Annotated in this window: 96 protein-coding genes and 1 pseudogene (1 of these 97 only partly in view); 41 read left to right on the forward strand and 56 right to left on the reverse strand. The window is 40.9% G+C overall.

What is annotated here, in order from left to right:
- The first annotated feature begins 86 nt into the window (after nucleotides 1-86).
- Nucleotides 87-332 (forward strand): DUF6868 family protein, encoded by a 246-nt coding sequence (locus Q4567_RS02535; protein WP_216048866.1) that lies wholly within the window; start codon nucleotides 87-89, stop codon nucleotides 330-332.
- A 7-nt stretch (nucleotides 333-339) separates the two neighbouring features.
- Nucleotides 340-642 carry a hypothetical protein gene (locus tag Q4567_RS02540; RefSeq protein WP_216048865.1) on the forward strand — a complete coding sequence of 101 codons (303 nt, stop codon included), beginning with the start codon at nucleotides 340-342 and terminating at the stop codon, nucleotides 640-642.
- A 283-nt stretch (nucleotides 643-925) separates the two neighbouring features.
- Here the strand turns inward: Q4567_RS02540 and Q4567_RS02545 are convergent, their stop codons facing one another.
- Nucleotides 926-3094: a M3 family metallopeptidase gene (locus tag Q4567_RS02545; protein ID WP_303499218.1), complete on the reverse strand. Its 2169-nt coding sequence runs from the start codon at nucleotides 3092-3094 to the stop codon at nucleotides 926-928.
- 364 nt (nucleotides 3095-3458) lie between these two features.
- Here Q4567_RS02545 and Q4567_RS02550 point away from each other — a divergent pair, with 364 nt between their 5' ends.
- On the forward strand, nucleotides 3459-4028 hold the full coding sequence (locus tag Q4567_RS02550; protein ID WP_303471004.1) for a hypothetical protein: 570 nt from the start codon (nucleotides 3459-3461) through the stop codon (nucleotides 4026-4028).
- A gap of 16 nt (nucleotides 4029-4044) precedes the next feature.
- On the opposite strand, the gene Q4567_RS02555 is transcribed toward Q4567_RS02550, so the two are convergent.
- The 3 genes from Q4567_RS02555 to thpR form a co-directional block, all read right to left on the reverse strand.
- Nucleotides 4045-4647 (reverse strand): histidine phosphatase family protein, encoded by a 603-nt coding sequence (locus Q4567_RS02555; RefSeq protein ID WP_216048862.1) that lies wholly within the window; start codon nucleotides 4645-4647, stop codon nucleotides 4045-4047.
- A gap of 15 nt (nucleotides 4648-4662) precedes the next feature.
- A complete protein-coding gene (gene purU, locus Q4567_RS02560; RefSeq protein WP_216048861.1) occupies nucleotides 4663-5517 on the reverse strand; it encodes a formyltetrahydrofolate deformylase in 855 nt (284 codons plus the stop codon).
- Nucleotides 5518-5616: 99 nt separating this feature from the next.
- Nucleotides 5617-6147, reverse strand: coding sequence for an RNA 2',3'-cyclic phosphodiesterase (gene thpR, locus Q4567_RS02565; RefSeq protein WP_303499220.1), 531 nt, complete (start codon nucleotides 6145-6147; stop codon nucleotides 5617-5619).
- Between the two features lie 26 nt (nucleotides 6148-6173).
- On the opposite strand from thpR, the gene hrpB reads away from it, so the two are divergent.
- The 3 genes from hrpB (at nucleotide 6174) to mrcB (ending at nucleotide 14105) form a co-directional block, all read left to right on the forward strand.
- Nucleotides 6174-8666 (forward strand): ATP-dependent helicase HrpB, encoded by a 2493-nt coding sequence (gene hrpB / locus Q4567_RS02570; protein ID WP_303499221.1) that lies wholly within the window; start codon nucleotides 6174-6176, stop codon nucleotides 8664-8666.
- 175 nt (nucleotides 8667-8841) lie between these two features.
- Nucleotides 8842-11637, forward strand: coding sequence for a M12 family metallo-peptidase (locus Q4567_RS02575; protein WP_303499222.1), 2796 nt, complete (start codon nucleotides 8842-8844; stop codon nucleotides 11635-11637).
- A gap of 167 nt (nucleotides 11638-11804) precedes the next feature.
- Nucleotides 11805-14105, forward strand: coding sequence for a penicillin-binding protein 1B (gene mrcB / locus Q4567_RS02580; protein ID WP_303499223.1), 2301 nt, complete (start codon nucleotides 11805-11807; stop codon nucleotides 14103-14105).
- Nucleotides 14106-14139: 34 nt separating this feature from the next.
- Here the strand turns inward: mrcB and Q4567_RS02585 are convergent, their stop codons facing one another.
- Nucleotides 14140-14964: a hypothetical protein gene (locus Q4567_RS02585; RefSeq protein WP_303499225.1), complete on the reverse strand. Its 825-nt coding sequence runs from the start codon at nucleotides 14962-14964 to the stop codon at nucleotides 14140-14142.
- A gap of 284 nt (nucleotides 14965-15248) precedes the next feature.
- Between Q4567_RS02585 and glnK the strand changes: the two genes are divergently transcribed.
- The 5 genes from glnK (at nucleotide 15249) to Q4567_RS02610 (ending at nucleotide 20923) form a co-directional block, all read left to right on the forward strand.
- Nucleotides 15249-15587, forward strand: coding sequence for a P-II family nitrogen regulator (glnK, locus tag Q4567_RS02590; RefSeq protein ID WP_216048856.1), 339 nt, complete (start codon nucleotides 15249-15251; stop codon nucleotides 15585-15587).
- 21 nt (nucleotides 15588-15608) lie between these two features.
- On the forward strand, nucleotides 15609-16853 hold the full coding sequence (locus Q4567_RS02595; RefSeq protein ID WP_216048855.1) for an ammonium transporter: 1245 nt from the start codon (nucleotides 15609-15611) through the stop codon (nucleotides 16851-16853).
- A 302-nt stretch (nucleotides 16854-17155) separates the two neighbouring features.
- Nucleotides 17156-18154, forward strand: a complete 999-nt coding sequence (locus Q4567_RS02600; protein WP_303499227.1) for a DUF4382 domain-containing protein — start codon at nucleotides 17156-17158, stop codon at nucleotides 18152-18154.
- 110 nt (nucleotides 18155-18264) lie between these two features.
- Entirely contained in the window at nucleotides 18265-19953 is a 1689-nt protein-coding gene (gene ggt / locus Q4567_RS02605) for a gamma-glutamyltransferase (protein ID WP_216048853.1), read from the forward strand.
- A gap of 46 nt (nucleotides 19954-19999) precedes the next feature.
- Complete coding sequence (locus Q4567_RS02610; protein WP_303499228.1) at nucleotides 20000-20923, forward strand: Dyp-type peroxidase; 924 nt, start codon at nucleotides 20000-20002, stop codon at nucleotides 20921-20923.
- A gap of 79 nt (nucleotides 20924-21002) precedes the next feature.
- Here Q4567_RS02610 and Q4567_RS02615 read toward each other — a convergent pair whose 3' ends face one another.
- The 9 genes from Q4567_RS02615 to Q4567_RS02655 form a co-directional block, all read right to left on the reverse strand.
- On the reverse strand, nucleotides 21003-21350 hold the full coding sequence (locus tag Q4567_RS02615; RefSeq protein WP_216048851.1) for a hypothetical protein: 348 nt from the start codon (nucleotides 21348-21350) through the stop codon (nucleotides 21003-21005).
- Nucleotides 21351-21614: 264 nt separating this feature from the next.
- Nucleotides 21615-22172 (reverse strand): hypothetical protein, encoded by a 558-nt coding sequence (locus Q4567_RS02620; RefSeq protein WP_216048850.1) that lies wholly within the window; start codon nucleotides 22170-22172, stop codon nucleotides 21615-21617.
- Entirely contained in the window at nucleotides 22169-23182 is a 1014-nt protein-coding gene (locus Q4567_RS02625) for an ABC transporter substrate-binding protein (RefSeq protein ID WP_216048849.1), read from the reverse strand. Before Q4567_RS02625 ends, Q4567_RS02620 begins: the two co-directional genes overlap by 4 nt.
- 2 nt (nucleotides 23183-23184) lie before the next feature.
- Nucleotides 23185-24474, reverse strand: a complete 1290-nt coding sequence (locus tag Q4567_RS02630) for a hypothetical protein (RefSeq protein ID WP_216048848.1) — start codon at nucleotides 24472-24474, stop codon at nucleotides 23185-23187.
- 383 nt (nucleotides 24475-24857) lie between these two features.
- The gene (locus Q4567_RS02635) at nucleotides 24858-25958 is read right to left on the reverse strand and encodes an adenylate/guanylate cyclase domain-containing protein (RefSeq protein ID WP_216048847.1); all 1101 of its coding nucleotides are present in this window, start codon (nucleotides 25956-25958) and stop codon (nucleotides 24858-24860) included.
- A gap of 67 nt (nucleotides 25959-26025) precedes the next feature.
- The gene (hemL, locus tag Q4567_RS02640; RefSeq protein ID WP_216048846.1) at nucleotides 26026-27312 is read right to left on the reverse strand and encodes a glutamate-1-semialdehyde 2,1-aminomutase; all 1287 of its coding nucleotides are present in this window, start codon (nucleotides 27310-27312) and stop codon (nucleotides 26026-26028) included.
- Nucleotides 27313-27320: 8 nt separating this feature from the next.
- Nucleotides 27321-28328, reverse strand: a complete 1008-nt coding sequence (locus tag Q4567_RS02645; protein WP_216048845.1) for an aspartate carbamoyltransferase — start codon at nucleotides 28326-28328, stop codon at nucleotides 27321-27323.
- Between the two features lie 103 nt (nucleotides 28329-28431).
- Nucleotides 28432-28857, reverse strand: coding sequence for a hypothetical protein (locus Q4567_RS02650; protein ID WP_216048844.1), 426 nt, complete (start codon nucleotides 28855-28857; stop codon nucleotides 28432-28434).
- Nucleotides 28854-31505 (reverse strand): reprolysin-like metallopeptidase, encoded by a 2652-nt coding sequence (locus Q4567_RS02655; RefSeq protein ID WP_303499232.1) that lies wholly within the window; start codon nucleotides 31503-31505, stop codon nucleotides 28854-28856. Before Q4567_RS02655 ends, Q4567_RS02650 begins: the two co-directional genes overlap by 4 nt.
- 406 nt (nucleotides 31506-31911) lie before the next feature.
- Here Q4567_RS02655 and Q4567_RS02660 point away from each other — a divergent pair, with 406 nt between their 5' ends.
- Nucleotides 31912-32349, forward strand: a complete 438-nt coding sequence (locus Q4567_RS02660) for a RidA family protein (protein ID WP_216048842.1) — start codon at nucleotides 31912-31914, stop codon at nucleotides 32347-32349.
- On the opposite strand, the gene Q4567_RS02665 is transcribed toward Q4567_RS02660, so the two are convergent.
- Nucleotides 32346-33008, reverse strand: a complete 663-nt coding sequence (locus tag Q4567_RS02665) for a TetR/AcrR family transcriptional regulator (protein WP_303499235.1) — start codon at nucleotides 33006-33008, stop codon at nucleotides 32346-32348. The two genes, Q4567_RS02660 and Q4567_RS02665, sit on opposite strands and share 4 nt — an antisense overlap.
- Nucleotides 33009-33132: 124 nt before the next feature.
- Here Q4567_RS02665 and Q4567_RS02670 point away from each other — a divergent pair, with 124 nt between their 5' ends.
- From Q4567_RS02670 to Q4567_RS02680, 3 genes are all read left to right on the forward strand, one after another.
- Nucleotides 33133-34296 carry an efflux RND transporter periplasmic adaptor subunit gene (locus Q4567_RS02670; protein ID WP_216048840.1) on the forward strand — a complete coding sequence of 388 codons (1164 nt, stop codon included), beginning with the start codon at nucleotides 33133-33135 and terminating at the stop codon, nucleotides 34294-34296.
- Nucleotides 34297-34298: 2 nt separating this feature from the next.
- Nucleotides 34299-37457, forward strand: coding sequence for an efflux RND transporter permease subunit (locus Q4567_RS02675; RefSeq protein ID WP_303499237.1), 3159 nt, complete (start codon nucleotides 34299-34301; stop codon nucleotides 37455-37457).
- A 259-nt stretch (nucleotides 37458-37716) separates the two neighbouring features.
- On the forward strand, nucleotides 37717-38454 hold the full coding sequence (locus Q4567_RS02680) for a DUF2982 domain-containing protein (protein WP_303499239.1): 738 nt from the start codon (nucleotides 37717-37719) through the stop codon (nucleotides 38452-38454).
- A gap of 8 nt (nucleotides 38455-38462) precedes the next feature.
- Here the strand turns inward: Q4567_RS02680 and Q4567_RS02685 are convergent, their stop codons facing one another.
- Nucleotides 38463-41570: a hybrid sensor histidine kinase/response regulator gene (locus Q4567_RS02685; RefSeq protein ID WP_303499241.1), complete on the reverse strand. Its 3108-nt coding sequence runs from the start codon at nucleotides 41568-41570 to the stop codon at nucleotides 38463-38465.
- A 273-nt stretch (nucleotides 41571-41843) separates the two neighbouring features.
- Between Q4567_RS02685 and Q4567_RS02690 the strand changes: the two genes are divergently transcribed.
- The 4 genes from Q4567_RS02690 (at nucleotide 41844) to Q4567_RS02705 (ending at nucleotide 47996) form a co-directional block, all read left to right on the forward strand.
- A complete protein-coding gene (locus Q4567_RS02690; protein ID WP_216048836.1) occupies nucleotides 41844-42965 on the forward strand; it encodes a sorbosone dehydrogenase family protein in 1122 nt (373 codons plus the stop codon).
- A gap of 152 nt (nucleotides 42966-43117) precedes the next feature.
- Entirely contained in the window at nucleotides 43118-45424 is a 2307-nt protein-coding gene (parC, locus tag Q4567_RS02695) for a DNA topoisomerase IV subunit A (RefSeq protein WP_216048835.1), read from the forward strand.
- 17 nt (nucleotides 45425-45441) lie between these two features.
- Nucleotides 45442-45879 (forward strand): hypothetical protein, encoded by a 438-nt coding sequence (locus Q4567_RS02700; RefSeq protein WP_216048834.1) that lies wholly within the window; start codon nucleotides 45442-45444, stop codon nucleotides 45877-45879.
- Nucleotides 45880-46043: 164 nt separating this feature from the next.
- Nucleotides 46044-47996, forward strand: a complete 1953-nt coding sequence (locus tag Q4567_RS02705; RefSeq protein WP_303499244.1) for an ATP-dependent DNA helicase RecQ — start codon at nucleotides 46044-46046, stop codon at nucleotides 47994-47996.
- A 35-nt stretch (nucleotides 47997-48031) separates the two neighbouring features.
- Here Q4567_RS02705 and Q4567_RS02710 read toward each other — a convergent pair whose 3' ends face one another.
- From Q4567_RS02710 to rpe, 8 genes are all read right to left on the reverse strand, one after another.
- Nucleotides 48032-48844 (reverse strand): DUF1338 domain-containing protein, encoded by an 813-nt coding sequence (locus Q4567_RS02710; RefSeq protein ID WP_303499245.1) that lies wholly within the window; start codon nucleotides 48842-48844, stop codon nucleotides 48032-48034.
- A gap of 67 nt (nucleotides 48845-48911) precedes the next feature.
- Nucleotides 48912-50384: a succinylglutamate-semialdehyde dehydrogenase gene (astD, locus tag Q4567_RS02715; RefSeq protein ID WP_216048831.1), complete on the reverse strand. Its 1473-nt coding sequence runs from the start codon at nucleotides 50382-50384 to the stop codon at nucleotides 48912-48914.
- 23 nt (nucleotides 50385-50407) lie between these two features.
- Nucleotides 50408-51439, reverse strand: a complete 1032-nt coding sequence (gene astA, locus Q4567_RS02720; protein WP_216048830.1) for an arginine N-succinyltransferase — start codon at nucleotides 51437-51439, stop codon at nucleotides 50408-50410.
- A 34-nt stretch (nucleotides 51440-51473) separates the two neighbouring features.
- Nucleotides 51474-52679, reverse strand: a complete 1206-nt coding sequence (locus tag Q4567_RS02725) for an aspartate aminotransferase family protein (protein ID WP_303499247.1) — start codon at nucleotides 52677-52679, stop codon at nucleotides 51474-51476.
- Nucleotides 52680-53136: 457 nt separating this feature from the next.
- Entirely contained in the window at nucleotides 53137-54297 is a 1161-nt protein-coding gene (locus Q4567_RS02730) for an HDOD domain-containing protein (protein WP_216048828.1), read from the reverse strand.
- 79 nt (nucleotides 54298-54376) lie between these two features.
- Nucleotides 54377-54985: an aminodeoxychorismate/anthranilate synthase component II gene (locus tag Q4567_RS02735; protein ID WP_216048827.1), complete on the reverse strand. Its 609-nt coding sequence runs from the start codon at nucleotides 54983-54985 to the stop codon at nucleotides 54377-54379.
- Between the two features lie 70 nt (nucleotides 54986-55055).
- The gene (gene trpS / locus Q4567_RS02740) at nucleotides 55056-56060 is read right to left on the reverse strand and encodes a tryptophan--tRNA ligase (protein ID WP_303499249.1); all 1005 of its coding nucleotides are present in this window, start codon (nucleotides 56058-56060) and stop codon (nucleotides 55056-55058) included.
- A gap of 36 nt (nucleotides 56061-56096) precedes the next feature.
- The gene (gene rpe / locus Q4567_RS02745; RefSeq protein ID WP_216048825.1) at nucleotides 56097-56774 is read right to left on the reverse strand and encodes a ribulose-phosphate 3-epimerase; all 678 of its coding nucleotides are present in this window, start codon (nucleotides 56772-56774) and stop codon (nucleotides 56097-56099) included.
- A gap of 319 nt (nucleotides 56775-57093) precedes the next feature.
- Here rpe and Q4567_RS02750 point away from each other — a divergent pair, with 319 nt between their 5' ends.
- The 3 genes from Q4567_RS02750 to Q4567_RS02760 all read left to right on the forward strand — a co-directional run bounded on the left by Q4567_RS02750 (nucleotide 57094) and on the right by Q4567_RS02760 (nucleotide 58488).
- Nucleotides 57094-57774, forward strand: coding sequence for a TorF family putative porin (locus tag Q4567_RS02750; RefSeq protein ID WP_216048824.1), 681 nt, complete (start codon nucleotides 57094-57096; stop codon nucleotides 57772-57774).
- A 210-nt stretch (nucleotides 57775-57984) separates the two neighbouring features.
- Nucleotides 57985-58287, forward strand: a complete 303-nt coding sequence (locus Q4567_RS02755; RefSeq protein WP_216048823.1) for a hypothetical protein — start codon at nucleotides 57985-57987, stop codon at nucleotides 58285-58287.
- The gene (locus tag Q4567_RS02760; RefSeq protein ID WP_216048822.1) at nucleotides 58288-58488 is read left to right on the forward strand and encodes a DUF2970 domain-containing protein; all 201 of its coding nucleotides are present in this window, start codon (nucleotides 58288-58290) and stop codon (nucleotides 58486-58488) included.
- 33 nt (nucleotides 58489-58521) lie between these two features.
- Here the strand turns inward: Q4567_RS02760 and Q4567_RS02765 are convergent, their stop codons facing one another.
- The 9 genes from Q4567_RS02765 to pilM form a co-directional block, all read right to left on the reverse strand.
- Complete coding sequence (locus Q4567_RS02765) at nucleotides 58522-59340, reverse strand: Dam family site-specific DNA-(adenine-N6)-methyltransferase (RefSeq protein WP_216048821.1); 819 nt, start codon at nucleotides 59338-59340, stop codon at nucleotides 58522-58524.
- A gap of 29 nt (nucleotides 59341-59369) precedes the next feature.
- On the reverse strand, nucleotides 59370-60728 hold the full coding sequence (locus tag Q4567_RS02770) for an SPOR domain-containing protein (RefSeq protein ID WP_303499251.1): 1359 nt from the start codon (nucleotides 60726-60728) through the stop codon (nucleotides 59370-59372).
- 11 nt (nucleotides 60729-60739) lie between these two features.
- On the reverse strand, nucleotides 60740-61810 hold the full coding sequence (gene aroB, locus Q4567_RS02775) for a 3-dehydroquinate synthase (RefSeq protein ID WP_216048819.1): 1071 nt from the start codon (nucleotides 61808-61810) through the stop codon (nucleotides 60740-60742).
- 32 nt (nucleotides 61811-61842) lie between these two features.
- Nucleotides 61843-62358, reverse strand: a complete 516-nt coding sequence (gene aroK / locus Q4567_RS02780) for a shikimate kinase AroK (RefSeq protein ID WP_216049198.1) — start codon at nucleotides 62356-62358, stop codon at nucleotides 61843-61845.
- A 494-nt stretch (nucleotides 62359-62852) separates the two neighbouring features.
- Complete coding sequence (locus Q4567_RS02785) at nucleotides 62853-64613, reverse strand: type IV pilus secretin PilQ (protein ID WP_303499253.1); 1761 nt, start codon at nucleotides 64611-64613, stop codon at nucleotides 62853-62855.
- The gene (locus tag Q4567_RS02790) at nucleotides 64606-65142 is read right to left on the reverse strand and encodes a pilus assembly protein PilP (RefSeq protein ID WP_216048817.1); all 537 of its coding nucleotides are present in this window, start codon (nucleotides 65140-65142) and stop codon (nucleotides 64606-64608) included. The genes Q4567_RS02785 and Q4567_RS02790 overlap by 8 nt, the downstream gene beginning before the upstream one ends.
- Complete coding sequence (locus tag Q4567_RS02795; protein WP_216048816.1) at nucleotides 65139-65738, reverse strand: type 4a pilus biogenesis protein PilO; 600 nt, start codon at nucleotides 65736-65738, stop codon at nucleotides 65139-65141. The genes Q4567_RS02790 and Q4567_RS02795 overlap by 4 nt, the downstream gene beginning before the upstream one ends.
- Nucleotides 65735-66319 (reverse strand): PilN domain-containing protein, encoded by a 585-nt coding sequence (locus Q4567_RS02800; protein WP_216048815.1) that lies wholly within the window; start codon nucleotides 66317-66319, stop codon nucleotides 65735-65737. The genes Q4567_RS02795 and Q4567_RS02800 overlap by 4 nt, the downstream gene beginning before the upstream one ends.
- A complete protein-coding gene (gene pilM, locus Q4567_RS02805) occupies nucleotides 66307-67371 on the reverse strand; it encodes a type IV pilus assembly protein PilM (RefSeq protein WP_216049197.1) in 1065 nt (354 codons plus the stop codon). Before pilM ends, Q4567_RS02800 begins: the two co-directional genes overlap by 13 nt.
- A gap of 139 nt (nucleotides 67372-67510) precedes the next feature.
- Here pilM and Q4567_RS02810 point away from each other — a divergent pair, with 139 nt between their 5' ends.
- Entirely contained in the window at nucleotides 67511-70198 is a 2688-nt protein-coding gene (locus Q4567_RS02810; protein WP_303499256.1) for a penicillin-binding protein 1A, read from the forward strand.
- 280 nt (nucleotides 70199-70478) lie between these two features.
- A complete protein-coding gene (locus tag Q4567_RS02815; protein WP_216048813.1) occupies nucleotides 70479-72167 on the forward strand; it encodes an NAD-dependent malic enzyme in 1689 nt (562 codons plus the stop codon).
- Between the two features lie 101 nt (nucleotides 72168-72268).
- On the opposite strand, the gene argA is transcribed toward Q4567_RS02815, so the two are convergent.
- From argA to argC, 6 genes are all read right to left on the reverse strand, one after another.
- Nucleotides 72269-73585 carry an amino-acid N-acetyltransferase gene (argA, locus tag Q4567_RS02820; protein WP_216048812.1) on the reverse strand — a complete coding sequence of 439 codons (1317 nt, stop codon included), beginning with the start codon at nucleotides 73583-73585 and terminating at the stop codon, nucleotides 72269-72271.
- 10 nt (nucleotides 73586-73595) lie between these two features.
- A complete protein-coding gene (argH, locus tag Q4567_RS02825; protein WP_216048811.1) occupies nucleotides 73596-74972 on the reverse strand; it encodes an argininosuccinate lyase in 1377 nt (458 codons plus the stop codon).
- Between the two features lie 2 nt (nucleotides 74973-74974).
- Complete coding sequence (locus Q4567_RS02830) at nucleotides 74975-76207, reverse strand: argininosuccinate synthase (protein WP_216048810.1); 1233 nt, start codon at nucleotides 76205-76207, stop codon at nucleotides 74975-74977.
- A 94-nt stretch (nucleotides 76208-76301) separates the two neighbouring features.
- Nucleotides 76302-77210 (reverse strand): ornithine carbamoyltransferase, encoded by a 909-nt coding sequence (locus Q4567_RS02835; protein WP_216048809.1) that lies wholly within the window; start codon nucleotides 77208-77210, stop codon nucleotides 76302-76304.
- Nucleotides 77207-78001 carry an acetylglutamate kinase gene (gene argB, locus Q4567_RS02840; protein WP_216048808.1) on the reverse strand — a complete coding sequence of 265 codons (795 nt, stop codon included), beginning with the start codon at nucleotides 77999-78001 and terminating at the stop codon, nucleotides 77207-77209. The genes Q4567_RS02835 and argB overlap by 4 nt, the downstream gene beginning before the upstream one ends.
- Nucleotides 77998-79026 carry an N-acetyl-gamma-glutamyl-phosphate reductase gene (argC, locus tag Q4567_RS02845; RefSeq protein ID WP_216048807.1) on the reverse strand — a complete coding sequence of 343 codons (1029 nt, stop codon included), beginning with the start codon at nucleotides 79024-79026 and terminating at the stop codon, nucleotides 77998-78000. Before argC ends, argB begins: the two co-directional genes overlap by 4 nt.
- Before the next feature lie 337 nt (nucleotides 79027-79363).
- Here argC and argE point away from each other — a divergent pair, with 337 nt between their 5' ends.
- Both argE and Q4567_RS02855 read left to right on the forward strand, forming a co-directional pair.
- Nucleotides 79364-80524: an acetylornithine deacetylase gene (gene argE, locus Q4567_RS02850; protein ID WP_216048806.1), complete on the forward strand. Its 1161-nt coding sequence runs from the start codon at nucleotides 79364-79366 to the stop codon at nucleotides 80522-80524.
- A gap of 19 nt (nucleotides 80525-80543) precedes the next feature.
- Nucleotides 80544-80963: a methylglyoxal synthase gene (locus tag Q4567_RS02855; protein WP_216048805.1), complete on the forward strand. Its 420-nt coding sequence runs from the start codon at nucleotides 80544-80546 to the stop codon at nucleotides 80961-80963.
- Between the two features lie 48 nt (nucleotides 80964-81011).
- Here the strand turns inward: Q4567_RS02855 and Q4567_RS02860 are convergent, their stop codons facing one another.
- Entirely contained in the window at nucleotides 81012-81827 is an 816-nt protein-coding gene (locus tag Q4567_RS02860; RefSeq protein ID WP_303499261.1) for a Spy/CpxP family protein refolding chaperone, read from the reverse strand.
- Between the two features lie 209 nt (nucleotides 81828-82036).
- Between Q4567_RS02860 and Q4567_RS02865 the strand changes: the two genes are divergently transcribed.
- The 4 genes from Q4567_RS02865 to trmL all read left to right on the forward strand — a co-directional run bounded on the left by Q4567_RS02865 (nucleotide 82037) and on the right by trmL (nucleotide 85777).
- Complete coding sequence (locus Q4567_RS02865) at nucleotides 82037-82732, forward strand: response regulator transcription factor (protein ID WP_216048803.1); 696 nt, start codon at nucleotides 82037-82039, stop codon at nucleotides 82730-82732.
- Complete coding sequence (locus tag Q4567_RS02870) at nucleotides 82729-84126, forward strand: ATP-binding protein (protein ID WP_303499263.1); 1398 nt, start codon at nucleotides 82729-82731, stop codon at nucleotides 84124-84126. Before Q4567_RS02865 ends, Q4567_RS02870 begins: the two co-directional genes overlap by 4 nt.
- Before the next feature lie 111 nt (nucleotides 84127-84237).
- Nucleotides 84238-85209 carry an alpha/beta fold hydrolase gene (locus Q4567_RS02875; RefSeq protein ID WP_303499264.1) on the forward strand — a complete coding sequence of 324 codons (972 nt, stop codon included), beginning with the start codon at nucleotides 84238-84240 and terminating at the stop codon, nucleotides 85207-85209.
- A 103-nt stretch (nucleotides 85210-85312) separates the two neighbouring features.
- Nucleotides 85313-85777, forward strand: a complete 465-nt coding sequence (gene trmL / locus Q4567_RS02880; RefSeq protein WP_216048800.1) for a tRNA (uridine(34)/cytosine(34)/5-carboxymethylaminomethyluridine(34)-2'-O)-methyltransferase TrmL — start codon at nucleotides 85313-85315, stop codon at nucleotides 85775-85777.
- Nucleotides 85778-85793: 16 nt separating this feature from the next.
- On the opposite strand, the gene gpsA is transcribed toward trmL, so the two are convergent.
- Genes gpsA through Q4567_RS02900 form a run of 4 tightly spaced genes read right to left on the reverse strand, consistent with a single transcriptional unit; the run spans nucleotide 85794 to nucleotide 88046 of the window.
- Nucleotides 85794-86807 carry an NAD(P)H-dependent glycerol-3-phosphate dehydrogenase gene (gpsA, locus tag Q4567_RS02885; RefSeq protein ID WP_216048799.1) on the reverse strand — a complete coding sequence of 338 codons (1014 nt, stop codon included), beginning with the start codon at nucleotides 86805-86807 and terminating at the stop codon, nucleotides 85794-85796.
- An 8-nt stretch (nucleotides 86808-86815) separates the two neighbouring features.
- Nucleotides 86816-87319, reverse strand: coding sequence for a protein-export chaperone SecB (gene secB / locus Q4567_RS02890; RefSeq protein WP_216048798.1), 504 nt, complete (start codon nucleotides 87317-87319; stop codon nucleotides 86816-86818).
- A 25-nt stretch (nucleotides 87320-87344) separates the two neighbouring features.
- A complete protein-coding gene (gene grxC / locus Q4567_RS02895) occupies nucleotides 87345-87602 on the reverse strand; it encodes a glutaredoxin 3 (RefSeq protein WP_216048797.1) in 258 nt (85 codons plus the stop codon).
- A gap of 18 nt (nucleotides 87603-87620) precedes the next feature.
- Nucleotides 87621-88046, reverse strand: coding sequence for a rhodanese-like domain-containing protein (locus tag Q4567_RS02900; RefSeq protein ID WP_216048796.1), 426 nt, complete (start codon nucleotides 88044-88046; stop codon nucleotides 87621-87623).
- Between the two features lie 251 nt (nucleotides 88047-88297).
- Between Q4567_RS02900 and gpmI the strand changes: the two genes are divergently transcribed.
- The 6 genes and pseudogenes from gpmI (at nucleotide 88298) to Q4567_RS02930 (ending at nucleotide 96038) form a co-directional block, all read left to right on the forward strand.
- Nucleotides 88298-89833: a 2,3-bisphosphoglycerate-independent phosphoglycerate mutase gene (gpmI, locus tag Q4567_RS02905; RefSeq protein ID WP_216048795.1), complete on the forward strand. Its 1536-nt coding sequence runs from the start codon at nucleotides 88298-88300 to the stop codon at nucleotides 89831-89833.
- Between the two features lie 87 nt (nucleotides 89834-89920).
- On the forward strand, nucleotides 89921-90991 hold the full coding sequence (locus Q4567_RS02910) for a murein hydrolase activator EnvC (RefSeq protein ID WP_252729243.1): 1071 nt from the start codon (nucleotides 89921-89923) through the stop codon (nucleotides 90989-90991).
- A 76-nt stretch (nucleotides 90992-91067) separates the two neighbouring features.
- Nucleotides 91068-91823 (forward strand): divergent polysaccharide deacetylase family protein, encoded by a 756-nt coding sequence (locus tag Q4567_RS02915; protein ID WP_216048793.1) that lies wholly within the window; start codon nucleotides 91068-91070, stop codon nucleotides 91821-91823.
- Nucleotides 91824-91849: 26 nt separating this feature from the next.
- Nucleotides 91850-92023: pseudogene (locus Q4567_RS02920) on the forward strand (DUF808 family protein); the annotation flags it as partial.
- Between the two features lie 479 nt (nucleotides 92024-92502).
- Complete coding sequence (locus Q4567_RS02925) at nucleotides 92503-94296, forward strand: ATP-dependent endonuclease (protein WP_303499267.1); 1794 nt, start codon at nucleotides 92503-92505, stop codon at nucleotides 94294-94296.
- Nucleotides 94296-96038, forward strand: a complete 1743-nt coding sequence (locus Q4567_RS02930) for an ATP-dependent helicase (protein WP_303499268.1) — start codon at nucleotides 94296-94298, stop codon at nucleotides 96036-96038. The genes Q4567_RS02925 and Q4567_RS02930 overlap by 1 nt, the downstream gene beginning before the upstream one ends.
- Before the next feature lie 81 nt (nucleotides 96039-96119).
- On the opposite strand, the gene Q4567_RS02935 is transcribed toward Q4567_RS02930, so the two are convergent.
- Entirely contained in the window at nucleotides 96120-97070 is a 951-nt protein-coding gene (locus Q4567_RS02935; protein WP_303499422.1) for a DUF808 domain-containing protein, read from the reverse strand.
- A gap of 11 nt (nucleotides 97071-97081) precedes the next feature.
- Entirely contained in the window at nucleotides 97082-98605 is a 1524-nt protein-coding gene (locus tag Q4567_RS02940; protein ID WP_303499270.1) for an Eco57I restriction-modification methylase domain-containing protein, read from the reverse strand.
- A gap of 125 nt (nucleotides 98606-98730) precedes the next feature.
- Here Q4567_RS02940 and Q4567_RS02945 point away from each other — a divergent pair, with 125 nt between their 5' ends.
- On the forward strand, nucleotides 98731-99693 hold the full coding sequence (locus tag Q4567_RS02945) for a BsuBI/PstI family type II restriction endonuclease (protein WP_303499271.1): 963 nt from the start codon (nucleotides 98731-98733) through the stop codon (nucleotides 99691-99693).
- 450 nt (nucleotides 99694-100143) lie between these two features.
- Here Q4567_RS02945 and Q4567_RS02950 read toward each other — a convergent pair whose 3' ends face one another.
- From Q4567_RS02950 to Q4567_RS02980, 7 genes are all read right to left on the reverse strand, one after another.
- Nucleotides 100144-100965 (reverse strand): HD domain-containing protein, encoded by an 822-nt coding sequence (locus Q4567_RS02950; RefSeq protein WP_303499273.1) that lies wholly within the window; start codon nucleotides 100963-100965, stop codon nucleotides 100144-100146.
- A 212-nt stretch (nucleotides 100966-101177) separates the two neighbouring features.
- Nucleotides 101178-102590, reverse strand: coding sequence for a site-specific integrase (locus Q4567_RS02955; RefSeq protein WP_303499275.1), 1413 nt, complete (start codon nucleotides 102588-102590; stop codon nucleotides 101178-101180).
- The gene (locus Q4567_RS02960) at nucleotides 102587-104722 is read right to left on the reverse strand and encodes an ATP-dependent RecD-like DNA helicase (protein WP_303499277.1); all 2136 of its coding nucleotides are present in this window, start codon (nucleotides 104720-104722) and stop codon (nucleotides 102587-102589) included. The genes Q4567_RS02955 and Q4567_RS02960 overlap by 4 nt, the downstream gene beginning before the upstream one ends.
- The gene (locus tag Q4567_RS02965) at nucleotides 104722-105486 is read right to left on the reverse strand and encodes a hypothetical protein (RefSeq protein WP_303499279.1); all 765 of its coding nucleotides are present in this window, start codon (nucleotides 105484-105486) and stop codon (nucleotides 104722-104724) included. Before Q4567_RS02965 ends, Q4567_RS02960 begins: the two co-directional genes overlap by 1 nt.
- Nucleotides 105479-106483, reverse strand: a complete 1005-nt coding sequence (locus Q4567_RS02970) for a hypothetical protein (RefSeq protein ID WP_303499280.1) — start codon at nucleotides 106481-106483, stop codon at nucleotides 105479-105481. The genes Q4567_RS02965 and Q4567_RS02970 overlap by 8 nt, the downstream gene beginning before the upstream one ends.
- Nucleotides 106467-108536 (reverse strand): hypothetical protein, encoded by a 2070-nt coding sequence (locus Q4567_RS02975; protein ID WP_303499282.1) that lies wholly within the window; start codon nucleotides 108534-108536, stop codon nucleotides 106467-106469. The genes Q4567_RS02970 and Q4567_RS02975 overlap by 17 nt, the downstream gene beginning before the upstream one ends.
- Before the next feature lie 10 nt (nucleotides 108537-108546).
- Nucleotides 108547-110583, reverse strand: coding sequence for a hypothetical protein (locus Q4567_RS02980; RefSeq protein WP_303499284.1), 2037 nt, complete (start codon nucleotides 110581-110583; stop codon nucleotides 108547-108549).
- A 98-nt stretch (nucleotides 110584-110681) separates the two neighbouring features.
- On the opposite strand from Q4567_RS02980, the gene Q4567_RS02985 reads away from it, so the two are divergent.
- The 4 genes from Q4567_RS02985 (at nucleotide 110682) to Q4567_RS03000 (ending at nucleotide 112964) form a co-directional block, all read left to right on the forward strand.
- Complete coding sequence (locus Q4567_RS02985) at nucleotides 110682-111461, forward strand: DUF808 domain-containing protein (protein WP_303499286.1); 780 nt, start codon at nucleotides 110682-110684, stop codon at nucleotides 111459-111461.
- A 103-nt stretch (nucleotides 111462-111564) separates the two neighbouring features.
- Nucleotides 111565-111903 carry a VOC family protein gene (locus tag Q4567_RS02990; RefSeq protein ID WP_303499288.1) on the forward strand — a complete coding sequence of 113 codons (339 nt, stop codon included), beginning with the start codon at nucleotides 111565-111567 and terminating at the stop codon, nucleotides 111901-111903.
- Nucleotides 111900-112289, forward strand: a complete 390-nt coding sequence (locus tag Q4567_RS02995) for a hypothetical protein (RefSeq protein ID WP_303499290.1) — start codon at nucleotides 111900-111902, stop codon at nucleotides 112287-112289. Before Q4567_RS02990 ends, Q4567_RS02995 begins: the two co-directional genes overlap by 4 nt.
- A 258-nt stretch (nucleotides 112290-112547) precedes the next feature.
- Complete coding sequence (locus Q4567_RS03000; RefSeq protein WP_216048789.1) at nucleotides 112548-112964, forward strand: MerC domain-containing protein; 417 nt, start codon at nucleotides 112548-112550, stop codon at nucleotides 112962-112964.
- Here Q4567_RS03000 and Q4567_RS03005 read toward each other — a convergent pair.
- The 3 genes in view from Q4567_RS03005 to asd are tightly spaced (at most 35 nt apart) and all read right to left on the reverse strand, a layout consistent with a single transcriptional unit that may run on beyond the window.
- A complete protein-coding gene (locus tag Q4567_RS03005) occupies nucleotides 112942-113646 on the reverse strand; it encodes a glycerophosphodiester phosphodiesterase family protein (protein ID WP_303499292.1) in 705 nt (234 codons plus the stop codon). The genes Q4567_RS03000 and Q4567_RS03005 overlap by 23 nt on opposite strands.
- 35 nt (nucleotides 113647-113681) lie before the next feature.
- Nucleotides 113682-114548, reverse strand: coding sequence for a DMT family transporter (locus tag Q4567_RS03010; protein WP_216048787.1), 867 nt, complete (start codon nucleotides 114546-114548; stop codon nucleotides 113682-113684).
- A 5-nt stretch (nucleotides 114549-114553) separates the two neighbouring features.
- Nucleotides 114554-115343 carry the 3' portion of an archaetidylserine decarboxylase gene (gene asd, locus Q4567_RS03015; RefSeq protein WP_303499294.1) on the reverse strand. The gene runs 71 nt beyond the window's last position, so 790 of the gene's 861 nt are visible here — the last part of the coding sequence; its start codon lies off the right edge, out of view; the stop codon is at nucleotides 114554-114556.

Here is a 115343-nt window from a genome sequence, read left to right on the forward strand (position 1 = left end):
GTAATAAAAAATGAGTTTGGACCGCTATACTCTTATACTAGTTAGACTAAGACTGATTAAAGTATTGGTACTAAGGGTAATCCATTATGACTATTATACAAATAACTGAGCTATTTGGTTGGGCGTCAATAATTAATCTCGCCTATTTATTACTTGCTACATTAATTGTAACACTTATGCCTGATGCAATAGCTTCAATTCATAGTAAGGTATTCAAAGTTGAAAAAAGCACATTGCCACCTTTGTATATTAACTTTCTGAGTCTTTATAAAGTCATGACATTGGTTTTTATTGTTTCTCCGTATATTGCTTTAAAAATAATGGGGAGTTAAGCGCTAAATGAAGAAGTCCGTATTCATATTCTTAGTCTGTGGATCAATTTTTATCTTCAAAAGTGGGATAGCAAACGATGGACTTCAATTGGCAAGTCAGGAAGATTTATTGGTCGCCAAAGGTGAGCCCAATTCCCAACATGAGTTTGAAGATCAAGGAGACCTTTTTGTTCATTACTACTATCAAACTGAGAATGAGTCTTATTTGGTAGATGTTGAAACCGGTAAGGTTTGCAATGCCTATACAGGCAAAGAAGTTCGCAGTTGCTTTCCTTGTGCTGAGAATGAAGTTTCATTTAAATGCCCTTAACAAACCTATGAGATTGATATGCCGAAAACAACTAAGTATTTATTAATATCAGCGTTATTTTGCCTCGCCTTTGTCTGCTATTACGTTGGCAGTGTCATTGGCGCAATCGCATTCATTGCATTAGGCTTTTTGTTGGAGGTGGCTCTGTGGATTGGTATTTTAAAGACGTCTAAAAAACATATGTCTAACCGCTCTTGAGTCGATTTCCTGCGCTGATGTGAAGACAAAAAAATAGCACTTTAAAAGTGCTATTTTTAAGATTAAAACCTGTATTGAATCAGGCTTATTTCACTGGGAATCCGCGATCGCGCATCAGGGCTTCTACATTTGCATCTCTACCTCTAAACAAACGATAAGCTTCAGCAGGGTCCATTGCGTTTCGAATGGCGAATAAATGCTTAACTAGCTTTTCACTTAGTTCTTTGTCGTAGAATCCACCAGGTGCTTCAGCAAAGGCTTCAGCAGCATCTGAGGTTAAAACTTCAGCCCACATGTACCCGTAATAACTAGACGCATAACCTTCACTACTAAAGATGTGCCCAAATTGAGTACTACGGTGACGCATTACCATTTCTTCCGGCATGCCTAATTTCACAAGTTGTTCTTGTTCAAACTTCTGAGGATCAATCGCAGCAGGATCTGTTGTGTGATACAACAAGTCCATTATTGCAGATGCCATGTACTCAGTGGTTTTGAAACCTTCATTGAAAGTAGATGCTTTTTTGATTTTAGCTACTAACTCTTGTGGGATAGGTTCACCGGTTTTGTAATGCACTAGATAATTATTAATTACTTCATCAGTGATTAACCAACGCTCTAACAATTGAGATTGGAATTCAGTGTAATCACGCACACCTGAATGTGACGTTGGGTAGGCTACCTTGGCCGATAAGAAGTGCAATGCATGGCCAAATTCATGGAAGTAAGTTTCCGCATCATCCCAAGAAATCAATGTTGGCTCGCCTTCAGGACCTTTCACGAAGTTTGAGTTATTCGAAGAAAGTACCGTTTTCTTACCATCAAAAGTGGTGTAACTGCGGTAAGTCGTTGCCCAAGCGCCAGAACGTTTACCAGTGCGAGCAAATGGGTCTAAATACCATAAACCTATATGTTCACCAGACGTAAGATCTGTCACTTCCCATACTTTAACATCTGGGTGAAAAACAGGTACTTTGCCTTCTTCGATAGGTGTAAATTTGAAGTTGAAGAGACGACCTGCAACATAAAACATTGCTTCGCGAAGTTTGTCTAACTGCAAATATTGTTTTACTTGGTCTGAGTCTAGGTCGTATTTTTGTTTACGTACTTTTTCAGCATAAAAACGATAATCCCATGGCTCTATGGTGATATTCGCATTCTCTGCATCCGCAACGGCTTGCATGTCTTTTACTTCTTCATCCACACGAGCAATAGCCGCAGGCCAAACTTTCTGCATCAAGTCCATGGCGTTTTCAGGATTTTTCGCCATGCGATCTTCTAGTCTCCACTGTGAATAGTTTTCGTAACCTAACAGTTGAACACGCTCATGACGCAATTTTAAAATTTGTTTGATCAATTCATTGTTGTCATATTCGTCACCGTTGTTGCCGCGGCTGTAATATGTTTCCCAAACTTTTTTACGTAGTTCACGTTCTTCAGAGTAGGTTAAGAACGGGTCCATTGATGAACGGGTGTTGGTAATCGCATATTTACCTTCATGGCCTCGCTGGGCTGCGGCTGATGCTGCACCAGTCACAAAGGACTCAGGTAAACCAGAAAGTTGATCAGCGTCGATGTAGAGCACATAGTTTTCTTCATCAGCCAACACATTATTTGCAAATTTGGTTTGTAAACTTGCTACTTCTTGGTTTATTTCTGCATAACGCTTTTTCGCTTCCCCTTCCAAGGTCGCGCCATTGCGTGCAAAACCGTTGTATGTCAACCAAGTCACACGTTGCTGTTCAGAATTGAGCTGTTTATATTCTTCGCCTTCATACACTGCTTTTACCCGTGCAAAAAGCTTTTCATTTTGGTTTATCTTTGAACTAAACGCGGAGATCTTAGGAACCATTTCCTTTTGAATCTCACGGAACTCAGGGCTATTCTTATTGGAACTCCAAATACCCCAGTAGGTGAATACGCGACCTAACTCTGCACCAGACTTTTCTAACGGAACAATAGTATTTTCGAATGTAGGCGCTTCAGGATTGTTAATAATCGCGTCTACTTCGGCTAAATTGATTTCCATTCCTTTTTCTAACGCTGGAACTAGTAGGGCTAAGTCCATTTTATCAAAAGCTGGAACACCGCCATAAGGGCCTGAATATTCAGCAAGTAATGGATTTGTTTCTTGTGCGACTTGTTCAGTCATGGATGTTTTATCTTCTGTTTTAGTGGGGGTTGTGCTTTGAGAGCACCCACCTAATGTTGCAATTAGCATTGCACTTGTTAGTGTCAGAGCAAATTTTTTCATTTAATTTTTACCAATTATTTGAGAGATAGTTCCGTCATTATTATTATTCATTGTATGCTCTGAAATGAGCATTGTGGATAATACTAATCTTTAGTGTCAAAACTACAAGCGCTAAGGCCAAATCTACTTTTACATATCGTCTACAAACCCTTACAAAGTAAATTTCACATATCTTTTTCTAGTTTTAAGCCGAAGTGCTGAGTTTGGTCTTTTTAACTAAGTGATTGAAAAGTATTGTTGCGTGTTTGAATCGTCTGTTGTTCACGTATTGTTTCGAATACCTAATGTCGGTTGATGTACGTTACAGCTGCTGTTTTTTGAGTACTATTTAATCAAGTTAAATAAACCCTTTGAGTTAGCCATCATGTTCAAGTATTTGTGTTTGTTTATGACCTTAGTTGGCAGTAGCTGCCAAGCAGATGAGTTTTTTATTGCTAAAGGGGTGAATTGGCTAAACAACCTAGTACCAGAGACTACCAAAATTGAATTTAATAAATCTCGTATTAAATTTGATGGCTGTCGTCATCGGGAATATGAATTAACATTTAGTCAACCGGTTAACCAACGTTTGTCATTTGAAGGCGGTATGAGCTATGCGAACGGTAAGCTGCAGTGGGGCATCAATAGCCAAAAAATCAGTCTTAAGCGTTACTCTTTTTTACCACGCTATAGTGTCAATCGTAAAATTAGTCTAAGTGCGGGTGTCATCCTGCAATCTGCGCCTGAATTTAGTACTTCTCAGGGATTAGAGCTCGCCTTACCGAAAAGTAAAATTTATAAGATTAGCAGTCGTTTCAAAGGCATCCGAGATGACCATCAGGTGGATATCGCATTGAGTAGTCACCATTGGGATGCTAACGATGAATTTGGCACTTTGTTTGACAACGGATTAATCGATAATAAGCTAAATGTTAATTACGCCGCATTTTTCTAACGCTAAGTTCGCAGTGCTAAACCGCAGCCCCCTTTACGACTGTTTGACGTAAATGTTTAATGTCACAAAGTAACTGAATTTTACTGAAATCGTTTTTAGCTATCTGGGTTACACAGGTATTTTCAAATCCAGCGCGCTCTAAACTCAGCCGATCAATTTTCAAAATGTGTTCTAAAATATATCGTAAGACCAAACCATGAGTCATTACCATTAAGCTGTCTTCTACCGCGTTCGCCTGTTCAATAATGTGTTGCCACGCTAGCTCAACACGTTGTCCAAATTGGTGCTGACTTTCGCCATTTTCGGGTTGATAATCGGCGGCTAAAAAATCAAAGTCAATTTGCTTCCAAGGGGTTCCTCTGAGCGCTCCCAAATTACGTTCCTGTAACAGTTCCGATAAAACTAATTCGCAGCCCAATAGTTGCTGAACCGGCTTTGCTGTCTGCTGGGTGCGAGTATGATCGCTACACAATATTCTAGAAATAGCGTGGTGTTGATAAGCATCGGCCAAATCTTTTGCTTGTTGCTGACCATGAGCGGATAACGGAGTCTCTGGCGTCTGTACAATCCTATTTCGGTTGCCGTCTGTCTCACCGTGGCGGACCAAATAAATAGACATCATTAAGCCCTTAATTTATGCAAATACAACGGTTTTATTTTTGTGAATAATCACGCGATCTTGCAAGTGGTAACGAACGCCATTGGCTAACGCGGCTTTTTCACAATTCTTGCCTTTACGAACCATATCTTCAGCCGAGTCACTGTGACTGATGCGTATCACTTCTTGCTCAATAATTGGCCCTTCATCTAAGTCTTTTGTCACATAATGACAAGTCGCGCCAATCAGCTTAACACCGCGGTCATAGGCTTGTTGATAAGGTTTAGCTCCGGCAAAGGACGGCAAAAAGCTATGGTGGATATTGATAGCTTTGCCTGCTAATTTTTGACATAAGTTGTCAGGCACAATTTGCATAAATCGCGCAAGTACTGTGAGATCTGCTTGATACTCTTCTAGTAAAGCTTCAACTTGGGCAAAGGCTACTGCTTTGTCTTGATTTTTGAAATCTACCCAATGGAAAGGTACTCGATACCAATCTGCAAATTGTTTCATTTGCGGGTGATTCGCAATGATGCAAGGTATTTCACAATCAAGCTCACCACTGTGCCAGCGATGCAGAATATCAATGAGGCAATGAGATTCATGGCTGGCAAGCAAAGCCACTTTTTGTTTTTGCAAGGAATCGGATACTTTCCACTTCATTGAAAATTGTTTAGCGATGGGTTCAAAGGCCTGTTTGAAACTCTCTAAAGTCAATTTCAGCGTGTCAGTCTTTATTTCATGACGCATAAAAAAGCGCCCTAATTTGGCGTCTGTATGGTGGCTTGCTTCTACAATAGTGGCTTGATGATCAGCTAAAAACTGACTCACAGCAGCGACTAATCCTACTTGATCGGGACAATCGATTACCAGCCTGAAGGTTTGTTGCATGAATAAATTACTCTTGTTAAATCGGACTTACTACTAATCCCCTTATTGTGCTGCCGGAATAGGCCTGAGGTAAAGCACTTATTGGAATTACATAAAAGTTTATCTTGGGCGAATGGGACGATGCAAAGGCCAAGTCTGTCGAATAGGGTATTGCACCCCGTTTTTGCCACTAACAGATTCAAATAAATGCAATTGATCTATCTTTAACTCGAAATCTGGTTCATATAGTGGCGCCGGAGGATTGTTTTTAGCGTTTCTAACTAGGGTGATATGAGGAATATACTCTCTAATGGGCAAGTTCAGTCCTGCTTGTTGTGCATATTCGGTCAACCGTTTTGTCGTTTGCAACATGTGCTCTGGAATTTGGGTACTACCGAGCCATAATATTTTCGGTTTTGACCAATAACCTAAGGTATCAATTTGCAGGTTAAAATTTTGAAATTGGCTTTCTTGTATGGCACAACAAAGGTGGTCTAATTGTTGTTCTCTAACTTGTCCTAGAAACACACTAGTGATGTGAAAATTTTTAGCAGGCACGCAGCGCTCAAATCTTGGTAAGGCTTTGTTGCGCCAATCATCTAATGCAATTTTTGATTTGGCATCTAAATCAAATCCTAAAAAGTAGCGCATTGAAACTCCAGCAAAGATAGAATGGGGTGATTATAGAGGATTTTTGGTTTGACTGCGTGTTACCTGTAGAAACTTGCTGGCCAGCATTAGAAAAAGATTTAGTTCATCAAGATGTTGTATTAGTTGCTCCCCCTGGAGCGGGTAAATCCACATATTTGCCTTTGAAACTGCTACAACATCCTAAATTTGCTGATCAGAAAATCATTATGCTGCAACCGCGACAAATAGCAGTGACGTCGATCGCCAACTATTTGTCAGAGCAGCTAAATGAAACCGTTGGGCACACCATCGGTTATCGTATGCGAGGTGAAACTAAAGTAAGTGCTCACACTAGATTGGAGATTGTTACTGAAGGGTTGCTTACCCGTATGTTGCAAAACGATCCAGAGTTAGCCAATGTTGGACTGATTATATTTGATGAATTCCATGAGCGGAATATCCATTCTGATTTTGCCTTAGCGTTATGTTTGGAAGTAAAGCAAGCGCTCCGTGATGACTTACGGTTATTGGTAATGTCGGCGACTTTGGATGCAGCAGCGGTGGCTAATTTATTGCCTGATGCCAAACAATTGGAAAGTCATGGCCGCAGTTTTCCGGTCACTAGCCATTACCGACCACGAGATAAAAGTACTCTTTTAGAGCAACATGTTTTTAAGATTATCAAAGAAGCAGTGAATAGCCACGATGGCGATATTCTTGTGTTTCTGCCCGGTGCACGACAAATATTGGCAACGCAACAATTGTGTGAGCAATACTTTGAACAAGATATTGAAACTTATACTTTGTTTGGACAACTGGATAAACAAAAGCAGCGTTTAGCAATACGACCAGCTAAACAAGGCATGCGCAAAATTGTGCTGGCAACCAATATTGCTGAAACTAGCTTAACCATCGACGGTATTAAAGTGGTAATTGACTCTGGTTTAGAGAATGTTGCAAGTTTTAATTGGCAGCGGCGCATCGAGCAGTTAAGCAGCAAACAAATTTCTAAAGCCTCAGCTACTCAGCGGGCAGGTCGGGCGGGTCGTTTATCGGCTGGAAATTGTTACCGATTGTGGTCTAAGGATACTCAACAACGTTTAATTGCACAGCGCCCCGCGCAAATTTTAGAAACAGATATTAGTGGCTTGTATTTAGATGCAAAAGTCTGGGGCAGTGAATTATCTGAATTACCTTTGTTGGACACCCCTAGTCGTTCTCAACTCGACTATGCAAAATGGGTGTTATCGTTATTAGGTGCGATAGATTCCTCCGCTAAATTAACCCCCCATGGCAGAGCGTTGAACGGCTTTGGTTGCCATCCAAGATTGGCTGGGATGTTAGTAGACAGTCAAAAAGGGCAGCCCTTGCAAAAAGCGCTAGCGTGCTTATTGGTGGCAATGCTTGAATTTCGTCCCATTAGTGAACTGCGAAGAGAAACCCAGCTACGTCAGCATTTACGTTTTCTACTCACGCAGCCCTCGCATCCTATTTGGACGCAAGCAAAACGTTGGGCAAAGCGGCTTGGATGTTCTTGTGATAGCCGTTCGGTAAGCCTTGAAAAGGGGAATCTCAGTGAACTGTTAAGTGTGGCATATCCTGATCAGATAGGTCGCTTGCGAGACAATGGAACTTATCAGCTAGTAAATGGAACAGGAGCTAAATACTTCAACTCAAAAGATCAAGGCACTAGTGCGTTGAGTAAATGGATTATCGTGACCAAATTAACCATCAGTGATCAGGCTGATGCACTCATACAAATGGCCGAACCAATAGACGAACACTTGGTTTTTGAGCGATTTAAACATCATTTTAAACGACAAAGTGAATATAGTTGGTCCCATACATTGGCAAAAGTTGTCGCGCGAGAAAAACAAATATTCGGCGCTATTACGCTATGGGAAAAACAAATCGAAGCCTCAGATGGGCTGCAATGCGTGCAAATATTGATAGCGCAAATCAAACAACAAGGACTTTCATTTTTACCTTGGAAAGAGAAGGTTTGGACGTTTATTTATCGAGTAAGTTTGGCTCGTAAAGTGGAAGGTGAGCATTGGCCTGATTTCTCAGAGACTAGCTTGTTGGCTGAGCTCGAAGAATGGTTGGAACCTTTTCTCGATGGCATAGTTACAGGCAATAAGCTACAGCAGTTAGATTGGTTAACTATCTTAAAAAATCGATTAACTTGGGAGCAGCAACAACAACTAGATCATCACTATCCACTTAAAATGAAAGACGCAACAGGGCAAGACTGTAAACTAGTATATTCAGCCGATGAACAAGTTGAAATGCAAGTGAAAATGCAGCATATGTATGGTTACGATGGTTCACCCTGTGTTGCCAATGGCAAAGTACCAATAACCCTAACACTGCTATCACCAGCCGGTAGAGCATTGCAGAAAACCCAAGATCTTGCAGGGTTTTGGCAAGGTAGCTACAGCCAAATTCAAAAAGAAATGAAAGGCCGATACCCAAAGCACTTTTGGCCAGATAACCCAGCAACAGCGCAAGCCACCACGCGAGTTAAGAAATATATGTAGCTTAAGTATATTGCGGTGTTTGGGTCTGGAAATTAATTTACCTGTAAATTCATTCGTTTAACATTGTGTTCACATATAATGCTGGAGATGCGCATCGCTTAACCGATACAATAGAGTAATTGTTAAACAGTTCCAGTTAAAGCTGGACTGTGTTGAACACTTTAAGGTAGTAAACATGCACATCCAGCGCTTTTTCCAGCTTCCCATTTTAACCCTTATTTTTACGTTAGTTACACTTTCCGTTTCTGGTGTAGATGCCAAACCCAACCATGAAGTCAGCATTGCCCATCTAAGCGAGGCACAGTTTACTATTTCAAAAATAGATAATGATAATTTGGAAAACAGATTGGAAATAAGCACAAGTGGGATAGTGCGAACATTCAATTTAGTCGAAAACAAGTCACTCCTATCTGCACCCTTAAAGCTGAAATTACATTCCAGCATAAGTTTGTACAAGGGGACATTGGAAAATGTAACAAACTCTTGGGCTAGATTTAGTTTAGTAGGAGAGAAATTAACGGGTGCATTTTATGATGGTCAAGATCTGTATTTTGTGAATTATAAAAGTCAGCTAAACGCGCAATTAAACAATATTGAAAGTAGTAAAGAAGTTACGAGTGATTTATTAATTTATAACGCCAAAGACGTTAGTCACAGTGCCACCTGTGCATTAGAAAATAGTGCCATTCAGTCAGCTTTTAGCTATTCGGGTTACATTGACGAACTAGCACAAATGACAAGTGAAATGGCTAGCAAAGAGATATTAATTTCTTTAGTTGCCGATTCTGAATTCGAAACTGGTGATCCTCAAGATGCTGCTACAGAAATGTTGGTAGAAATGAATGTCGTAGATGGCATATTTTCGGAACAAGTTGGCGTGCAGATTACGGTTGATGACATTCGTGTTTTAGAAGACAACGGCACCTTAACCATGAGCGATGCTGAAGATTTAATTGTAGCTTACCGTACTTATGTTGCCATTAATTATAATAATCCAGGCATAAGCCACCTATTTACCGGTAAAGATTTAGACGGTAGTACTATAGGTATTGCCTACGTTGGAGCGGTTTGCAATAGTTATTCTGTTGGCGTAACGCAGCGTTTTGGTTCCAGTACTGCCTTAGTGACTGCCCACGAGATTGGGCATAATTTCGGTGCACCCCATGATAACCAATCGGGATCAGCTTGTGCTGCGACTAATGGTAGCTTTTTAATGAGTCCAAGTATTAATGGCAGTGATCAGTTTTCTGATTGCAGTTTGACGCAAATGGATGCCTTGGTTAGTTCCGCAGCCTGCTTAACCAATGTATCTCCACCTACAATTATTTCTACCCCTAATACAACGGCAACTGCTGGTTTAGCTTATGAATATGATACAGATAGTAGGGTAGATGCTGATGGTTCTGGTAGCTTAACTTTCAACCTCGATTTTGGTCCAGAAGGCATGACAGTATCAGAAGATGGGCTAGTTGAATGGATACCCATTGAAACTCAGACAGGAACTAGTTTAGTGCAAATTAGCGCCAGCAATGCTTATGGTACAGATACACAAAACTTTGAGATTGAGGTGACTCAAAACCCGTCGGGTGAATTTCTAAACTTCAATGAATTACCTTATTCGTCATTTAGTACAGGACAAGATTTCGAAGGAACAGTGACTATTGGGGACAGTGGAGCGAGTATTACCTTACAAGGCAATCGTTGGGTTAAAGTGGACTTCAATTATGCAATTCAAGCAGATACGGTTATTGAGTTTGATTTTATTAGTACGTCATTAGGGGAAATTCACGGTATTGGTTTAGATGATGATAATAAAATGGAAGAAGCTAGAACTTTCTCATTAGCAGGTTCTCAGTCTTGGGGGCTGGAAAGTGCTCGTTATACTGAGTTTGGTGAAGTTCAGCGTATCTCAATTCCTGTTGGGCAGTTTTATACCGGTAATGTCGAGTTTCTCTATTTTGCAATGGATAATGATGTTGAAGGTTCTACCGCCAATGGCACCTATTCAAATGTAACGGTATACAACATTAATGACGATACAGTTGCGCCCACAGAAACCCTTGATTTAAGCCAGTTTACATTCTCGGAATTTGATCCCGCACAAAACCCCTCAGGTTCAAGTGTAAGTGAGGTTATTGACGATGGAGAGACCCTGCATCTGCAAGGTAACTTATGGCGTAAAATTGATTTAAATCAGGATATTACAGAAAATACAATGATAACCTTCGATTTCAAATCTACATCTCAAGGAGAAATCCATGGAATTGGCTTTTATACGACTGATTTGGCTGATAGAGATGAAACATTTAAATTATATGGTACCCAGGAATGGGGGTTAGGTGGCTTTAACTATTCAGGCAACGGAGAGTATCAGTCCTTTACAATTCCTATAGGGCAATATTATGCGCAAGGCACATATCCTTATCTCGTATTTGCAATGGATAACGATATTTCAGAGCCTGTTTCCAACAGCTACTTCAGTCGAATTTCTATTTTTGAATCTTCTGATGAAGAGCCCCCTTCCAATGAAGGTTTAAATTTCAATGAACTTGATATTTTAGACTTAGACCCGAATCAGAACCCAGAAGGTGCTAGTACGATAACTATTTTAGATGCTGGTTATACTTTGCAACTCGAAGGCAATTTGTGGCAAAAAATTGAGCTCAACACCGATATCACTTCAGGTACAGTTTTAGAATTTGAATTCAAATCAACGGCAGAGGGAGAAATTCACGGTATCGGCTTCACCAATAATGCATTTACAAATGAAAGCTTAACCTTCCGCTTGTTTGGTACTCAAGTATGGGGAAATCATGATTTTCAATATACCGGTGATGGAGAATACCAAACATTCGTCATTCCGATAGGAGAGTATTTTACTGGGTTTTACCCTTATATCGTTTTTGCAATGGATAATGACGTGGAAAACCCCAATTCTGATTCCGTTTTTAGAAACGTCATTATTCGCTAAATTAAGATTAAGTTCAGAAGATCACTATTTACCAAAGGAATGACGGTAAATAGTGATGGCAAAATACTTACTTCTGTACATTTTATAAATACTAATTTGAGCCAGCCCGCTGGCACTGATAAACTGCTTGTCTGAAACAACCCCAACAAAGATCCCCTTAATTAATCATGTCAATAGCCCAAAAATTGAATCCCTTACCTTGGTTCCGCAAGTATTTCTGGAAGTTGTTTCTGGTTTGCGTCGTTGCTATGTGTGCCTACATGGTTTATTTAGATGCTATTATTGCCCATCAGTTTTCTGGTAATAAATGGCAAGTTCCCGCGCAAATTTATGCTCGTCCTTTGGTGCTAAGCTTAAAAGAAGAAATCACCAGTAAAGAAATTATAGAAGAGCTGACGCTATTGGGGTATCGACGGGTTGCTAAAGCGAGTCGCACTGGTGAATATCAGTACAACAATAATCATTTCGAAGTTTATCGTCGAGCGTTCCATTTTCCTGATGGCTTTCAAGCCGAGACAGCTTTATCTCTGACCGTTAAATCGGGGCGTGTGTCTAGCATTGTTAACCTCAATAGTGGCAAACAAATTGATAGTTTCCGTTTAGAGCCATGGTTAGTTACACGATTGATCAGTGAGGGGAAAGAAGATCGTATGTTGGTGTCTTTGGGTCAGGTGCCTAAAGAACTAGTTGAAGCTTTAGTTCTGGTAGAAGACAAGGATTTTTATCAGCATCATGGAATAGCTCCGCTTTCAATTTTACGGGCTTTGATTGCTAATATCTCAGCGGGACGCGCGGTGCAAGGTGGCAGTACCTTGACCCAGCAATTGGTTAAGAACATGTATTTAACCAATGAAAAGTCGATAACCCGTAAAATCAAAGAAGCGTTTATGTCAATATTGATCGATGCCCGTTATAGCAAAGATCAAATAATGGAAGCTTATTTAAATGAGGTGTTTTTAGGACAAAACGGGAATACTGGGGTGCATGGATTTGGTTTGGCCAGTTACTTCTATTTCGATCGGCCGTTAAACGAACTAAATCTAGAAGAAATGACCACCCTAGTTGGTATGATCAAAGGGCCGTCTTATTACAATCCAAGGCGTCATCCTGAGCGTGTCATTGAGCGACGTAATCTGGTGTTGAGGCTGCTGTTTGAAGCTGGAAAGATTAACAAAACAACCTTTGAACAGTTGTTGGATAAGCCAATTCAAGTCGCCACTGGCGCAACTCTGGTTAGGGGGAAACATCCAGCCTTCATGGATAGAGTAGGGCGAGAATTACGTACTATTCTAGATAATCCAGATATTCGTGATTCTGGTGTGAAACTCTTTACGTCCCTTGACTCAAACGCTCAGCGCAAAGCCGAGACCGCCCTGTCTGGTGGATTAACCAGTATTGAGAAGCAACGTAAATTAGAGAATTTACAAGCCGCTATGGTAGTCACTGACATTGATAGTGGTGAAATTCGCGCTATGGTAGGAGATCGCAACACCGGTTTTAGTGGTTTTAATCGAGCATTGGATGCGAAACGCTCCATAGGCTCTTTAATCAAACCAGCAATTTATATCACTGCTTTAGAACATCCAGAAGAATATAATCTGGCCACACCTCTGTTCGATGATCCAATCAAATTACCCAGTGAAGGTGGGGAAACTTGGGAGCCGCAAAATGCAGATAAAAAGTTTCGTGGTCAAGTGCCATTGTATACAGCATTAACACAATCACTGAATGTTCCCACTGTAAGCTTAGGTATGGAACTAGGCTTAGAAAATATTACTCAAACACTCAAGCGTTTAGGGGTAACTGAACCTATTACCCAATATCCTGCATTGACCTTAGGTGCCCTAGATTTATCGCCTATTCAAGTCAATCAGGTATATCAGACGATTGCAAATAATGGCGTGCAAATCCCTCTTCATACAGTTAACGCAATCATGTCTGCAGATGACCAATTAATGTATTCATTTTCTTCTCAGGCCACTAGAATCATCGATGAAAAAGTAGCTTATTTGATGAATTACGCGCTGCATAAAGTCACCTTAGAGGGCACCGCGAAACAAATTAGACGGCGTTTTCCAACGATTAATATGGCCGGCAAGACCGGTACAACTGATGATTATCGAGATAGTTGGTTCAGTGGTTACGACAAAAATATATTAATAACCAGTTGGATTGGCACTGATGATAACAAAAGTACCGGGTTAACTGGTGCCAGTGGTGCATTGCGATTATTTATGGATTTCCAGTTATTGCAAGAACCTAAGTCACTCGTTCGTCGCTTCCCTAAAGGTTTAGGGATCGCACATTTCAATCCGCAAACCGGTAGAGCGACGCAAGCGGGATGTCAAACAAGCATGAGTTTGCCAGCCATATTAGAAGTGCTGCCGAAACGAGCCGATAAATGTGATACCAAAAATCCGAAGATCCAAGAGCGCAAGAGCTTTTGGGAAAGGCTTTTTGGTAATTAACCAAAAAGTTAATTATTAATATTCAAAACTGACATTAACGTTTGTCTTTGGGGGGCATTGGTTTTTTCACATGTTTGTCTAAGAACGGCGCTAAATCGGTCGGTTTACTGCAATCTAAACTACCACCAGTAAAGGTGGATAAAACGGCAATGGTTTTATTTACTGTTGAGCTGCAATCCACTCGTACCGAGTTACTTTCTCTTAGTTTTTCATCGTCCGTTTTAAAGGGATCAAACTTAGGTAAATTCAAATCAGGCGACTCTCTTTGCTGACGATAGCGCTGCGCCTCCTGTTCAGCCATGCGTTGATTGGCTTGGGCTGAGTGATCTAACAAATGTTTTTGCGCTAAGTTTCGTGAGGTCTCAACCTGAGTGTCAGTGTTAGTTTTGTCTGGAAAATCAATCGAAGGCAAATCTTCCCGTCTTGAATCATTTTCAATAGGGGGGATTTGCGGTGTTACCTGTTCAACAATTTCGGGCGCTTCATTAGGTTCGATGGTATCTGCTGGTGGTAACGTTTCTGACACTTCTATTTCAGTTACTTCTACGTCTTCAATAACTTGGTCTGCTTGTTGTTTTTGTTGATTATCATCAGGTTTGGCCAGCGCTTCTGGTTCCGATAACGGTTCAACAGTTTCGATTTCGGCAGCTTCTTCCACAACTTTTGGCGCTGGCAAAAATACGAGTTTGGCGTTGATCGCAGAAACCTCTTGCTCGATTTTTGTTGGGATAATAATTCGTTGTTGAGACAAAATCCACCAACCAATCAGGCCATGAGCAAGCACGGAAATAAACAACACTTTTCGTAGAGAATTGTTTTTCGTTTTGGTTGCAAGGTGTTGTTGACGTTCAAAATCCAAGGTGAGCGCTATCCAGCATTAATATTTGTGAACTTGATTCGACAATAGACTTGCAGTACCTCCTTTAGTTCCCTAAAAGCAACACTTTCGAAATACATCCAGACAGCGCACCCAGAACGTGCAAAAATAGGTATTTGCACACAATTGGTGCGCAAGTTGACTGTTTAATCTGCTTTTTTTAATCTAAGTCTTTGATTTTTATGTGTAAACATTAGTGGCATAAGACTTGTTTTAAGAATGGAGCGTTTCAATAAAAACAAATTCAAAATACCGGGAGTAACACAATGAAACTAGTAACTGCGATAGTTAAGCCTTTCAAGCTTGATGATGTTCGCGAAGCCATTTCAGAGATTGGCATTGATGGTTTGACTGTCACTGAAGTGAAAGGCTTTGGACGTCAAAAAGGTCATACCGAATTGTACCGTGGTGCAGAATACCAAGTGGACTTTTTACCAAAAGTTAAACTGGAAATTGCGGTTCAAGACGATCATGTTGAACGTTTAGTTGAAGCTATTGTTAGCGCAGCGAAAACGGGCAAGATTGGAGACGGAAAAGTATTTGTGTATGACTTAGAGCATGCAGTACGTATCCGTACGGGTGAAACTGACGGCGAAGCCATTTAAGTAGCAGGGCAGGAGAAAATCATGGAAATTACATTTGAACTTGGGTATGCACTAGATACCTTTTACTTTTTGATATGTGGCGCCTTAGTCATGTGGATGGCAGCTGGCTTTACAATGCTAGAAGCCGGTTTAGTGCGTGCTAAAAACACCACTGAAATATTAACTAAAAACATTACTTTGTACGCAGTCGCTTGTATCATGTATATGGTATGTGGCTACTCAATTATGTACGGTGGAGACGACTTCACATTGTTCCTTAGCGGAATCGTAGGTGACGGCGCAACGGGTGAAGCAGAACCTGCTACCTATGCTCCTTCAGCAGACTTCTTCTTCCAAGTAGTATTCGTTGCAACTGCAATGTCTATCGTTTCAGGCGCGGTCGCTGAGCGTATGAAATTGTGGTCTTTCCTTGCATTTGCCGTAATCTTAACTGGTTTCATCTATCCAATGGAAGGTTCTTGGACTTGGGGTGGCGCTTCTGTATTCGGTATGTATACACTTGGTGACTTAGGTTTCTCTGACTTTGCTGGTTCAGGTATTGTACATATGGCCGGTGCTGCAGCTGCTTTAGCTGGTGTGTTGATACTAGGTGCTCGTAAAGGTAAATATACTGCCGATGGCAAAATTAATGCGATTCCAGGCGCTAACTTACCGTTAGCAACATTAGGTACATTTATCCTGTGGATGGGTTGGTTTGGTTTCAACGGTGGTTCTGTTCTTGCGACAGCTACTGTAGAAAGTGCTAATGCTGTTGCTGTAGTATTTATGAATACTAACGCTGCTGCTGCTGGTGGCCTAGTTGCTGCACTTATTCTAGCGCGTATCTTGTTTGGTAAAGCTGACCTTACTATGGCTTTAAACGGTGCGTTAGCTGGTTTGGTTGCTATTACTGCAGAGCCTTCTACTCCAACTCCACTGCAAGCTACTTTGTTCGGAGCTATCGGCGGTCTATTGGTAGTTGGAAGCATTGTTGCTCTAGATAAAATGAAAATTGATGATCCAGTAGGTGCTATCTCTGTTCACGGTGTGGTAGGTCTTTTAGGACTTCTACTAGTACCTATTACAAATGATGGTTCTTCTTTCTCTGGTCAAATCATCGGTGCTATCACAATCTTTGTATGGGTATTCGTAACTAGCTTGGTTGTATGGTTAATACTTAAAGCTATCATCGGTATTCGTGTAAGCGAAGAAGAAGAGTTCGAAGGTGTAGATATTGGCGAATGTGGTTTGGAAGCATACCCAGACTTCACTGGTGGACGTTCTTAATACCTACTCTTTAAGAAAAACACAGAGGGCGAATAAAAAAATAAGAATAATCAGAATAATAACAACATCGTCCTACTGTTGTTAAAAACAGACAAAACCCCGCTAATCAGCGGGGTTTTTTTTATGCTCAGCTCTGATTATTCTGAATCATCCTTTCGAAGTTAATTGTAACTATCTGAATATCTTGAACTTACACAGTTTTTAACACTCTTGGTATCCTTCCTGCTCTGAACTAAATCAATGTTAGTTGTCAGATGCCTATAGACATTTTGAAAACTGACGTGACTTTTTCAGGAGAAATTATGATTATAAAGCCCCTTCATGTGTCTTTACTCTGTTTCATTGCAATGTTATCCGCTTGTGGTTCTAATGATGATGCTTTGCCGATTTTTGCCGCTCCCGTTAAAACCACTCTACCGTCTTTTTCCTTAGCCGTGAGTGATGCACCAGCAGACGGTTTAGCAGATGTGATTTTGTGTTTTTCGACTATTACCCTCAAAGGCGAGGAAGAAGATCTTACTTTCAAAGTTGGTGATCCAGAGTTTGCTCTTACGGCCAACGATTTATGTTTGGATGATACCAATAATGTGGTGCCTAATGCGGTTGGAATTGACCTTCTTGAGTACACTGGTAGTCTCTCAATACCGCTAGTAGAAGAGATTAATATACAAGCCGGTCAATACTCTCAAATAAGCCTTGGTATGACAGATGGTTCATACACGGTAGATAAACTAAAGCATACAAAAAATCCGATAACCATCGCATCCAATGAAATCACCTTTGACGGGTTTACTGTAACTGAAAACAACACAGCAGATTTTACGGTTGAATTCGATTTACGAAACGCCTTGACCAACCCCGTGGGACAAGATGAATATTTTTTACAATCAACTGGAATAAGGTTGGTAGATAATCAGCAAGCTGGGCAAATCAAGGGGCAAGTTTCAGAAACGCTTTTGATTAATCAATTATGTGAGCCGTTAGCTGATATCAATGGCTCTCCTGCGGTTGTGTATTTGTATGAAGGCATGAACTTAGAATCTAGTAAATTGGCAGATAATGGTGGTTTAGAACAGGTTCTTCCTTTTGCCAGTACAAGTGTCTATTTTGATGCTTCACAAACTACTTACCCCTTTGATATTGGTTTTGTTCCCTATGGAAGTTACACGCTGGCACTCAGTTGCGATCTTACTGATGATCCAGAGTTAGATGACGAAGTAGGCTTTGTACAAATTCAAGAAGTCAGCATAGATGATGCTAAAACTGAGGGAGTAGTCAATTTTGAGGACGTTAATGAATAGGCTTTAAAGCATAGAAAAGTGCTTTTACACCACTTGCGTTTATATTTTCTTTAAACCAATGGTCGCAAAGCGTATCCTTTAAATCATCAAATAGTATAAAGGGTGGTTTAATGAGATTTCTTGCGTGTATCTTTGGTTCATTGATTGTATTCAGTCAATACAGTTCAGCCTATGATCGTATCACTGGTGAACCCTTCGCTTCACGTTCTGAGGTTATAGCGACCAATGGTATGGTTGCCACTAGCCAACCATTAGCCACGCAAGTTGGCTTAGACATCTTAAAGCAAGGTGGTAACGCTATTGATGCCGCTATTGCTGCGAACGCCATGCTGGGCTTAGTAGAACCAACCGGCAATGGAATTGGTGGTGATTTGTTTGCTATCGTCTGGGATGCAAAAACGCAGCAGCTTTATGGATTAAATGCCTCAGGCCGTTCGCCTAAATCGTTAACGTTAGAATACTTTAAAGAGCAAGGTATGGAAAAGATTCCATCCCATGGTCCTTTGCCGGTTTCCGTTCCTGGCGCTGTTGATGGATGGTTTGAACTACACGGTAAATTTGGTTCATTGCCGATGACTAGTATCTTATCTCCAACCATAGAGTATGCTAAAAAAGGCTTTCCAGTAAGCGAACTTATTGCTTGGTACATGCAACGTAGCGCGCCAATTTTAAGTAAGTATGAAGGATTTTCCGATACTTATATGCCCAATGGTTCAACACCTAAAAAAGGTGAAATATTCGTAAATCAGAATTTAGCCGCCACATTGGAAAAAATAGCTACAGGTGGTCGCGATGCTTTTTATAAAGGTGATATCGCTCGAACTATTGCCGCCTATATGAAAGCGCAAGGTGGATTCCTTAGTTATGAGGATTTAGCTAGTCACACATCCACTTGGGTAGAACCCGTCTCGAGTAATTATCGTGGATATGATGTTTGGGAATTGCCACCAAATTCGCAAGGCATTGCGGCTTTGCAAATTTTAAATATGCTTGAACAGTTTGATATCGAAGGAATGGGCTTTGGTTCGGCTGAATACATTCATACATTTGTAGAAGCTAAAAAACTGGCGTTTGAAGATCGCGCAAAATATTACGCCGATCCGGCATTTAATCAGATTCCAACTGATTGGCTGATATCCAAACAATATGCCCAACAACGGGTGAAGCTACTGAATCAACAAAAGGCAGCCAATCGTTATGATGCCGGCCTCAATGAAGGCGATACTATCTACCTAACCACCGCAGATAAAGACGGTAATATGGTATCGCTTATCCAATCCAATTATCGCGGGATGGGCTCAGGTATGACACCCACAGGCTTGGGATTTATCTTGCAAGATCGCGGTGAACTGTTTTCTCTGCAAGAAGGACATTTTAACGTTTATGAACCAGCGAAACGACCATTCCACACTATCATTCCTGCTTTTGTGACAAAAAATGGCAAACCTTGGTTGAGTTTTGGAGTAATGGGTGGTGGTACACAACCACAAATGCATGCCCAGATAATAGTCAATTTAATTGATTTTGGAATGAACCTGCAAGAAGCTGGAGATGCACCAAGAATACTGCACAGTGGTTCAAGCCAACCGACAGGTACTTTGATGGAAGATGGGGGCTATGTGAGCCTCGAAAGCGGTTTTTCAGCCAAGACTCGACGAGAATTAGTACAAAAGGGACATATATTACGAGATGTATCTGGCAGCTTTGGTGGTTATCAAGCTATTCTTAGAGACAGCAAAACTGGTGTATACTTTGGCGCCTCTGAAAGCCGGAAAGATGGCCAAGCTGCCGGCTATTAACTGAACTTACAATGCTCTTCTATTAATAAAAAAGAACAAGAAAAATATGACACAACCCCAAAAAGGCATTTGCGCAGAACCCAATTTACATGCGCAATATTTGATGTTTAATGTTATCGATGATGATGCGCAAGTGATACGCGCAAAACTAGCTCATATCCTCAATGTATTTGAACACTATGATGAGGAGCATTATGAGGCCATGGTGTCGGGTATCATAGCGGTTGGCACTAGTTATTGGACTGACTTATATCCGGGCCTAATTCCAATGGAACTCGCGCCTTTTCCAGATATGGAGTGTGATGATCGCAATGCGCCAGCAACACCATGTGATTTATTTATTCAAATCCGTGCTGACCGAGCGGACGTTTGTTTTGCCATAGGTAGTGAGGTGTGTGAGTTGCTTAAAGGACATGTGGAGTTATTCGAGGAAGTTAAAGGATTCCGCTATTTAGATGGGCGGGACTTGATTGGTTTTGTAGATGGCACAGAAAACCCCAAGGGCATGCACAAACGAACTGTAGCCGTAGTTGGCGATAAAGATCCCGATTTTGCTGGCGGTAGTTATATTCATATTCAACGTTACCGAACCCATATGGATCGTTGGCAAAGACTACCGGTTAAAAACCAAGAAGATATAATTGGTCGCACCAAAGAGGACAACGTCGAATATGCCCGCGAAGATAAACCCGCATTTTCACATGTCAAACGCTCGGGAATTAAGGATGCTGACGGAAATAGCCTTGAGATATTGCGGCAAAGCATGCCTTACGGTGATATGACAGTGAAAGGACTATTTTTTGTATCATTGGCTAACAGTCCTAAACCATTTACGCAGATGTTAAGCAGTATGGTGTTTGGCGATGAAAACGGCGTATATGATAGGTTATTGGATTTTACTGTAGCAGAAACCGGTGCTGCGTTTTTTGCCCCTTCACTTAACTTTATTAAAGCTAATAAAGACAAGTAAAACAGACCGCAAGGTGTCAGGTGTCGTGCCGATAGCCGACACCTCCATTGGTCTTTTTAAAGCAATTATATTTTTAACGTTATTCCAAATTGGTGGTTAATCGATTCGCGAATGGCTTTTTAGAAAATCCTATTCGTAATGCGCCATAAGCCAACATGATAAAGGCTATGCCAATAGCAACCATAGCAGCAAACACCTGTTGCTCACCGCTAAACACATTAGCCGTGACTAATACTACTGAAATCACAACGACAAATACTGAGATGATATATTTAGCATGGGACTTGATAATTTCAGACTTACTTTTGTATATTGCCACAATGGAAAGTAAAGCAATTAATGGAATGATGACCACTTGTTGCAGCGCAAACATTGCGAGTAAATAAGCGGCTAATCCAATCAGTTTTAAACGGTTTGCTGTGTTCATTATAACAACCTTTGCCATTGTATTTTGATTAGAATGTCATTAACCCCTAATGCAAACAATAAGACATAGGTCGTAGAGTTTAAGGGATTGTGGGCGGGTGCTTTAGCCTCTTGGATGTTTGCAGTTTTCCATGGCCTAAAGGCCATGCTACGGCCTCTTGGCTGTTTGGGTTTTTCCATGGCCTAAAGGCCATGCTACGGTCCCGCGGTTGTTTGGGTTTTTCCATGGCCTAAAGGCCATGCTACGGCCTCGTGACAATATTTACTAGTCGATTAAATGGGCATTGTCGGGCTGACGCAATGCACCATGAATAGAAATCAATGCCCAAATGACTTCTAAGGTGAGTACAGGGTAGTTTTTATCTATCCACAATTGCGGTGTTAGTGCTAAGGCCGCATAAACATTTAAATACAAATAGGTTTTTTGCGTCATTTTCTGTGCGCAAAATAGCAAATAAGCGGCGCCAAAAACTAATGCCGATGTCCAACCTAAGATACGAATCGACAAATCAAGTTGATAAAATAAACCTAACAGGGCAGCTATCCACATAAAGGCTACGGCAACCGCCATCATTCGAAATGTGATTGGTGTGTTCTTTAGGGTGATATTCAGCAGCAATAACAAGCTAATGACAGCCCAAAATCCATTTATTACGACAGCTTGCCATGATGAAACCAATAGTGAGTTTATTATCAGGCTAGTGGCCGCGACCAAATTACCCGCGTAATAGACTCTTGGCGACCAGTTTGTTACTAAGGATAAGTATGCATGGTTGAGTAAATATAAAACCGTACCTATCCATCCTAAGCCTATTGTAATCATGGCTCTAACTGAATATGCATGTTTTTAACTCGCAATTCTTTGCCTACATGGGGGCCATTTAAAATCACAACCTTACTGGTTTCCATCATGTTCTTATAAATGCGGTCTGAATGTGATGGTTTTAGAATTTTTGAACTCCATTGAAGAACGATAACTTTGGTTCCTATTGGAATGGTGTAATAATCAATATCACCGTTTTGATTGGTAAACTCTCCAAGTATTGCCGGAAACCCTTCTGATGTTACTAATGTCGCTAAATCGACCTGTTGCTTAAGGTTTTGAGTTGGTTGCAACTGTGCATCTTCGCCATTGAGTCGCATCGTAATGGCTTGATCAAACTTTTCAATTAATGCCTTACCTTCGGCTGTTTTACTAGCAATAATATGTAGACTAGATTCATCTTTCACTTCATCAACTGGAATAATCAACTGTTTTTGCTCTGAAAATCGGGTATCCAGTAAGTTGTTCATTACGCCTTCGGTCATCGGTAATATTTGTACTTCATTGTTTAATAAAGCGATGAGTGCATCTTCTTCGGTTTCATACTGTTTGCCATCTGTGACAATACTATCTATTTTTTCGCCATAACTATAACCAGCCACTTTGGCTATTTTGAGGGATTCATAGTTGTTATTTGCTAACTCAGAAGACACAAAGTGACGATTAAAATAGAGTCGACTCGTGAGGTAGAATATAGGTTTTGAGTAGTAGTGTTTTTCTGCCCGTTGCTGTGTATAAAAATACGGATAACCAAGTTGTGCTTTTTGTTTTTCCAATAACAATGCGGCGTCTCTATAGGGCACGTAACGCCACTTAACATTGGCTTGTGCGTAAGCGGCAATTGTATCTAACACTTTTGCAGCTCGACCCATAGGTTCACTTTCTGGATTAATGTATGGAGCCCATACATCTGTCAAAACTTCTATTGATACGTCTTGTGCGTATAACCGTTGTGTTTGCATCGTTGAGCATAAAACCAATGCGACTAAAATAAGGAGTTTTTTGCCCATGATTACAGTTTCCTTTTGGCAACAGACATATAAATAAAGGCAAGGGCAATCATCAAACCAATTCCTATTCCAAACATGGTATCTGCATCTAAACTAGCTATTAATGTGAGTATCCAAGAAGAGCTTTCGTCGTTGTAATCTAGAGCCGGACGGGACATCACCTCTCTACTGTGCTGAGACAAAAATATTAATAATTCGAAAATGGTGAACAGACTGATGGCGAATAAAATCCTATCGGTTTTTATACTATTAAGTTTGCTTTGTTTGGAATTTGCTTCTTCAATTTTGTTTGAGCAAATCTCTTTCATATCATCGCCGTTCTTTATCAACAAATCGAATTCCCAAGATTCAAAAATTTCGTCTAAGTATTTCCGTTTTTGTCGAGTTAAGTATTTTTTGTGTTCATTTATCGAAACTTGGTGAAGTTTTGATTGAATTCGACTGTCTTCAAGTTGATTCTGTGCACCCAATAAATTGCCATCAATATATGCATGGGCGATAGCTTCATGTAAGCGCAGGTTACATTTTTCTTGCGCTGTGTAGCAGTATTGAGCAAGTATCATGGTGTCTATGCGTGGATCACTTTTCGCTCGCTTATCAACAATCACGTAGTTTAACCAAGTCATGGATTCAGTTTTTACTTGGTCAAAACCATTAGCGCTTGTGACACTGTCGAAGTTGATTAGATTACAAATTTTTTCTGCGTCTTGTGGACATTCCGTTTCAGCTAGCCACTGATGTATTAATTGACGTATATCCGTGTTTTCTAGTTGTGATCTATGGATATTCAGTGAACGAGCGGTCCAATATAGACGGGTCGAGCGAGACCTAGGTTTAATAAGCAGTGGATTGTTAATACTGTTATATATATCTTTAATAACTGCCTCAAGGGCTGGCAATGATTGTTGTATAGCGAATTCGGCTTGTTGCTGAACTTGTGATTCCATTTGTTTAATATCAGCTTGAATAGGCAAGACCAGTTGGCATTCCACTACCGCCAATTCATTTGGAAATATATGAAACTTGACCTCAACATTTTCCCATTGTGTTTTCCACAGGAAAAATGACATTGAAGATACATCACTATCAAGGTTTACATACTCGGGGCCATCATTGAGCCAAGTTACACTCTCGATATCTTTTCTTTGACTCAAAGACGTCATGAGCTTTTTGAAATTGTTAGATTTGCGGTTAAATCCCCTAATTAAAGAGAAAGGCACATCTATTGGAGAAATGGCGGTGAAACAAATTTGATTATCGGATGGATCTTGTTGGGGGGAATTCGAAACCACGACTGGCTCTCCTTGCTACTACTGAGCGCAATATAGCAAACCTACTGATGAATGAGAATCATTGAACGCCATACATTGATTTGGTGGGGATTTTTTGTGCAAAAGCCAAACCTGTAGGCGGGTGCTACGGCCCCGCGGTTGTTTGGGGTTTTCCATGGCCTAAAGGCCATGCTACGGCCTCGTGGTTGTTCGGTTTTTCCATGGCCTAAAGGCCATGCTACAGGTTTGGAATTGTAGGCGGGAGCTTTAGCCCCGTGGATGCTTGGAGTTTCCCATGGCCCCGTGGTTGTTTGGGTTTTCCATGGCCTAGCCATGCTACGGCCTCGTAGCTGTTTGGATTTTTCCATGGCCTAAAGGCCATGCTACGGGGAAATTTGTCGGTGTTAGAGTTCTGCTGCACCGTCCCAATTTGCGGGGACTAGGGTGTTTTTTAGGGCGTGACACTGTTCTATGTGATGGGCGACCAAGTGGTCATTCGGATTTAACAAACGTGCTTTTTCGAAACAACTTAATGCTTTGTTCCATTGTTGAGACTTGCGATAATTAACCCCTTTTTCGATCCAAGGCGCGGTTTTCAATTTTAATGTCACACTTTGTTCAGGAAGGTGATTGAGTATTTCATACACTTCTACAGGATTTTTACGTCCCTTGACTCGAACCCAATCAAGCAGCCTGTAGGTAAACTTCGCTTTGGCATCTGCAGTTGCAAGTAACTGTGAGCTGACTATGATATCGGCACCCAATTTCGGTGCCAGTGATTCCAAACGGTAGGCGATATTCACACTGTCACCAATCACAGTCGTATCCATTCGATCGTCAGAGCCGACTGTGCCAATAATCACGGGCCCGAAATGAATACCTACACCTATGTTGATAGGTGGATAACCACTGTTGCTTCGGTGCTGGTTATACACGTTTAACGCATAACGCAAATCTAAAGCTGCATTAAGCGCATCTATCGCTTTATCTTGATTACTACCATTGGGATGGTCAAATAATGCCATGATCGCATCGCCAATAAATTTATCAATAAAGCCACCATTTTGATGAATAGGATCATTCATCCGCAAGAAATAGGAATTAAGAAATTTCATCAATTCTTGTGGGGTCATCTTTTCTGATAGACCGGTAAAACCGCGAATATCTGAAAACAAAATGGCTACTTCATCTTCATCTGCTCGACCAAGCTCTAAGGTATCCGAACCATGTTTAGCAAAATGTTCAACAAATTGTCGAGGTACAAACTTTTGGAAGGTTTGAGTTAGGCGAAGTGCTTCATCAGCTTTTGATAAAAACCGCTGATCCGCTTCATTGGCGCGCAAGGTACTTTGCACCTGCGTTTCCATTTGCGCGTCGGTTTGATTCGAAAGGTTAACGAGGTTTCGTTGTTTTAAGATTCGATTTAGACGCAACAATGCCACTGCCATGATGACAATAATAACCAGTAAAACTAGCGGCACAGGTTGTAAAATTTGTTCCAACATTTTTGCGTCTTTTTCTTATTTTTATGAATAACGTAATCAACCTAACACAGCATCACTTTTAAACCTATTAGGCTGTTAACTCAGCGAATACTTCTTTGGTAATTTGTAAGGTTTTTTCTACGATATCCATATCATGCATTGCCGAAACGAAACCTGCCTCATAAGATGCCGGAGCCAAATAAACCCCTCTTGATAGCATGCCATGAAAAAAGCGATTGAACATCTCAGTATCACAATTAATTGCTTGTTTATAATTGGTTACCTTATCTATGTCGGTAAAGAAAATACCAAACATGCTGCCAGCATAATTAACGGTCATCGGAACCCCATGCTCTAAAGCTATAGATTTTATGCCTTCCGCTAAGGTTTTGGTTGCTAGGCTCAGTCGGTCGTATAGACCAGCCTCTTGAATTTGTGTTAGTGATGCTAACCCGGCTGCCATGGCAATAGGATTGCCGGATAAAGTACCTGCCTGATAGACTGGGCCTGTCGGTGCGATTTGTTGCATAATTTCAGCTTTACCACCAAATGCCCCTACAGGCATGCCACCACCGATAACCTTGCCTAAACAGGTCAAGTCAGGAACAATAGAATATAGCTCTTGTGCACCACCACGGCTGACTCTGAAACCGGTCATAACTTCATCAAAAATCAAAACACTTTGATATTGGTCACAAATGTCTCTCAGACCCTGTAAAAATCCATCAACGGGCGGGATACAGTTCATATTGCCCGCAACTGGTTCAACAATAATACAAGCAATATCATCACCAAATTCAGCAAACGCCTGTTTCACACTATCAATATTGTTAAATTCCATGGTCAAGGTATGTTTTGCCACATCCGCAGGTACACCTGGAGAGCTTGGAACACCCATTGTCAGTGCACCAGAGCCGGCTTTCACTAACAGCGAGTCTGCGTGTCCGTGATAACAACCTTCAAATTTAAGAATTTTATTTTTGCCAGTTACGCCTCGGGCTAAACGAATAGCACTCATGGTTGCTTCTGTGCCTGAGTTGACCATTCGTAGCATTTCCATTGACGGAACTAGTTTATTAACCAATTCAGCCATGGTCACTTCAGATTCTGTGGGCGCTCCAAAACTAAGGCCATTTTCAGCTGCATTAATAACTGCTTGACGAATTTTAGGGTTGTTGTGACCTAGCACCATTGGACCCCAAGATTGCACATAATCGATATATTGCTTGCCATCAGCATCGTAAATATAAGGACCATCGGCTTTAACGATGAATGGTGGAGTGCCACCAACGGCTTTAAATGCTCTGACTGGGGAATTGACGCCACCAGGGATATGTTTTTGTGCTTGCTCGAACAATTGTTGTGATTTTTGCATGTAATTTATTATCTCTTTGAACTATACCAATGAACATCACGATCGTATTTTGAAACTAACTTTTCTACCCCAAGGGTCAGTGCAAAAAGCGCCATTCTAACTAATACGCCGTTATCTGCTTGTCTGAAAATGGCCAAATTGGGGTGTAAATTAAGGTCATTGTCCAACTCATTCGCGTCGGCTCGTGAGTCTCTTGGGAGTGGGTGCATTATGACTGTTTTAGATTGGAAGTGTTTAGTATAAATGGTTTGGTTTAAACGAAATTTTCCGCGATATTTATTTGCTTCTGCTTGTGTTTCAAAACGCTCTTCTTGAATGCGAGTTTGATAACAAATGTCGGCATCCACACTGCCTTCGAGTTGATCGGTTATTTTAACCTTGTGGCCTGCGCTGCGAATCACATCCAATATTGACTCTGGCATCGCCAACTCTTTAGGTGAAATAAGTGTGAAACGTACGTTATTAAATAAACTCAATAGCTTAGATAACGAATGCACAGTTCGACCATATTTTAAATCACCAATCATAGCGATATGAATACCGTCAATTTGCCCACCATGATATTGCTGTTCTTTGCTAATAGTATATAAATCTAACAGTGCTTGAGTGGGATGTTCATTCGCGCCATCACCGCCATTAATCACCGGCACGCGGCTGCCTTCAGCAAATTCAGATACTGAACCTGATTGCGGGTGACGCATGGTAATAATATCGGAATACCCGCTTAATACTCTGGCTGTGTCGAACAACGATTCGCCTTTGGCTAGCGCCGAACTGCTCATACCGGTGGTTTCACGCACCTCACCACCGAGTAGATTGAATGCCGTACCAAAGCTAACACGGGTTCGCGTGCTCGCTTCAAAAAATAAGTTTCCCAAAATAGCTCCGTCCAACACTTTTGTGCGTTTTTGGCGAAGCGCGTAGGGTGTCATCTTATCAGCTACATCGAATATCGCCTGAATAGAATCACGGTCGAATTGATTGACTGAAAGAATGTGCTGACCTTCAAAATTCATCGCATACCCTTATGTTTAATGACAGGAAAAATGATTAGGCTGAGAATAGCGCTTATCCTGTTGCTGGCTCGAGAGTCTATCAAAAAATTGCTGTCGGATAATCTTATTTCTGATTATTTTTATGAAATGATTGGCAGCCTTTCAAGACAATCAAATTGTAGGTTGTGGCATAGTTTTTAAGGGCTTTCCTAGTTTCGGTACTTTCACCTATTGCTAAAGTGTCACCGCTACCAGAGAGGTACTTAATTCCACACTGCTGTTGCAAAACCTCCAGAGGATAGAGGTTCATATCTACCCCTGGGAAGCTAATAACTTTGTTAGTAAAGGCCAATAATTTGAAGTTTTGCTGAGCAACTGCCGCGTCGCCATCAATTACTGCTTGTTGTGTTGAAGTTAACGTAGCGAGTGACTCCGTTTGGGTGTCAGATTCGATAATTGGCGACTTTGTCACACTACTGACCTTTTCAGTTATGCAGCCAGATGTGCTAATCATTAGCAATGCCGCAGCGCTCATTTTTAGATTACTCATTTGGCACAACACGCACAGCGGCGCCCTCTCAACCTTGCAGCCGCTAGTAACATTAGCAACCAACCGAAACTACCACCGCCAGAGCTATCATCCGGTGTTGGCAGTGGCGTGGGTGTAAGCACTTCTTGGTTAACGGTAATACTAATGGTTGCAGAATCAGTGGCAAAGCTAGGATCTTCAATTCGATAAATAATACTGTCGCTACCAAAATAACCATTGGCAGGAGTATAACTGACTTGCCCATTATTGATACTGACCCGTCCTGAGCCTACATAAGTGACTTCAGAAATAATTAACGAATCTTGATCCGCATCTGTGTCGTTACTTAATACATCAATGTTAATCGTCCCTGAATCTTGGTCAATTGTGATACTGTCATTCACTGCTACAGGGGCGTCATTGACGGCTTCTATTTGCACCGTAAATGGGAAAACATTGCTATCACTAACACCATCATTAACCGAAATATTGACGATTAAACTTCCTGAAAAGTCAGGGTTTGGTGAGACGCTAGTTTCGTTTGCTACGTAGTTTGCCCCTGGTGACACATCCAAACTGAAGTTGGATGGATAGCTTGAATCCGGATCATCAACTAACAAGTCAGCAAAGCTAATCACAAAACTTGTATCTTCTAATTCGGTTCGCTCGATTTGTCCTGTAATCAAAGGAGCGACAGGATCACTGCCGGGCACTATTTCAAAACTGCCAGGATTCACCGCGTAAAACACATTATCAGAACACCTTACTTTTATGCGGGCGCTGCTTGTACTGGTGCTAGGAGAGGTGACATTTTGTTGACCATCGTTTGCTGTATTGGCCAATAAAGTCGACTCGAAAACGTTATCGCCATCAGCATCAAGCAATATATCCACTGCGGAACATGAAATTGGAGCGCTATTTGTGCTGGCAACCTGCCAATCAACTAGGTGGCTTTGCCCGCCAATCCAACGGGCGTCGGCAATAGGTGTTGTCACCGAAAAAGGAGTATCAGTAGGCTCTACATTGATATTCGCAAATTGCGTAATCACGCCGCCATTTCCATCTCGAACTAAAAGCTCAAATGTGAGTGCGCGCTCGGTGGTGGGGTAGGCTTCGCCAAAGCCAATTGAGTCATTCAGCACTTGACTAATTTGTGGAAAATAGCGACTCGATGCGTCAGAAGGTGGGTAGGAACGAAATAATGGGTTAAATCCATTGTCTTCAGACATTTCTTGCACTGATTCAGTGGCACCGTCAAAACCGCCTGGATTCACTTGATCCCAACTATATGTCAACAAATCATTATCGCTGTCGGTGGCTTGAGCGGTCAAAACGAAAGGGGTATTTGCTGGTATGCTGTGATTGATTTCAGAGCTACTGATAATCGGAATCGCATTGCCATTGGTTTCTGTCGAACCACAATTTCTACGACTTAACAGTGATTGAATTTGTTCCACCGAAAAACTGTGAAAATAATCGTCAGAATCGTTTTGTATATTTTGGCTAGAGCATAGACCTGCATATGACATTATAGTCGAACCGCTGCCAGGTTCGACGGCAGCATTTCTGGAGCGTTGGTCTTCACTGCAGCCAGCGGCGTTGGATGCGTTAAACGTATGTTCTGCACCTAACTGGTGGCCAAATTCATGAATGACTAATTGAGTATAAAAGCTCTCGCCAAAGGGTCTGTTGCTACCAGTTTGTCCTCGGGCTTTAAAGTCCTCAATACAAATACTTTGGATAGTTGCCAAGCCACCTGAGTCGGTATTCAATACATGACCAATATCGTAGTTGTCTGGGCCAATCAGATCATCGATAACGATTTGATTGGCTTCTAAATCATCACTTGCATCATTTACGAAGGGGTCGGTACTGCTATCGGTATAGATAATTCTGTCATTGTTCGCCACAAGCTCAAATTGGATTGCCAAGTCAGTTAATAGAATTTGATTAATCCGATTGATGAGTTTTGCTAATTCGGCAATGGTGCCAGCTTCGCCTCCATTTGCCGCGGTATATTCTCCGCTGGTACTAATCGCTATTCGATAAGTTGTGATAGCGTTTCCATTCGCCCGAGCAGCATCTGGGTCTAAAGATGTCGCTTTTTTTGACACAGTTTTGATGGTTGCTGGTAGGGTTAAGTAATCTTGTTGCTGAGCCAGTTGCGACTTTTGCTGTTCAGGGGTGATTTCATCTTTCACCCAGTAACTAACATAATCTAGAGTGTTACCTAGTTTATCAAACGTCAGAATTGCCCATTGTGTATCGATTTTAAACATTGCCGATAATCCGTCCGGAGAAAGATCAAATCGGCCCTTATCTTGTGGATTATTGACGTTGTAGCCAGTAAACGAGCGGACCAATGGGAATTTCTCTGCCAGAGGTTCGGCCATTACTCGAACTTGCTGTAATTTGAAGATAAGGTAATCACCCTCGGGAGTGGGGACCGAGAGTTCAAATTCAGATGTTTGATTGTTTATCAGCGAAGTGAATTCAATAGGATTGATCGTCAGCTCGTTTCCAGTTGCGACGGTTTGCCTGTATCGGGCATCAATTTTAGTTGTAGTCTTTGACTGTTGCCACAATGGGAATTCTTGAGCTTGTGCCAAAGGCAGTAAACAAATACTGGCGAAAAAGAACGCAATGTAGATACGGATATTAATTGTCATTAAAGTACCACTTTTAACCTAAATGTTAACTTAGTTAAGTGTGGCATAGCACAGTGCCACCAAACTATTTTAGTCTCAAATACTGATTAACCCTGAAAATAACTTACTTTTACATTCAGCAAAACGCCCACCCAAGGCAATCAGACGGAAAGGCAGCTTAGCCAGTTAATCTAATTAAATACGTAATCTAGCGTATTTAGATTTATCTTTCTTGAACCGATTTTTGGGTTGTGGGAGACTCGATGGTGAGCTTCGTTAAAACCAACAAAAAAGCAGTTCTTAGGCAAACGGATATATGCAAATATCAGGCTGTTTGTATCTATCACAGCTTAGCATGTCAAAGTTTCGGATTGCTTAATAATCCTCAACAATACAACTAAAAAATCGTGAAAAGGAAAACTTAGATATGTTTAAAGTGACTAAAATCGGGATATTAAGTTTACTATCGTGCACTCTTTTTAATAGTTTTGCTGAGGTTAAGTATTACCCTTCAGCAAATGAAAATATGCCTTTTTCTCAAGCTACCCAAGTTGATAATATCGTATATTTGTCCGGTCAAATTGCGAATGACGAAAATGGTAAACTGGCTGACAATATCACTGACCAATCTCACCAAGTAATGAAAAACATTGATGCCACATTGAAGGGGATCGGTTTGACTATGGATGATGTGTTTAAATGCACAGTAATGATTGAAGATATCGAAAAATGGAGTGACTTCAACAAAGTTTATGTGACTTATTTTAATCCTAAAAAATTGCCATCCCGCAGCGCTTTTGGAGCTGATGGGTTAGCCATGGGATCGATGTTAGAGTTAGAGTGCTGGGCTTATGCGAATAATTAGTTTTCAGCTCTGATCATCTGAATGATATGGGTAACCGTTCGCGTCACTAATTCAGTTTGCTTAGCTTCTGACTTAGTAAAGGGTAAACCCAACAAGCTGGATAAGTAAAAATCACCTTTTAGCATATTAAAAAATGTGTAGGCCCAATATTCAGCGTTAGCTTTGTCTAATTTTAGGTGTACATTTTGTTGAAAAAATTCGCGTAAAATTTCGATTCCGTGCTGTGGACCTGCGATATAAAACAGTTCTGCTACACGAGGATTGGTAGTGATCTCACCGATTACTACTCTATGCATGGCGATAGACTGCTCATCTTGTAACAAGTTAATTATCTGGTTGCCATAGGTTAGTAACGCTTCAGTGGGATCCTGCTCAACATCCCGCATATGTTCTTCGCCCAATTGATATTGGGCGCATTTGTATGCAATAACCGATGTGAACAATGCATCTTTATTGCTGAAATGAGAGTAGACCGTTTGCTTAGACACTTCCGCTTTTTTAGCCACTTGGTCCATTGACGTAGAAGAAAATCCCTGACTTAGAAATAAATCGCTTGCCGCCAAGAGAATATTAACGCGCTTCTCTTCGCTTTTAGGTCTGCCAACTTTTGTCTGTACTTTCAAACAATTAGACTTTACTTCGGATTTCGATTGCGACACTTTTTTACTCTTGTTTAAATTAAAAGTTAATTACTAAACTAGACGGTCTAGTATTTATATATTAATCTCTATAGTAATACAAAACCGTGTTAGACAAAATAACAATCTTAAGTAGGCTTGATCAGTGAATAAACCATCGTTTAAATCATTACTAATTCCCATCGCAATTATATTGCCACTCATGGCTGTGGTGGGATTAATGATCGCTGCAGGTTCTGGGCAGGTTACTGCACCGCCCTCAGAAGCAAAAATACATCAGGTGGAAGTGGTTAAACTTTCACCCCAAGATAACTATCAACAACAGCAATTAGCTTATGGCCGGTTGGAATCTGCAAACCTATCAAATTTAGGGTTTGAACTAGCCGGAAAAGTGCAGCAAATTTGGGTGGATGAAGGTGATCACATTGTTGCTGGGCAACTGATTGCTAAGCTCGATACCAAGCGACTTGATGCGTCTATGAAAGAGCTAGAAGCGGCGTTGCAATCTGCTAAGTCAGATTTGCGCTTAGCCAAACAGTCACAACAACGGGTGACTGAACTGGTGAGTAGGAATTTAGAGTCTACCCAACGGTTGAATGAAGTTGATGAAAGCACGCAAGTGGCCAAGGCGCTGGTTGAACAAACTCAAGCACGGATTAATACGTTGTTGGTGGAACTTGAAAAGTCCGAATTAAAGGCATCTTTTGAGGGCACTATCGTATCCAGACCCATTGACCCTTCAACAGTGGTCAGTGCCGGTCAGCCAGTGGTGGTGGTACAACAATCTTCAGCTTATGATGCGCGAATCGCGTTATCCAGTGATCAAGCATTCGGATTAACGGTCGGCCAAAAACACAGGTTAATTGCTAATGGCATCAATTTGTCTGGGGTCATTAAATCTATCGCTAAAACCAGACAAATGGATACCCGCACGATAGATGTTATTTTTTCCATCGAACCTAATCAACATCCTTTGTTGCCGGGGGATTTAATTGCATTGACCTATAGTAAGCAAGTTGATGAATCTGGAGTCTGGGTGCCTAAACAAGCGCTCAGTAGCGGTATTCGCGGCTTATGGACATTGTTTACCGTACAAGGTAAAGGGCAACAAACGGTTACTTCTCGTTCTGTTGAAGTGTTATTTGCTGGTCAGACACACAGCTATGTGCGTGGCCCCCTGAGTGCGAATGATTGGATGGTTGTAAGTGGTGCGCATCGGCTCGTTCCCGGGCAAATTGTGAATGCTGTTGAAGCGCAAACATCTGCCAGTGAAGAGCGCGAATTGGCTTCTCATCAAGGTAAGCTGTAATTATGGGACATAATTCGCCTAACAATATTATTAGACCTTGGTACACCCAGTTTTTTAGTAATGGTCACTTATTAGCACTCACTATCATTATTTTATTAGTGGCTGGAATTTCCGCTATTACCTCGTTGCCACGACTTGAAGATCCTCGTATTGATACACGAAACGTGTTGGTTATTACCCCTTATCCTGGCGCATCTGCCGAGCGGGTAGAAGCCTTAGTGAGTGATGTGCTTGAAGATGAGCTGCGTCAGCTATTCGAAATTAAAGAAATTAATTCCACCTCTCGAGCCGGTATTTCAGTTATCAGTATTGAACTTCAGGCATGGGTAGATAACAGTAATAATGAACAGATATTTTCAAAAATTCGCGACAGTATAGCCGATGCCAGTCAGCTATTTCCTGCTGGAGCGGGGGAACCGGAGCTAGATGAAAAGCGCGGCGCAACATCCTTTACGTTGCTAGTTGCGTTGGGGTCGCCTGAAGGTTATCAAACGCCGATGTCAATCTTGAGTCGTATGAGCGATGAAGTTGCCGACCGACTCAGAAACGTGCCTGGAACCGAGCTTGTTAGGATATACGGTGAGTTAGACGAAGAAATTGTCGTTGAAGTTGATCCTCATAAATTGTCTGGTGTGGGATTAACGGTTCCACAAGTCAGTCAACTCATTGCAAACGCAGATCCGAAGTTGCCTGCTGGGGTTGTGCGAACCAATAGTCAAAATATTCGTATTCAAGTTGCGCAAGAATTGGCAAGCTTAGATGTGATTCGTAATATTCCATTGTCAGTATCAGCGAATGGACAGTTTTTGCGGGTGCAGGATGTCGCCAAAGTATACCGAGGATGGCAAGATCCTCCCAATGATATTGCCTTGGTTAACGGCCAGCAAAAAGTCTTTGTTGCGGCGCGAATGCAATCTACTGTGCGCGTAGATAACTGGACAAAAAGCAGTAAAGAAGCCCTCGAAGATTTTAATTCACTGTATCAAGGTAGCGTTGCAGCGGATATTATTTATGAACAGAATCAATATACTGAATCTAGGCTGTTAGATCTCACTCAAAACCTGTTGATGGGGTGTTTGGTAGTGATGGTTGTGGTGTTTCTGTTCATGGGCTTTCGCTCTGCTTGGATTGTCGGCATCTCCTTACCTCTTAGTGCCGCTTTTACACTTTTTTCGCTAAACTTTTTCAATGAACAAATTCATCAAATGTCGATATTTGGCATTATTATCGCTATTGGTTTATTGATAGATAACGCCATTGTAATTACCGACGAAATTCGGGCAAATTTATTAGATCGGCAGAATTCCCGATTAGATGCATTGGTGAAAAGTGTTCAGCACCTGTTTAGTCCGCTTTTAGCCTCCACATTGACCACAATTTTAGGCTTTATGCCAATCTTTTTGCTACCCGGCAATATTGGTGATTTCATAAGCTCTATTGCGATTAGCGTCGTGATGGCATTAATCGGTTCGTTGATTATCTCACTCACTGTTATTGCGTCATTGGCAGCTCGTTTTTTACCTAGACCAGATTCCGAAATGCGGCCGCAGGCTTGGTATCAAGGCGGGATTCAATTCAAAGAGCTTACTGATTGGTATAAAAATACTATTAGTAAAGCGATTAAACGCCCTATTCTTTGGCTATTGTTAACCACTGCATTACCTATTTCAGGATTTATTTTAGCTGGGCAGTTAGGGAATGTCTTTTTCCCCAGTGCAGATCGAGATCAATTTGAAATCCAAATGTGGTTACCTGAAGGTAGCTCGTTAAACACTACAGAAACTGTCGCTAAACAGATGGATGAGCATATTCGTTCACACCAAGGTGTGAATCAAGTTACTTGGTTAGTAGGCGCATCTACACCTTCAATTTATTACAATCAGGTGATGAAACGAGATAATACAGCTCACTTTGCGCAAGCGGTCGTGACTACTGATTCGGTTTCATCAGCAGCCGCGCTGATTTCTGAATTGCAACTGAGTTTAGATGAGGAGTTTCCTCAGGCAAGGGTTGTGGTCAAAGCGTTTGGCCAAGGACCGCCCATTTCCGCGCCTATTGGAGTTGAAATATACGGTCCAGATTTAGCTGTTATCGAAGAATTGGGCCAGCAGGTGCGATTGGTTATGTCACAAATACCGGGGATCACCAATAGTATTGCCACTATCACCCTTGGCGAACCTGAGTTTATCTTAGATGTAACCCGCAATGAGTCGGCTTTAGCCGGATTATCGTTAAATGATATTGCCAGCCAGCTTCAAGCTTCATTGGATGGCCAAGTTGGAGGTTCGATTTTAGAAGGTACCGAAGAAATACCGATTCGAATTAGACTGCCAGAATCGCAACGCAATAATATTGATAGTTTAAATGCTATTCCGTTATTAACTAACACATTAACAAATCAACAACGGTGGGTACCCGTGTCAGCGCTAGGGGAATTCAAGTTCACCTCTACGATTGCTGGAATTACCAGAAAAAATGGCGAAAGAGTTAATATCATCGAAGGGTATTTGATGCCTAATGCCACTGCTGTTGACGCGAGTAAGTTGTTACAAGTCAAACTGGCTGAGTCAGGATTTGAATTACCCAAGGGCTATCGAATCAAATTGGCTGGGGATGCTGATGAGCAGCAAGAAGCTTTAGGACTCTTAGCCGCTTATGCGCCAGTATTGTTGGTGCTGATGATAACCACCCTTATTTTAACCTTTAGAAGTGTCAAACTTGCAGCCTTAATCGCCTCTGTGGCAGTTCTATCCGTGGGGTTAGGAATGTTCAGTTTATGGTTATCAGGTTTACCCATTGGCTTTAACCCGTTGCTCGGCAGTGCTGGGCTAATTGGGGTGGCAATAAATGGTTCAATTGTAGTTATAGCCTCTATCAATGCTAATCCTGCAGCGAAACTCGGCGATATTGACGCTATTGTAAAAGAGACCATGAGCTGTAGTCGCCATATCCTTTCCACCACCTTTACAACAGTGGGTGGCTTTATCCCATTATTAATTTTTAGTGAAGGGAGCTTTTGGCCGCCGCTTGCTGTTGTGTTGGCCGGAGGTGTCGGTTTTTCGGTAATACTCTCATTAATTTATACTCCCATAGTAGCCGGTCGTTTAGCTATTCGCAGAGGAAGAAAATTTGCGCTAGAAACTGCCGCTATGGCTACCTAGTACAACCAGTGGATTCAACTGCTCATTTTAGATGCAGGACTTACAGTTAAGGCTGAGTATCTTAAAGCGCATAGCTATAACTTGTTTATTGCTGCTTTTAATTCGTCTAAACTGCGGTATTGGTGCTGAAATTACCGGATGTGATGGCAATGAACTATGCTTAAAACAATTAAACGATTGTTTCATACAGATTGTGTTTTCTGCCAACGGTTAAGGCTGATTATCCTATGGGGTGTAATTATGATGGTAGTGTATTTTTATGTCTGGCAGTGAAAAAACTAAACGAGATATTACTGACATCGAGGCACCTTTCGAGAGTGAGCTGCACAGTATTAAAATAAAAGGGGTGGCAAAACGAAATGGTTTAACCACTTTTTTAATTGGTTTAGTCGCCTTGTTTGGGGCGATTATGTTATTGGCTTTTCTGCCGCATTCGCTTTATTTAGTCGGCGTTTTTGCGCTAAGTGCCTCCATCGTCACTATGCTCATCGGCTGGTTTAAAGTTCGTGAGCCAGTGCACAGTATTGAGCTCACTAAAACCCATATTTTGTACCATCATCGACATGGTAAATGGTCATTAGAATGGTCAAACATTCAGCGTATCGATGTACCAAAAGTTAGCCATGGTTTAGAACAAATAAACTTAGGAATGGTGGGGATTAAGATTAAACAATATGAGCCACTTCTGAGCTCCATTTCCCCTCGTTTAGCAACTAATTTACTGCTAGAACAACGGCCTTTGCTACTGCAAAATAACCAGTGCGTTGGAGGCGGTTGTTATAGTAATACATTGATTGAAAACGATACGTTCAAAACTCCCGAAGGTAAAATCATTAAAGGCATACCAGCAATGTTAGCCAATCGAATGACCAAATTGAGAGCTGGCTTAGGTTTTGATGTGTTTATTTCAGTGGGAGAACTGGACCGCAGCAGTGAAGACTTTGTTGTTTTATTAAGAGATTGCCTGTCTAGTGTCAATAGCACTTATCCTGACTAACACTTCTTTTATGCGAACGCTTCACTGTCGGTTATGACATTCTTTGCCTCTTGGATTAACGACGGAAGTCGCAATTTCACAATACTAAATTCATCTAGTTTTATGGCCGTTTCTAATTCATCACACAAATCCAACAGCATCGGGACACCGGTATATAAACATGCACCATGTAGTTTGTGAACAAGCTGCTTTAGGGTTTGTTTATCGGTTATCTTCCAAGCATCTTCTATTTGTGTAATTAAGTCAGGTAACTCTGCAACAAATGCACTTAGCATATCTTTTGCGGCAGCCTCGTCTTGGTTTGCAATTTTTAGTGCCATAGACCAATCGACGGAAGAACATTCAGTTGCTGAACTAGAGGTATTACACCAGCGTTTTATCAATACAATCAAATCTTCTAAATCAAGGGGCTTAGGCAGGTAATCGTCCATACCTGAGGCCAGTAATCTGTCTTGTTCTTCTTTGAGAGCATGTGCGGTAACCGCTATGATCGGAGTGCCTAAATTCAACTGGCTTTTACGAATTAAGCGAGACGCCTGCAATCCATCCATAATTGGCATTTGCACATCCATTAAAATAATATCGAAATCTTCCTGATTACATAAATTAACGGCCTCTTCACCACTGTAGGCAAGGCTTAATTCTAGGTGTGAGGGGTTTAACCAGGTGCTTAATAAACGCAGATTCATTTCCATATCATCAACCGCAAGTATTTTGACTTTTGGTAATTCAAGTAAGTTTTGCTGTATCTGATTATGGTGTGACTCGATCGGCGTTTGCGTCAAACTGGCCAGTTTATTCAGGGTTAAAGGGAGACGAAGTTGTGTGGGTTTGGTTACCTGATGAGACTCATCGAAAGAAATACCGTCGCCCGAATAGAGAATTATAAGATTGGAAATTCTAACATTCGTCAATTGAGTCAAAATGTCTACATGCGTGGTTAAGTAGCTTTCTGGAAGGCAGACGAACAGACTGTCATAATCTTGTTTTGTAGTGAAAAACTCTTTGATACTGTGGGCTAGCGTGACTTTTGCTCCGGTATTTTCTAACATCTTAGACGCTGAGTTTGTAGTGAGCGCATCGGTATCTAAAAGCAATACTTTTTTCTCCGCCCAGCCAATGTTGCGAGCAAACTGCTCTGATTTGTCCAATATTTTGGTACTAATAGTGACGCGAAAACAACTGCCTTTTCCGGGATCACTGGTTAGCGTGATTTTGCCGCCCATCAAATGCACTAACTGTTGACAGATCACCAATCCTAAACCTGTGCCTTGATACGTTCGGCTGGTGGAGTCTTCAATTTGCGAAAATGCGTTAAATAGCTTTTTGCGATCTTCTTGGCTAATACCTATGCCGGTGTCTTCGACATTAAAATTTAGCTCGTACATGTTGTTAGGTAATAACTTGCCGGTCACTAGAAGGCTAATATGACCACTGGGGGTAAACTTTAATGCATTGCCTAACAAGTTGGTTAAAATCTGTTTGATTCGTTGTGCATCTCCCTCGAGCTGCTCAGGCAAGGGGGTTAACTCATAAATGAATTCCAACTTCTTATTATGTGCAGATCTGGCCATTACGCTAACCATCTCTTCTAAGACATCATTTGGACAGAAGGGTTGATTATGTAATTGCAATTTACCCGCTTCTATTTTCGATACATCTAATACGTCGTTGACAATATTCAACAAGGTATCTGCAGCAGAATTAATAATCCGCACATGCTCTTGTTTATCAACGGGTAACGGTGTGTGAATCAGTTCTTTGCTGAACCCTAGAATCGCATTCAATGGGGTGCGAATTTCATGGCTCATATTAGCGAGAAACTGAGATTTTATGGTGCTGGCGTTAATCGCATCTTTTCTGGCGATATCTAGACGGGCATTTTGTTCTTCTATGAACTCCATGTTATTGCGTAAATCATTAGTAGCTTGTTGAATCTCGCGTTCCAATTGATTATGACTTTTATCCATCATCGCAATTGAAAATAACCCAGCTTGGATAAACAAACCAACATGCAGACAGTAAGTGGTGAACATATTGGTAGGCAAAAAGCCGGTTAAGCTGGTCATACTGACCAGTGCGCTTACAATGAGTACTAACCAAGCTGCTATGAAGTATCGCGCTGGATTAAATTTATTCGAATAACTTTCTATCCCCGCGACTAAAAAACTGGCGATAGCAAAAAACGTTACCAGATATACAATGGCGTTTTGCCAAGCAGCAGGGAACAAACTTATTAAGGAGCAGAACCCCATGGTGACCAGCACGCCAATATTGGTTTTGATAAAAGGAGCTGTTTTGAATGCCGTTCGTTTGGCCTCTAAAAACATGTAAGTGAAGATGCCTGATGCTATCCCGACCAGCACGAATATTAAATCCATATGGCTGGTTAGCCACAATGTTGCTTCATAAGGAAACAATAAAATTGAGTGCCCACCCCAAACAAACTGCCAAGTAATCACAGCCAGAATATAACCAACAAAGGCTAATAAGCTTAGCTCTCTATTGATTAAATATAAGATTAAGTTGTATAAGGCTAAAATTAATAAACCGCCATAAAATAGGCCCCAAATCAAGTTATCCCAAAACACCATTCGCATATATTTTTCGTATGGTTGAATGTCCAATGGGGCAATAACTTGCATGCTTTTGGATTCGATTCGGACATAGAGATCGACTGGAGTCGCTAGTGGCAGATTGACTTTAAAAGCAGGAAAGCGACTAAATTGGGCGCTGGATAATTTCCCCTGTTTATTTGAAGCAATGAGTTCGTCACCTGCAAATAAATAGAAATCCGCTCGGTCCATGTGCGCAAAACCAATATCAATCACCCACTCTTGTATGTCACTAACACGATTTAAGCTGGTGCGTAACCATAGACCGCCAGTATGAATGCCGTAATTAGGATTAGATGAAGAGTGCCATATAAATTCGTTTCTGCGCTGACGTACGTCATCTATGCTTAGTTGGATATCTGTTTCTGCTAGTACTTTAACTTTATCTGATAGATGGGTGGTTTCTTCATTGTTTATTAACTGCAAAGTTGACTGCGCAAAGGCTGGTAGTCCAATGGTAATTAGAAATAGTCCCAAAACTAAGCTTTTTAGCAGATGCATGATGAGTCATTTCTTCCAAGTGATTGAAAAGCGTAAATATCATTAAACCCTTTGGCATCAGGTTTTTCAATTCTAAAATGTTCAGTTTGGCAACTAACTGACGAATTGGCGTAATAGTTTAGTAACCAGATTAAACAATTTCACTCCAGTGGATGCAGAATGCCTAGTTTATCTTCTATTTCATCGCAACACTCAGAAAATATGGACTAAAGACGGACAAAAACGCGTATAGTTAAAATGATTAATTGCATTACACCATTTAAGGATTTTCAGATGAAAAATATAAACCGCGGATTGACATTATTTTGTGCAGTTTTGTATTCAACGTGGGGATACTCTTTGCCGTTGGAAAAACTTACTCTGCCTGATGGTTTCAAAATTGAAGTGTATGCAGAAGACGTGAGTAATGCTCGCCAAATGGCATTAGGCAAAACTGGCATCGTTTATGTTGGGAGTCGCGCAGAAGGTAAAGTGCATGCTGTAGTGGATACCGATAAAGATGGTACTGCAGATAAAGTTGTCGTGGTTGCAGAAAATTTAACTATGCCTAGCGGTATTGCCTATAAAGATGGCGATTTGTACGTTGCGGCTGTTAGCGAAGTACTCAAGTTCGAAAATATCGATGAAGTCTATGCCAATTCACCAAAAGGGGAAGTGGTAATTAGTGGCTTGCCTACAGAAACCCATCACGGTTGGAAGTATATTGATTTTGGCCCTGATGGTTGGTTGTATGTGCCTGTCGGAGCGCCATGCAATATATGTCAAACGGAAGGGGACGGTAAGTTCGACGACCCTAGATTCGCTAGTATTCTCAAGTTTGATTTAGCCAGCGGTGAAATGAAATGGGTTGCTAAGGGCGTCAGAAACACAGTGGGCTTCGATTGGCAACCTGACAGCAAGGAATTGTGGTTTAGTGACAATGGACGAGATTGGATGGGCGATGATCTTCCACCATGTGAAATCAACCGAGTAAGCGCAGATGATCAGCACTTTGGTTATCCTTACATTCATGCTGGAGATATCAATGACCCAGAGTTTGGAGCCGGCAAAAACCCAGACGATTACACAAAGCCAGAACTTAAACTCGGCGCTCATGTAGCTCCTTTGGGTGTGCATTTTTATCAAGGTGGGCAATTTCCAGCGGAATACAATAAGTCACTATTTGTCGCTGAACACGGTTCTTGGAATAGAACTAAAAAGTCCGGTTATAAAGTAATGAGAGCCAATTTTAATGGTAATGAAATTGGTACCTATGAGACCTTTATTGAAGGGTTTTTAAACCCAGATGATACGGTTTGGGGTCGTCCTGTTGCTTTCTTGGTTTTGCCAGATGGTAGCATGTTAATATCGGATGATTTCGCTAACGCGATTTATAAGGTAACCTATCAGAAGTAAACAGTTTGGCGAATCTTGTGAAAACGATAACAGCTAAAGTGTTATTCATTGACAGCGTTGCCCGAAAAGGGCGCTAAAAAAACAATAATAATAACGACGAAGAATAGCCAGTTTATTCTTGTCGCATTGAAAATGGCCTGCACAAATATACTATGAGTGAAGATACAATTATCAACAAAGATGGTTCAGAGCAGCTCGCACTGAGTCGTTTTACCGAAGATGCATATTTAAATTATTCGATGTACGTGATCATGGATCGTGCTTTGCCTCACATTGGTGATGGTCTCAAGCCGGTGCAACGACGAATTGTTTACGCGATGTCTGAATTGGGGTTGAGTGCCTCAGCTAAATATAAAAAATCAGCCAGAACCGTAGGTGACGTGTTAGGTAAGTTTCATCCCCATGGTGATTCCGCATGTTACGAAGCCATGGTGTTAATGGCTCAGCCTTTTTCTTATCGTTATCCCTTGGTTGATGGGCAAGGAAATTGGGGGGCACCAGATGACCCAAAATCTTTTGCTGCGATGCGTTATACCGAGTCGCGTTTATCTAAATTCAGTGAAGTATTGCTCAGTGAGCTTGGTCAAGGCACAGTTGATTGGCAACCGAATTTTGATGGCACTATGGATGAGCCTAAGGTATTGCCCGCTCGTCTTCCTCATATTTTACTGAATGGCGTTACCGGTATCGCTGTAGGCATGGCCACTGACATCCCACCGCATAATGTGCGAGAAGTGGCCAATGCCTGTGCGCTGTTACTTGATAATAGTAAAGCCGAACTGCAAGATATAATGGAACATATTCAAGGTCCTGATTATCCAACCGAAGCGGAAATCATTACGCCTAGAGAAGATATTTCTAAGCTTTATGAAACAGGACGAGGCTCAATAAAAATGCGCGCTGTTTACCATGATGAAAGTGGTGATATCGTAATTACAGCATTGCCTCATCAAGCATCTGGCGGAAAAATTCTCGAACAAATAGCGCATCAAATGCAAGCGAAAAAGTTGCCAATGGTGAGTGATTTAAGGGATGAGTCAGATCACGAAAATCCTACTCGATTGGTGATTACACCCCGTTCTAATCGCGTAGATGTTGAACAGTTAATGCAGCACTTGTTTGCCACTACGGATCTTGAAAAGAACTATCGAGTCAATATCAATATGATTGGCTTGGATGGACGCCCAAAAGTTAAAGATCTACGTACCATATTAAGTGAATGGCTGGTTTTCCGAAAAGACACTGTGGTCAGACGATTACAGTATCGTTTGGATAAAGTGCTCGCTAGGCTACATATTTTAGAAGGTTTGCTGATAGCATTTTTGAATATTGATGAAGTAATTCGCATTATTCGTTATGAAGAAGAGCCAAAACAGCAGCTTATCAAAACCTTCAATCTATCTGACAAACAAGCTGAAGCAATTTTAGAACTTAAGTTGCGCCATTTGGCCAAACTTGAAGAGTTTAAAATTAAATCTGAGCAAGAAGAGCTTGCAAAAGAACGAGATGAACTACAATTATTGTTAGGTTCAGATCGACGTCTAAAAACGTTAATCAAGAAAGAAATTCTATCGGATGCAGAAAAGTATGGTGACGATAGACGTTCCCCACTGGTTTTGCGCGAAGAAGCTAAAGCCTTATCCGACAAAGAATTAGTTCCTTCTGAAGCCGTAACCGTAGTGTTATCCGACAAAGGATGGGCACGTTGTGCAAAAGGCCATGATGTGGACGTCGAAGGATTAAGTTATAAAGCCGGAGACGTATATCTTGCCAGTGCCAAAGGTCGAAGTAATCAACAGGCCGTTTTCCTCGATAGTTCCGGGCGAACCTTTGCTTGTGATGCACATACATTACCTTCTGCGCGAAGTCAGGGAGAGCCGTTAACTGGGCGCTTCAGTGTCGTCGGTGGTGAGACGTTTCAGCATGTAATTATGGCCTCAGACGATCAACGATATCTAATTTCGTCCGATGCCGGTTATGGTTTTGTAGGTAAGTTCGCCGACATGGTTAGCAAGAACAAAGCAGGTAAAGCCTATATCTCGTTACCGGTTGGAGCAAAAGTGATTAAGCCGCAAACGGTTTCTAATATTGAAACTGATTGGTGTATGGCGATATCGAATGAAGGTCGAATGTTAATGTTTCCATTGCGTGATTTACCAAGTCTTGGTAAAGGTAAGGGCAATAAAATAATCAATATTCCGTCCGCAAAAGCAAAAACCAGAGAGGAATATGTCACTGTTCTGACAGTAGTGCCAGACGGTGCTAGTGTGAAAATTATCGCAGGTAAACGTGGTATGACGCTTAGCGCCGCTGACCTCGTTCACTATCAAGGCGAAAGAGGTCGAAGGGGCAACAAACTCCCTCGCGGTTTACAGAGGGTCGATAGCGTTGAGGTAGAATTTGAAGGAACTTCAGCTGACCTTGCATCAGACGAGCAAGACACAGAAGGTAACTCATAGCGTGAAAGGAGAAAGCAGTGCAAGCACCACAAATGAATCCACCACCAAAATGGTTTTGGATTGTTGTAGGGGTTTTGTTAGCTTGGAATCTGTTAGGTGTGATGGCCTTTATTCAACAGGTAACATTAAGCCCTGAGCAAATAAATTTAATGCCGCCAGCAGAGCAAAGGTTGCATTTGGAACAGCCATTTTGGGTATTGTTAGCGTTTGCCTTTGCGGTGTTTGGTGGAACGTTAGGCTGTGTAACCTTATTACTTAAAAAGTCGTTTGCGCGAGTTATTTTCTGGATGTCATTTGTGGGTGTATTGGCACAAATGGGACACTCGTTTTTTATCTCGAATGCATTAGACGTTTACGGGCCTGGCGCTGCAGTTATGCCAATTATGATACTCATAGTTTCAATCTTTTTAATTTGGTTTTCGGGTAAAGCCATTGTCAAAGGCTGGATCGTTTAATCAAGCTTTGACTGCGCTTAATTATTCGGCTTAGGTACAGATTTTTGGCCACAAATTGCATATTCTCATACCAGATCCTACTATCAATTTAGACGATATTCAGTCGCTAGAGGTTTATACCATCGGGCAATGAAAAGAATATTTAATCAACTAGGAAGTCTCAATTGAAACAGGAATTAGTCTCGTCTCTTAAACAACACTTTGGTTTTGATGATTTTAGGAACGGACAACTTCCGGTAATCGAGACCATTTTAAATAACCACTCTTGCTTGGCCATATTCCCCACCGGATCAGGTAAGTCCTTGTGCTATCAGTTTAGTGCATTACAACTACCGAATTTAACTTTGGTGGTGTCTCCTTTACTTGCCCTAATGCAAGACCAGCTAGACTTTTTATTGGCGCGAAATATTGCAGCCGCCAAAGTCGACTCAACCTTAAGTTATGCGCAAAACCAACAAGTGATGCAAGATGCTCGCAGTGGTGCTTTGAAAATATTAATGGTGTCGGTAGAGCGTTTCAAAAACGAACGATTTAGACAATTTATTGAGTCGGTGGATGTGTCATTACTTGTTGTAGATGAAGCGCATTGTATTTCCGAATGGGGACACAATTTTCGTCCGGATTATTTAAAGTTGCCGGATTACCAAAAAGCCTTGAATATTCCTCAGGTTTTACTGCTTACCGCCACGGCCACCGCAAATGTTAAACATGACATGGCAAACAAGTTTGCTATTCAGGCGCAACATATTGTACAAACCGGATTCTATCGTGCAAACCTGAACCTCAAGGTTCTGCACGCTCCTGAAGAGCAAAAAACAGCCATGTTAATGGAGCAACTAGCTAAGCTCAGCGGAGCCGGTATCGTCTATGTTACTTTGCAAAAAGAGGCTGAAGAGTTAGCTTTAGTTTTACGTCAGCAAGGACACAATGCAGTGCCATATCATGCTGGCTTAAAAGACCAGCAACGACAATCTACTCAGCAGCAATTTATGGCTGATCAAATTGATATAGTGGTCGCAACTATTGCATTCGGTATGGGAGTCGACAAATCTAATATACGATTTGTAATTCATTATGAGTTACCCAAATCGATAGAAGCATATAGTCAAGAAATTGGGCGAGCTGGTAGGGACGGCCTAACATCAGAATGTATTACGTTAGCTAATTTGAATAACCTGACTCGCCTTGAAAACTTCGTTTATGCAGATACTCCTGAACTCAACAGTATTGCTAAGGTTATTCAAAATATAAAAGATCTCTGTGCGCTTTCTTCCGCTGGCGATATTAGGTGGGAAACCCAATTAATTCCTTTATCCAACGACACCAATGTTCGCCAACTACCATTAAAGACCTTGTTAGTGCAATTGGAGTTGAGGAAAGTGATTACTCCTCTGTTTGGCTATTTTTCGGAGATCCGTTTTCGGTTTATTGAAGATATTTCGAAAATACTTGCCCGCTTTGATGGCGAACGACGTCAATTTTTAGAGGCTGTATTTGCTGCCAGTCCGATGAAAAAAGTATGGGCAACGCTAGATCAAGCGGAACTGAAAAGCGCCTATCCGCATCCCCGTAACCGTTTGGTTAGCGCGTTGGATTATTTACATGGGCAAGAACTCATTGAATTACAAAGTCAGCGACATACCGATGTTTTCAAAGTCGATGAGACTAAGCTAGCGGACCCTGATTTAACCGAGTCATTATTTGTCTATTTTAAACAAAGAGAATCGGCGGAAATTCAACGGATTGATGATTTGGTGGGGTTTTTCCAAAATAAGCAGTGTTTAAGTCAGACATTAGCCCGTTATTTTGACGACAATAGTTTAACCCAAGCATGTGGACATTGTAGTGTGTGTTTATCGGGTGGAATTAACTTACCCGAAATTATTGATTCTGCTGCGCCTGATCAAGAGCGACTCGAAAAGATATTCGCAGAATTATCCGCTAGTTATACGGCGAAATTTGATGAACCCGTCTCAAGGGTTTTATTTACACGATTTTTGGCGGGCCTTAGCAATCCATATTTGACAAAAATAAAGGCCAGAAACCTAAACGGTTTTGGCCTTTGTCAATCTATGCGTTATCAACAGTTGTTTGCTTTGGTTGAAAAGGTTTGTTAACGCTTACTTACCACCTATCCTAATAAAGATTTGGTTTAAGATTTTTTGGCGTTAGTACTTTCGAAGATCTTGTCAGCCGAAGCTGCCACAAAACCTTGATAAAGTTCACCGTTAGGCAATTCGTATCGTTGGGCAAATTCATAAAAACAGCTTGGAATGACCTTGCTGGTGTCTGAAAAATTCACCTCAATATGATCAGCCATTGTGGAAGACTGCGCTAGGTAAACCTGTGGGCCACCTTTGATTTCGCCACCTGATGTATTGAGTATAAAACCCGCTTGTTTTAATAGGTCATTTACATCGGTCAATAAGTCTAAATCTTGAAGATGATTGACTGAAACGGTGAAATGGTTGGCGCGATATCCCCACGCAGCCATCCAAGCTGCATATTCAGAAACCTCCAAAAGGGTTTCATATTCGTCACTGGATATTTGCCAATGGGGACCTGAATACAAAAAGTTTTCTTGGCTAGTCGCTTCTTCTGCTACTTGGCTCACCATCTTATGAATGATGTCTTGTATGGGCTTTTCGAACTCGTTCACCAATAATTCGCTAATAAATACTTTGGGTTTGGTGCTTTGTGGATGTTCAAAATGTTTTGCTTTGAGTTTCTTTTGCACAAAGTCATATTGGCCTTTTTCCACATAACCTAAGGCCAAAAAATGCGCCGCAAGTTTATCTAAATTGACAGAGTCTATATCAAAGGTGCGAAACGCGACATGGTCGTTTACTAGCTCAGATTGTCCATTGTATTGCCCTAGCAATTTATGAACTTTTTGTGCAGAAGGGGTAATGTTTATGTAATCCTGCCAAAGATTTGCAAACAAAGTGTCAATATCAGTGTGCATAGCTGCAGCCTATCTCGATTTGGTAAAAGGGCCTGCAACGCATAATGATTACAGGCGGTTAAATAACTTATATGCTCAAGCCAGGACTTAAGGTTCCAGGCAGAGTTACCTGCTCCAATTCCACAGAAGCCACAGGGAAGGCACAATAGTCAGCGGCATAATATGCGCTAGCACGGTGATTACCGCTTTCCCCAATTCCGCCAAATGGCGCGGCACTGCTTGCACCGGTAATCGGTCTATTCCAATTTACAATACCTGCACGTATGCGTTTGAAAAAGTGCTGATAGTCCGCTTCACTGTCGCCGATGAAACCTGCACTTAATCCGAATTTGGTGTTATTTGCTGACGCAATTGCTTGGTCAAAATCGTCATATCGAATTACTTTCAAAAGAGGTCCGAAATGTTCTTCATCAGGCATCTCATCAAACATAGAAGTAACATCGAGAATCCCCGGTGTGACGAAGCCTGTTGCTGTATCCATATGCTTTAGTTTGACTAATTCAGTTGCACCTAAATCAACTAATTGTTGCTGTGCTTTAACCATTCCAGCGGCCGCATTAGCAGAAATCATTGCGCCCATAAATGGCTGTATTTCGGCATCATAATGGTCAACTTTGATGTTTTTGGTAACCTCAATTAGCTTGGCTAGAATTGCGTCGCCCTGTTCACCGTTTTGAATAAACAACCGACGGGCGCAGGTACAACGTTGTCCAGACGTGACAAATGCCGATTGAACAATGTCGTGGACTACAGCGTTAATGTCTTTTGCATCTTTTACGATAAGGGGGTTATTACCACCCATCTCCAAGGCTAATATTTTACCCGGATGACCTGCAAATTGTTCATGTAAAATTTTGCCAGTACGCGAACTTCCTGTGAAAAACAGGCCATCAATATCAGCATGGCTTGCTAATGCTTTACCGGTTTCTACTTCGCCTTGTACTAAATTCAAAACCCCTGCAGGTAAACCCGCTTGCTGCCAGAGTTTCACCATTTTCTGAGCCACCAAAGGGGTCAGATCACTAGGTTTGAATACTATGCTATTACCGGCAATGAGCGCAGGAACTATATGTCCATTAGGAAGGTGGCCTGGGAAATTATACGGACCAAAAACTGCTACTACACCATGGGGTTTGTGGCGAATAAACGCCTTGCCCACAGGCATTGGATTTTCAACTGTACCCGTGCGATCTTGATACGCTCGTTCTGATATCGCAATTTTGCCAACCATCGCACCTACCTCAGTCGCCGTTTCCCATAACGGTTTTCCCGTTTCTTGAGCAATGGTTAATGCTAAGTCTTGTTTGTTTTCAGTAAGTAGTTCTGCATACCGTTTAACAATTTCCAGACGGCCCTCAAGGGGTAAATCACTCCAGCTTAAAAACGCGTTTCGGGCAGCTTTTACTGCCGCATCTATTTGTTGCGGCGAAGCAGATTTTGCTTGCCAAATAATGGTGTTTTTAGCGGGATCAATTGATTCAATATCGTGACCTTCACCTAGGTGCCACTCACCTGCAATATAGTGGGCTTGTGTCGTCATACATAATTCCTATGGCTGGGTTATTAAATTATTTTGGTTGGCGCATATCGTATATGGTCATTTTCAACGACCATTAACGCTGCAGCGCTTTCGGGAGAGATATACGCAAAGTTGTTGTCGTTATCTACATAGACTTCCGTGGTAATTGCTCTGAAGTCTTTTACCTTAGTATTAATTACGTAGCATAAAGCGCCATCAGCGGCTTTTTGCTGGTCAATTTTAATCGGCAGCTTACGACTAGCTTGGGCGGTTCTAATGTGTTGGATATTGGCTTCTACTGTTGGGCCACCATCAAAAATGTCCACATAGCCACGGCTAATAAACCCTTCTTGTTGCAAAAGCTGTAAAGCAGGACGAGTTTTTTCATGAACTTGACCGATAACCGCTTGCGCCGCTTTGCTCAACAAACTGACATAAATTGGGTATTTGGGCATTAATTCGGCAATGAAGACTTTGTCTCCAATGCCGGTTAAATAATCCGCAGTGGGGAAGTCCATTGAAAAGAAATGTTCTTCCAGCCATTGCCAAAATGGAGAGGTGCCGTTTTCGTCACTTACTCCACGCATTTCAGCAATTACTGTTTCTGAAAACCGAGTTTGATGCTCTAACATAAATAAAAATCGAAATTTTGACAGCAATCGACCATTACTGCCTTTACGAGCATTTTCTTTGAGAAACAAAGTGCATATTTCAGACACACCTGTGTAGTCGTTACAAAGCGTTAAAATATCCACAGTGTTGTGGATTTTAAGCTCACGAGAAGCATGCACTACTTTGCCACAATGATAGTGGTAAAAAGAGTCTTCTAGGCCGACTGTCGCAGCAATGCCACTGGTACCGACTACTTCATTTGTATCGGTATCTTCCATGACGAATAAATAGCTTTGATTAGCGGGTTTATCGACTTTCTCTCGAAAAGCAATTTCAGATTGTTCTATTTTGCGTCGTAACAAAGCCTCGTTTACAGGCAGTGATGTAAAACCAATACCTGACTCAACAGCAATATCATACAAGGCATCATAATCATTTAACGCAATAGGACGGATCACTTTCATAATAGCGTGCTCACTTTACTGGTTGCGTTTTAGCTTAGCTATTTACAACATGCTCAATGGCACGTTCAAAACGCACTAAACCTTCGGCGATATCTTCATCAGGGATGACTAATGAAGGTGCAAATCGCACAACATTTGCGCCAGCAACTAAGCACATCATATTGTTAGCAGCAGAAGCCACTAAAAAGTCTCTTGCTTTACCGTGATATTGTTCATTCAGGGCACAACCAATTAATAAACCTTGGCCGCGAATTTCACTGAATACATTGAACTTTTGATTAATTTTTCCTAAACCATCGCGGAATAGTTTTTCTTTACGCTTAACATCTTGCAGAACCGCTGGCGTGTTAACAATGTCTAAAACTTTTTCTGCAACTGCGCAAGCTAATGGGTTACCACCGTAAGTACTTCCGTGCGTGCCGACTTTCAAGCTAGCCGCTATTTTAGAGGTGGTTAGCATTGCACCGATTGGGAAACCGCCGCCTAATGATTTTGCCGTTGTGAGGATGTCAGGGACGACGTTTAAGCCCATATATGCGTATAAATGTCCTGTACGGCCAACGCCCGATTGCACTTCATCAAAAATAAGTAATGCGTTGTGTTCAGAACATAAAGCCCGCACGCCTTCTACAAATTCTTGGCTAGAACTGATTACTCCACCTTCACCTTGCAAAGGTTCCATAATCACGGCGCAGGTTTTATCCGAGATAATGTCTTTAAGTGCATCAAGGTTGTTGAAATCCACATGCTCAACAGCACCTGGTTTAGGACCAAAACCATCAGAATAAGCTGATTGACCGCCAACAGTTACGGTGAAAAATGTACGTCCGTGAAAACCCTGATTAAAAGCGATGATTTGATTTTTGTCTTCACCAAAATGCTCTAGTGCGTAGCGTCTAGCTAGTTTCAGTGCAGCCTCGTTTGCTTCTGCACCTGAATTTGCAAAGTAAACTTTATCAGCGAAGGTAGCGTGAGTTAATTTTTTACCTAAGCGAAGAGCCGGCTCATTGGTGAATACGTTACTGACATGCCACAATTTTTCGCCTTGTTCTTTCAAGGTGGCGACTAAATCAGGATGGCAATGGCCTAATACGTTCACAGCGATACCACCGGCAAAGTCTATGTATTCTTTTCCTTCCTGATCCCAAACTCGAGATCCTTGACCTTTTACAGGAACAATTGCCGCTGGGTTGTAATTGGGAACCATAACTTCGTCAAACGTTGCGCGTGTTACTTGCATTCTTTACCTCACTTAAAATTCTGGACGTCTATTTTCACTTGTGATTAATACTGGGTTGGTCACCAAAAAATACTTGCCGAACGACCAATTTGGACTGCGCATTGTGTCAGATTTTATTCAATCTGTCTCTAGGGTAAACGCCGAAAACCCTTAAATTTAAAGGGATGCGGCTAATTTTGCAGGAATAGTGAATAACTATTTAAACTAAGCAATCTGCTGTTTATGCATAAAATTGTGCTACGCCATACAATTTTATGCATCTCTAAAATTGTCTATGGATAGCCGCTTTTGAGGCTGAACTGTTTTGATTAAATTTACTTACAGCGAAATTAGATTCTAACTAGAATTGAGAGTTTATCTAATTCACAAGATCATAAAGCAATCATGATAGTTGCATGAATATGTAAAAAAAATTTTAAAAATTATGGGGATAAACGAATTTACTGAGACGTTTTGATTATTTTTCATCCAAAATTATATCAAAATCTCGCAAATTAGTTTTCTTCAATTCGCCCAAAGCACCTTTAGGAAAGCAAAATTGACGTAGATATATTTTTGCTTCGTCTAAGGAAATCAACTTATTCGATTTAAGAGTTCGATATCGATTGTAGGCTTCACCTTGGGCTAGTACTTTACCAAATGGAGACATTTCGCCTATTTCTTTGTAGTTAGCAAATTCGTTCATGGCTTCAACAAAAACCAGTCGTTTGAATGGCATCCGCGAAATGAGCTCTGTGCTTAGTGAATAACCATAGGTAGTTAACGCATTGAGTAAAAACGTTTCTGAAGGTACAACTTCCCCCAACGCAAAATGTTCATCTCTCTTGCGCTCATTTTGCGCTTCGAGTACCGCTTCTCTGTGCACCTGCTCAAATAATTTAAAAAATAGGCGCACTATTACTATTTTACCGAAGTCATGGAATAACCCCAGTAGAAAGGCATTATAACTATCTAGTTTATTCAATTGCGCTAACTTTTTACATGACATCGCTGTACCAATAGACGCATCCATCATTTGCACTTTGATTTTTGGAAAAGGATCGGTAATTTGCGGTAAACAACGTCGAAATGCTATGGAAGGGATCAGCATCTTAATATTCTCAACGCCTAGATAGCTTAACGCGGTTTTTAAACTTTCAACTACAACTACTTTGCCATTTGAGTCTACTCTACGATATTTAGGGGTATTGATAAGCCTAATCAATTCATCATAAAGCCAAGGCATTCCAGCCGCTATAGGTTCAATTTTGCTGATGGAAGTTGATTTGGCCGCCAGCGAATCAAGTAGTGCGGGCAGGTTGTGGTCAAAGCCTAACACTTCGTTGAATAGTTTATCAGTATCTTCGAGTTGAGCTTCTAAGCGCTTGATAACCTCATTATGAACCATGTTTTGGATATCTTGCACATAGTTAGTGTGAGAACGTCGATTGAGCTCTTTATCATGTCTAGCTTGTTTCTCAACTTGCAGCAGTGTGCGCTGAGCTTCACTATTCGCGGGCAATTCAACATCCTTTGTTTCTGTACCTGCTCCCATATGCTGCTGGGCTAATTTTAGGCTAATAGTCAGGTAATCAAAGCGTAGGTTGATTTCGTTTTTTAATGCCAAAAGTTCGCTCATTGATTCTTCTTATTGCCGTTGAATTAGGTTTGGGATGTACTATTGTAAATTAGCAGACTTGTAGAGTTGAAAAAACACTTTAAATAGTTTCGTTTGTAGCTAACCACCATCTATCGGCAATCTTAACAAAATTACTTAATAATTTATGCCCTACTTTAGTTAAAAGTGACTCAGGGTGGAACTGCATGCCCATTAATGGCCAAATTTTGTGCTCTATCGCCATAGGTTCGAACTGGCTAAATTCTTCACACCAAGCGGTAATATCAAACTCTTTCGGTAATGAATCGCAATTCAGTATCAAAGAATGATAACGAGTGGCAATAAATGGGTCTTCAATATTTTCGAAAAGGGGGGTTGAGTTATGGCGAATACTGGAGGTTTTACCGTGCATTATGTGTTCGGCCACTTCCACTTTTGCACCGAATATTTGTCCGATTGCTTGATGTCCTAAACAAACCCCAAGAATAGGGATCTTGCCTGCAAAAGTGCGAATAGCTTCTAGTGTGACTCCCGCTTCATTGGGCGTGCAAGGCCCAGGGGAGAAAACCAAATATTGCGGTGCAAGTTGGGCAATTTGCTCACAGGTTATCTGGTCATTTCTCACTACCTGCACTTCGACATTCAATTCTCGGAAGTAACGAGCAAGGTTATGAGTAAAAGAATCATAGTTATCGATCAACAATAGCATGACAATTTACTTTCCAAAAAAGGATTACCCGCAGAACCGTAACTTTCCAAAAATGTTTTCCTAATCAGCTCTAAGGTTTTGGTATAAATCCAACTGCTTGGTAAACTTTTTGAATCATTACAGAGGCACGAGCACTGGCTTTTTCAGCTCCATCTCGCATAACCGTATTCAAATAGTCTTGGTCTGAACGTATTTCGTGGAACTTAGCTTGAATAGGTTCTAGCAACGCAACAACCGCATCGGCCACATCACCTTTTAAATGACCATACATTTTGTCTTCGTATTCAGGTACTAAGCTATCAATGCTTTTACCTGTTGCACAGGACAATAACGATAATAAATTGGAAACCCCAGGTTTTTCCTGTTTGTCGAAATAAATGCGCGCCTGCTCATCTGAATCCGTTACTGCACGCTTAATTTTCTTACTAATCTTTTTAGTATCTTCTAATAAGCCAACAAAGTTATTAGGATTCGAATCAGATTTCGACATCTTACTGCTTGGATCCTGAAGACTCATTATGCGGGCACCAAACTCAGGGATAAATGGGTCTGGGATCGTAAACACGTCGCCATATAAGTTGTTGAAACGTGTGGCCACATCGCGGGTAAGTTCTAAATGTTGCTTTTGATCATCACCTACAGGTACTTTATTTGGCTGGTACAATAAAATATCAGCAGCCATAAGAGCAGGGTAGGTCAATAAGCCAGCGTTAACGTTAGCCACATTTTTAGCTGATTTATCTTTGAATTGAGTCATCCTGTTCAATTCACCCATTTGCGTATAGCAATTAAGCACCCAAGCCAATTGCGCGTGCTCTGGCACATGGGACTGCATGAAAATGGTACTCTGACTTGGATCTATTCCACAGGCTAAGTATAAAGATAAACCGTCTAAACATGCGTTGTAGAGGGCTTTAGGATCTTGACGCACTGTAATTGCATGCATATCGACAATCATATACAAACAATCATTATCTTGTTGCATATCGACCCATTGGCGCAATGCGCCCATATAGTTTCCTATAGTCAGTTGTCCAGACGGCTGACAACCACTTAATACAATTGGTTTATTCATATTATAAAATTATCTTCTTAAAGGTTAGAAACACGCTTAAGCCATATTCACTTTGCTTAATTCTGCGCGCATTTGGTCTATGACATGTTTGTAATCTGGCTGATTAAATATGGCTGAGCCAGCAACAAAAGTATCGGCCCCTGCTTCAGCGATGCTGCGAATATTATCGACTTTTACGCCGCCGTCAATTTGAATTCGAATTTGTTTACCCGATGCTTGTACCCTTTGTTTAACAGATCTGATTTTATCCAGTGTTTGCGGTATAAACTGTTGTCCGCCAAATCCAGGGTTAACTGACATCATTAGAATGAAGTCTAGTTTATCTATTATATGGTCAAGACAATTTAACGGCGTCGCCGGGTTCAGCACTAATCCAACCTCACAGCCACTTTCGATAACTAATTGCACACTTCTATCTAAATGCTTTGTTGCTTCAGGGTGGAAACTGATTCGATTTGCGCCAGCTTTGGCGAAGTCTTCAATCATCTGATCAACAGGCTCTACCATTAAATGCACATCAATCGGCTTTGTTACGCCGTGTTTCACCAATGACTCACACACTAACGGACCTACCGTTAAGTTTGGAACGTAATGGTTATCCATCACATCGAAGTGAACTAGATCTGCACCAGCTTCTATCACACTATCCACTTCGTTTCCTAAACAAGCAAAATTAGCGGAAAGGATAGAAGGAGCAATTAAAAAAGGACTCATGAACTTCTCCAAAAAAATTTGACGATAGTGTAAAGAAAAATGGTTTATGAAAAAAGCGCTAGCGCTCTCAAAGTGGCGCACCAGATTGGTGCTGAAGAACTAATCTGGTGCTTCAATATCACCATAGGTTGCTTTTCAATATAAACTTTATTTATTAATAATTAAATTTTATTAATAAGAAACAATAAGTTACGTTCTTGTAAAGATTGTATAAATAAGCGGCATCAGAATTGCCTTATTGATGCCAGCGACAAAAATAAAATAATAATAATAATAAAAATTAAAACATTGAAAACAATATAAATTTCGGAGAACACATATGAAAACGTTGAAATTGGCCGCATTGGCTGTTGCTGTACTTTCTGCAACCAGTTTTAGTTCCTTAGTTCAGGCTGAGGTTTCAGCTAACTTTGGTGCAACAAGTAACTACATTTGGCGTGGTATGAGTCAAAGCTCTAACGATGTATCCGTTTCTGGCGGTATCGACTACTCAGATGAAAGTGGTTTTTATGCGGGTACTTGGGTTGGTTCAATTGACTGGGGTAACGGTGATGGCACTGAAAACGACTTCTACTTAGGTTACGGCGGTGAGTCTGGTGACTTCGGTTATGATGTTGGTTACATTTATTACATGTACCCTGCAACGGGTTTTGAAGATTCTGATTTCGGCGAAATTTATTTCAACGGTACATACAAAGCGTTTTCTTTTGGCGTAGCTTACACAGTAAACAGTCAATATGACGACGATGCACCTTATGGAACAGGTGACCTTTACTACAGCGTAGGCTATGGTATTGATCTTCCGAATGAATTTGGTCTTGGTTTAACATACGGTTATTATGACTTTGACAGTGATGACGAAGTATACGGCGATGTTGATTTTGGTCACTTCCAAATTGATCTATCTAAAGGTGATTTTACATTAAGCCTTTCAAAAGCAGATGATGAATCAGGTGATGACGATACTAAATTCGTTGTTAGCTGGGGTACATCGTTCTAATTTATTAGTTAAATTGAAACGCCTTAAGAGCCAACTTTCGAGTTGGCTTTTTTGCGTTTATGGTTAAATAAAGCTGCTTTGAAATGAATGTAGATTGTCGTAAATTCTAAATACTTAGGACAAGCGACATAAAATTGGGATAAAAGATAGTTGTTCATTTTATCAACACACGTATAATAGGGCGTAATGGCTTTAATCTAAGGTGGTTACATGAACAGGAAGTTGAAAGCAGTTTTTTCAATTGGTACGGTTATGTTTGGCATGGTTTTTATGCTCAAAACTCAGCTTTCAAACACCGATGATTTCTGCCAAAACATTGATGTAATTGAATTTAATCAAAACCTACCTATCTCACATCCAATTAATCGATGCGCCTCAGCTAATCAGAAAAACGTGAGTTGGACGAGTTGGTTTTCTGGACGATCTGGCTATAAATTCCATTATCTAGACTTGCTAGAGCTACTTTCTAGAGCCGCAGATAACAAGTCTACTGTTCCATCGGGTGCACAGTAATTGTCAAAGCCTAAGCAAAACAACAGCCTTTGGGGCGTTTTTAAAAGCGTCGCTGCCAGTGTTTTTGGTGTGCAATCACACCAAAATTATGAGCATGACTTTCAGCAAAAGTCCTTCGTTCCATTTCTCTTGGTTGGTGTGGTCTTCGTGATTGCGTTAATTCTCGGCTTAGTTGCCGTGGTCAATATCGCGCTCAATTAACCTAACCACTAAACCTACTTGTCATCAGCAGAACTAGGTATAAAGGGCCAGTAGCTCACCCACTTTTACTCTTTTATCGCCTTTTTGACTGATAGTTCGCTTTACCATCAAACTTGTTATATCTGCTTGAGAATAAATTTCTCGGGTAAAAGGTGTATCGTGATTACTTATTAAAACACTGACCGACTTTTTCTTTGCATTATGCTTTGCTAATTTGGCTAACAATAACTGCTCATCTAACGAAAACCCATTCTTGGAATATTGGGTGAAGTTAGCGGTTAAACTAATTGGTGCGTACGGCGGATCGCTATAGATGACATTTCCCGATCTAGCGCGCGCAAAAGTATGTTGAAATGGCTCACAGGTAAAGGTGGCCTTTTGCGATTTTTCAGCAAAATAATATAGTTCTTTTTTCGGGAAATAAGGTGCTTTGTATCGACCAAAAGGCACATTAAATCCGCCAGACAAATTATATCTGCAAAGCCCGTTATAGCCGTGTCGATTTAGATATAAAAACAGAATCGATTTAAAAAATAGATCATCAGAGTGATTAAACTCTTTACGCAATTCGTAGAATCTTTTTTCCTGATTATTCGAGGGGCTAAAAAGCTTTTCAGACTCTTTAATAAAATATTCTGCCTGCGTTTTGATAATAGAGTAAAGGTTTATGAGATCAGGATTGATATCATTCAAAACGTATTGAGGGTATTCGGTGTTTAAGAAAACAGAACCGGCACCAACAAAAGGTTCGATCAACTTGTTACCTTGGGGTAAACGTTGGCAAATTTCGTCAATCAGTCCGTATTTTCCGCCTGCCCATTTCAGAAATGCCCGATTTTTGTTTTTCTTCATGTCCGCTTTTTGGTGTAACTACAACGAGGTTATTGCTGAGGTACTGCCAATTCTACCTTAATTTGTTTAACTGATTTAGCAAAAGGAACTGTTTTGTCAATGCTATCGGGTAAGGAGGCCGTATACTGCCGCGCTTGTTGAACATTGGCAAAGGTTTTTTTGAAAATTACCACATGCCAATCACCACCAAAACGTTGAGTGGTGTATATCCAGCTGGTTTCTTGTAAACCATGCTGAGTTATGAATCTCTCGGCCACGGCTGGGTCGCTCATTGAAGCCAATTGTAAAACGAAAAGGTTATCATCCAATTCAAGAATAGGGTGTTTAGCTGGTGGCAATACTAACTTAGCTTGTTCCGCTTTTGTTGCTCGCTCTTGTTGTTCTGCCTGTTTAGATTGTTTTTCTTGTTTGACCTGTAATTGCTGCTTTTCAACTTCTTGTTGCCAGCTAGTAACAAGCTCTTGAGAATGGTCAACGGGTAACTGTTGTTCGCTGTTTTCTAGCTGCAACGATTGGCTAACTTCATCCTGTTGTTGCTCTATTTGCTCGGTTTTTTCTACGTTAGGTAAGTCACTCTCTAACGGCATATTGTCGTCTGATTGAATAGATTCCAGGGACTGCATAACGTCGATTACTTGCTCTTCTGCAAGCTCGTCAACAGGCTCATCGACAACCGTGTAATGTGGGTCGACAAACTGTTTTATTTCGTTTGGATACTGCCAAAATACCAACATCGAAAAAATACCTAAAAAGACCATTCCTGCTAAAATTTTGAACAGTGGTTTAGTGATTATTGACTCGGATTCAGCGTCGACTGTCGTCTTGAATCGTTGATCAATCTCCGCTCTTTTTTGGCTGATACTTTGACTATAGCTTTGCGTAAATTGATTCGTCGTGACAATTTCAGAGCTCAGTAATATCGGCAAATGTTGATTATCTTTGGCCAAGTTTGACTTCGCCGATTCCGTCCACTCTGGACTACCGAATAACAATACATTTAGATGATGACCTTTTTGCAGGTCCTTATTTTTTAGAACTAAACTCCAAAGTTCGTTTAACAACTTTGTTGATATGTGTTGTGCCGCACAGATACAAAGCAATATTGGACCGGCGTCTTTGGATATGTGCTGAATTAGTTGCTCATCAAGTGGTACGTTGGGCGAAAGAGGGTGGCTGACCAATTGACGGTATATTTCGTTTCTATAATCTGAATCACGAAGTGTGCTCTCACCATTGATAAAAGCAACTTCAGTGTTTTCGTGCTGTTTGGCTATAAATTGCTGTAATGAGGATTGCTGTTGCGACAAACTTTCACAGCTAATAAATATGAGCTGAGACGAGTATGAAACTAAATATTCCAGTCGACTATGCAACTCGTTTATGGCCACAATCCCTTCTCTTAGCTATTCAATATATTTTGTAATATGTCGGGTTCTATATCTTTAGTAACGACGGCTTTGCCAATGGCTGTAGGAATTATGAACCTAATCGCGCCAGATAGCACTTTTTTGTCGTGTTGCATGTGTTGCATGAAAATATCGTAATTCATGTGCTCAGGGGCGTTTATGGGCAGATCAAATAACGCAATAAGCTTAATCATTCGTTCTAAATCTGATTTTGATATCCAATTCTTGTTGTAGGCGACTTCAGCCGCTAGCACCATGCCGCAACCAACGGCCTCACCGTGCAACCAATTGCCATAACCTTGCTCGGCTTCTATAGCATGACCGAAAGTATGACCTAGGTTCAACAGTGCGCGAATACCGTGCTCTTTTTCGTCGTTAGAAACGATCTCAGCTTTTATTTCGCAACAACGGTGTACTACGTATTTCAAATGCTCAGATGAGAGGTCTTTCAAGGCTTGGGCGTTTTCTTCTAACCAACTGAAAAATTCGGCATCGTAAATGATTCCATATTTGATCACTTCGGCCATTCCTGCTGCAAACTCTCTTGCTGGCAGGGTTTTTAAGGTATCGATATCAATGACAACAGATTTCGGCTGATAGAAAGCACCGATCATGTTTTTACCCAAAGGGTGATTAACGGCTGTTTTGCCGCCCACCGATGAGTCCACTTGAGATAGTAGCGTAGTAGGAACTTGAATAAAGGGGATGCCCCGTTGAAAACAGGCCGCAACAAATCCAGTTAAGTCGCCAATTACGCCGCCGCCCAATGCAATCAGCGTTGTGTCTCTTGCCGCATGCTGTTCTAAAAGTTGGGTTGTTACGGCTTCGAATTGAGTAAGGTTTTTGTGTTGTTCACCATCTGGCAAACAAACAACCTTCACGTCTACACCATCTAACGCGCTTAATAACGAATTCAAATAAAGAGGTTCGACGATCTCGTTAGTAACGACTATCGCCTTGCCACTTTGAATTTGGTCTTTAAACGAATCTTTGGAAGTCAGTAAACCTGAATCTATATTGATTGGGTAACTACGCTCACCCAACTCTACTCTAATTGTTGACATGAGCGCACAACCTCTTGTGTGAAACGGTCTTATTAAAGTCCGATTTTATCTATGATTTGGCTAGCGACTGCTCTTGCGCTTTGATCATCAGTATCGACAATATAATCTGCCACTTCCTCATAAAGAGGATTGCGAGATTCTGCAAGTTCGCGTAAAACCATTTCCGGATCATCTTTTTGCAATAAAGGACGGCGCTTGTCTCGTTGAGTACGAGCAACCTGTTTGTCTATGGTTGTTTGCAAATAAACCACAATGCCTCTGGCGGACAAACGATTACGTACATTTTTACTGACAATAGAGCCACCACCGGTCGCTAAAACAATACCTTGTTTGTCAGTCAAATCGTTAATCACGGTCTCTTCTCTAAGCCTAAAACCATCTTCGCCTTCTAAATCAAATATCCACGCGATATCCGCGCCAGTGCGGCGTTCAATTTCCTGATCGGAATCAAAAAACTCAAGATGAAGTTCGTCGGCAAGATGCCTTCCTATCGTGCTTTTGCCAGCCCCCATAGGACCAACAAGAAAAATATTACGCTTTTCTGCCATTTTTGCTTTTATCACAACTTTAGTTAACTGGGGTTTTGCAGCCCAATTTGAATTATTCCAATTACGTAAAAGTCCCATTTAATCAATTAGATAATTAAATAAAATTGACTCGATTCGTTTAAGTAATTGGTCTGAACATGACCTCGTCGAAATTTCGAGAGCGCGATTATCTCAGTTATATGCTGAAATTTGCAAGTTTTGTTGCTTTTAATTTGTTCCAAGATTAAATCTATTGCTGTAAAGATGCCTTATCTGCTTCCATTGTCGCGGTTAACAAACCCTAAAATATGTCAAAAATGGATAAATAAAACAGTAAGCAGGGACAATCTAGCGATTCATACAGAGTCTAATGTTGATTGCGTTAAACTTGAACCTAAATTTGCCAGACACAATCAAAAAATCTCAAAATATTCAATTGACTGGTACATGACTTAGCAGTAAAAAAGGGCAATAACATTGCCCTTAAGTCGTCAAAAATAAAATCGGTGAATTGGTTATAGGGAATCAACCAAAATTTTAGGTGTAACGAAAATCAATAGTTCACGTTTTTCATTTACCTTTTGAGAATTACGGAACAGGCTACCGACAACTGGCAAGTCTCCCAACAGCGGTATCTTAGACACGTCATCAGTTGATGTCTGTTGGAAAATCCCCCCTAGTACAATGGTCTCACCATTTTCTACCAATACCTGAGTGCTGATCTCTTGGGTATCGATTGCTACCGCCGGTCCAGTTGAAGTGGAGACAGTTTCACCGCGAGTATCTTGAGTTACGACCAAATCCAAAATGACACGATTGTCAGGAGTGATATGCGGTGTAACTTTTAAACTTAATACCGCTTTTTTGAATTCTACAGAAGTCGCGCCACTTGATGTTGCTTGTACATAAGGAATTTCAGTACCTTGTTCAATATAGGCTTCCTGCTGATTGGCCACTGTAATTCGTGGGCTAGCAATAATTTCACCTTTATTTTCGGTCTCCAGCGCGCTTAGTTCTAAATCAATGATGGTACCATCGACCAGTCTAGCGATTTGAATTCCAATGCTGCCCGCAGGATTAGAGACTGGGAGATTAACGTTTAACCTATCAGCCAAATCAGGGAATATGCCAGCGGCGATGTCGTTCGCGCCTTCTAACGAGCCAGAAATACCGCCATCGGAAGTGCTGTCACTGATGCCCCATCTAACGCCAAGTTGCTCATCGACATTATCTCGTACGGTAACCATTCTTGACTCGATTAACACCTGTTTGATGGGAATATCCAGCGCTTTTATCAATGCACGAGCTTCCTCAACAGAGGCCGCGGTATCACGTAGCAATACTGTATTGGTGCGCTCATCAATGGTTACTGAGCCTCTTGCACTGAGAATACTGGCATCAGCAGATTTTAGAATCGCTGCCATTTCAGCTGCCTTGGCATAGTTTATTTGAATATTTACCGCGCTCAGAGGTGCTAAATCAGCCACTTGTTGTTTAGATTGTAATTGCTGTGTTTCTCGCGCTGTGAGTTCTTCCGAAGGGGCGATAAGAAGAATATTACCTTCAAGACGTTTGTCTAGGCCTTTAATTTTTAGAATCATCTCAAGAGCTTGATCCCATGGCACCCCAGATAAACTAATGGTTACATTGCCATTTACCGTGTCTGTGGTAACTAAATTGAACCCGTTCACCTGTGCAATAATTTGCAATACTTGTCGAACAGGGACGTCTTGGAAGTCTAATGAAATCGGCTCACCGGTAAAGGCTGATTCGGCTTTACTAGCTTCTGGTTGATCGTCTTTTTCAATTTCAATTACTAACTGATTGCCATTCTTTTTATGGGTAAAGTTAGCTTTGCTGAGTAATTTAAATTCAATTTTACTGCCTTTCGTTTCCTGAAAGGTTTCTATATCGGATACTTGTGTGGCGAAGTCTATTACATCAAGGGTGAATAACTGGTCATCAGCAAGTTTGACCGCAGGCAGGGTTAAAATCAGCTTTTGATTTCCTTGCGATAACTGCATTTGGAAATCAGCATTATTAAAATCTAAAGTGACACGTGCACCGCCGGTTGAATTGCGTTTGAAATTGAGATCGGTCAACTCGGAACGAAAAACACTCGCCACCTTCTTTTCTGGGTCAACTAATACTGGCTGAACTTGTTGGGCCGCTGAATTAAACGAAACGCAAGATATTCCGGCAACTACTAAACTCAGCCAAATCCAATTATGCTTAGCTTTATTTAGTTTATGATTAAAGATAAAACGTTCAGACATTATTATTTTCTCCTGCCTGTGAAGACATACTCAGTGTTGCTTTATTTTTTTGCCAGCATCCGGCGCCATCAGGCAGCATTTCTTCGATTGAAATATTACCATTGTTGATCGATGTAATTTTTCCGAAGAACAAACCTATGTAGTCTCCTGTCGTGACTTTATGTAACGAACCATCATTGGCTGTTACTAAGGCCCACTGTCGTCCTTGACTGGTAAAAGTACCAGAGATCGTTAGTGCATCTAATCCAAATGCCTCCAATGGACTTTTGGTTCTGTTGAAGTCAGGCTGCAAACAGTTTTCGCGTTTCGCTTCAACCGTTTGTACCGCTACATTTCGAGGTCGCTTAAATGGACTGCGGAGTCCGCCCGCTTTGTATTCAAAAGCAGGTTGGGTTTTAAATTCGGGGTAGGGTTCTATGCTAATAGAGGTGCTTTGCTTAACTTCGACCACATAGGTTACCAAGTCATCCGTTTGCGCCTCACAACCTGCCAGCATGACAACAGCCATTATCAAAACGATTATTTTCATTGGCCTTGCTCCGAAACCGCTGTGCGATAAGTCTTGGCTTGAAGTTGTAAACGTAATTCAGAACCCTGTTGAGTGATATCAAAGTTATGTAAAGTCACAATCCGCGGTAATGCTGCAATGTTAGATACAAATTGGCCAAATTCATGGTAATTACCGGTGACTTCCATTTGAATCGGTAATTCAGTATAAAACTCTTTAGGAATTTCTTGTTGCCAGTTAATCAGTTTGAAATTCAATCCTGCAGTCGTGCCCACAAAGGTAATGTCATCAATGAGGCCAGGTGTCTCGTTACTGGTAGGCAGTGATTTTAACATTGACGAAAAGTCAGCTTCTATTCTGGCTAGCTGTTCTTCATAGGCTTTTAGATTAACCGCAATTCTGTATTTAGCGGCAAATGTCTGTTTTAACTCTACTTCTTCGGCTTGGGTTCTATCTAACACAGGTAATTTAGAGGAGATTAATCCGTAATAACCACCGACCGCGACTAAAATCGCTACAAAAAGCGCAACTACGGTTTTCACTTCGAATGGCCAATTCGCGACCTGTTCGAAATCCAGTTCGTTCATCTCTTTGAGTTTATTTACATCAAATTTCATTTTTGACCCTCTGCTGGTGTTTCAGAGAAGTCCGGTGCCACTGAGGAGTTTATGGTAAATGTTAATTTAAACTCGCTGACTGCATCGGGCGCTGAGGTATCAGCCACAATGGATGATAATTCACCCTGACCAAATATCTTCGAATCTTCAATCTTGCGCATAAATGAAGATAGGCGGTTATTCGATTCGCTCACCCCGGATAACTCCACGGTATTGCCTTGACGGGAGAAGGAGCGAAACGAAACACCTGGGGGAACCAAGCGAGCCAGTTCATCAAATACGATAGGCGCAACGTTGCGACTGGTTTGTAATTGTTCAATCAAGGCCATGCGTTGTTCAATGGCTTTCTTGCTGTCTTTAATATCTTTTATTTTGGCTATTTCTGCATCTAAAACCGCGATTTGACCTTGTAGAAAAGCGTTACGTTGGTTTTGGCTGGCAATCTTGCTATCGATTAACATGCCCACCAGATACACAATAATCATCACAAACAGAGCGACTGCAAATAATAGTGTTAAAAAATCTTTTTTCTGTCTCTGTCTAAGCTCTTCTCGCCATGGTAATAGATTTACATGTGACATGGTTTGAAACTCCTAGATGCTAAACCAGCTGCAATCACTAGTTGTGGCGCAACTTTTTGAAAACCTTGCTGTTCAGCTTTTTCAGAGATTTGCATTTGTTCAAATGGGTTGAAAAGGGTGACTTCCACTGCCAATTCACCTTCAAGTGCCGCGGCAATTTCTTCTATATTTGCCCCGCCACCACAAACCATCAAAGATTCTGGCCTCTCAGCGCCAGTTGAACTGATATACATTTGTACTGCTTTGCTGATGTGTTGATTTAAGTTCGCTAAAAATATTGGGAAGGTATCTTCGCGCCATGTTGCAGGTAACTCACCGTTTACTAATTGCTGTTCAGTTTCTGATTTATCTAAGGTATGGATTATGCTGAGATCTTGAATAAGGCTGTTCATACCAAAACTGTGCTCTTTACTATAAATAACTCTGTCATTTTCTACGACACAGAGTTGTAATTGAGAGGCACCAATATTAAAACACAATATTGGTTTATCTGCGGGATATTCAGCGAACTCGATAATTGCATTACCCAAAGCATAATTTTCAATATCGACGATTTTAGGAACAAATTCCACTTCTCTTAATAATGTGATGCGACTATCGACCACATCTTTATGGGCTGCGCTGAGCAACACATCTACTTTACCGATGTGAGTTTTACTCTCACCTAACTCTTCAAAATCCAGATATACTTCCTCTAACGGATAAGGAATTAGACTATCAGATTCGATTTCTATTTGGGTTTCTAACTCGAAGTCCTGTTGATCTGGATCCATATAAACTATTTTACTCAATACCGAACTGCCAGATATCGCGACTACTACATTTTTATTTTTGCTTTTCAGTGACAACTTCACTTTTTTGAGCACATTGCTTATGGCGTCAAAATCTTTTATTTCTCTGTCAGCAAAGGCATTGCCGTTTATCTGCTCACATGCGAAACTCTGCACCTTAGTCTGGTTGCCATCTTGTTCAAACAAAACAGCCTTAACGTACCGTGTACCGATATCGAGACCTATCATTTGTGAAGCTTTTTTCTTGAAAAGTTCTTTCAACACAGTTAGTTCCGAATCATCTTAGTTGCTTTAGTTTTACCATTATTACTCATTTTTTTGTTTTTAATGGTTCTAATAACGGTACATAGGTATAAAATATAAGTCATTTAGTCAATTTTGCTCTGGTAGTTTTATTTTTGTGAAGTACATCAAACTGTTATTAATAATGAGTATAGCCGCATTTCTGCTAGGTACGATAGCGATTGTAGGTATGTACTTTTATATCAAACCCGATCTTCCAAGTGTTGAAGTGCTAAAAGATGTGCGCTTACAAACCCCCATGAAGATTTATACACAAGACGGCAAACTAATTTCACAGTTTGGGGTCAAGCGTCGTATTCCGTTAGAGTTAGATGAAGTCCCGCAATCATTAATAAATGCCGTACTTTCTATAGAGGATAGTCGCTTTTACGAACACCCTGGTATAGATCCTATCGGCTTAGCGCGGGCTTTTGTGAATTTAGTCTTAACCGGCGAACGTGGGCAAGGTGGTAGTACCCTCACGATGCAGCTAGCCAGAGGCTTTTTCTTAACCCGTGATAAAACCTATATACGTAAAATAAAAGAGATCTTTATTGCTTGGCACATGGAAGGTTTGCTCAGTAAAGATGAAATCTTAGAGCTGTATTTAAACAAAATTGAATTGGGGCATCGTGCCTTTGGGTTTGGTGCTGCTGCTCAAGTATATTTCGGAAAATCCGTTAATGAGCTCAGTTTAGCTGAAGTAGCGACTATTGCTGGACTGCCTAAAGCGCCTTCTACTTTGAATCCAATTTCCAGCCCAGAAAGAGCGAAAGCGCGTCGTCGAGTCGTATTGTTAAGAATGCTCGATGAGGAATATATTACCCGTGAAGAGTTTGATCAGGCCAGCAATGAAACTGTCATTTCTAAACGCCACGGTGCTGAGATTCAGTTAGATGCGCCTTATTTGGCCGATCTTATTTATAATGAAATGGTTGAATTGTATGGCAAAGAAGAAGCTGAAACTGGCGGATATCAAGTTTTCGCTACCGCACCTTCGGATTTGCAGTTTGCCGCACAAACAGCAGTAATACGTAATTTACATGATTATGATGAAAGACATGGTTATCGTGGTCCTATTCGCGTGTTATGGGGAGAGCCAGATGACAATCAAAGCCTAAACAACAGTGAAGATCAAAATACTGAATTGGTAGCCTTGGATTCTGAACCTTGGGACGAATCACAAATGCTAGAGGTTTTGGACGCTTACACGCCAATTGGAGTGCTTAACCCAGCAGTTGTTACCCAGGTTGATGAAACCAGTTTTGTGGTTTTTAATGGCCAAGGAAATTATCAAACTATCGAATGGCAGGGTATGCATTGGGCAAGATCCTACATTGACGACAATCGCCAAGGACCGGATCCTAAAAGTGCTGCTGACATAGTGGCTGCAGGTCAATTGATCTGGATTAGACAAAACGAGGAAGGGATCTGGAAATTGTCGCAATTGCCAACGGTGAGTGGTGCTTTTGTGGCACTGGATCCTAAAAACGGTGCGGTGCAGGCAATCGTCGGTGGATATAGTTTTTATCAGAGTCAATTCAATCGCGCGACTCAAGCTAAAAGACAAGTAGGCTCGAATATTAAACCTTTCATATATTCCGCAGCAATAGAACAAGGTTACACCTTAGCAAGTATTATTAACGACGCTCCTATCAATCAGTGGGATGCAAGTACTGGCACAGCATGGCGGCCACAAAACTCGCCAGCTGTGTATGACGGACCAATTCGAATGCGGGTCGCCTTGGGCAAATCGAAAAACGTAGTGTCAGTGCGTTTATTACGGGCAATTGGTATTAATGCCGCGGCAGACCATCTGAGTAAATTTGGTTTTGACCGCGCTGAAATTCCGAAAGATGAAACCTTATCACTAGGTTCAGGTTCACAAACTCCCCTAGAGGTTGCTACTGCAATGTCGGTTATTGCCAATGGCGGTTATTATGTGCGCCCTCATTTTATTCAACGTATTGAAGATGAGCACGGCAAAATATTGTGGCAAGCTAATCCTCCGCAAGTGTGTGAAGAATGTGAAACTCACAATGCTGAGCAAACATCTGTAACCAATGCATCAGAGCTTAATTCAGAGGAGCTCACAGAGCAGCAAATCGAGGCTTTGTTGGCGGCTGAATTAAACGGTTTCCCAGAAGATGAAGCCGATTCTCAGCCTGAAATAATCCAAGCCCAAAGAGTGGTGTCTGCGCAAAATACCTTTTTAGTGCGCGAAATGATGCGTACAGCTGTTCGAGGAAATGGTCGATGGAGCAATGATCCCCAGCGCAATACCTATTGGCTTGGCACTGGCTGGCGGGCGAGAAACATTCTTGGTCGCACCGATCTGGCGGGTAAAACCGGTACAACCAATGACTCTCGGGATACTTGGTTTAGTGGTTTTGCGCCAGGGTTAGTGGCTACTTCTTGGGTTGGTTTTGATGATATGAGTCGTATGCTCGGCCGTACATCTCGTAACCAGAATTTGATAAACGAAAATCCTGAAAAATTTAACTGGATTGGCAACGCCATGATCGGCGCGGAAGATGGCGCGAAAGCAGCTCAACCTGCATGGATTCGCTTTATGGAAAAAGCGCTTGATGGTGTGCCTCAAGAAATTAAACCTATGCCTGAAAATATCATCACGGTTCGAATTGATAGAGCAACGGGTAAACTCACAACACGTACAGATTATACGTCTATGTTTGAATATTTCATAAAGGGTACCGAGCCAACCTCTTCAGTTCAGTCTGACTCTGTTGTTGATCCCTTTGAAAGCGATCAATCAGAAAGTGTGGAACCTGAAGATATTTTTTAGATCCGATAGGGAAGTTTCACTTTTCAAACGTATATATAAGAACAAATGTTCCTTACTCCTAAGTTCGCTAATGTAAATTGGTAGCTAACTTAGGAGCCGGAGGCGCATTTAAATTGAGCGAAAATGGATGAGTTATTAGATAAATAATTCTGATGCACATCTGACCAGACAAATTGATACTGAGTTTAGCTGAATATTCGTTAAACTTGCTATTACTTGACACCTAATCACTTTAAATCCTCTTGATAACAAAGAGAAAACTGGAAAAAAAATACCTCTAATGAGCAATACTTCTAAATACTTGTATATTCCCCATTCTGGCCCTTCACTACTTGAGACGCCGCTGTTAAATAAAGGTAGTGCGTTTACCGCCAAAGAACGTGAAAACTTCAATTTGACCGGTTTGTTGCCGCCACGCTATGAAAGCATTGAAGAGCAGGTCGAACGGGCTTATATGCAATATTCCAGTTTTTCCTCACCCATTAACAAGCATATTTATTTGCGCGCGATACAAGACAATAATGAAACCTTGTTTTATCGATTAGTGCAGTCTCATATCGATGAAATGATGCCGATTATTTACACCCCGACAGTTGGGGATGCTTGCGAACAGTTTTCGGATATTTATCGCAGTTCTCGTGGTTTATTTATTTCATATTCTGAACGAACGCAAATAGACGATATTCTGCGTAATGCCACTAAACGTAAAGTAAAAGTCATTGTGGTAACTGATGGTGAGCGGATCTTGGGCTTAGGTGACCAAGGTATTGGTGGAATGGGTATACCCATTGGTAAATTGTCACTGTATACCGCATGTGGCGGAATTAGTCCTGCGTATACTTTACCGGTGATGTTGGATGTAGGGACAAATAATCAAAAATTGCTCGACGATCCTATGTACATGGGCGCACGTCATAAACGTATTACTGGCGATGAATATAATGAATTTGTCGATATGTTTATTCAAGCAGCCCACAAACGTTGGCCTGACGTTTTGATTCAGTTTGAAGACTTTGCACAGCCTAATGCCATGCCATTATTGGAACGTTACCGTGAGCAGGTCTGCTGTTTTAACGATGATATTCAAGGTACAGCAGCGGTTACTCTAGGTTCAATCCTCGCAGCTTGTTTGAGCAAAGGTGTTAAATTAAGTGCGCAAAAAGTGGTATTTGTGGGTTCAGGTTCTGCAGGATGTGGTATTGCAGAAATGATCATCAGTCGTATGTGCCAGGAAGGAATTAGCGACGCTCAAGCTAGACAGCAAGTGTTCATGATTGACCGCTTTGGCTTGTTAACTGATGGTATGCAGGGCCTTCGCGACTTCCAGCAAAAGTTAGTACAAAATCCTGAGGTGATTAAGCAGTGGAATACTGAAAATGAATGGGCGAGCTTGTTAGACGTAGTTACGCATGCAAAACCAGACATTCTAATTGGGGTTTCCGGACAGCCAGGTCTATTTACTGAAGAAGTTATTCGCGGAATGAAAGCGAATTGTGATTTGCCGATTATTTTCCCATTAAGTAATCCATCCCGTCAGGTTGAAGCAAGACCCGAGCAAGTTATTGAATGGACCAACGGCCAAGTTATTATCGCTACCGGAAGTCCCTTTGCTCCTGTTGCATATAACGGCAGTATTTTCCCCATTGCCCAATGTAATAATAGTTATATCTTTCCAGGAATTGGTTTGGGTGTGGTGGCCACAAAAGCTCGATTGGTCAGTGAAGAAATGTTAATGGCAACCAGTGAAGCCTTAGCACTTGCTTCGCCACTAGCAAGTGAAGGTGAGGGATCTTTGTTACCGCCTTTAACCGACATTGCTAGTCTGAGTAAAAAGATTGCATTTGCAGTAGGCAAGGTTGCGCAACAACAAGGTTTGGCTTTAGAGACCTCTGACGAAGCTTTACGAGCTAGTATTGAAGCTAATTTCTGGAACCCTAAATATCGTCAATACAAACGTACTAGTATTTAATCGATTTACTGCCAACTATTTATGTTAAATAGTTGGCAGTGTTGTCGCAGTCAAATAGTTTCGCAATTTGAGCTCAGCCCACATCAAGATAAGAAGGCTGTTTATTTATCAAGGGCCATTACAAATACTTTCGAATTTCTTTGAAAGTTATATAACAACTTTTTCGATTCAGGCAGCGCATCAATGCTGGCCAAAACGAATCCTTGTTCTTGAAACCAATGTGCAGTCACTGTCGTCAGCACAAAAATACTCTCTAAACCCTGCTCAATGGCATCTTGTCGAATTGCTTCGAGCAGACGTTCAGCACGACTTTTGCCGCGATAATCACCATGGGTAGCAACACAGGCAAGCTCACCAGTACCATCCTGCGGGTAAGGATAAAAGGCAGCACAGGCGATAATCATACCGTCTCGCTCTATGACCGTGAACTGTTCAATTTCCGCTTCAAGGAGTTCTCGAGAACGTTTAACCAGAATACCTTTTTCTTCGAGAGGATTGATCAGTTGTAGGATCCCGCCCACATCTTCAATTCGTGCTTTTCTAAGTTGCTCGTAATGGCGTTTAGAAACAAGCGAGCCTGAACCGTCACGGGTGAACAACTCCTGCAATAAGGCGCCGTCCTTTTTGTAACTGACACAGTGACAGCGAGGAATATCAGCGGCTATTGTCTGGTTAATGGCATCCAATATTCCTAACTGGTCTTCTCTGGCACCTTCTTCAAGCAAATCAGATAATTGGGCTGAATCGATATTACGACGCAGCTTTCCTGTTTCATCTAAAATGCCCTGATGTTCAGAAAAAACAATCAACTTATCGGCGTTTAAGCTGATGGCAGCCTGTGTGGCGACATCTTCATGAGATAAGTTGAAGACTTCGCCCGTAGACGAGTAACCCATGGGGGAAAGCAATACGATTGAACCATCCTGAAGATGATCGTTGATGCCCATCACGTCAATTCGTCTTACCACACCGGTATGCTCAAAATCGACGCCTTCTCTAACGCCCATGGGCATAGCCACAACCAAATTACCAGAACACACACGAATATGAGCTCCGTGCATTGGCGAGTTAGCTAGCCCCATGGTTAATAGCGCCTCGATTTGCGAGCGCACCGAGCCTGCAGCGTCTTTTACAGATTCCAAGGTTTGTTTGTCGGTGAGACGAATATTATTGTTGAAACGTTTTTCAACCCCTCTTAATGCAATGCGCTGATCGATTTGTGGCCTTGCACCGTGCACTAAAACAAGCTTCACACCCAAACTGTTGAGCAAGGCTATATCATTGATAATGTTAGGAAAATTAACATCCTCAACGGCCTCGCCACCAAACATTAAAACAAACGTTTTGCCCCTATGAGAATTAATATAGGGTGCTGAGTTGCGAAACAACCTAACGCCATCAATGTCTGACATCACCATCTTTCGTTCCTCAGCTCTTTAAACTTTTCAGTTCTGCATCAAGGGCTGCAAACACTGGATGAGCACCTGTGCCACCCAAAATATTGCGTTTGTCCACTAAGTATTCAAGCTCTAATACAGCATATACATCATCTTCAATTACTGAACTGAAGGTTTGCAATTCAGCTATGCTTAAATTTTCAATGGGTTTGTTTTGCTCAATGGCTGCTAGAACAATTTGACCAGAAATATCGTGTGCCGTCCTAAATGGAATACCTTTAGCAACAAGGTAATCTGCCATTTCGGTAGCATTGGCATAACCTTGTTTGGCCGCCTGAGCAGTCCGTTGAGCATCTAACTCAATAGTGTCTACCACTTCTGCAGCGATACACAAACAGATATGCCATTGATTAACTGCATCAAAGGCACCTTCTTTGTCTTCTTGCATGTCTTTGTTATAAGCCAAGGGAAGACCCTTCATGGTAACCAACAAGCCTTGTAAGCTTCCAAATACTCTGCCGCATTTTCCGCGCATTAATTCTAATGCATCTGGATTTTTCTTTTGCGGCATTAATGACGAGCCTGAAGTGACTGCATCACCAAGGGTGATAAAGCCGGCTTCGCCAGAGTTAAAGAAAATAAGATCTTCAGCCATGCGCGATAAATGCATCATTGAAGTACTGGCACAAAACAATAGTTCTAAAACATAGTCTCGATCGGATACGGCGTCTAAACTGTTGGCGCAAGGAGAGCCAAAGCTCAGCTGTTCAGCAATTTCCTGACGATCAATGGCGTAAACCGTGCCGGCTAGCGCGCCACTGCCTAATGGGCATTGATTCATTCTTACCAGCAAATCCTCTAAACGACTAATGTCGCGTTTGATCATCTCAACATAAGCCAAACACCAATGCGGGTATCGTACTGGTTGAGCTCGTTGTAAATGGGTGTAACCAGGTAAGATGACGTCTCTGTTGCGATCAGCAGATAATACCAGCGCACTTTTAATTGCCAGTAAATCGTCTTTCAAGCTTTCTAGGTGCTCTTTACACCACAATCGAAAGTCGGTAGCGACTTGATCGTTACGACTGCGACCGGTATGAAGCTTTCTTCCCAGATCACCAAGTTTTTCAATTAACGCAGACTCAATGAAACTGTGAATATCTTCTTCACTACTGGCATCAAAATCCAATTCATCTGCTTCGGCTTTGCTTAGCAATTCATTTAAAGCAGCTTCTATTTGTTGCTGTTCTTGAGTGGTCAATACACCTGCTTTAGCAATGGCACGTGACCACACAATTGAACCGCGAATATCTTGGCTGGCCAAAATCCGATCAAAGGGCAACGAGTCGTTGACCTGTTTGAACATATTACTGCTGCCCTCTTGAAAGCGGCCTCCCCATAAACCCATGACTAGTTTCCTTTATTCGCGTCGCGCGCTTTTTTATTTAAGGTTGCAATACGACTTGATAAGCTGAACAAACGAATAAATCCTTCAGCATGTTTTTGGTCATACACATCGTCTTGTCCGAAGGTGGCAAAATCTTCTGAATACAAGCTATTTGGTGAACGACGTTGAGTAACAGTAGCGCGACCTTTATATAGCTTAATGACGATGTCACCAGTAACTTGTTGCGCAAATACTTCGGCACCTGCTAACAATGAGTCGGAAAGAGCAGTAAACCAACGTCCGTCATACATCACGTGTGAAAACTCTAAACCTAAATATTCACGGTGTTTTAATGCTGCTTTATCTAAAACCATGCACTCTAGCGCTTTATACGCAGCCATAATGACTGTGCCGCCAGGAGTTTCATAACATCCACGAGACTTCATGCCGACTAAGCGGTTTTCAACGATATCGATTCGGCCAACACCATGTTTGGCTGCAATTTTGTTCAGTTCAACTAGCGCGTTATATGGCGAAAGAGCAACACCGTTAACTGTAGTAAGTTGTCCTTTATCAAAACTTAGGGAAACGCTTTCAGGCTTGTCTGGCGCATCTTCTGGATCGACTGTCATGGTCCAAATGCCTTTGGTTGGTTCACACCAAGGATCCTCTAATTCACCACCTTCATGAGAGATGTGCCAAGCGTTTGCATCACGGCTGTATATTTTAGTGGCAGAAGCACTGGTTTTAATATCACGTTTTGCTAGGTAATCTAATAAGTCTTCACGTGAAACCATATCCCACTCACGCCAAGGTGCAATAACTTGTAAGTCAGGTGCTAGAGCTGCAAAAGTACTTTCGAAACGTACTTGGTCGTTACCTTTACCAGTACAACCGTGGCATAGCGCGTCTGCGCCTACTTTACGGGCAATTTCTACTTGTGCTTTCGCAATTACTGGACGAGCCATTGAAGTACCTAGTAAATATTCACCTTCGTATACCGCGCCAGTTTTGATTGTTGGATAAATATAGTCAGCAACAAACTCTTCTTTCAAATCAACGATATAACATTCGCTGGCACCGGTTTTAATGGCTTTTTCACGAAGACCTTCTAATTCTTCATCGCCTTGGCCAACATCTGCCGCAAAGGCGACTACTTCACAATCATAATTTTCTTTCAACCATGGAATAATGGCAGAGGTATCTAAGCCGCCTGAATAGGCTAAAACAACTTTTTTAACGTCGGGTTTTGACATAACTATTTCCTAAATAAACTTGTGTTGATTTGTAGTTTGAACAAATCAGCTTCAACAGATTGATTTTTTAAAATGAACTTCGAGTCACTCAATTTTAAGCTAACAACGTTACTAGAATGGCATTTTGGCCATGCATTCTATTTTCAGCTTGTTGCATTAATAATGATTTATCGCTATCAATTAAAGTACCGCTAATTTCTAAATCACGATGAGCGGGTTGGCAATGCATAACGTATTGTGCACCGGTTAATGCCATCATAGCTTCGTCGACTTTGTATGGGTCAAAAATGCGTTTAATATCTGATAACGGTGTTTCATCTCCCATTGATAACCACGTATCAGCATAAAGTACATTGGCACCTTTAGCGTCTTCGACGTTATTACTTTGGATGATTTTTGCACCAGATTTTTCTGCAATTTTTTGGCTTAATTCAAATATCCCTTGATCAACTTCGTAACCTGCAGGGGTAACACTAACGATATTCACCCCTAGTATAGCGCCAACCAGCAATAGTGAATGGGTAACGTTATTGCCATCACCTACATAAGCTAAGGTTAAGTTTTCTAATGAACCATAGGTTTCTTGTAAGGTGAGAAAATCAGCTATTGCTTGGCACGGGTGATAGAGGTCGCATAACGCGTTGATTACCGGTACTTTAGAAGCTTGACTAAACTGCACTAAGGTATCATGACTAAACACTCTGGCAACAATCGCATCTGCCCAACAAGCTAAATTTGCTGCTGTGTCTTTGGCGTCTTCTCGGCCAGCTAGTTTACCAGCCTGGGAGTCAAGGTAAACCATGTGTCCACCGAGTTTATTGATACCAATATCAAAACTAACACGGGTACGCAAAGAGGGTTTCTCGAACAAAGCCGCAATTGATTTTCCAGCCAAAACTTGATTGTGTTCTTCAGGCGCAGCTTTAATTTTTGCCGCTAGCGCCAACAAATTATTTAAATCCTGCGAACTCCAATCTTTAAACGTTAATAGGTCCTGTTTCATTTGTTTTCCTTAGACGATGGGAAAATGGTTGTTCCTGCAGAAGCGTTTTCTTCAGTTGGAGTATCTTGGGTTAAAATATCAAGGTTTTTCCAACTTGCTATAGTCACAGACTGTCCTATTTGATTCGCCGCATCTAATGCCGCTTCTACTTTCACTGTCATACCATCGCGAATAACACCATCTGATATCAAAGTTTCAATATCGTCAGACGTGAGTTTATTAATAAGTGACTTATTCTGATCGAGCACACCTGCTACATCTGATAACAAAACTAGTTGTGCATTAAGCAGTTTGGCAATGGCTGTTGCTGCTTGATCGGCGTTGATATTAAGCAATTCACCCTGGTCATCTGCTCCAATGGAGCTCACTATGGGTAAAAAGCCAGCTGCCAACAGAGTCGTCAGTAAAGTTTGATCAATAGGCTCTGCAGAACCTACATTGCCTAATTCTTCACTGATTTGATGGCAATTGGTAATGTTACCATCCAATAAACTTAATCCCACAGGGATAAGTCCACTTTTTTTCGCTAATGCACACAAGTTTTTATTGGCTGTGCCGGCTAAAGCACCGACGACATAATCAATTTGTGATTTCGGCGTGACTCTCAGACCATTTAGTTTATGACTGCTAAGTGACAGATTTTTTAAAAGCTTCTCAACACTGCTGCCACCACCATGAACTAACACTATTGGCTGTTGTTCTTGAGCGGCATAAAGCGCGGCAAAAAAGTCTGCGGAAATACTTGGGTCATCTAAAAATGCACCACCAACTTTGATAACTTTTACTTTCATTTACTCACCTCAGCAATTAATCCAGTAGGAGATGCAAAACCGAAACTTAAGTTAGCACATTGAATTGCTTGAGATGCTGCACCTTTTAACAAGTTGTCGATGGCACTGCCAATGACTAAATATCCAGATTTTTCATCTAACTTCCAATGCAGATCACAGTGCGCAGTATTCACTACATCATCTAACTTAGGAAAATGATTTAGTAAACGGATAATAGGTTTATCACTGTAGGCTTTTTGGTAAGCGTCCGATACTTGCTCTTTGCTGGTGCCAGCAACTGTTTTCACCGTAATTGTGGCCAATATTCCGCGCTTAAAATTACCTAAATGGGGAGTAAATATAACGTCGGTACCTAAGGCTTGGCTAATTTCTGGCTGGTGGCGATGGCCAAGAACACCATATGCTTGCAGGCTCACTTCGCAATAGCTATTTCCCAAAGCGGCTTTTCTTCCCGCACCACTAACACCAGATACCGCATTAATAATTGGACGATGCTGGCTGTCTAACAGATTTGAATTAAACAAAGGCTTGAGCGCTGATAGCGAAGCTGTAGGGTAGCAACCTGGCACTGCTACTAGCGATGCCTCAGCAATAGACGCTGCATTCCATTCAGCTAACCCGTAGACCGCTTTTTCAAGTAACGGTTTATGCTGGTGTGCAAATCCATAAAAGTCTGCAAACACGTCTGCATCTTTAATTCTGAACGCCCCTGATAAATCGAATATTTTTGCTTTTCCTGCCGTTAATATAGGCATCCAGTCGTGGCTGGCTTCGTGAGGTGTGGCTAAAAATATGGCATCTAAAGAATCTGCGAGCTCGCTTAACAGACCATCATTAATGGGTAAAACCTTAGTGTCGACTAAACCGCTTAAAGAGGGGTGGAGCTGACTTAAAGCTTTATTTGCATCTTGACTGTTTTGCGAAACAAACAATCCTGCTAGCTCAAATTTAGGATGCAAGGTTAATATTCTGGCGAGTTCTGCGCCTGTATATCCACTTGCTCCGATTACACATGCTTTCAACATAATGATGTTTACCGATAATTTTTGAAAATGTTAACTTAGAAAAATAAAAAAAGCGCCCCAATCCTTTAAAAACTTCTTCTATATCAAAGGAGAGGAGCGTGCTACGCAACCAAAATTAGATTCGTCGGACAGACGTACAAGCGTAGCAAGGCAGGGAGTTATTTGTGCTCATAGTTCTCATTTATTCTCTATTCATCAATTTTCAGGCAATATGCACTGTAATTGATCGTTAAGGTTTAAAAATCAGTTTAAAACTGGTTCTTTGTTGCATGGACGTAGCATGCCATCAATGTTATAAATATGCAATAAAAGTGAATAATTATATTTTAAGGTTCTTATGCCAAATTTAACTTTCTTAGAAGTTTATGAAAAAATCATTTCCATCCCTACAATAAGTGCCGTAGACGAAGATCTAGATATGAGTAATCGTCAGTTAATCGACTATTTAGGGAATCTTTTTTCAGACTTAGGTTTTAGCATTTCTATTCAAAAAGTGCCTGAAGCACGGAATAAATTCAATTTATTAGCCAAACTCGGCACGGGCAAGGGCGGTCTGCTGTTAGCTGGTCACTCAGATACAGTGCCATTTGATGAAGGTCGATGGAATAGCGACCCATTTATACTGCAGCAAAAAAATGATTCCTTTTATGGTTTAGGGACCTGCGACATGAAAGGATTTTTTGCTTTTATTTTGGAAGCTTTAAAAGATATTCCTTTAAAAAAGCTGCAAAAACCACTGTATATTTTAGCCACAGCCGATGAAGAAACCTCTATGGCCGGAGCTAGGTTTTTTGCTCAACAACAGTTAATTAAACCTGATATGGCTATCATTGGTGAACCCACAGAGCTGAAACCAATCGGTAAACATAAAGGACATATGGCGCAGAGCCTAAATATTACTGGAAAAGCTGGCCATTCCAGCGATCCAGATAAAGGCGTAAACGCCATTGAAATTATGCAAATGGCAATACAGCAGCTACTCACGTTACGTGACCAACTTGCCAAAAATTACCGCGACGAAAGTTTTAGTGTTCCCCAAGCAACGATGAATTTAGGGCATATTCATGGCGGCGATGGCGAAAATCGAATTTGTGGACATTGCAAACTTAACTTTGATATTCGCTGTGTACCTGGATTGAGTGATGAAGAAGCAATTGCATTGATTGATGAAGCGCTGTTACCTGTTAAACAGGCTTATCCTGACCGCGTAGACATGCAGCTTATGTATCCGACAGCTCCGGCGTTCTCATGTAAGAATGAGCACAATATTATCGCCTTAGCTGAAAAGTTGACGGATTTTAAAGTCACAAATGCTAATTATGCTACTGAGGCTCCTTTTATCAATCAGCTTGGCTGCGATACTTTGGTTTTGGGGCCGGGCAGTATCAATCAAGCCCATCAGCCGGATGAGTTTATATCGTTAGAATATGTGGACCCCACAGTTTCTTTGTTAAAGAATATGATAAAACACGTGTGCTTTAGCGAATCAGCTAGATAAATACTAGGAAATAATATCCATGACTGAATTAGTAAAAAAGACCATTGCTTTAGTGGCTCACGATCACATGAAAGCGGAGTTAGTTGACTGGAGTCGCACCCATATTGAACAATTGAAAAAGTATAATTTGGTGGCGACAGGTACAACAGGCGGACTAATCGCCGACAGTTTAGATTTACCTGTTCATCGTTTTAAAAGTGGACCCTTAGGTGGCGACCAACAAATTGGCGCATTAATCGCTGAGCGAAAACTAGATTGTTTAATCTTTTTTTGGGATCCACTCAACCCCGCACCTCATGATCCTGACGTAAAAGCTTTACTTCGATTATGTTCGGTGTGGAATTTGCCTGTAGCTTGTAATCGTTGCACTGCGGATTTAATCATTACTTCGCCGCTGTTTGACAGCGACGAATACTTGAGGACTGTGCCTGATTATTGATAGTTAATTTATAACTATCAATAATCTTTAACGTAACCAATGTGATAGTTAGAGTTCGTCGTCTTGATGACGTCTCTTCTTATCATGTTTGTCACCACCTTTGCGGTGTTCTCTTTTTTCATCCATTTTCGCCATTTTTGCCTGTTGTTCCTCATCAAGGATATTCCAGATTTGATGGCGCACTTTTGACATGTCTGTCGACATTTGCAAATGAGCTGCTTGAAGTTTCTCACTCACTGCCAACCATGCTGATTGATCAAAAGTTTCACTTCTAACCAGCTGTTGAGCTTGATCGCGATAACCTTTCACCGTTTCACGCTGAGATTCCATAGCCGCTTTTTGGCTTTCAAACAAAGCTTTAATTTTTGCACTTTGCTCGTCGGTTAAGTCGAGTCTCTTGAACATTTTCATCGGCGAAGAACGTTTTTCTCCTTTATGCCCCTTGCCTTTGCGTTCTTTGCCTTTTTCGCTCATGGCACTCAACTTTTGTTGTTGCTCTGCGGTGAGGGTATTCCAGACAGCGTTGCGTTTGGTCGCCGAGCTTAACGCAAGTTGAGATTTAATATCTTGCTCTTGTTGTAACAAACTCACTACCGAATCTTGATCCCAATCAGTAGATCTAATTAAGCTCTTAAGCTGATTTTTGATGTTGTTTAAATCTTGCTTGTAAATTTCACCATCTGCTTTAGATTGCTGCATGATAGTGCGTACATCAAGTTTTTGCTGATCTGTTAAATCTAGCTTTTTGAATACCGCACGCATTGGTGGTTCTGGACGCTCATGCGCTTGAATTGCAAATGCAGTGACGGCTGCGGTAGCAGCTATGGCAATGATTGCTTTAGAAAAAATCAATTTGCTTTTCATGTGTATCACCTTTTGATTAATGTTTAACGAAATAACGACATTTACCTTGTCGTTGATTTGATAAACATTATAGTTACGTCAATGCAAAGAAGTGTCTGGCCATTGTAAAGCTTGTGTAAATAATGTTCTTTTCGTCTGTCACTTAATCAGCTGGAAGCTTACAATTCACCACATAATGTACCAATGACATATAGAATAATTGAGGTTACATGCAAAATAAATCACTACTTGTTATCGATGATGATAAAGAACTGTGCAACTTGTTGATAGAGTATTTGTCGCCCCAAGGGTATGAAATAGATCAAGCCAATGATGGTGAGACAGGCTTACAAAAAGCCATCGGGCCGAAACATTACGATTTAATTTTGTTGGACGTGATGTTGCCGCAAATAGATGGATTTGAAGTGCTTAAGCGATTACGCACTAGTCATTTAACGCCAGTGTTGATGTTAACAGCTAAAGGCGATGATTTTGATAAAATTTTTGGGTTAGAGCTTGGCGCCGACGATTATTTGCCTAAACCATTTAATCATCGTGAGTTATCGGCTCGAATCAAAGCTATCGTCAGGCGCATGGATTATTTGCCTTCAACAAGCTCTCAGCAACGATTACAAATTGATGATGTTGTATTGAACCCCAATACACAGAGTGTTGAATGTGCTGGAAATATTTTAGAGTTTACCGCTACTGAGTTTTTAATTTTGCATTTGTTGATGATAAACGCAGGTCAAATTGTTAGTAAAAATGATATCAGCGAAAAAGTATTGGGCAGAAAATTGATGGCATTTGATCGCAGTATTGATATGCATGTGAGTAATATTAGGCGTAAATTAATGCAACACAGTGATCAAGAAAAAATTAAAACGGTTAGAGGTACTGGCTATTTGTTCGTGGTTGAACAATGAGGTTTTTAAAAAAGCTTAACCCTGCCAACAGTCTTTTTGGCAAAACGTTTTTATGGTTTTGGTTGGCAGCGATTCTGTTGGGTCTTGTTGGCGCTTGGTTAGCTAAGCAAACCAACTCTAACTACTCAATTAAACCGCTAAATAACGTAGACATTAATCGTATACAGCAAATAGCGTCTCGTATTGAGCTAACTGCAGAGCGATTTCCCAAAGCCGAATTAAATCGTTTATTAGGCCGCACGGGGCAAAGAAGCAAAGATGCATTGATGTTAATAGATGCTCAAAGCAAAGAATTTATTTATGGTTTCCCAAGAGAAATGATGCCGTTAAAAGAGCCGTTTTTGGAACTCATTAATGAGACGCAACCTTTTGTTATTCGAACTACGTCAGGGGTCTTTTTTGGGCCAGCTAAAGTCTCGGTAAGAGGACAGACATATTTTCTGTTCACTGGTAAACCGCGCCCTCCAAATCTTGCACGGCAGTTGATGCAGACAAATCCCATAGCGCTTGGCTTAAGCGTATTGCTAGTCAGCGGAAGTCTGTGCGCTTTGTTTGTCTGGTCGCTTGTTCGACCTATTCGACAATTGCAGAAAAGTGCTAGGAAAGTGGCCAATGGTGACTTAACCCAAAACGTAAAATTTGCATCAAAAAGAGGTGACGAAATAGGCGCCTTGGGGCGAGATTTTAATTCTATGACGAAACGCCTTGCCGACTTAATGGGAAGTCAAAAAAGGTTAGTCGCTGATATATCACATGAGTTAAGGTCGCCACTGGCAAGATTGCAACTTGCCATTGGTATTGCTCAAAATCAAAAAGAACAGCTGCCAGAGTCGATTGAAAAACAGCTATTGAGAATCGAAAAAGAAGCACAGCAAATCGATTCAATGATTGGTCAAGTGTTGCGTCTATCTAGATTAGAGGCAGATGTAGCTGTTGAAGATAAACAACTTGTTGGTTTGAAAAGTTGTTTTACAGAGCTTTTCAATGATGCCGAGTTTGAAGCGCAAAATAGTGGTAAGGAATTAATTTTAGGTGACATTCCAGAACTGACTTTAAGTTGTTATCCACACCTACTGAAAAGTGCTGTAGGAAATCTGATTAGTAATGGAATTAAATATTGTTCTACTAAAGTTGAAGTGTCAGTGGTTAATCTGACTACTACACTACAAGTGACGGTAAAAGATGACGGTACAGGTGTACCTTCTTCGGATTTGGAAGATATGTTTAAACCATTTTATCGGTTGTCTGCGTCACGAAATCGAGATACGGGTGGGGTAGGTTTAGGCTTAGCCATTGTTAAACAAGCGGTAAAATTACACGGCGGTGAAGTCGTAGCCATGAATTCGCCAGAAGGTGGGTTAATTGTAAACATCACGATTCCGATTAAACAATAATGAGTGAAACCTTTGAGGCGAGATCGCGAGTGAATTGTGTTTGTAGATTGATTCTATGCAACATTGCAGTATTACGCATCTTGATAAGTGATTTAATTGTTAGCGTATAACATGATTGAACAGAGCCAAATCCCAGAAGATGAAACTTTGGTAGAAAAGCGGAATCAGCAATTTATAGAACCGTTTTGGCAAAGAAACGTGATTAACGGTTATTTTCTGGGGAAGCAAAAGGTACGAATTGCCTATGCTTATGTGATCAATCCGAATCCTATTGGAAGCATAGCCATTTCCTCTGGTCGTATTGAAACCTTATTAAAATATAAAGAGCTGGTATTCAATTTGTACCACGCAGGTTTTAGTGTGTTTATTCACGACCATCGAGGACAAGGGTTGTCAGGACGAATGTTAGATGATCCAGAAAAAGGGTATGTGGCTGATTTTGCAGACTACGTTGCTGATTTTAAATCGTTTTTTGACCAAGTTATTAGCCCTAATAGCGGTCATAAACCGATTTTACTTAGCCATTCCATGGGAGCCGCAATTTCTAGTTTGTATTTACTCACACACCCTGGAGACTTCGCTAAATGTATTATGTCGGCTCCGATGTTCGGTATCAGGCCGGCATTACCAAAATGGTTAAGTTGTTTGCTAATTGAAAGTTATACCTTGCTAAACCATGTCTTTGGTAAAAGCCCATGGTATTTTATTGGTCAGTCCAAATATAATCCTAAAGCCTTTGCAATAAATGAATTAACCCATTGCCAACAAAGATACAAAATTTTTCGAGATACCTATGAGGCTAATCCGCAATGCAAGCTAGGTGGGGTAACAACATCTTGGCTCAAACAAGCTGATAAAACGATGTCATTTATCCAAAAAAATGCTGCCGCGATTACTATTCCAGTGCTGTTATTGCAGGCTGGAGATGATCGGGTCGTGAATAACGCTAAACAAACTCAAGTCGCAGCAAAAATGCTAAATTGTGAGCTTATGCGAATTGAAAATGCGAGTCATGAAATATTCTTCGAAACTGAGGATATTCGTGATCAATCGTTACGGGCAATTTTGAGATTCTTAGCTTAAGCGAATTTGCCGCGGCATAGCTTAAAATAGTGAAGTTGCAGGTTCTTGCGGGCGTAATATTTGTTACACTTAAACAATTAGTTTTCTAGAACCTCGATTAAATATGCTTAGTATTGTTTTATATCAACCGGAAATCCCTCCCAACACCGGAAACATTATTCGTCTGTGCGCAAATACAGGTTACGACTTGCATCTGATTGAACCGCTAGGGTTTGACTGGGATGATAAAAAAGTGCGCAGGGCGGGATTGGATTATCATGAATTTGCTGAGGTTAAACGTCACGCAGATCTAACTGCTTATCTTCAATCCGAAAAACCGCAAAGAGTGTTTGCCTGCACCACTAAAGGTACTAAAAATTTCGCAGATGCTGATTTTAAATTGGGTGATGCGTTACTGTTTGGCCCTGAAACACGAGGCTTACCTGACGAGGTCATTCAGAATTTACCGGCGGAACAACGCTTAAGAATTCCAATGTTGGCCAAGAGTCGCAGTATGAACTTATCGAATGCGGTTTCGGTTTTTGTTTATGAGTCTTGGCGACAATTGGGTTTTGAAGGGGCTGTTTAAGGAGAGGTTAGCTTAACTAACCTTCTACAGTTGGCTCTCTGCCTAGCAACGTAAGTGCGGCACTTTTCGCTGGTTTCCCTTGATAAAGCACTTGGTAAATCTGCTCAGTAATCGGCATTTCAACAGCTAACTTGTCGGCTAAAATTTTGACTTCTTCTGCATTTCGATAGCCTTCTACAACTTGACCAATACTGTCGATAGCATCTTCAACCGACTTTCCTGTTCCTAAGGCTAATCCAAAACGTCGATTTCGAGATTGATTGTCGGTACAGGTGAGTACAAGGTCGCCTAATCCTGCCATGCCCATGAAGGTTTCAGGTTTAGCTCCCATTTTTAATCCTAAACGGGTAAGCTCAGCAAGTCCTCGGGTGATTAATGCGGTTCTCGCATTTGCACCAAACCCTAAACCATCAGATAACCCGGCACCAATTGCGATCACATTCTTAACCGCACCACCTAATTGAACGCCAATGAAATCGGGATTTTTGTATACCCTGAAGCTTTTTGAACAGTGTAATTTTGCACTAAACTCTTCCGCTAAGAGTTCATCCGTTGACGACAACGAAATAGCGGTTGGTAACCCTGCCACCATTTCTTTAGCAAAGGTTGGTCCTGACAGAACAGCCAAAGGAATATCACTTCCCAAAACTTCCTCTGCAACTTCTTGAAGCAATCTACCAGTTTTTGGTTCCAGCCCTTTTGTCGCCCAAATCAAACGATGCTGATCTGTCAAAAATGGCTTAATTGCTGTTAAAGTTTGCGCAAAGGCATGGCTTGGTACAACGACTAGAATATCTTGGCTGTTGGCAATTGCCGAAGCAAGGTTTGGAATAATTTCCAAGGCGTCAGGAAATATCGCTTCAGGTAAGTATCGTTGGTTGCATCGGGAGGTTTGCATTTCTTTCATCTGCGCGGTATCTCGACCCCACAGATAGGTTTGCACTTCATTTCGTGCAAGACAAAACGCAAGAGCAGTGCCATAAGACCCTGCTCCTAGTACTGTAACGCTTTGCTTATTTAGCATTGTCATTACAATGATTAAGCATCAAGTTTTTGCGCTTGACCTTGCTGTTCTTGGGCACGCTTTTGCATGTAAGCAGCAAAGATTGCATCAAAATTAACCGGTGCAAGGTTTAATGGAGGGAAAGTACCTCGATTAACCAAATTAGAGATAGTTTCTCTTGCATAAGGGAACAAGGTATTTGGGCAGAATGAACCTAAAGTATGCGCTTTATTTGCTTCAGGCATTTCACCAATCATAAAGATACCCGCTTGCTGAACTTCACAAAGGAATGCCGTTTCTTCGCCTAAATTTGCGGTTACTGTAACCGATAAAACGACTTCATAAAGATTCGTTTCTAATTCAACTGTTTTAGTATCTAAATCCAGTTTAATTTCAGGTTTCCACTCTTTTTTGAAAATTGCAGGAGAGTTTGGTGTTTCAAACGAAATGTCTTTTGTGTAAACACGTTGAATTGCAAATTGTGCGTTTTGTTGTGGAGCTTGCTCACCGGCTTGGTTAGCTTGGATATCATCTGCCATGTTAATTTTTCCTTGGTTTACTGCGTTATACGCTAAGTAGGTTGTCTAGTTTATTTTGTGACTCTAGTGCATACATGTCGTCGCAACCACCGATATGCTTGTCATCAATAAAAATTTGTGGAACGGTATAACCGCCATTCGCTCGGGTAATCATGGTGTCACGAAGATCAGGGTTTTGATCAATTCGATATTCTTCGAATGCAACGCCTTTTTCTTCTAGTAATGCCTTTGCACGATGGCAATACGGGCAATAACCTTTGGTATATAGTTCAACTTTGCTCATTGTCAGCCTTAAATCTGTTTATTTCGCAACGGGCAAATTTGCACTCTGCCACGAATTCATTCCACCTTTTAGTACGGAAGCATGACTAAAACCAGCTTTCAATAAAGCTGTTGCTGTCTTTTTAGCTGTCATGCCCATGGCACACACTACAATAATGGGTTTGTCTTTGAATTTTTCAAGGGCGCTAAAGTCAGCGCCATTTAGTTGTTCTGTTTTAATTTGTTTTGCGCCAAGAATATGGCCTTTATTGAACTCTGCAGCCGGGCGAATATCCAACACTACAGCATCTTGTCGATTCATAAGAATCGTTGCTTCGTGGGTGCTAAGTTCTTTGACTTGAGAAAAAATCCCAGCCACATAGCTATAGATAATTAACACTACTAGTGCTACCCAACCAGCAGACAAAAAAGGATGGTTTCCAACAAACTCAATAATTTGATCCATTACTACTTCGGCCCCTTGGCGTAGAAAAAAGAGTGCAAAGTATATAGAAAATCTATACAGAAACCAGTCCTTGCATAGTGGAATCTGCAATTCAGCTATAACTTAACTGATAAATACTCTTTAAGTGATGTAGTTCACAGGATAAACTGTTGGGGATCTATCAATATGAATGTTCTCAAAACCGATTCAAAAGTCGATAGATGACTTCACTCTTATTAACAACTTTATCAAAAATTACACAGGAGCAACCTATGCCCAACGCGAAAAAGACGCTAGCACTGCTTATATTGGATGGATGGGGACATCGTGAAGATACCGATAAAAACGCCATTGCTAACGCCAATACGCCAGTTTTAGATAAGTTGGTGCAGGAATATCCCAATACGTTTATTTCCGGGTCTGGTCTTGATGTTGGATTGCCACCTGGTCAGATGGGAAACTCTGAGGTAGGGCATGTTAACTTAGGAGCCGGGCGTGTGGTGTATCAGGAATTCACACGTATTAGTAAAGCGATTGAAGATAACGAATTTGAAAGCAATAAGGTTTTGGCTGCATCTGTAGAAAATGCAGTAAATAAAGACAAAGCTGTGCACATTATGGGGCTTTTATCTCCAGGTGGCGTGCACAGTCACGAAGACCATTTATTTGCAATGGTCAAAATGGCTGTCCATAAAGGTGCTAAAAAAGTCTTTTTACATTGCTTCCTTGATGGTCGAGACACAGCACCAAAAAGTGCAAAGGAATCTTTGCAAAAAGCTGACGAGTTATTTAAAACTCTGGGTGTAGGTAAAACTGCAACTTTAATCGGTCGTTATTATGCGATGGATAGAGATGAGCGATGGGAACGGGTTCAAGCGGCTTATGATTTAATTTCTCAAGGCAAAAGTGAATACCAATATGCGTCCGCAATAGAAGCACTTGAGGCTTCTTACGAGCGTGATGAAAAAGATGAGTTTGTTAAACCTACCATTATTGGTGATGCCGTTAAGGTTGAAGACGGCGATTCACTTATCTTTATGAATTTCAGAGCGGACCGTGCAAGAGAGATAACTCGTGCTTTTGTTGAGCCAGAATTTAGCGGTTTTGAACGGGAATATTGCCCTAAAAATCTAAACTTTGTGATGTTGACTCAGTATGCGGATTCTATCGATGCCCCTTCAGCTTATCCTCCCGAACCATTGGTTAATGTGATGGGCGATTGGTTGGCGCAGCATCATAAAACGCAATTACGTATCTCCGAAACAGAAAAATATGCTCACGTTACTTTCTTTTTCAGTGGCGGTCGTGAATCTGAGTATGAAGGTGAAGAGCGTATTTTGATTCCGTCTCCAAAGGTAGCAACATACGATTTGCAGCCGGAAATGAACTCTAAGTTGCTAACCGATAAGTTGGTTGAGGCAATTGAATCGGGCAAGTACGATGCAATCATTTGTAATTATCCAAATGGCGACATGGTAGGCCACACAGGCGTATATGAAGCGGCTATAAAAGCTGTTGAAGCTGTCGATAGCTGCATTGGACGGGTAACGGAAGCATTGAAGAAAGTTGGCGGCGAGTGTCTGATTACAGCTGACCATGGAAACGCTGAACAAATGGTCAATGCTAAGACTGGACAAGCGCATACCGCTCACACTAGTGAGTTGGTGCCTTTTATTTATGTTGGTCGAGATGCCGATGTTCGCACGGGTGGAACCTTGAGTGACGTAGCACCCACTATGTTGCACCTCATGGGCATGGAGCAGCCAAAAGAAATGACCGGCAAACCCATTATGACCCTTAAAAATTGATGTTACATGTAAATTTGTACACAGTTTAAGATGATACATATTCGTGCTTTACTCCGGCTACTGTGTTTTGCAGTGGTTGGAGTTTGTTTGTCTGTTAGTGCCCAACAAACTGAAGAATTAAAAGATATTCAGGCTCAGATTAAACAAAAACAGCAGCAAATTAAAAAGCAACTTGCCGAAGCAAAACAGTTACAGCAGCAATTAAAAGCTGCTGAACTGAATATCGCGCGAACAGTAGAGAAGATCGAAAATACCCGCAACGAGTTACGCAATAATCAGCGTCAACACACAGAGCTGGTTAATCAGCAAAAATCCTTACAATCACAAGTAAAACAACAGCAACAAGCCCTAGCAAGCCAGTTAAAAAGTATGTACATGGTGGGTGAAAATGATTTCGCTAAGATGTTGTTTAATCTTGAAGATGCATCAAAAATGGAGCGGACTTTTAGTTATTATCGCTACTTAACCGAGGCGAGAAAAAAACAAATTGATGCGTTTCGCAATTTAGTGACTGAACTTCGAGAGGTTTCAGAACAACTCTTAGCCAAACAGCATGAGTTGGAAATATTAGAAAAAGAACTAACTCAGCAACAAGTGCAACTTCAGCAGCAGCAAGATTTGCGACAAATTACGTTAACCAAAATTGAAAAACAAATTGATTCTGAAGCGGCAAAAATAGAACAACTACAAATCAATGAACAGGCGCTACTTAAAGCGATTGAAGAGGCTGAGCGTAACGCTAAGCAAGGGCCTTTGAACTTAACTGGATTAGCTGGCCTTAAAGGGAAATTACTATTACCGACGCAAGGTAAAATGCGTAATATGTTCGGTCGAATTCGACAGGGACAAATTCGTTGGAAAGGAGTGTTGTTTAACGGCAATACTGGGGCTCCCGTGCGAGCAGTGCATGCAGGTAGAGTTTTGTATGCTGATTGGCTTCGGGGGTTTGGTTTGGTTACTGTATTGAGTCATGGTGATGGTTATATGAGCTTGTACGGGCATAATCAGGCGTTGTTGAAAAAGGTTGGAGACACTGTGCAAAGTGGCGAAACCATTGCGCTGGTTGGGCAAAGTGGTGGACAAAGTAGCCCTAACTTATATTTCGAAATTCGTCACAAAGGGACGCCAATTAATCCAAGCCAATGGCTTAAAAAATAATAACTCACATGACATATACTAAGAATTAATCACTATCGTGCATTATATTAAAAAACAGTTACGCAAATTAGCCTGCATGGCTCTATTATATTTCCCAATGTTCCCCTTGTTGGCTGCGGAAATTGCGTTGATTATCGATGATATGGGAAATACTAAGCGTGACGAGGCGGCTTTCAACTTGCCTAAAGAGGTGGCATTTTCAATCTTGCCCCTTACCCATTTATCCGAAAAATTTTCCCGTAAAGCGGCATTCCAAAAACGCGACGTCATGCTGCATATTCCCATGGAGTCGCTGGCCGGAAAACGATTAGGTCCAGGAGCCTTAACCGCAGATATGTCTGCTGAATCTATTCGACAAACACTCATGCAGGCGCTGGCAACTGTGCCTGATGCTATCGGAGTGAATAATCATATGGGTAGTAAACTAACGCAACTTAGTTTACCGATGAATGTCACAATGAAATTCTTAGCTCAGCACCACCTATTTTTCGTGGACAGTAGAACAACGCGATATAGCAAAGCGCTAAAAATCGCGCAACAAAATGGTGTGTTAAGTGCACCACGCAACGTATTTTTAGATAATGATAGTCGAGTTGAAGAAATTGATGTTCAATTTCAACGATTACTCCAACTGGCCAAACAACACGGTCACGCAGTAGGGATTGCGCATCCTTACCCGCAAACTGTGGCCTATTTGCAAAAAGCTTTGCTGTCAGTCGACAAACTGAATGTACAATTAGTTACTATCAGCGAGCTATTGCATACTCAACACCTCGCAGTGGTCCAAGACGTAAATATAAAATCGCGTCGAGTATCATCTGAACTTGAATAAACTCAAAGCAGATAAAAGGAATAACCATGGCTGCTTCTAATCTACTCGCTTTAATTGATGATATTGCCACTATTCTTGATGATGTCGCTGTGCTTTCCAAAGTGGCAGCGAAAAAAACCGCCGGTGTCTTGGGGGATGATCTTGCTTTGAACGCCGAGCAAGTTTCTGGTGTAAAAGCTGATCGGGAATTACCAGTTGTAATAATATGAAAATTCAAACGGTACACTTCAATAAAGTGTAGATAGAATGGTTCCTTTCTTTTTTTTTAAGTGTCCTATTTCAAATCAGTCATAAACATCACGTGGTACACTTTATTATCTGACTGATTGAATCCTAAACGGTCATAGTTGGAGGTAGGTGAAAATTAAATGGTACACAAAGCGACACATCTTACTGCTTGCCGCTCGTTACAATCGTATTAATTATTGAAAGCTAAATTCTCTGTATTTCTAAACTCTATCGAAGCTTGAAAGGTTATAAAAGTTAGTTTTACCAAACATTGATTATTGGATTGATAGCGAAAGCAGACAGGTAAAAATTTTTCTGATAATGTTTTGGTTCAAGTTTAGCCAGAAAGCGGGCTCACCACTGAGTTTTGGTGTGAGTGAACAGTATTAAGATGCTTTCTAATTTTCCTCAGTGTGAATGTTTACATTAGAAATTATAAAGGACTATAGATGTGTATTTAAAAAAATTTACTGTTTCAAATTTCCGGAGGTTGAAATTCACAGTATTTGAGTTCACACCAGGACTAAATATTGTGGTTGGTGCCAACAATATTGGAAAGACTGCACTTGTCGATGGTCTAAGATCTCTTTTAGCTGGGCACGAGGATCCATATCCACGTTTTACTTCAGATGATATACATCGCCCTATGGATGGTACTGAACCAAAGGGAGATATTCTATTCAAATTTGAATTCTCTGACCTTACAACTGCAGACGAGGCTGATTTTTTACCTGCTTTAATACCCGTTGGAGATATCTTTGAAGCACACCTCTCGGTTAGCTATAGTCAGGTTGATGCCGGTAGTGGCAGAATGAAGCCGAGAAGATGGTGCGGGGTTCATGACGAAATTAGCTTGAACAGCGATATGCTCGAAAATATTAGGGGCGTTTATTTACAGCCACTAAGAGATGCTTCGCAGGGATTAAAACCTGGACGAAATAGCCAGTTAGCTAGGTTGTTAAGACTCTTGGGAAGGGGGGATGGTGGTGGACGAGAAGATATTGAAAAAACACTCGTTGATTTTGATAATAAATTAAAAGCAACAACACCTATAAAGGCTACTCAAAAAGCTATTGTAAATCGCCATGAAGCTATGCTCGGCGAGAAATTAGCTCAACTACTCTCAGTCGGTATTAGTGGTACAGATTTCAATCGTCTGACCGCAAGACTTACATTGCAGGCTGATGATTTTGAGATTGATCAAAATGGTTTAGGTTTTAATAACCTAATTTATATGGCTGTTGTACTTAGCGAAATGGTAAAAGACCAGACCCCAGCCTATAGAGGCTTAATCGTTGAAGAGCCAGAGGCTCACCTACATCCTCAATTACAGTCGGTCTTGCTAGATTATTTAAAGGGAATACATGCCGAAAAGGGAGAACAAAATGTTCAAGTTTTTGTTACAAGTCACTCTCCCAATTTTGCAAGTATCGCGGACCTCGATTCTACAATTTGTCTCGTAGATTCAGAAAAAAAAGTTGATGCCTTTTTTCCTCGTGATATCAAGTTTGACCCTGATGCGAAGAAACAGCTGAAAATTCGACAAAAACTTGAGCGTTACTTGGATGTTACTCGTGCTGAGATTTTCTTTGCCCGTCGGATCATATTTGTCGAAGGTGCGGCTGAATTGATGCTTATCAGTGTCTTGTCAAACAAAATGGGGGTTAAATATAACCTTCGTAGGCATGCGGTAAGTTTGATTAGTGTTGAAGGGTTAAATTTTGATTGCTTCTTGCCATTGTTCGGCGAAAGCTCGCTACCTATACCCGTGTCAGCAATTACTGACGCTGATCCATTTGACGAAATTGATGAGGAGGGGAAGAAAAAAAATATAGCCAGATATCCCGATTTAGGCGATAGGTCCAATATCTCATCCAATACTAAGAGTCTGGTCAAGCGTGAAGATGAGTTAGTTAAAGTGTTTTATGGCGTAAAAACGCTAGAGTATGATTTGGCACTTCATGAAGAGAATAGAATTGTTATGCTTTCGGCGCTTTCAGAAATTCATCCTCAGATAGCAGCGGATCTTAAAATTAAGGTAGATAAAGAGCGTTCAAATAAGGATAAGGCTAAAGCTCTCTTTTGCGGAATGTTCGAACGAGGGCAAGGCAAAACAAACATACAAAAAGGCCGATACGGCCAAGTGCTTGCTCAATCGATTGAAGAGCACACAGGTAATTTTGTAGTCCCGGATTATTTATACAACGCTATAAAGCATGTGTGCGAATATAAAAGGATTTTATAGTGGCAAATTTATCCAAGAAACAGCAACAAATAGTAGATGCGCCGCTAGAAGCTATGGCTGTAGTGGCTTGCGCAGGAAGCGGAAAAACAAAAACTGCCGTAAGTCGATTAGCTAAAATACGTAAAGAGCAAGATCAATCCAGGTCGCATGTTGCTTTATTATCATTTTCAAACGTTGCGGTAGATACATTCAAACAATCATATACGGAAAGTACGTTTCACGATTCTGGTGGGCTTGCTTCTTCTCGTTTGACTATTGATACATTTGACGGCTTTATCACTAGTCATATTCTTCGGCCGCATGCCCATAGGTCTATGAGATGTAGTAGAGTACCTTTCTTGCTATCTGGTACGGAGCCGTTTCTTAACAGCGATAAATATAAGTACTGGTATTCACCAACCCCTGGTAACAACAGACCTGTTGTAGGCACCTCTATCGACAAAATTTGCGTAGGTTTAGCAGGCAATGAATTTGAATTTAGTTATCGGCAAAATAATACACTGCATCTAACAAATAATGGCATGAAAGTAACTAAGGCTCTCGGAAAGATAGGTGCTTATACTCATGAGTTGGGGAAGTTTTGGGTTCTATATACCTTGCTCGATCAGCCTGAAATATTGAGGGTGCTGGTAAAACGATACCCCTTTATTATTGTCGATGAGGCTCAGGATATTGGTCAGCTGCATCAAAGTATTCTTGAACTTCTAATTCAGGCAGGAGCAAAAGTTAGTCTTATTGGTGACCCTAATCAGGCTATTTACGAATTTGCAGGGGCAACAGGAGAGTTCATAAATCTGCATAATTTAGTCCCGACTAATCTAAGTTTTAGTTTAGACACCAATTATCGTTCTATCCCACCAATATTAAATGTGGCAAATAGTTTGGCGGGTAGAAATGATGTTGCAAACCGGTCTCAGGTTAAAGATGTGTATGGAGCATATTATTCAGTATATGATCCGAAAAACCAGCGGAAATTAGTTGATGTTTTTGTTAATACGGTGCGAAGCACGGGGTTGTCTGTAAATAATTCCGCTGTACTCTACAGGGGTAATTCTGGGATTGATAAATTACAAAATGTCCCTAAAAACCTTGGCAGCGGCATAGTTAAGTTATTAGCTCAAGCATCTTTAGAGCGTGATGCTAATAATAATTATCAAAAGTCATTTCAATTAGCTGTTCGTGCCATTGTTGGTCTATTAAAAAATACCCCTGATAATCTATTAATAATGTTGGGCAATGCTGACAGCTATCCTGAAATCAAGAGCCTCAGAAAAGATATTTGGATGTTCGTAAGGTCAAATAAAGATGGATTGCCTGCTTCAAGTTTAAAAGCTACTAGCGAATGGCATGCCCAACTAAAACCAAGAGTAATTAAACTGCTTAAAAAAGTAGAACAAGATTATGGGTATTCTCAAGTTGAAAATATTGGTAATAAACTCGCAAAAACTAAGCTGCTTGATATGCCTTTACTTCCTAGTCAGGGTTTAAATAGTAATCAATATTTGCCAATTAGAGTTGATACTATTCATCAAGCTAAGGGCGAGAGCTTGGATGCGGTTTTGTATATGGCGCAGAAGCCTCATATCGAAGCAATGCTTAATGGAGTGGATACTGAGGTTGGTCGAATTGGATATGTTGCAGTTACGCGAGCTAAAGACTTATTTGTACTCGGTGTGCCAAAGTCCATTGTAAAAGATTTTGCACCCAAGCTTGAATCCTTGGGATTTAAAGAGTGGGTTTAGTCTGAAATTTGCTCAAATCTAAGGTTAAATCTATTTCAGGCAGCAATAACTTTAACCTTTAATATGGTCGTTGAGTATTAACTAACTACTCTTAGTTAAGAATAGTTTGTGAACGCCAACATAAAAAACATACGCCATCAGTCCTGAGACTATTCCAACAAAACCATTCATCAAAATTCCAGTTAACGAACTGATTATATTGTTCAAACTTGGAAACACTGAAACCAGTTCAATGCTATTTTCAACAAAATGATGCAGAACTGGAATGTCGTGAGCAATAATTCCGCCCCCTACCAAAAACATTGCTGCGGTACCGACAATAGATAATAATTTCATTAAAATCGGTGCAAATCTTAATAGCATATTGCCTAGCATGCGTTTTATGCTTCTTCCACCGTCGGACACTGCTCTGCGCACCAGATAGAGACCTAAATCGTCTATCTTAACTATCATCGCGACGATTCCATAAACACCAATAGTAAATGCAATGCTCATTAACGAAAGCACTGCAATTTGAGTTGAAAAAGGTTGACTTTGAACTGTTCCGAGGATAATGACGATAATCTCTGCGCTCAAAACGAAGTCGGTTATTATTGCACCCTTAATTTTAGCTTTTTCAATCTCGACCATATTTACATTGGGATCGGCCAATGCAGCTAATTTATGTTGATGCAATTGTTTTAGCTCTTCTTTGCTCGACATAAATTTGTGCAGTAGCTTTTCTATACCTTCAAAGCACAGATATAAGCCACCTGCAATTAATAAATATGTCACCAACCAAGGTATAAAATAACTGATTAGCAATGCACTAGGTACAAGAATCAGCTTATTGAGGAGAGATCCCTTCGCCACGGCGAATACAACTGGTAATTCTCTCTCTGCTTTAACACCTGACACTTGCTCAGCGTTTAGCGCTAAGTCATCGCCCAATACACCAGCTGTTTTCTTAGCAGCGACCTTAGATAAGACAGCCACATCATCAAGCACTGTAGAGATATCGTCCAATAATGTGAGTAAGTTTGCAGCTGGAATAATTTTTCTCCCTAATTAAAATTTAGAACGTCACTAACAACTAGATCAGCATGTACTTGATTGAATTCTTCACATTGAAAATCTTTACCTATTTGTATCAATTGTTCATATGTAGGATAACGTAAAGTTCGCAAATCAGTTGCGTTAACTTGAGTGTGGCCGTTCATTTGACGAAAGTATTTGTCTACAATTGTACTATTAATAAAGACCCATAACCCTTTTGCTAAGCTTTTATCTAGTGGTTGTCCATTTGCATGGAAGTAGTTGGTCTTGTTTTCAAAAGCAACAACGTCAGCATCTGTGGTGTTTGGGTGATATATAGCCGCAATTATCCTGCGAGTTTCTTCTTTTGATGTAAGTCGCCTTGTTACAATATACGTGCCGTTCGGCACTAGTAGACTCTGCGTACTTTCGTTGAGTAACAACGCATTAGGCTTTTTTCCACCATATAATGGCCAAGTTAGTACACTGCGCCTAAGGTGTTGAGGAAATATCAAAGGTACAGAATTTTCGACAGACTCATAACTTAGGTTATCTCTAGTCCTAAAATCGACAACTTTACCTGTACTCGCTTGAATACCTAGATCAGATAATGAACAGGGTAACCCCCCTGCTTTATTAGCGATTTCACGCTCTTCAGTGTTGGTGATAATATGAATGAAGCGTTCAGAATTGTTCGGCTGAACCACTTCATCAAAATTCACTTCAAACACAGTAGGAATATGTTCTTCAGCGCAAGCACTAGAGTTTATTATAACAGTCTCCCGCTGTGGAGTGCCTTTTGTTAGGTGAAAAACAACATTCTCTTGCAGCACTTTGTCTGCTTTAAAGGCCGATTTACGACTGTTGAATACATGGATTTTATTTAACGAGCACTCGTCTAGTAATAAGCGACGAAATTCATTGAAGTACGGCCCGTTGCAAAATGAACGAGGCGTTATAGCCACCAATTCGCCACCATCAGCCAATTGTTTGATCGCAAGTGCAACAAATGCTGAATATAAATTACCGGTTTCTATATTCACGCTACTCAATAGTGCCCGTTCATTACTTTTAGCATTTATTTTCAAATAGGGAGGATTGAGAATAGCTCTGTTATATTGAGGTGTGAAGTCTGGGCTTTTAATTGCAGTGACAGAGTCTTCAATGAAATCTTTAGTAAATATGTTCGATCGAAATAGCGTAGCTTGTAAATTAGCCCTTTCTTCACATAGCGAAAGCGTTTCTTCTAAGTATGGAGTGAGTATGTCCGATATTTCATAACACGTAGAAGATATGCTGTTAACGTTATGCCGTAAGGCGTTATCCAAAAATGCAGCTGTAAGGGAGCCTACCCCGGCACCTGCATCTAAAACAGACAAATCACCAGAGTAGTCATCAAACATCGATGAGAGAAGTGCTGACACCGCAGATGTAGACATGAATTGCCCTAGCTTGCCACGAGTAGCTTTATCGAGCTTGTTGTTTGCTGTTTCTCTTATACTATCCACAATATCGTTTATAGGGAGTGTCAATTCAACGGCCGCCTCTGTCATCTGCCTTCTCTTTTTTAGTCATTACTATATGTGAGAAAATACCATAAAAACCTGCACATAATAAGGAAAAAAACCTGCACATGTTGTAGAGTAACTTAAGAATTTGAATCAATGGTGAAAACAACATGATGGAAGTGAAAATAAAACAGGCCAAGGAAATACTAAAGGCTCTGGGTTTACCTAAACAACAATATAATGATAGATCGGCTTGGGTCTTTTTATCTCTGTCCAACATCAGACCTGCCGATAATTGGAGTAGCGCTAAAGCACCGTTATTGCCCACGGTATCAATAATGGGCTTTATTCGAGAATTTTATGGAATGGATTATAAGCCAAATTCAAGAGAAACGATAAGACGCCAGACGCTTCACCAGTTCGAGCAAGCCAGCATCGTTGAAAGAAACAGGGATGACCCTCTGCGTTCGACCAATAGCAAGGATAATAACTACTCTCTAAATCAACCTATTATCGATATCCTACACGCTTACCCTGATGGTGATTGGAGGGATAAAGTTAAACAATTTCTGGTTAATTCACCATCGCTGAAAGCGAGATATCAAAAAAAAGTCCACAAAGCAAAGATACCTATAACATTGCCAAGTGGTGATGAAATAACATTATCACCTGGTGCACACAATCAGCTGCATGCAGATATAATACATGAGTTTTGCCCACGCTTTATAGGTGAGGGTGGCAGAGTATTGTACATAGGAGATACCGCCAGCAGTCGCAACGAGGGTGGTAAGTTGATGCATTTAGAAAGTGACTATCTTCTATCGTTAGGTGTATCACCTATGTCACACGACAAGTTGCCCGATGTTGTTGTTTACGATGAAAAACGCAAGTGGTTATTTTTGATTGAAGCCGTGACTAGTCACGGCCCAGTAAGCCCTAAGCGCTGGAACGAACTCGAAGAAGCACTTAAAGAATGCACTGTTGGGAAAGTCTATGTTACTGCTTTCCCACATACGAACGAGTTTAGGAAGAATGCTGCGGATATTGCATGGGAAACCGAGGTTTGGATCGCTGATAATCCAGGGCATATGATCCACTTTAATGGCGATAGGTTTTTAGGCCCCCACGAATAAAATGAAGAAGCTTATGTAGAGTAGTTTATACTACATATGATGCATAGGCATACCTAAGTTTAAAACTTTGGACTTCCATTATTTCAATTTTTAGAATTTTTATTAACAACATAATATTCTTTTAGCAGTTGCTAGCGTCGCTAAACAAAATACCTAACTCTTTTTTTGTTTATGCATTTTCTAGTTTTACAAGTTTCTAAATCACAAAAAAAAGCGTCCCTGCGGACGCTTTTGCACAAAACTAATCAGGGTCTTTGGGTATCACGCTCTTGGGCGATAACCTTACATAAGGCGACATCAACGCTCTCGATAGGAGACCTGTTTGTACGTCAACGATCCGGAGTATATAACAAACAGTGGTATAAGTTAATGTTGAGTAGTCATTCTGCTGTTTATGGATACGTAGGCGAGTTCGCTCAATTCCGCATAATTTTGAAACTTCACACATAATTAATTCTTTGCGAAACGTCGTGTTAAGTACTCTTGATAAAGCGGTTCGTTTGCGTCGCGGCATGCAAGAGCAACTAGATCAATCCACTGAAAATACTCTGCTAATCTCTGCGTAGTCCAAGCTTTCGGTACCGCAGAGGAATTTGAGCACATGTCGGCTAATTTAATCGTTTTAACTGAGCGTGGTGCCGAATTTAGTTTTTTTATAACCAGTTTACGACGCACTGATAAAGGCAATGTTTTATCGTCGCTTAGAGCGGAGACAATATTTGCAACACGACTACCGAAACTGTTTAATAACTCTGACTTAGTGACTTTCGTATCTTCAATAATATCGTGAAGGAGACCGGCAAGGACAATATCTTCGTCGCTAACATCACCAATATTAGTAAGCAAATCCATAACTTCAATCAGGTGGAAAATGTAAGGGCTGCCATCGCTTTTGCGAACTTGTTTCGAGTGCGCTCTGGCTGCTATCAACAAGGCCTTAGATAGTCTTTTAGATGCATTGCAGACTTCCATCGACAATTCATCACAATTTACGTCTATCTCAACCTCAAATAACCCAATAAAGTAACCTTCAAAATCGAATGTTACTTCATCAGTTTCATTTGCATCATGATACCGACCTACGCAAGCGCTATTGATTTTGTTGTTCTTGGTGAGCGAATTTAAATCAACTATGCGATGCAAATAACTATTCAGCGACGATGGAAGTTCACGAATATCATCAGTGCCCAATCCAGAATAGAATACTTTGTAGAATGATAAACTTTCATAAGAATAGTAAATGCCGTCGCTTAACATTTTGTTTTTTATCATGAGCCTTTCCTTAAACCGAACGAATCATTATTGAATGAAACCCTTCGGCCTCTGTTCTCTTTAATTTTATTGTATTCGATGTCTTCATTTTCAAATTCTTCCAGCTCTACCAGTTGTTTTGCGAGCACTTTTATATGTCCAATCATTATCTCAGTAAACCATTTCCTGTTGACTGAAGAAGTAAATGAGGTTGAGCTATCACTTATATCTGTTTAACTTATTTTCCTTTCAATTTTTGACAGTATGTTGCTGCCAGTCATATGCTCTTCAAATCGCTTTACAGCACGTTCCATTGATGAAAGGCCACCAGACAACACCTTGTTGTTTTTTACAAGGTCTTCGTGATGCTTGCGTGATGTAGATAGCGCTACATTCAACAACATGCTTAATTTTTCTGATTGGATCATACGTTCAACCGTCCTTACATACATCTTCGTTGTCTTTATATCCATGTGCCCCAGCATTTTTTGTAACACTGCATGCGCATCTGCAACAAGTAAGTCGTTAGTATGTGATGCGGTTAGGTTGTGTTCCTTCAAATAGCGCCACAACAGTTGGGTAGCCCCTGAATGTCGCATCATGTGGGTATGCACGGCTACCCCAAGCTCATCAGCAGCCTTTTCAAATGCTCCCTGATACTCCCTTACAGAGACAGGCGTGCCTTGCTTATTTAGCCAACAGAATCGCATTTGTGGTGTTCTGTGTTTTTTCTTAGCCCATTTGGTTTTACAGTAGTTGTCTTGGTATTTTTTAAATCGTTGCTCGTAGTTACATATGTCTGACTTAATGTATTCATCATTAAATATTTTATGGACTGAAACGGAGAGTTGAGTTGTCTTCTTTCTGCCACCTTTGGCTATGTAGTTAAGGTCTTGAATACGTGCATCTTGACGTTCCATTAGAGCATATGGCTTAAAATTCGGGTTAAGTGAATTAGGGACTAGCGGAAAGTCGCGCACTAATGCTTCAACACGCAATAACGTGGCAAATTCACAATATGCCATCACAGCATAAACTTCGTCTTGTGCATGAAGGTTTTCATATAGCCGCCAAAAATCAGACATGGAAATGACCGAATTTACGTAATCATCCTTAAATTTTTTGTTTCTATCGTCTATAGCCGTCTCTTTCTCTCCCCCATAACTATTGTCATAGCTCGTATGCGATAAGAAATTGTCATCTTGCTCTCTATGCATAGATACCTGCACAGTATCTGGCATGTACATAGCATGATCAATACCAGCCGCAGTTAAATATCGGTAGAAATTACGCCATGATTTAACATATTGCTCGATTGATTCCTCTTCCCATTCAGCAATGCGTAGTCCATCGATGATCGGCACCATGTTGGTTTCGTATCTTGCAGAGCAATAATGAATGCCGACCTTTGTGATTTCATGATCTATATATTTTTGTTGGGACAAGAGGTTGATCAGATACTTGATCCGTTGCGCATCATTATAAATAGTCTTTGGACTGACGTTGTGTAAGGTATGATGAATGAACTTGGCGTATTTTTTCCTGTAGATTAAGTAGTCCATGAGATGAGTATTAACCTGATTCGTATCTACATTGTATGGAATTGGTATATCCGCGCCATCCCGATGCTCCAGTTCAATCATCATATTTTAAACCCAACAGAAATCTTTTCAAACCTAAAGCCTCTGTCTAATACGTTTTGAATAGCTCCTTTTTTAGCAAGCAGTACTACTTTCTGTTTAGCGCGAGTAACGGCTGTGTAAAGCCAGCTTCTTTCAACCAAGGCAAAATTCTCAACTACCACAATAGCGACATTAAATTCGCTGCCTTGTGAGCTGTGACAGGTCATTGCATATGAATGTTGCAACATATAAATCCCCTTGGAGTCATTTTGAATTTGCTCTGCTGTAAGTGTTGCTTGACCTTCGATTGTGAAATTCACAATCATGGTGTCATGAGCTTGTCCGATTACAGTGCCAGTGCTGCCATTGACTAAACCCAAGTCCTTGTCATTTTTTTTATAGATAACTTTATCGCCAATACGAAATTGAGGGGCAATTTTAATAACTTCACAACCCTTGGATAGAAAGCGATGAAGTGTAGTATTTGATTCAGAGACCGTTTTGAGTCTAGCAGCTATGATATGCGCTTCAATGTGATTATATGTGTTTAGGTAGTATTGACGTTGCAAAAGCCCCTGTAGTTGTTTAGTAGACTCATATTCAAGGATTTGAACTGTCTCGTTGGTCTCTGGGATTATCCCTTTTTTGATGTTCTCAGCAGCTTCAACAATGGCAGTGTTGCTTCTAAAATTGACCGTCAGTTCAACCTTTGGAACAGCATCGGATAGCACAAGTTTATGATATATCAAACCAATCCCAACGGGTGCAAGCTGCGCCCAATCACCTATAAATACGAGGCGTAACGGTTTGTTTTCAAACACCGTCAGAATACGGAACATCGACTGCAAATCAACCATCGAGGCTTCGTCTATATGCACAACTGGTGTCTGATAAGCATCCAAAAACTCGTCATTTTTTTCTATTTGGCTAAGTAAGCCCGCAATGGTAAATGCATCATCATCTGTCTGTTGGATCAAACGTTGGCTAGCTTTACCAGACAATGCGACCTGAAGCACATCATTTCCTGATTGCTTTATCAAATCATTAGCGCAGTATAAAACGGACGTTTTTCCTGTCCCAGCTCCACCGCTGACTACGTTCACAGAATTGGCCAATATCATCTTAACCGCTTGCTTTTGTTCAGTGCTCAGCTTGTTTCCTTTCAGTACGTAATTATCCAATACGTCATTGCTGATAATAATGGGTAAGATGTTACTGCTAAGCCTTTCGCGTAATTGTTCTGAGACATAGTTCTCCATTATCGTTGTACCAGGTAGCGCAAACTGCCTATGATACAAACGCTCATTTTCAGACATGTCTTCTGAGCAAGATGACTCAGACACAACAATACGTGGATTTCCCTCTGTACCAGCGCTTACTGCTGCTGACAGCGCTTTTAACATCAATTTAGATGAACCAATAAGCTTGGTTAAGTCTTCAGCGAAGATGCTAGGAGCAACTTGTGTGCTACCTTGTTTTAAATGCCTGAATAAGATTTCTTCTACAGTACAAATTAATCTTCGACTGTCGTTTCTCTCGATTTTAAGTGCTGATGCAAGCCGTTCTGCAACAGCAAAGCTTGAGAACGCCCATACTCGGTATGGATCATCTTGTAGCTTTTTAACGGTATCATCACCATAAAAGGCATATGCTTTTTTTGCCACTTGTCGCAATTGTTGTCGTGATGAAGCAGGCGTATTAATGAGTACTGAATCCATGTATTTCAGCAACTCAACTTTACCTTGTTGCTTGTGCCAGTTATTGCAAATCACTGTTGCAACAGACTTGGAAACCCATGGTGCGGTAGAAAGCGTTTTGATATCCTTTGCTTCGATCAACTTGAGCAAGTTATCAGGAAAATAGCTTATAAGCCTATTGGCAATTGACTTGCCAATCCCTACCCCAGCCATTAAAAAATCGGCAAGTAACTCATGGGTTACGGGAGTATAATCAACTTCACTGGCATGTATCTGATCACCCCATATTCTTGAATTTAAAATTTCACCTCTAACGTATATATGATCGTGCTGCTCAACGTGCAGATAGGCATCATTTAACAAGACCTGAATCGAATCTAGCTTGGTTCTCAATTCAATGATTTGTTTTTTTCCAGATTCAAAAATAATTTCGCTGACAGTGCCAATTACGGTTTTCATTAGTGAATGCTCCCAAACTTAATTGCGTCAGAAGTTGCACCTAATAACCCTTTTTGTCGCTGCTTGTACTGCTCCACCTCTTTTTCTAATGACAGTCTGACTTCTCGCGCTTCAACTAACTCATCTCTGCATTCTTTCAGTTCCTTTCGTAAGCGTGAAATTGCTTTGGATTCCATGGTGTCAGACATTTCATCAAGCGCAGAATCATTAGAGTAGTTCAGTGTTTTTAATTCCCCGTTGACTATTTTTACGTCAACCTCAGCAAGCAATTCTGTAACGTCGGATTTTGCCATCACTGAACCAGGATACTTTACTTCCGTTAACGGAGTATCGATGAAATAAGCCCAGAATGCACGTCTGTAAAGCGTTCCACGCAGGTTGGTAGGCCATTCGTAATTTGGTTCAGCAAGTCGCAATCTAATAAAATCAATGAGCAATTTGGTGTTTTCGTTACTCTCTTGAGTACGGTTTTTTTCGTCTTCAGCAATATGGCCTTTTGCCCTTAAGCTATCTTGAAATTTGACTACTTCATTCATAAATGACTGACGAATATTGTGCGGTTTAATGTTATAACCCACTTTTCGAGCAAGCTTTTTCAAGTCAACTTTGATTTTATTTTTGTTCAAGATAGTCTCGATAACTTCGATGGGTTGTCCTGCAAAATTTTCAAACACTTCTTGAATCAACATCCTTCGCAGAACTCCTAGCGACTGCCGGCTAATTGTTTTTGCATTGAACTGTTCAATCAACTCTTGCTTAGTCATGCCTCACCACCACTAATTCTTGAAACATCTCCTCTTGTAAATCAGGCCACTCTAAAGTATCAAACTTGTCCTTAATAACCTCACTAGCCATCTTTTTCGCCTGCTCAATGACATTGTTTCGAGCAAAAAGAACATTTAAGGGCGTAATAAACACGACTCCACAGACATGAATATCGTTTGTCCTAATATATTGATTGATAATTTTAAACCACTTCATGCGGTCAAAAATAGTGAGATTAGTCGCATCGATAACAACAGGGTGACGATCGTTCCAATAAGACTCATTATCTCTTGCCCAGCTTGATTTACCAGCACAAGGTGGGCCGATTAGAATATAAACCCGCATTGGCAACGGACGGTTCAGGGCTTCATGCAGCTCTCTTTCTGAACGTGCCCATGCATTTTTGCGTAAAGCGTCGTCATCAAAACAATAAACTCCATTACGCGTCAAATATTGGTCTGGAGACACATAAGGGATATTCGTAAAGTCTACAAAATTAGATGTTTTTTGCTTATTTGATGTCAATACCTGATGGGATAACTCTATTAAACTATGAGCTTTATGCTTATCCCGTTCTTGAAGTTGCGCTATTCTTTTCTTACAATCCACTACTTCTTCGCGACTGACTATTAATTGTCGTTCAAGCATGACAGCTCTATTTTTTTCTTTTTCCCTGCGAGCCTCTGCCTTACTTAAAACTGATTTATCGCTTGAACTTTGACTAAAATCATCTTGAAACTTCTTAATTTCATCATGAACATCGAAGTAACGCTGTTGGGTCGCTTTATCCTTAATTTTTTCTCCGTGAAAATAAGACTTATGCACACCTGCTTTTTTTAAAACCTTAGATTGAGACGCATCTGTCTTTTTTCCAGTTACAAGAGCTATTGCAGAAAGCTCTGTAAAGGCAGACCGTAAAGCTGCTATGCGCTCATCGTGCGTCCGTTTGTCGTACTCATGATTGGACTTTTTATCGGCACTAACTTGAACTGACATTAAAGTATCCTTCTTCTCGTTCATCACCATAAATAGCCATCAATGGGGCTGCATAAGTATTTAAGAAAACAATTGCGTCCTCTTCAATGGAGGTTATTTCGGATGTTGCTTTGCGATATCTGTGAAAATAATCAAACGTTTCAAGTAATGGTCTAGACCATTTTTTACCTAGCAATGCATCAGCACAGGCGACCCCTACACATTGAGCCGGATTCGGCAAAGTGCTTAATGCGTCAGTGATTGCCTTTTTTACTCCTATCTCTACTCTTCGCTGATTGTTGCTTTGTTTAGCACACGGACTGTCTGAGGTGTTGTTACACGAACGATTGCATATAACTCCCATAGGGGTTAACAAAGCATAAGTTTCACCATTATTTATGTCATCAGAAAATATTTTTGTAAGCCTTTCTTCTAAAGTTTGAAATAGCTCCATCTCTGTTAAACTGAGGTTTTGTAATCGTGCTTCTAAACCAATCTCCGCCTGAATATTGTTAGCCCCCTTTAATAATAACTCTCCATTTCTGCCGCTGACTTCGCCATGTGCTACAGCATATGCCATATCATTAGCTATGCTATCAGTAAGTTTTAACTGAAGTTCTTTTCGTTTTTCTATTACGAGTGGATTCCTGCGAATGTACTCGTTTGGCATTAATGCGTTGCTGTGCCCAAACAAGCGCTTTAATATCAAGATTGCAACATGAGAGTTTTCGGCAATGTAACCCGCTAATGTAGCTCGGATGCAATGGGCCGTAGCATCAGAATCTTCTATGGTCTCAATTGAAAAGCCATACTTGTTTGGAAGAATTTTTAATAAAGTATTAAGTGCATTATTCGTGCGAATTATTCCAGTCTCTTGAGCTGTATATTCCCTGCCACTAATGTGACTGCGTGTATTATTTGAGCTATTAACTATAAGAAATTCAGATTGATAAAAACGAACGCTTTCAAGTAGTTTTACAGCTTTGTAAGTTGGCTCTCCCACTGGTATGACTACTCGGTTTTTAGTTTTTTTAAGGTCTGATACCAGCCACCACATATTCTTGGTACGCTTTGATGGTTGACAGCATCCAACAACAAGATTGCGCATGTCAATATTTCGCAATCCAGTGGTCAATAAAACAATCCAAATACAGGCGCTCTGAATGAGTCTCAATATTTCGCTGAGCCATGTTTGTGAAAAATTGTTATTTGAGTCCGAATCAGCGTCAATATAGCGAATAGGTATTATTTTTGTCAGGATCTCCCTATATTTTTCTACGAGCTTGTTAACAGGGCGGCTCCGTTTCTTTCGCTTCAGCGTAGCGTAGGTTTTTAAGTTATCTAAGTTGTTAAACTCGTCAAAGAAATTAATCAGTTCGTCATGGTAATCGAGAACTAATGGTAAAGCGTGTTGAACTATATTAGATACATTTTCGAATGGTAACGGAGCATAAAAGCCCTTTTCAGTTTTTATACCAGCGATTATTTGTTGCTGAGCAACCCAAGTACGGAAACCAATCCCTTGCTCGTTCCATGGCAAACTCATTCCTTTTACGAAGATTTCTAAGCCAATTCTGTGTTTGATTGAATGGAACATGTTTAAAAATTCTAAACCAACAGAATAAATACAAAGCCCTTTGGATAAATGAATTTGGGCAAAATTTGTTATTTCCTCTGGCTCAAGTTCCGAAAAAAATAAGAATGGTTGATCACGTTCAGCAAACATTACGCCGCCCCACGCGGAATCTTTTATAAACTTAGCTAATGAGGCCATGCGACCAAAAACCGTATTACCCGAATAACCATTGACCTGAATCAGTTCATAGCATGCAATCCGGCAAAATAATTCAAGCGGGTATTGATTTTTCTTAGGGAAGTAACGCTTGAAATCTATTTGTTCATAGATAGAAATTGAAGGGTACCAAATAGGATCGAGAAACTTTTGTCCATGGGTTATCGCAGACATATCGCTGCCCTCATATTGGGTTTTCAGAGCATCGAGCAGTTCCCACTGTTTCTTACCTATTTCATAAGGAGATTCACCGTGTTGTAAAACTTCAATATTACTAAACATGGAGAATCACCTATTGGAATTGAATTATTGTAGGGAGTAATGGTCTATTGTTTTTCATGGCTCTAGCAGCCTCGGCATAGCCATGTTCTACAATTTCAACACCTCGACCATGCTCATTACTAAATCTCCCTATAGTGTCTAAGGCTATTTGTCGTCGGTCTTCTAGTAACCCGCTAAATCCCAAGGGATTTTTTTTAGCTACTTCATCATACTGCATAACCCGATAGCAGATTTTTGGTATATGCATGGCATATACTTCAGATCGTTCACATCCTAAGCACATATCGTATTTTTTGCACCTGTCTGCTATAGGGAGATTATGCGTAGGGCTAGTGTCATCCGTGCAGTCACAGAGGTAAACTTGTTTATTTCTTGCGTCCCGCTCAGTTTCTTCACAGATGGTTCCTTGAAAAACCATCGCCTTTTCAAGCATATTTGATGTTAGAGCGACAATAGCAGCATTAATAACTTGGTTTCCGACTCCAGTTTTCATAATGTAAGAAAACAAAGTCGTGTCGAACTCTTTATGATTCAATGCTTCGCGTAGTTTACTTACTAAGTCTTCAGCATTATCAACATCTTCAACCATTTGCAACAGTAAATGGCCTGCAAAAGTCTTACGCAAACGGGGAGTTTCAATACTAGTTAATACTTCATTGTTGTCATCAAGAATTTTATAGGAGTTACAAAACACTTTGTGTGTTTGCAACAAGGTCGATGAGCTTTTAAAATTGAAAAAGTACTCTCTAGTAGGAGCATTTACAATATCATCATAAAGCTTCATATATTCGAATATAGGAGAGTTGATAGGAATACGCATTGGGATTTTTTTTATGCCAAAAGCACCTCTCGTTTTATGGCCAATGACACGAATTATTTTTTGCGAAGCTGGAGTTTTATCATCGACGCCAAGGTTTATGTCAAAGTTTTCATACCAAGCTTTATTTCCATAGTTTCGCTTTATACTTAAGATTGTTTCTTTATTCTTCCCTGTCGAAATCATTAAGAATAATGCTAAAACTGCAGGCATATGTTGAGTCTCGAATTTTAAGTAGGGGCGAGGTTCAGGCTGGTCTGCTTTAGCGTAATAACTCCACATTTTATTCGCTAAGTATTTATGATAAGCCACATAATCAGCGCGACCATTTATCCCTTTATAACCTTTACCTTTAACTATGCTCCTGATTCGATTTGTCTGAATATTGTCACGATGTAGTATTTTCCCCGCCCGTTCTGCCTTACATTCAAGTAAAAAATTTAAAAAAAGTTTATCATGTCCCTCCTTGCCGCTAGATAATGCTTTTACCAAGTTGTGATCATTTATAGAGTATTTATCAAAATAATCTTCACCGAGACTTTCTTTAGTGGTGCTTTGCATAAGTTCCCAACGCTTTTTCCAAATCTCCAAATCGTAGAAGCAGTATGCAAGCATTTGCATCATGACACGGTCTGAATAGTCTTTTTCGTCAAGCAAGGAATCCAAATCAAGATCTTGAATACGACTCTTGTGTTGACGATGCACTGATATTGAATTTATGTTCAGCAATTTGCTATGTGGGTGAAGTGGTAATATTCTTTGAAAACAAGTCTTTCCGGCTTTAGCTTGCAATTCATTTGGTAAACTCAGAAGGAAATCAACATAAATATTGAGAGTTATGTCTTTAAATGCAAATGGCTTCTCTTCCAACGAAGCGAGATAATGAAATAAACGTTTTATAGATAGGTTGAAGTCATCCGGCTTTTTGACCGGCTTAATTTTAAAGCTCTGAATTAGTAGCCGACAAAAGGTTTTTGCTATTTCAACTCCTACGAGGTCTTTTCCGTCACTGAAAATATTAAACGCCGACTTCGATGAAGAAATGTTTCGCAAACTTTTATTGACTTCCGATTTGCATCTAGGGGGTTCAAAAAAAAAGCAAAAATCCTTACAAGTGAAATACCGTTGATACTCAGGAAGACCATCCCCGCCTTTAATAGGCAAATGTGCCAAATTAGCGTCATGCTTTGCGGTGGTGGATGTTAACCTGACAGTTTGTTTCTTAGCCATTAATAAGTATACCATTTCCCTAAAGTCGCTATTATATCACAATCCATTAAAATACAACTTTAATTTAATTTGTGTACTGAAAACTTAAAATTCGTATTATGGTGTGGGCTGTCGCTAAAGGCTCATTTTTAAATAAACTCATTTTAGTGCCTGCAGCTTTAGCAATTAGCGCATTTTTACCTGTGTTAATCACCGTTTTGATGGTTATTGGTGGCTTATATTTAAGTTTTGAAGGTTTTGAAAAGGTATTCCATAAGTTCTTCCACTCCAAAGCAGAGTTACAGGCCGAGCATGCAGAAAAGATAAAAGCTTTGGCAGATCCTAACGTTGATCTCGTTGCTTTAGAAAAAGATAAAATTAAGGGCGCAATTCGCACTGATTTTATTCTTTCTGCTGAAATAATTGTAATAGTACTGGGTACTGTAAAAGACGAAGTTTTCATGACCCAGTTGGCGGTGGTATCTGGGCTGGCGTTACTTATAACAGTGGGGGTCTATGGTCTAGTCGCTGGTATTGTAAAACTAGATGACTTGGGACTCTATCTACTGCGTAAATCGATAACCGGCAAGTTTGATACACTTCAACGCACCTTAGGTAGAGGACTATTAATGTTTGCCCCTATGCTGATGAAAACCTTAGCTATTGTTGGGACTGCAGCCATGTTTCTAGTTGGAGGTGGCATACTGGTGCATAGTATTCCAACTGTCCATCATGTGGTTCATGAAATAGTCGCTTGGCTTGAAACCCTATTTGGCAGTGTTAGTCAAAGCGTTGCCCCAATTTTACTCGAAGGTTTAACCGGGGTAATGGCCGGTGCTGTAGTGATGCTTGTTGTGACCTTCGCCACTAAACTGAAAAATCTTCCTAAAATGAAGTAATAGGTCGCTCAACAAAGCACAAAACCGATTGTTAACTTTATTATCATTTGCGTCGTTTGAGGCTATATTGATTATACAGTGATATAAAGTGAGGTTTTCCACTATGGAATTAGGACAATTTTCGGTTAGCTTGGCAGTGAAAGACATTGTTAAATCCAAAGCATTTTATGAAATGCTTGGGTTTAAAACCCATGAAGGCTGTGGCAGCGTTGAAGATAAATGGCTGATATTACAAAAAGACACTACTGTTATCGGATTATTTGAAGGTATGTTTGAAGATAATATTCTTACGTTTAATCCCTTGGATGTCAGATCAATAGAAGCTCATATTCGTAAAAATGGTTATCCAATCGATTCTGAAACTCAAGGAGAGTCAGGGCCTGCCCACTGTATTTTAAAAGACCCTGACGGTAATGTAATTATGTTTGATCAACACCAATGAGTTGTTCAGAATTAACCTGCTGGAAATGTGGCAACCGTCTAACCGATGTTATATTTCCTATGTCTCGCCGAGAAGAATGTGCCAACTGTGGTGCAGATCAGCATGTTTGTAAAATGTGTAAAGATTACGACGGACGAGGTGGCTGCAATGAACCAAGGGCTGAGCAAGTAAGTGATCCTGAAAAGGCAAACTTCTGTGACTATTTCTCACCCTCTGGTAAAACCTTTGCTCAAACTCAGGATCACAAAGCACAACACGCCAAAGCACAATTGGCCGCCCTATTTGGTGAACAGCCCGAAGTGAAGGATGTGGCAGAATCTGAAGATAAACAATTAACGCCCGCGCAAATAGCCGAACAAAAATTACGGGACTTGCTAGGGGATTAATGAATTCAGCGGAATAAATTACGTCCTATATTTGACATTTTTGGCTCAGATTCCATGGCCTAAAGACCATGCTACGGATTTTTGTTGTTTAACCCAACAATTGGCCTATAAAAAAACTAATAACGGTTGCATTTGAATGGAAATGTTATACTATAACGTCCCGGTTTTAATAGGGTAAGATTTAAACTTGATCTTATATCCTGCATTTAATGTAAAACTGAATTAAATAAGCATAACGTGAGAGGTTTAGTTAGCGCCATGGCAACATCTGAAAATAAATCAGTAATGGATAGAGTAGGGATCTGGACGTCCAGTATCTGTGCTTTGCATTGTTTGCTGTTGCCTATTCTCATTCCGCTTGTGCCCTTTGTCAGCGCGAGCTTTTTTGCTCAAGATTGGTTTGAAAAAACGATTCTGACCTTATCGATGATAGTAGGTTTCTGGGCCCTTCTTTTCGGGTTCTATCGATACCACAGACAATTATATCCAATATACAGCTTGCTCTTAGGCGGCTTAATTTATTGGAACAAAGATATGTTTGGTGAGGCTTATGAACCATTTACTATTGGTTTGGGAGCGCTACTGATCGTTGCAGCACATGTTGCCAATATTCGTTTGTGCAAAAGCTGCGATACTTGTCATGATTGTGAGTCTAGTCAACAGCCGAATCAGTAAGAGCTAATCTGGCATTGAGTGGATTATTGCAAAATACTGCGTCCACTCCCCATTTTTGCAATTGTAATAAGTCTTCAGGCTGATCAACGGTATAAACACCCATTTTAAGTCCTCTTCGTTTCGCATCGTAAACAAAATTTTTGTCTACAAATGTCACATCAGCATTAACAAACTCAGCGCCTAAGTTTTCAGCAAATGCAGCGTAGTCAACTGGCTTATTTGCAGTTAGTGCGCCTATTCTTGAAGTAGGTGAAATCGTTTTAATGGCTTTTAGTAAATGATGATCAAATGACGAATACAAAATATTTGAGCATGGAATAGATAAGGCTATACAGGCTTGCTGAACGTATTTTAGGAGCAAAGGAATATCCCTAACGCCCTTCAATTCAATGTTGATTTGACAGGATTGACCGATACATTCTAGCGCTTCAAATAGGGTCGGTACTGTTTCCCCTTCTCCTGCATCTAATTTTCTGATTTGCTCAAGTAATAATGAATCTATATTACCAATGCCATTGGTAGTGCGATGAAGCCAGCGATCATGAATTAAAATAAATTCGTTTTGATGTTGGAATACATCAAATTCAATGCCATCGGCTTGCTGGGAAATTGCCGTTTTAAGAGCAAGTAAGGTGTTTTCTGGTGCCAGCGCACTGGCACCACGGTGAGCGTATATAAACACGTAAAATCCATTAATCGCTAGCCTAATAAAAGGAACTATTTGCGATGCAGTTTTTGGGCGTTTACAGTCTCGTAGATTGCTGCAGAAATTACCAGTGTTCCACCGAGAAAAGTTTGCCAGTTAGGTTTTTCATCAAGCACGATAATGGCCAGAATCACGCCATAAAAAGGCTGCATACAGGCTACCAACGCAAAGGTTTTAACCCGTAGATGTTTTAAGCTAGTCGCAATCAAGGCATGGGGTAGGGCGGTTAAAAAGATACCTAGCACCACTAACCACATATAGGTTTCACTACTGGCCGTGAAAAAGTCGTCGGAAACAAAAAATAACAGGCTAATTAATATCACTAACGTCTGGTAAGCCATTGCGTGGGAGCCAGAGTAGTGAGAAAAATACTTTCGATGACATAAGTTTCTAAGTGCGTAAAGAACCGCAGAAAGCATGCCTATAAGAATTCCTAAGGTTACGTCATTTTTTAAAGAAATTTCAGGAACGATCAGGAAAATACCAATAAATACCACGATTGCGCTGACAACGTCCTGCCAAACTAAACGAATTCCTTCAAAGAACGGCTCTAACAAGACCGCGATAACGGGGAAGGTGAAAAGTGCAATCATACCAACTGACACTGACGAGTACTGCATGGCTGCAAAATACGTTACCCAATGCGCTGACATCAACAAACCAAGGGCTAAGGCAACCCAATAATCCTTAATATTATTAAGGCGCAAGCTAGCCCCTGAGAGCTTGACTAACAATGCCAACACGATACAAGCAACCAATGAACGCCCAAATGTAATATCGGTAGCGGACAGAGGAATAATTTTAGACATTAATGCCGTGGCACCTAACAATATTACGGTTAGGTGCAAAGACCATAGGCTTCGTTTTACTGGATGCATGAATCTTAGTCTTTTAGCGTGGCGAAAACTTCACCTAGTCGTGTTGTGTCACCGTTGGACTGACCGTTGAACTCGATCATTTCCGGTTCAAAACAGGCAACAATAGTAGAGCCCAGTTTGAACAGTCCCATTTCCTCGCCTTTGGCCAAAGTAATGGTATTTTCGCTATCTTTGGGATAACGCCAATGTTGAACATTTTTCCCTGCAGGGGGAGTTACCGTACCAGCCCAAATTGTTTCGATACTGGCAACTATAGTTGCACCTACCAATACAATGGCGAATTTACCGTGCTCAGACTCAAATACGCATACAACACGCTCATTGCGGGCAAATAGTCCTGGTACGTTTTCGGTGGTGAGAGGGTTTACTGAAAACAGCTCTCCGGGTACATAAATCATGTCCGTCAGTACACCGTCCATAGGCATATGGATACGATGGTAATCTTTCGGTGATAGATAAATGGTAGCGAATTTTCCACCTTGAAAAGGTGCAGCAATATCTGGATTACCACCTAAAAGAGTAGTCAGACTGTAATTATGACCTTTGGCTTGGAAAATGGTATCAAAATCAATGTCGCCCAATTGACTTACTGTGCCGTCTACTGACATCGCTAATTGCTTAGGATCATCACAAATTGGGCGCACACCTTCTTTTAATTCTCGGGTAAAAAATTCATTAAATGTGCGGTAGTGGTCAGGCTCTGAAAATTTAGCCTCTGACATGTCAACGTTATATTGTTTAATAAACAACTTAATCAATGAGGTGGTTAATCCACCTGCTTCACTAGCTGCCAGC

The sequence above is a fragment of the Aliiglaciecola sp. 2_MG-2023 genome, assembly GCF_030548145.1.
In the GTDB taxonomy this organism is placed as follows: Bacteria; Pseudomonadota; Gammaproteobacteria; order Enterobacterales; family Alteromonadaceae; genus Aliiglaciecola; species Aliiglaciecola lipolytica_A.

Excerpts from the sequence above, each read along its gene's own strand:
- Q4567_RS02535 (WP_216048866.1), top strand. The coding sequence starts at position 87 with ATGACTATTATACAAATAACTGAGCTATTTGGTTGGGCGTCAATAATT.
- Q4567_RS02540 (WP_216048865.1), top strand. The coding sequence starts at position 340 with ATGAAGAAGTCCGTATTCATATTCTTAGTCTGTGGATCAATTTTTATC.
- Q4567_RS02545 (WP_303499218.1), bottom strand. The coding sequence starts at position 3,094 with ATGAAAAAATTTGCTCTGACACTAACAAGTGCAATGCTAATTGCAACA.
- Q4567_RS02550 (WP_303471004.1), top strand. The coding sequence starts at position 3,459 with ATGTTCAAGTATTTGTGTTTGTTTATGACCTTAGTTGGCAGTAGCTGC.
- Q4567_RS02555 (WP_216048862.1), bottom strand. The coding sequence starts at position 4,647 with ATGTCTATTTATTTGGTCCGCCACGGTGAGACAGACGGCAACCGAAAT.
- purU (WP_216048861.1), bottom strand. The coding sequence starts at position 5,517 with ATGCAACAAACCTTCAGGCTGGTAATCGATTGTCCCGATCAAGTAGGA.
- thpR (WP_303499220.1), bottom strand. The coding sequence starts at position 6,147 with ATGCGCTACTTTTTAGGATTTGATTTAGATGCCAAATCAAAAATTGCA.
- Q4567_RS02575 (WP_303499222.1), top strand. The coding sequence starts at position 8,842 with ATGCACATCCAGCGCTTTTTCCAGCTTCCCATTTTAACCCTTATTTTT.
- mrcB (WP_303499223.1), top strand. The coding sequence starts at position 11,805 with ATGTCAATAGCCCAAAAATTGAATCCCTTACCTTGGTTCCGCAAGTAT.
- glnK (WP_216048856.1), top strand. The coding sequence starts at position 15,249 with ATGAAACTAGTAACTGCGATAGTTAAGCCTTTCAAGCTTGATGATGTT.
- Q4567_RS02595 (WP_216048855.1), top strand. The coding sequence starts at position 15,609 with ATGGAAATTACATTTGAACTTGGGTATGCACTAGATACCTTTTACTTT.
- Q4567_RS02600 (WP_303499227.1), top strand. The coding sequence starts at position 17,156 with ATGATTATAAAGCCCCTTCATGTGTCTTTACTCTGTTTCATTGCAATG.
- ggt (WP_216048853.1), top strand. The coding sequence starts at position 18,265 with ATGAGATTTCTTGCGTGTATCTTTGGTTCATTGATTGTATTCAGTCAA.
- Q4567_RS02610 (WP_303499228.1), top strand. The coding sequence starts at position 20,000 with ATGACACAACCCCAAAAAGGCATTTGCGCAGAACCCAATTTACATGCG.
- Q4567_RS02615 (WP_216048851.1), bottom strand. The coding sequence starts at position 21,350 with ATGAACACAGCAAACCGTTTAAAACTGATTGGATTAGCCGCTTATTTA.
- Q4567_RS02620 (WP_216048850.1), bottom strand. The coding sequence starts at position 22,172 with ATGATTACAATAGGCTTAGGATGGATAGGTACGGTTTTATATTTACTC.
- Q4567_RS02625 (WP_216048849.1), bottom strand. The coding sequence starts at position 23,182 with ATGGGCAAAAAACTCCTTATTTTAGTCGCATTGGTTTTATGCTCAACG.
- Q4567_RS02635 (WP_216048847.1), bottom strand. The coding sequence starts at position 25,958 with ATGTTGGAACAAATTTTACAACCTGTGCCGCTAGTTTTACTGGTTATT.
- hemL (WP_216048846.1), bottom strand. The coding sequence starts at position 27,312 with ATGCAAAAATCACAACAATTGTTCGAGCAAGCACAAAAACATATCCCT.
- Q4567_RS02645 (WP_216048845.1), bottom strand. The coding sequence starts at position 28,328 with ATGAATTTTGAAGGTCAGCACATTCTTTCAGTCAATCAATTCGACCGT.
- Q4567_RS02650 (WP_216048844.1), bottom strand. The coding sequence starts at position 28,857 with ATGAGTAATCTAAAAATGAGCGCTGCGGCATTGCTAATGATTAGCACA.
- Q4567_RS02655 (WP_303499232.1), bottom strand. The coding sequence starts at position 31,505 with ATGACAATTAATATCCGTATCTACATTGCGTTCTTTTTCGCCAGTATT.
- Q4567_RS02660 (WP_216048842.1), top strand. The coding sequence starts at position 31,912 with ATGTTTAAAGTGACTAAAATCGGGATATTAAGTTTACTATCGTGCACT.
- Q4567_RS02675 (WP_303499237.1), top strand. The coding sequence starts at position 34,299 with ATGGGACATAATTCGCCTAACAATATTATTAGACCTTGGTACACCCAG.
- Q4567_RS02680 (WP_303499239.1), top strand. The coding sequence starts at position 37,717 with ATGTCTGGCAGTGAAAAAACTAAACGAGATATTACTGACATCGAGGCA.
- Q4567_RS02685 (WP_303499241.1), bottom strand. The coding sequence starts at position 41,570 with ATGCATCTGCTAAAAAGCTTAGTTTTGGGACTATTTCTAATTACCATT.
- Q4567_RS02690 (WP_216048836.1), top strand. The coding sequence starts at position 41,844 with ATGAAAAATATAAACCGCGGATTGACATTATTTTGTGCAGTTTTGTAT.
- parC (WP_216048835.1), top strand. The coding sequence starts at position 43,118 with ATGAGTGAAGATACAATTATCAACAAAGATGGTTCAGAGCAGCTCGCA.
- Q4567_RS02710 (WP_303499245.1), bottom strand. The coding sequence starts at position 48,844 with ATGCACACTGATATTGACACTTTGTTTGCAAATCTTTGGCAGGATTAC.
- astD (WP_216048831.1), bottom strand. The coding sequence starts at position 50,384 with ATGACGACACAAGCCCACTATATTGCAGGTGAGTGGCACCTAGGTGAA.
- astA (WP_216048830.1), bottom strand. The coding sequence starts at position 51,439 with ATGAAAGTGATCCGTCCTATTGCGTTAAATGATTATGATGCCTTGTAT.
- Q4567_RS02725 (WP_303499247.1), bottom strand. The coding sequence starts at position 52,679 with ATGCAAGTAACACGCGCAACGTTTGACGAAGTTATGGTTCCCAATTAC.
- Q4567_RS02730 (WP_216048828.1), bottom strand. The coding sequence starts at position 54,297 with ATGAGCGAACTTTTGGCATTAAAAAACGAAATCAACCTACGCTTTGAT.
- Q4567_RS02735 (WP_216048827.1), bottom strand. The coding sequence starts at position 54,985 with ATGCTATTGTTGATCGATAACTATGATTCTTTTACTCATAACCTTGCT.
- trpS (WP_303499249.1), bottom strand. The coding sequence starts at position 56,060 with ATGAATAAACCAATTGTATTAAGTGGTTGTCAGCCGTCTGGACAACTG.
- rpe (WP_216048825.1), bottom strand. The coding sequence starts at position 56,774 with ATGAGTCCTTTTTTAATTGCTCCTTCTATCCTTTCCGCTAATTTTGCT.
- Q4567_RS02750 (WP_216048824.1), top strand. The coding sequence starts at position 57,094 with ATGAAAACGTTGAAATTGGCCGCATTGGCTGTTGCTGTACTTTCTGCA.
- Q4567_RS02755 (WP_216048823.1), top strand. The coding sequence starts at position 57,985 with ATGAACAGGAAGTTGAAAGCAGTTTTTTCAATTGGTACGGTTATGTTT.
- Q4567_RS02765 (WP_216048821.1), bottom strand. The coding sequence starts at position 59,340 with ATGAAGAAAAACAAAAATCGGGCATTTCTGAAATGGGCAGGCGGAAAA.
- aroB (WP_216048819.1), bottom strand. The coding sequence starts at position 61,810 with ATGTCAACAATTAGAGTAGAGTTGGGTGAGCGTAGTTACCCAATCAAT.
- aroK (WP_216049198.1), bottom strand. The coding sequence starts at position 62,358 with ATGGCAGAAAAGCGTAATATTTTTCTTGTTGGTCCTATGGGGGCTGGC.
- Q4567_RS02785 (WP_303499253.1), bottom strand. The coding sequence starts at position 64,613 with ATGTCTGAACGTTTTATCTTTAATCATAAACTAAATAAAGCTAAGCAT.
- Q4567_RS02790 (WP_216048817.1), bottom strand. The coding sequence starts at position 65,142 with ATGAAAATAATCGTTTTGATAATGGCTGTTGTCATGCTGGCAGGTTGT.
- Q4567_RS02795 (WP_216048816.1), bottom strand. The coding sequence starts at position 65,738 with ATGAAATTTGATGTAAATAAACTCAAAGAGATGAACGAACTGGATTTC.
- Q4567_RS02800 (WP_216048815.1), bottom strand. The coding sequence starts at position 66,319 with ATGTCACATGTAAATCTATTACCATGGCGAGAAGAGCTTAGACAGAGA.
- Q4567_RS02815 (WP_216048813.1), top strand. The coding sequence starts at position 70,479 with ATGAGCAATACTTCTAAATACTTGTATATTCCCCATTCTGGCCCTTCA.
- argA (WP_216048812.1), bottom strand. The coding sequence starts at position 73,585 with ATGGTGATGTCAGACATTGATGGCGTTAGGTTGTTTCGCAACTCAGCA.
- argH (WP_216048811.1), bottom strand. The coding sequence starts at position 74,972 with ATGGGTTTATGGGGAGGCCGCTTTCAAGAGGGCAGCAGTAATATGTTC.
- Q4567_RS02830 (WP_216048810.1), bottom strand. The coding sequence starts at position 76,207 with ATGTCAAAACCCGACGTTAAAAAAGTTGTTTTAGCCTATTCAGGCGGC.
- Q4567_RS02835 (WP_216048809.1), bottom strand. The coding sequence starts at position 77,210 with ATGAAACAGGACCTATTAACGTTTAAAGATTGGAGTTCGCAGGATTTA.
- argB (WP_216048808.1), bottom strand. The coding sequence starts at position 78,001 with ATGAAAGTAAAAGTTATCAAAGTTGGTGGTGCATTTTTAGATGACCCA.
- argC (WP_216048807.1), bottom strand. The coding sequence starts at position 79,026 with ATGTTGAAAGCATGTGTAATCGGAGCAAGTGGATATACAGGCGCAGAA.
- argE (WP_216048806.1), top strand. The coding sequence starts at position 79,364 with ATGCCAAATTTAACTTTCTTAGAAGTTTATGAAAAAATCATTTCCATC.
- Q4567_RS02855 (WP_216048805.1), top strand. The coding sequence starts at position 80,544 with ATGACTGAATTAGTAAAAAAGACCATTGCTTTAGTGGCTCACGATCAC.
- Q4567_RS02860 (WP_303499261.1), bottom strand. The coding sequence starts at position 81,827 with ATGAAAAGCAAATTGATTTTTTCTAAAGCAATCATTGCCATAGCTGCT.
- Q4567_RS02865 (WP_216048803.1), top strand. The coding sequence starts at position 82,037 with ATGCAAAATAAATCACTACTTGTTATCGATGATGATAAAGAACTGTGC.
- Q4567_RS02870 (WP_303499263.1), top strand. The coding sequence starts at position 82,729 with ATGAGGTTTTTAAAAAAGCTTAACCCTGCCAACAGTCTTTTTGGCAAA.
- Q4567_RS02875 (WP_303499264.1), top strand. The coding sequence starts at position 84,238 with ATGATTGAACAGAGCCAAATCCCAGAAGATGAAACTTTGGTAGAAAAG.
- trmL (WP_216048800.1), top strand. The coding sequence starts at position 85,313 with ATGCTTAGTATTGTTTTATATCAACCGGAAATCCCTCCCAACACCGGA.
- gpsA (WP_216048799.1), bottom strand. The coding sequence starts at position 86,807 with ATGACAATGCTAAATAAGCAAAGCGTTACAGTACTAGGAGCAGGGTCT.
- secB (WP_216048798.1), bottom strand. The coding sequence starts at position 87,319 with ATGGCAGATGATATCCAAGCTAACCAAGCCGGTGAGCAAGCTCCACAA.
- grxC (WP_216048797.1), bottom strand. The coding sequence starts at position 87,602 with ATGAGCAAAGTTGAACTATATACCAAAGGTTATTGCCCGTATTGCCAT.
- Q4567_RS02900 (WP_216048796.1), bottom strand. The coding sequence starts at position 88,046 with ATGGATCAAATTATTGAGTTTGTTGGAAACCATCCTTTTTTGTCTGCT.
- gpmI (WP_216048795.1), top strand. The coding sequence starts at position 88,298 with ATGCCCAACGCGAAAAAGACGCTAGCACTGCTTATATTGGATGGATGG.
- Q4567_RS02915 (WP_216048793.1), top strand. The coding sequence starts at position 91,068 with ATGGCTCTATTATATTTCCCAATGTTCCCCTTGTTGGCTGCGGAAATT.
- Q4567_RS02940 (WP_303499270.1), bottom strand. The coding sequence starts at position 98,605 with ATGACAGAGGCGGCCGTTGAATTGACACTCCCTATAAACGATATTGTG.
- Q4567_RS02945 (WP_303499271.1), top strand. The coding sequence starts at position 98,731 with ATGATGGAAGTGAAAATAAAACAGGCCAAGGAAATACTAAAGGCTCTG.
- Q4567_RS02950 (WP_303499273.1), bottom strand. The coding sequence starts at position 100,965 with ATGATAAAAAACAAAATGTTAAGCGACGGCATTTACTATTCTTATGAA.
- Q4567_RS02955 (WP_303499275.1), bottom strand. The coding sequence starts at position 102,590 with ATGATGATTGAACTGGAGCATCGGGATGGCGCGGATATACCAATTCCA.
- Q4567_RS02960 (WP_303499277.1), bottom strand. The coding sequence starts at position 104,722 with ATGAAAACCGTAATTGGCACTGTCAGCGAAATTATTTTTGAATCTGGA.
- Q4567_RS02965 (WP_303499279.1), bottom strand. The coding sequence starts at position 105,486 with ATGACTAAGCAAGAGTTGATTGAACAGTTCAATGCAAAAACAATTAGC.
- Q4567_RS02970 (WP_303499280.1), bottom strand. The coding sequence starts at position 106,483 with ATGTCAGTTCAAGTTAGTGCCGATAAAAAGTCCAATCATGAGTACGAC.
- Q4567_RS02975 (WP_303499282.1), bottom strand. The coding sequence starts at position 108,536 with ATGTTTAGTAATATTGAAGTTTTACAACACGGTGAATCTCCTTATGAA.
- Q4567_RS02980 (WP_303499284.1), bottom strand. The coding sequence starts at position 110,583 with ATGGCTAAGAAACAAACTGTCAGGTTAACATCCACCACCGCAAAGCAT.
- Q4567_RS02985 (WP_303499286.1), top strand. The coding sequence starts at position 110,682 with ATGGTGTGGGCTGTCGCTAAAGGCTCATTTTTAAATAAACTCATTTTA.
- Q4567_RS02990 (WP_303499288.1), top strand. The coding sequence starts at position 111,565 with ATGGAATTAGGACAATTTTCGGTTAGCTTGGCAGTGAAAGACATTGTT.
- Q4567_RS02995 (WP_303499290.1), top strand. The coding sequence starts at position 111,900 with ATGAGTTGTTCAGAATTAACCTGCTGGAAATGTGGCAACCGTCTAACC.
- Q4567_RS03000 (WP_216048789.1), top strand. The coding sequence starts at position 112,548 with ATGGCAACATCTGAAAATAAATCAGTAATGGATAGAGTAGGGATCTGG.
- Q4567_RS03010 (WP_216048787.1), bottom strand. The coding sequence starts at position 114,548 with ATGCATCCAGTAAAACGAAGCCTATGGTCTTTGCACCTAACCGTAATA.